Annotated in this window: 125 protein-coding genes, 22 tRNA genes, 3 rRNA genes, 2 riboswitches and 1 other annotated feature (2 of these 153 only partly in view); of the genes, 116 read left to right on the top strand and 34 right to left on the bottom strand. The window is 42.2% G+C overall.

From position 1 onward, the window contains the following. The 3 genes from MHB41_RS14305 to MHB41_RS14295 form a co-directional block, all read left to right on the top strand. Positions 1-581: the 3' portion of an AI-2E family transporter gene (locus tag MHB41_RS14305; RefSeq protein WP_024423275.1), read on the top strand. It extends 562 nt beyond the left edge of the window; 581 of the gene's 1,143 nt are visible here — the last part of the coding sequence; its start codon lies beyond the left edge, outside the window; the stop codon is at positions 579-581. A gap of 127 nt (positions 582-708) precedes the next feature. Beyond that, on the top strand, positions 709-1,542 hold the full coding sequence (locus MHB41_RS14300) for an undecaprenyl-diphosphate phosphatase (RefSeq protein ID WP_025094210.1): 834 nt from the start codon (positions 709-711) through the stop codon (positions 1,540-1,542). A gap of 170 nt (positions 1,543-1,712) precedes the next feature. Next, positions 1,713-2,186: a hypothetical protein gene (locus tag MHB41_RS14295; protein ID WP_024423274.1), complete on the top strand. Its 474-nt coding sequence runs from the start codon at positions 1,713-1,715 to the stop codon at positions 2,184-2,186. 35 nt (positions 2,187-2,221) lie between these two features. On the opposite strand, the gene bioB is transcribed toward MHB41_RS14295, so the two are convergent. The 3 genes from bioB to MHB41_RS14280 all read right to left on the bottom strand — a co-directional run bounded on the left by bioB (position 2,222) and on the right by MHB41_RS14280 (position 4,316). Further along, the gene (gene bioB / locus MHB41_RS14290) at positions 2,222-3,217 is read right to left on the bottom strand and encodes a biotin synthase BioB (RefSeq protein ID WP_034282505.1); all 996 of its coding nucleotides are present in this window, start codon (positions 3,215-3,217) and stop codon (positions 2,222-2,224) included. 151 nt (positions 3,218-3,368) lie between these two features. Next, complete coding sequence (locus tag MHB41_RS14285; protein ID WP_024425911.1) at positions 3,369-3,719, bottom strand: hypothetical protein; 351 nt, start codon at positions 3,717-3,719, stop codon at positions 3,369-3,371. Between the two features lie 219 nt (positions 3,720-3,938). Then, positions 3,939-4,316: a helix-turn-helix transcriptional regulator gene (locus MHB41_RS14280; RefSeq protein ID WP_024425910.1), complete on the bottom strand. Its 378-nt coding sequence runs from the start codon at positions 4,314-4,316 to the stop codon at positions 3,939-3,941. A gap of 159 nt (positions 4,317-4,475) precedes the next feature. On the opposite strand from MHB41_RS14280, the gene MHB41_RS14275 reads away from it, so the two are divergent. From MHB41_RS14275 to MHB41_RS14090, 38 genes are all read left to right on the top strand, one after another. Continuing rightward, complete coding sequence (locus MHB41_RS14275; protein WP_061110001.1) at positions 4,476-4,739, top strand: helix-turn-helix transcriptional regulator; 264 nt, start codon at positions 4,476-4,478, stop codon at positions 4,737-4,739. After that, a complete protein-coding gene (locus MHB41_RS14270) occupies positions 4,736-4,888 on the top strand; it encodes a hypothetical protein (RefSeq protein ID WP_198527490.1) in 153 nt (50 codons plus the stop codon). The genes MHB41_RS14275 and MHB41_RS14270 overlap by 4 nt, the downstream gene beginning before the upstream one ends. Next, the gene (locus MHB41_RS14265; RefSeq protein ID WP_254114530.1) at positions 4,866-5,108 is read left to right on the top strand and encodes a hypothetical protein; all 243 of its coding nucleotides are present in this window, start codon (positions 4,866-4,868) and stop codon (positions 5,106-5,108) included. The genes MHB41_RS14270 and MHB41_RS14265 overlap by 23 nt, the downstream gene beginning before the upstream one ends. Positions 5,109-5,158: 50 nt before the next feature. After that, positions 5,159-5,560, top strand: a complete 402-nt coding sequence (locus MHB41_RS14260) for a hypothetical protein (protein WP_034282500.1) — start codon at positions 5,159-5,161, stop codon at positions 5,558-5,560. Next, a complete protein-coding gene (locus MHB41_RS14255) occupies positions 5,557-5,763 on the top strand; it encodes an XtrA/YqaO family protein (protein WP_024423268.1) in 207 nt (68 codons plus the stop codon). Before MHB41_RS14260 ends, MHB41_RS14255 begins: the two co-directional genes overlap by 4 nt. Before the next feature lie 126 nt (positions 5,764-5,889). Further along, positions 5,890-6,408: a sigma-70 family RNA polymerase sigma factor gene (locus tag MHB41_RS14250; protein WP_034282498.1), complete on the top strand. Its 519-nt coding sequence runs from the start codon at positions 5,890-5,892 to the stop codon at positions 6,406-6,408. 152 nt (positions 6,409-6,560) lie between these two features. After that, a complete protein-coding gene (gene terS, locus MHB41_RS14245; protein ID WP_061110000.1) occupies positions 6,561-7,205 on the top strand; it encodes a phage terminase small subunit in 645 nt (214 codons plus the stop codon). 8 nt (positions 7,206-7,213) lie between these two features. Further along, positions 7,214-8,515: a PBSX family phage terminase large subunit gene (locus MHB41_RS14240; protein WP_162176180.1), complete on the top strand. Its 1,302-nt coding sequence runs from the start codon at positions 7,214-7,216 to the stop codon at positions 8,513-8,515. After that, positions 8,512-9,969: a phage portal protein gene (locus MHB41_RS14235; RefSeq protein ID WP_061109999.1), complete on the top strand. Its 1,458-nt coding sequence runs from the start codon at positions 8,512-8,514 to the stop codon at positions 9,967-9,969. The genes MHB41_RS14240 and MHB41_RS14235 overlap by 4 nt, the downstream gene beginning before the upstream one ends. A gap of 38 nt (positions 9,970-10,007) precedes the next feature. Then, a complete protein-coding gene (locus MHB41_RS14230) occupies positions 10,008-11,096 on the top strand; it encodes an XkdF-like putative serine protease domain-containing protein (RefSeq protein WP_046313398.1) in 1,089 nt (362 codons plus the stop codon). Between the two features lie 22 nt (positions 11,097-11,118). Beyond that, on the top strand, positions 11,119-12,042 hold the full coding sequence (locus tag MHB41_RS14225; RefSeq protein ID WP_024425904.1) for a phage major capsid protein: 924 nt from the start codon (positions 11,119-11,121) through the stop codon (positions 12,040-12,042). Between the two features lie 13 nt (positions 12,043-12,055). Beyond that, positions 12,056-12,439: a DUF3199 family protein gene (locus tag MHB41_RS14220; RefSeq protein ID WP_024423261.1), complete on the top strand. Its 384-nt coding sequence runs from the start codon at positions 12,056-12,058 to the stop codon at positions 12,437-12,439. Further along, a complete protein-coding gene (locus MHB41_RS14215) occupies positions 12,436-12,792 on the top strand; it encodes a YqbH/XkdH family protein (RefSeq protein WP_046313400.1) in 357 nt (118 codons plus the stop codon). Before MHB41_RS14220 ends, MHB41_RS14215 begins: the two co-directional genes overlap by 4 nt. Continuing rightward, entirely contained in the window at positions 12,789-13,286 is a 498-nt protein-coding gene (locus tag MHB41_RS14210) for an HK97 gp10 family phage protein (protein WP_046313401.1), read from the top strand. The genes MHB41_RS14215 and MHB41_RS14210 overlap by 4 nt, the downstream gene beginning before the upstream one ends. Positions 13,287-13,290: 4 nt before the next feature. Continuing rightward, positions 13,291-13,746: a hypothetical protein gene (locus MHB41_RS14205; RefSeq protein WP_061109998.1), complete on the top strand. Its 456-nt coding sequence runs from the start codon at positions 13,291-13,293 to the stop codon at positions 13,744-13,746. Next, complete coding sequence (locus MHB41_RS14200) at positions 13,733-13,945, top strand: hypothetical protein (protein ID WP_034282476.1); 213 nt, start codon at positions 13,733-13,735, stop codon at positions 13,943-13,945. Before MHB41_RS14205 ends, MHB41_RS14200 begins: the two co-directional genes overlap by 14 nt. A gap of 3 nt (positions 13,946-13,948) precedes the next feature. Beyond that, positions 13,949-15,295, top strand: coding sequence for a phage tail sheath family protein (locus MHB41_RS14195; RefSeq protein WP_034282473.1), 1,347 nt, complete (start codon positions 13,949-13,951; stop codon positions 15,293-15,295). Between the two features lies 1 nt (position 15,296). Beyond that, positions 15,297-15,740, top strand: coding sequence for a phage tail tube protein (locus MHB41_RS14190; protein WP_024423257.1), 444 nt, complete (start codon positions 15,297-15,299; stop codon positions 15,738-15,740). Positions 15,741-16,265: 525 nt separating this feature from the next. Then, on the top strand, positions 16,266-16,706 hold the full coding sequence (locus tag MHB41_RS14185; protein ID WP_012011040.1) for a phage portal protein: 441 nt from the start codon (positions 16,266-16,268) through the stop codon (positions 16,704-16,706). Between the two features lie 41 nt (positions 16,707-16,747). Beyond that, positions 16,748-16,885 carry a hypothetical protein gene (locus tag MHB41_RS14180; protein WP_095357030.1) on the top strand — a complete coding sequence of 46 codons (138 nt, stop codon included), beginning with the start codon at positions 16,748-16,750 and terminating at the stop codon, positions 16,883-16,885. Next, a complete protein-coding gene (locus MHB41_RS14175) occupies positions 16,886-21,013 on the top strand; it encodes a transglycosylase SLT domain-containing protein (RefSeq protein WP_340900031.1) in 4,128 nt (1,375 codons plus the stop codon). Next, positions 21,006-21,674: a LysM peptidoglycan-binding domain-containing protein gene (locus tag MHB41_RS14170; protein ID WP_061109996.1), complete on the top strand. Its 669-nt coding sequence runs from the start codon at positions 21,006-21,008 to the stop codon at positions 21,672-21,674. Before MHB41_RS14175 ends, MHB41_RS14170 begins: the two co-directional genes overlap by 8 nt. 11 nt (positions 21,675-21,685) lie before the next feature. After that, positions 21,686-22,696 carry a hypothetical protein gene (locus tag MHB41_RS14165; protein ID WP_048237251.1) on the top strand — a complete coding sequence of 337 codons (1,011 nt, stop codon included), beginning with the start codon at positions 21,686-21,688 and terminating at the stop codon, positions 22,694-22,696. Beyond that, positions 22,693-22,959: a DUF2577 family protein gene (locus MHB41_RS14160; RefSeq protein WP_061109995.1), complete on the top strand. Its 267-nt coding sequence runs from the start codon at positions 22,693-22,695 to the stop codon at positions 22,957-22,959. Before MHB41_RS14165 ends, MHB41_RS14160 begins: the two co-directional genes overlap by 4 nt. Before the next feature lie 14 nt (positions 22,960-22,973). Continuing rightward, positions 22,974-23,396 carry a DUF2634 domain-containing protein gene (locus tag MHB41_RS14155; RefSeq protein WP_061109994.1) on the top strand — a complete coding sequence of 141 codons (423 nt, stop codon included), beginning with the start codon at positions 22,974-22,976 and terminating at the stop codon, positions 23,394-23,396. After that, positions 23,389-24,438 carry a baseplate J/gp47 family protein gene (locus tag MHB41_RS14150; protein ID WP_061109993.1) on the top strand — a complete coding sequence of 350 codons (1,050 nt, stop codon included), beginning with the start codon at positions 23,389-23,391 and terminating at the stop codon, positions 24,436-24,438. Before MHB41_RS14155 ends, MHB41_RS14150 begins: the two co-directional genes overlap by 8 nt. Then, complete coding sequence (locus MHB41_RS14145; RefSeq protein WP_176967262.1) at positions 24,422-25,345, top strand: YmfQ family protein; 924 nt, start codon at positions 24,422-24,424, stop codon at positions 25,343-25,345. Before MHB41_RS14150 ends, MHB41_RS14145 begins: the two co-directional genes overlap by 17 nt. An 11-nt stretch (positions 25,346-25,356) precedes the next feature. Further along, complete coding sequence (locus MHB41_RS14140; RefSeq protein WP_024423249.1) at positions 25,357-25,740, top strand: phage tail protein; 384 nt, start codon at positions 25,357-25,359, stop codon at positions 25,738-25,740. Positions 25,741-25,754: 14 nt separating this feature from the next. Further along, on the top strand, positions 25,755-26,633 hold the full coding sequence (locus tag MHB41_RS14135) for a hypothetical protein (protein WP_340900032.1): 879 nt from the start codon (positions 25,755-25,757) through the stop codon (positions 26,631-26,633). Positions 26,634-26,643: 10 nt separating this feature from the next. Beyond that, positions 26,644-26,973 carry an XkdW family protein gene (locus tag MHB41_RS14130; RefSeq protein ID WP_340900033.1) on the top strand — a complete coding sequence of 110 codons (330 nt, stop codon included), beginning with the start codon at positions 26,644-26,646 and terminating at the stop codon, positions 26,971-26,973. Beyond that, positions 26,970-27,143 carry an XkdX family protein gene (locus MHB41_RS14125; protein WP_176967263.1) on the top strand — a complete coding sequence of 58 codons (174 nt, stop codon included), beginning with the start codon at positions 26,970-26,972 and terminating at the stop codon, positions 27,141-27,143. The genes MHB41_RS14130 and MHB41_RS14125 overlap by 4 nt, the downstream gene beginning before the upstream one ends. 7 nt (positions 27,144-27,150) lie before the next feature. Beyond that, positions 27,151-28,278 (top strand): pyocin knob domain-containing protein, encoded by a 1,128-nt coding sequence (locus tag MHB41_RS14120; RefSeq protein ID WP_176967264.1) that lies wholly within the window; start codon positions 27,151-27,153, stop codon positions 28,276-28,278. 48 nt (positions 28,279-28,326) lie between these two features. Next, the gene (locus MHB41_RS14115) at positions 28,327-29,712 is read left to right on the top strand and encodes a hypothetical protein (protein ID WP_327828016.1); all 1,386 of its coding nucleotides are present in this window, start codon (positions 28,327-28,329) and stop codon (positions 29,710-29,712) included. Positions 29,713-29,724: 12 nt separating this feature from the next. After that, positions 29,725-30,045 (top strand): hypothetical protein, encoded by a 321-nt coding sequence (locus MHB41_RS14110; RefSeq protein ID WP_340900034.1) that lies wholly within the window; start codon positions 29,725-29,727, stop codon positions 30,043-30,045. Next, positions 30,042-30,185: an XkdX family protein gene (locus MHB41_RS14105; protein WP_034624530.1), complete on the top strand. Its 144-nt coding sequence runs from the start codon at positions 30,042-30,044 to the stop codon at positions 30,183-30,185. The genes MHB41_RS14110 and MHB41_RS14105 overlap by 4 nt, the downstream gene beginning before the upstream one ends. A gap of 36 nt (positions 30,186-30,221) precedes the next feature. Next, positions 30,222-30,434 carry a BhlA/UviB family holin-like peptide gene (locus MHB41_RS14100; protein WP_017367922.1) on the top strand — a complete coding sequence of 71 codons (213 nt, stop codon included), beginning with the start codon at positions 30,222-30,224 and terminating at the stop codon, positions 30,432-30,434. Between the two features lie 12 nt (positions 30,435-30,446). Then, positions 30,447-30,710 (top strand): phage holin, encoded by a 264-nt coding sequence (locus MHB41_RS14095; RefSeq protein WP_061109986.1) that lies wholly within the window; start codon positions 30,447-30,449, stop codon positions 30,708-30,710. 19 nt (positions 30,711-30,729) lie between these two features. Continuing rightward, positions 30,730-31,533: an N-acetylmuramoyl-L-alanine amidase gene (locus MHB41_RS14090; protein WP_061109985.1), complete on the top strand. Its 804-nt coding sequence runs from the start codon at positions 30,730-30,732 to the stop codon at positions 31,531-31,533. A 337-nt stretch (positions 31,534-31,870) separates the two neighbouring features. On the opposite strand, the gene MHB41_RS14085 is transcribed toward MHB41_RS14090, so the two are convergent. Together MHB41_RS14085 and MHB41_RS14080 are read right to left on the bottom strand one after the other, a co-directional pair. Then, positions 31,871-31,943 (bottom strand) — tRNA-Ala (locus MHB41_RS14085). A gap of 72 nt (positions 31,944-32,015) precedes the next feature. Continuing rightward, positions 32,016-32,573: a GbsR/MarR family transcriptional regulator gene (locus MHB41_RS14080; RefSeq protein WP_061109984.1), complete on the bottom strand. Its 558-nt coding sequence runs from the start codon at positions 32,571-32,573 to the stop codon at positions 32,016-32,018. A 206-nt stretch (positions 32,574-32,779) separates the two neighbouring features. Here MHB41_RS14080 and betB point away from each other — a divergent pair, with 206 nt between their 5' ends. Together betB and MHB41_RS14070 are read left to right on the top strand one after the other, a co-directional pair. After that, positions 32,780-34,249, top strand: a complete 1,470-nt coding sequence (betB, locus tag MHB41_RS14075; protein ID WP_061109983.1) for a betaine-aldehyde dehydrogenase — start codon at positions 32,780-32,782, stop codon at positions 34,247-34,249. A 20-nt stretch (positions 34,250-34,269) separates the two neighbouring features. Further along, entirely contained in the window at positions 34,270-35,478 is a 1,209-nt protein-coding gene (locus MHB41_RS14070) for an iron-containing alcohol dehydrogenase (RefSeq protein ID WP_024425884.1), read from the top strand. Between the two features lie 39 nt (positions 35,479-35,517). On the opposite strand, the gene MHB41_RS14065 is transcribed toward MHB41_RS14070, so the two are convergent. After that, on the bottom strand, positions 35,518-35,997 hold the full coding sequence (locus MHB41_RS14065) for a DinB family protein (protein ID WP_024425883.1): 480 nt from the start codon (positions 35,995-35,997) through the stop codon (positions 35,518-35,520). Between the two features lie 206 nt (positions 35,998-36,203). Here MHB41_RS14065 and MHB41_RS14060 point away from each other — a divergent pair, with 206 nt between their 5' ends. From MHB41_RS14060 to MHB41_RS14050, 3 genes are all read left to right on the top strand, one after another. Beyond that, positions 36,204-36,734 (top strand): hypothetical protein, encoded by a 531-nt coding sequence (locus MHB41_RS14060; protein ID WP_034284306.1) that lies wholly within the window; start codon positions 36,204-36,206, stop codon positions 36,732-36,734. A gap of 11 nt (positions 36,735-36,745) precedes the next feature. Next, complete coding sequence (locus MHB41_RS14055) at positions 36,746-38,293, top strand: flotillin family protein (RefSeq protein ID WP_034284308.1); 1,548 nt, start codon at positions 36,746-36,748, stop codon at positions 38,291-38,293. A 142-nt stretch (positions 38,294-38,435) separates the two neighbouring features. Beyond that, a complete protein-coding gene (locus MHB41_RS14050) occupies positions 38,436-38,990 on the top strand; it encodes a GNAT family N-acetyltransferase (protein ID WP_034284309.1) in 555 nt (184 codons plus the stop codon). Here the strand turns inward: MHB41_RS14050 and MHB41_RS14045 are convergent. Both MHB41_RS14045 and thiT read right to left on the bottom strand, forming a co-directional pair. Next, positions 38,950-39,138, bottom strand: coding sequence for a hypothetical protein (locus tag MHB41_RS14045; protein ID WP_024423229.1), 189 nt, complete (start codon positions 39,136-39,138; stop codon positions 38,950-38,952). The genes MHB41_RS14050 and MHB41_RS14045 overlap by 41 nt on opposite strands. 92 nt (positions 39,139-39,230) lie before the next feature. Next, positions 39,231-39,806, bottom strand: a complete 576-nt coding sequence (gene thiT / locus MHB41_RS14040; RefSeq protein WP_034284310.1) for an energy-coupled thiamine transporter ThiT — start codon at positions 39,804-39,806, stop codon at positions 39,231-39,233. Between the two features lie 98 nt (positions 39,807-39,904). After that, a riboswitch (TPP riboswitch) is annotated at positions 39,905-40,006 on the bottom strand. A gap of 435 nt (positions 40,007-40,441) precedes the next feature. On the opposite strand from thiT, the gene MHB41_RS14035 reads away from it, so the two are divergent. From MHB41_RS14035 to MHB41_RS13920, 24 genes are all read left to right on the top strand, one after another. Further along, positions 40,442-41,990: ribosomal RNA gene (locus MHB41_RS14035) — 16S ribosomal RNA — on the top strand. A gap of 182 nt (positions 41,991-42,172) precedes the next feature. Next, positions 42,173-45,103 (top strand): 23S ribosomal RNA (locus MHB41_RS14030). Between the two features lie 61 nt (positions 45,104-45,164). Next, positions 45,165-45,280, top strand: a 5S ribosomal RNA gene (rrf, locus tag MHB41_RS14025). The 16S, 23S and 5S rRNA genes sit together here, the layout of an rRNA operon. 519 nt (positions 45,281-45,799) lie before the next feature. After that, a tRNA-Val gene (locus MHB41_RS14020) sits at positions 45,800-45,875 on the top strand. A gap of 33 nt (positions 45,876-45,908) precedes the next feature. Continuing rightward, a tRNA-Thr gene (locus MHB41_RS14015) sits at positions 45,909-45,984 on the top strand. A 38-nt stretch (positions 45,985-46,022) separates the two neighbouring features. Beyond that, a tRNA-Lys gene (locus tag MHB41_RS14010) sits at positions 46,023-46,098 on the top strand. Positions 46,099-46,106: 8 nt separating this feature from the next. After that, positions 46,107-46,189 (top strand) — tRNA-Leu (locus MHB41_RS14005). A 30-nt stretch (positions 46,190-46,219) separates the two neighbouring features. Beyond that, positions 46,220-46,291, top strand: a tRNA-Gly gene (locus MHB41_RS14000). A gap of 12 nt (positions 46,292-46,303) precedes the next feature. Then, a tRNA-Leu gene (locus tag MHB41_RS13995) sits at positions 46,304-46,389 on the top strand. Positions 46,390-46,399: 10 nt separating this feature from the next. Beyond that, positions 46,400-46,476 (top strand) — tRNA-Arg (locus MHB41_RS13990). Between the two features lie 7 nt (positions 46,477-46,483). Continuing rightward, positions 46,484-46,560, top strand: a tRNA-Pro gene (locus MHB41_RS13985). Between the two features lie 8 nt (positions 46,561-46,568). After that, positions 46,569-46,641 (top strand) — tRNA-Ala (locus tag MHB41_RS13980). A gap of 25 nt (positions 46,642-46,666) precedes the next feature. Beyond that, positions 46,667-46,740 (top strand) — tRNA-Met (locus MHB41_RS13975). 4 nt (positions 46,741-46,744) lie between these two features. Then, positions 46,745-46,821 (top strand) — tRNA-Ile (locus MHB41_RS13970). Positions 46,822-46,828: 7 nt separating this feature from the next. Then, positions 46,829-46,921 (top strand) — tRNA-Ser (locus MHB41_RS13965). A gap of 22 nt (positions 46,922-46,943) precedes the next feature. Then, a tRNA-Met gene (locus MHB41_RS13960) sits at positions 46,944-47,020 on the top strand. 4 nt (positions 47,021-47,024) lie between these two features. Then, positions 47,025-47,101, top strand: a tRNA-Asp gene (locus MHB41_RS13955). Between the two features lie 18 nt (positions 47,102-47,119). Continuing rightward, positions 47,120-47,192: transfer RNA gene (locus MHB41_RS13950), tRNA-Phe, on the top strand. Positions 47,193-47,217: 25 nt separating this feature from the next. After that, a tRNA-His gene (locus MHB41_RS13945) sits at positions 47,218-47,293 on the top strand. An 11-nt stretch (positions 47,294-47,304) separates the two neighbouring features. Next, positions 47,305-47,378, top strand: a tRNA-Gly gene (locus MHB41_RS13940). A 17-nt stretch (positions 47,379-47,395) separates the two neighbouring features. Beyond that, positions 47,396-47,472: transfer RNA gene (locus MHB41_RS13935), tRNA-Ile, on the top strand. Positions 47,473-47,478: 6 nt separating this feature from the next. Continuing rightward, a tRNA-Asn gene (locus MHB41_RS13930) sits at positions 47,479-47,553 on the top strand. A 3-nt stretch (positions 47,554-47,556) separates the two neighbouring features. Beyond that, positions 47,557-47,647, top strand: a tRNA-Ser gene (locus MHB41_RS13925). A gap of 7 nt (positions 47,648-47,654) precedes the next feature. Continuing rightward, positions 47,655-47,726, top strand: a tRNA-Glu gene (locus MHB41_RS13920). Between the two features lie 76 nt (positions 47,727-47,802). On the opposite strand, the gene MHB41_RS13915 is transcribed toward MHB41_RS13920, so the two are convergent. From MHB41_RS13915 to MHB41_RS13905, 3 genes are all read right to left on the bottom strand, one after another. After that, positions 47,803-48,279, bottom strand: coding sequence for a tryptophan-rich sensory protein (locus tag MHB41_RS13915; protein ID WP_061109521.1), 477 nt, complete (start codon positions 48,277-48,279; stop codon positions 47,803-47,805). Positions 48,280-48,365: 86 nt separating this feature from the next. Further along, positions 48,366-49,100: a TraR/DksA C4-type zinc finger protein gene (locus tag MHB41_RS13910; protein WP_176966851.1), complete on the bottom strand. Its 735-nt coding sequence runs from the start codon at positions 49,098-49,100 to the stop codon at positions 48,366-48,368. Between the two features lie 118 nt (positions 49,101-49,218). Beyond that, complete coding sequence (locus MHB41_RS13905) at positions 49,219-50,157, bottom strand: 1,4-dihydroxy-2-naphthoate polyprenyltransferase (protein ID WP_034279366.1); 939 nt, start codon at positions 50,155-50,157, stop codon at positions 49,219-49,221. Between the two features lie 383 nt (positions 50,158-50,540). Between MHB41_RS13905 and MHB41_RS13900 the strand changes: the two genes are divergently transcribed. From MHB41_RS13900 to menC, 6 genes are all read left to right on the top strand, one after another. Continuing rightward, positions 50,541-51,959, top strand: coding sequence for an isochorismate synthase (locus MHB41_RS13900; protein WP_041116869.1), 1,419 nt, complete (start codon positions 50,541-50,543; stop codon positions 51,957-51,959). Next, positions 51,952-53,697, top strand: coding sequence for a 2-succinyl-5-enolpyruvyl-6-hydroxy-3-cyclohexene-1-carboxylic-acid synthase (gene menD / locus MHB41_RS13895; RefSeq protein WP_065214482.1), 1,746 nt, complete (start codon positions 51,952-51,954; stop codon positions 53,695-53,697). Before MHB41_RS13900 ends, menD begins: the two co-directional genes overlap by 8 nt. Continuing rightward, a complete protein-coding gene (gene menH, locus MHB41_RS13890; protein WP_034279373.1) occupies positions 53,679-54,506 on the top strand; it encodes a 2-succinyl-6-hydroxy-2,4-cyclohexadiene-1-carboxylate synthase in 828 nt (275 codons plus the stop codon). Before menD ends, menH begins: the two co-directional genes overlap by 19 nt. 14 nt (positions 54,507-54,520) lie before the next feature. Continuing rightward, the gene (gene menB, locus MHB41_RS13885; protein ID WP_024424937.1) at positions 54,521-55,339 is read left to right on the top strand and encodes a 1,4-dihydroxy-2-naphthoyl-CoA synthase; all 819 of its coding nucleotides are present in this window, start codon (positions 54,521-54,523) and stop codon (positions 55,337-55,339) included. Positions 55,340-55,410: 71 nt separating this feature from the next. Beyond that, the gene (locus tag MHB41_RS13880) at positions 55,411-56,871 is read left to right on the top strand and encodes an o-succinylbenzoate--CoA ligase (RefSeq protein WP_098677206.1); all 1,461 of its coding nucleotides are present in this window, start codon (positions 55,411-55,413) and stop codon (positions 56,869-56,871) included. After that, positions 56,858-57,982: an o-succinylbenzoate synthase gene (gene menC / locus MHB41_RS13875; RefSeq protein WP_327827707.1), complete on the top strand. Its 1,125-nt coding sequence runs from the start codon at positions 56,858-56,860 to the stop codon at positions 57,980-57,982. The genes MHB41_RS13880 and menC overlap by 14 nt, the downstream gene beginning before the upstream one ends. Before the next feature lie 106 nt (positions 57,983-58,088). Here menC and MHB41_RS13870 read toward each other — a convergent pair whose 3' ends face one another. The 4 genes from MHB41_RS13870 to MHB41_RS13855 form a co-directional block, all read right to left on the bottom strand. After that, on the bottom strand, positions 58,089-58,280 hold the full coding sequence (locus MHB41_RS13870) for a hypothetical protein (protein WP_327827706.1): 192 nt from the start codon (positions 58,278-58,280) through the stop codon (positions 58,089-58,091). A 25-nt stretch (positions 58,281-58,305) separates the two neighbouring features. Next, positions 58,306-58,464 carry a DUF1540 domain-containing protein gene (locus tag MHB41_RS13865; RefSeq protein WP_008360682.1) on the bottom strand — a complete coding sequence of 53 codons (159 nt, stop codon included), beginning with the start codon at positions 58,462-58,464 and terminating at the stop codon, positions 58,306-58,308. Between the two features lie 68 nt (positions 58,465-58,532). Beyond that, positions 58,533-59,579 carry a cytochrome d ubiquinol oxidase subunit II gene (locus tag MHB41_RS13860; protein ID WP_170825870.1) on the bottom strand — a complete coding sequence of 349 codons (1,047 nt, stop codon included), beginning with the start codon at positions 59,577-59,579 and terminating at the stop codon, positions 58,533-58,535. A gap of 22 nt (positions 59,580-59,601) precedes the next feature. Continuing rightward, positions 59,602-60,933: a cytochrome ubiquinol oxidase subunit I gene (locus MHB41_RS13855; RefSeq protein WP_041116879.1), complete on the bottom strand. Its 1,332-nt coding sequence runs from the start codon at positions 60,931-60,933 to the stop codon at positions 59,602-59,604. 176 nt (positions 60,934-61,109) lie between these two features. On the opposite strand from MHB41_RS13855, the gene MHB41_RS13850 reads away from it, so the two are divergent. Then, positions 61,110-61,352: a type B 50S ribosomal protein L31 gene (locus tag MHB41_RS13850; RefSeq protein WP_024424931.1), complete on the top strand. Its 243-nt coding sequence runs from the start codon at positions 61,110-61,112 to the stop codon at positions 61,350-61,352. Between the two features lie 77 nt (positions 61,353-61,429). Here MHB41_RS13850 and MHB41_RS13845 read toward each other — a convergent pair whose 3' ends face one another. Beyond that, complete coding sequence (locus tag MHB41_RS13845; protein WP_327827705.1) at positions 61,430-62,413, bottom strand: zinc ABC transporter substrate-binding protein; 984 nt, start codon at positions 62,411-62,413, stop codon at positions 61,430-61,432. Positions 62,414-62,627: 214 nt separating this feature from the next. Between MHB41_RS13845 and MHB41_RS13840 the strand changes: the two genes are divergently transcribed. Further along, positions 62,628-63,194 carry a carbonic anhydrase gene (locus MHB41_RS13840; RefSeq protein WP_024424929.1) on the top strand — a complete coding sequence of 189 codons (567 nt, stop codon included), beginning with the start codon at positions 62,628-62,630 and terminating at the stop codon, positions 63,192-63,194. A gap of 1 nt (position 63,195) precedes the next feature. On the opposite strand, the gene yidD is transcribed toward MHB41_RS13840, so the two are convergent. After that, complete coding sequence (yidD, locus tag MHB41_RS13835; protein ID WP_024425785.1) at positions 63,196-63,420, bottom strand: membrane protein insertion efficiency factor YidD; 225 nt, start codon at positions 63,418-63,420, stop codon at positions 63,196-63,198. A gap of 126 nt (positions 63,421-63,546) precedes the next feature. On the opposite strand from yidD, the gene MHB41_RS13830 reads away from it, so the two are divergent. Together MHB41_RS13830 and MHB41_RS13825 are read left to right on the top strand one after the other, a co-directional pair. Then, a complete protein-coding gene (locus MHB41_RS13830) occupies positions 63,547-64,020 on the top strand; it encodes an S-ribosylhomocysteine lyase (protein WP_003217624.1) in 474 nt (157 codons plus the stop codon). Positions 64,021-64,138: 118 nt separating this feature from the next. Further along, positions 64,139-64,573 carry a FixH family protein gene (locus MHB41_RS13825; protein WP_326136130.1) on the top strand — a complete coding sequence of 145 codons (435 nt, stop codon included), beginning with the start codon at positions 64,139-64,141 and terminating at the stop codon, positions 64,571-64,573. Positions 64,574-64,581: 8 nt separating this feature from the next. Here MHB41_RS13825 and ytzI read toward each other — a convergent pair whose 3' ends face one another. Then, a complete protein-coding gene (ytzI, locus tag MHB41_RS13820; RefSeq protein WP_003217544.1) occupies positions 64,582-64,728 on the bottom strand; it encodes a YtzI protein in 147 nt (48 codons plus the stop codon). 131 nt (positions 64,729-64,859) lie between these two features. Between ytzI and MHB41_RS13815 the strand changes: the two genes are divergently transcribed. The 4 genes from MHB41_RS13815 (at position 64,860) to MHB41_RS13800 (ending at position 66,527) form a co-directional block, all read left to right on the top strand. Further along, a complete protein-coding gene (locus MHB41_RS13815) occupies positions 64,860-65,297 on the top strand; it encodes a Dps family protein (RefSeq protein ID WP_024424926.1) in 438 nt (145 codons plus the stop codon). A gap of 126 nt (positions 65,298-65,423) precedes the next feature. Beyond that, positions 65,424-65,615, top strand: a complete 192-nt coding sequence (locus tag MHB41_RS13810) for a hypothetical protein (RefSeq protein WP_024424925.1) — start codon at positions 65,424-65,426, stop codon at positions 65,613-65,615. A 155-nt stretch (positions 65,616-65,770) separates the two neighbouring features. After that, complete coding sequence (locus MHB41_RS13805; RefSeq protein WP_034279395.1) at positions 65,771-66,175, top strand: phage holin family protein; 405 nt, start codon at positions 65,771-65,773, stop codon at positions 66,173-66,175. A 43-nt stretch (positions 66,176-66,218) separates the two neighbouring features. After that, positions 66,219-66,527 (top strand): hypothetical protein, encoded by a 309-nt coding sequence (locus MHB41_RS13800; RefSeq protein WP_024425787.1) that lies wholly within the window; start codon positions 66,219-66,221, stop codon positions 66,525-66,527. Between the two features lie 28 nt (positions 66,528-66,555). Here the strand turns inward: MHB41_RS13800 and MHB41_RS13795 are convergent, their stop codons facing one another. Beyond that, positions 66,556-67,341 (bottom strand): AIM24 family protein, encoded by a 786-nt coding sequence (locus MHB41_RS13795; protein ID WP_024424922.1) that lies wholly within the window; start codon positions 67,339-67,341, stop codon positions 66,556-66,558. Positions 67,342-67,363: 22 nt separating this feature from the next. Then, positions 67,364-67,975 carry a TerD family protein gene (locus MHB41_RS13790; protein WP_046312174.1) on the bottom strand — a complete coding sequence of 204 codons (612 nt, stop codon included), beginning with the start codon at positions 67,973-67,975 and terminating at the stop codon, positions 67,364-67,366. 248 nt (positions 67,976-68,223) lie between these two features. On the opposite strand from MHB41_RS13790, the gene ytkD reads away from it, so the two are divergent. Beyond that, positions 68,224-68,700 (top strand): RNA deprotection pyrophosphohydrolase, encoded by a 477-nt coding sequence (gene ytkD, locus MHB41_RS13785; protein WP_025093666.1) that lies wholly within the window; start codon positions 68,224-68,226, stop codon positions 68,698-68,700. Between the two features lie 31 nt (positions 68,701-68,731). Here the strand turns inward: ytkD and MHB41_RS13780 are convergent, their stop codons facing one another. From MHB41_RS13780 to MHB41_RS13770, 3 genes are read right to left on the bottom strand one after another with little or no spacing between them, the layout of a single operon-like run. Beyond that, on the bottom strand, positions 68,732-69,526 hold the full coding sequence (locus MHB41_RS13780) for an ABC transporter permease (protein ID WP_176966856.1): 795 nt from the start codon (positions 69,524-69,526) through the stop codon (positions 68,732-68,734). Then, positions 69,513-70,283: an ABC transporter ATP-binding protein gene (locus MHB41_RS13775; protein WP_034279407.1), complete on the bottom strand. Its 771-nt coding sequence runs from the start codon at positions 70,281-70,283 to the stop codon at positions 69,513-69,515. Before MHB41_RS13775 ends, MHB41_RS13780 begins: the two co-directional genes overlap by 14 nt. Before the next feature lie 15 nt (positions 70,284-70,298). Continuing rightward, the gene (locus tag MHB41_RS13770; protein WP_326134869.1) at positions 70,299-71,300 is read right to left on the bottom strand and encodes an ABC transporter substrate-binding protein; all 1,002 of its coding nucleotides are present in this window, start codon (positions 71,298-71,300) and stop codon (positions 70,299-70,301) included. Positions 71,301-71,474: 174 nt separating this feature from the next. Between MHB41_RS13770 and MHB41_RS13765 the strand changes: the two genes are divergently transcribed. The 6 genes from MHB41_RS13765 to MHB41_RS13740 are packed head-to-tail and all read left to right on the top strand — an operon-like array spanning position 71,475 to position 76,611. Further along, positions 71,475-72,203, top strand: a complete 729-nt coding sequence (locus MHB41_RS13765; RefSeq protein WP_326134868.1) for a carotenoid biosynthesis protein — start codon at positions 71,475-71,477, stop codon at positions 72,201-72,203. After that, positions 72,172-72,918 carry a lysophospholipid acyltransferase family protein gene (locus tag MHB41_RS13760; RefSeq protein WP_340900035.1) on the top strand — a complete coding sequence of 249 codons (747 nt, stop codon included), beginning with the start codon at positions 72,172-72,174 and terminating at the stop codon, positions 72,916-72,918. Before MHB41_RS13765 ends, MHB41_RS13760 begins: the two co-directional genes overlap by 32 nt. Next, entirely contained in the window at positions 72,903-74,030 is a 1,128-nt protein-coding gene (locus tag MHB41_RS13755; RefSeq protein WP_120208851.1) for a glycosyltransferase, read from the top strand. The genes MHB41_RS13760 and MHB41_RS13755 overlap by 16 nt, the downstream gene beginning before the upstream one ends. Continuing rightward, positions 74,027-75,508: a phytoene desaturase family protein gene (gene crtI, locus MHB41_RS13750; protein ID WP_120208848.1), complete on the top strand. Its 1,482-nt coding sequence runs from the start codon at positions 74,027-74,029 to the stop codon at positions 75,506-75,508. The genes MHB41_RS13755 and crtI overlap by 4 nt, the downstream gene beginning before the upstream one ends. A 26-nt stretch (positions 75,509-75,534) precedes the next feature. Next, entirely contained in the window at positions 75,535-76,329 is a 795-nt protein-coding gene (locus MHB41_RS13745; protein ID WP_041107366.1) for a prolyl oligopeptidase family serine peptidase, read from the top strand. Between the two features lie 39 nt (positions 76,330-76,368). Next, on the top strand, positions 76,369-76,611 hold the full coding sequence (locus MHB41_RS13740) for a DUF2584 domain-containing protein (protein WP_003217584.1): 243 nt from the start codon (positions 76,369-76,371) through the stop codon (positions 76,609-76,611). Positions 76,612-76,656: 45 nt separating this feature from the next. Here the strand turns inward: MHB41_RS13740 and pckA are convergent, their stop codons facing one another. Then, positions 76,657-78,243 carry a phosphoenolpyruvate carboxykinase (ATP) gene (pckA, locus tag MHB41_RS13735; protein ID WP_024424910.1) on the bottom strand — a complete coding sequence of 529 codons (1,587 nt, stop codon included), beginning with the start codon at positions 78,241-78,243 and terminating at the stop codon, positions 76,657-76,659. 226 nt (positions 78,244-78,469) lie between these two features. Then, positions 78,470-78,604, top strand: a riboswitch (SAM riboswitch). A 195-nt stretch (positions 78,605-78,799) separates the two neighbouring features. Between pckA and metK the strand changes: the two genes are divergently transcribed. Together metK and asnB are read left to right on the top strand one after the other, a co-directional pair. After that, positions 78,800-80,002: a methionine adenosyltransferase gene (gene metK, locus MHB41_RS13730; RefSeq protein ID WP_034279424.1), complete on the top strand. Its 1,203-nt coding sequence runs from the start codon at positions 78,800-78,802 to the stop codon at positions 80,000-80,002. A 149-nt stretch (positions 80,003-80,151) separates the two neighbouring features. Then, positions 80,152-82,050, top strand: coding sequence for an asparagine synthase (glutamine-hydrolyzing) (gene asnB / locus MHB41_RS13725; protein WP_046312154.1), 1,899 nt, complete (start codon positions 80,152-80,154; stop codon positions 82,048-82,050). A 142-nt stretch (positions 82,051-82,192) separates the two neighbouring features. Here the strand turns inward: asnB and MHB41_RS13720 are convergent, their stop codons facing one another. Beyond that, entirely contained in the window at positions 82,193-82,708 is a 516-nt protein-coding gene (locus MHB41_RS13720; protein ID WP_101676742.1) for a gamma carbonic anhydrase family protein, read from the bottom strand. 45 nt (positions 82,709-82,753) lie between these two features. Between MHB41_RS13720 and MHB41_RS13715 the strand changes: the two genes are divergently transcribed. Both MHB41_RS13715 and MHB41_RS13710 read left to right on the top strand, forming a co-directional pair. Then, complete coding sequence (locus tag MHB41_RS13715) at positions 82,754-83,533, top strand: alpha/beta hydrolase (RefSeq protein WP_024424906.1); 780 nt, start codon at positions 82,754-82,756, stop codon at positions 83,531-83,533. A 30-nt stretch (positions 83,534-83,563) separates the two neighbouring features. Then, positions 83,564-84,643 carry a tetraprenyl-beta-curcumene synthase family protein gene (locus tag MHB41_RS13710; RefSeq protein ID WP_024424905.1) on the top strand — a complete coding sequence of 360 codons (1,080 nt, stop codon included), beginning with the start codon at positions 83,564-83,566 and terminating at the stop codon, positions 84,641-84,643. Positions 84,644-84,821: 178 nt separating this feature from the next. Here the strand turns inward: MHB41_RS13710 and MHB41_RS13705 are convergent, their stop codons facing one another. Next, the gene (locus MHB41_RS13705; protein ID WP_101676743.1) at positions 84,822-85,394 is read right to left on the bottom strand and encodes a class I SAM-dependent methyltransferase; all 573 of its coding nucleotides are present in this window, start codon (positions 85,392-85,394) and stop codon (positions 84,822-84,824) included. Continuing rightward, the gene (locus tag MHB41_RS13700; protein WP_017358356.1) at positions 85,391-86,356 is read right to left on the bottom strand and encodes a TIGR01212 family radical SAM protein; all 966 of its coding nucleotides are present in this window, start codon (positions 86,354-86,356) and stop codon (positions 85,391-85,393) included. The genes MHB41_RS13705 and MHB41_RS13700 overlap by 4 nt, the downstream gene beginning before the upstream one ends. 152 nt (positions 86,357-86,508) lie before the next feature. Between MHB41_RS13700 and MHB41_RS13695 the strand changes: the two genes are divergently transcribed. The 7 genes from MHB41_RS13695 to MHB41_RS13665 all read left to right on the top strand — a co-directional run bounded on the left by MHB41_RS13695 (position 86,509) and on the right by MHB41_RS13665 (position 91,386). Next, positions 86,509-86,784, top strand: a complete 276-nt coding sequence (locus MHB41_RS13695; RefSeq protein ID WP_024426214.1) for a YtzC family protein — start codon at positions 86,509-86,511, stop codon at positions 86,782-86,784. Positions 86,785-86,925: 141 nt separating this feature from the next. Then, complete coding sequence (locus MHB41_RS13690) at positions 86,926-87,105, top strand: hypothetical protein (RefSeq protein ID WP_024426213.1); 180 nt, start codon at positions 86,926-86,928, stop codon at positions 87,103-87,105. Between the two features lie 17 nt (positions 87,106-87,122). Next, positions 87,123-87,515, top strand: a complete 393-nt coding sequence (locus tag MHB41_RS13685) for a GntR family transcriptional regulator (RefSeq protein ID WP_024426212.1) — start codon at positions 87,123-87,125, stop codon at positions 87,513-87,515. After that, complete coding sequence (locus MHB41_RS13680) at positions 87,508-88,386, top strand: ABC transporter ATP-binding protein (protein ID WP_280806370.1); 879 nt, start codon at positions 87,508-87,510, stop codon at positions 88,384-88,386. The genes MHB41_RS13685 and MHB41_RS13680 overlap by 8 nt, the downstream gene beginning before the upstream one ends. Next, positions 88,380-89,366, top strand: a complete 987-nt coding sequence (locus tag MHB41_RS13675; protein ID WP_176966860.1) for an ABC transporter permease subunit — start codon at positions 88,380-88,382, stop codon at positions 89,364-89,366. Before MHB41_RS13680 ends, MHB41_RS13675 begins: the two co-directional genes overlap by 7 nt. Positions 89,367-89,387: 21 nt before the next feature. After that, entirely contained in the window at positions 89,388-90,086 is a 699-nt protein-coding gene (locus MHB41_RS13670) for an ABC transporter ATP-binding protein (RefSeq protein ID WP_024424897.1), read from the top strand. Next, positions 90,076-91,386, top strand: a complete 1,311-nt coding sequence (locus MHB41_RS13665; RefSeq protein WP_251231935.1) for an ABC transporter permease — start codon at positions 90,076-90,078, stop codon at positions 91,384-91,386. Before MHB41_RS13670 ends, MHB41_RS13665 begins: the two co-directional genes overlap by 11 nt. A gap of 65 nt (positions 91,387-91,451) precedes the next feature. Here the strand turns inward: MHB41_RS13665 and MHB41_RS13660 are convergent, their stop codons facing one another. After that, positions 91,452-92,150 carry a med21 domain-containing protein gene (locus MHB41_RS13660; RefSeq protein ID WP_251231936.1) on the bottom strand — a complete coding sequence of 233 codons (699 nt, stop codon included), beginning with the start codon at positions 92,148-92,150 and terminating at the stop codon, positions 91,452-91,454. A gap of 86 nt (positions 92,151-92,236) precedes the next feature. Further along, complete coding sequence (locus MHB41_RS13655) at positions 92,237-93,040, bottom strand: STAS domain-containing protein (RefSeq protein ID WP_024426208.1); 804 nt, start codon at positions 93,038-93,040, stop codon at positions 92,237-92,239. A gap of 422 nt (positions 93,041-93,462) precedes the next feature. On the opposite strand from MHB41_RS13655, the gene MHB41_RS13650 reads away from it, so the two are divergent. The 6 genes from MHB41_RS13650 to MHB41_RS13625 all read left to right on the top strand — a co-directional run bounded on the left by MHB41_RS13650 (position 93,463) and on the right by MHB41_RS13625 (position 101,066). Then, the gene (locus MHB41_RS13650) at positions 93,463-93,792 is read left to right on the top strand and encodes a DUF4257 domain-containing protein (protein ID WP_008343006.1); all 330 of its coding nucleotides are present in this window, start codon (positions 93,463-93,465) and stop codon (positions 93,790-93,792) included. 103 nt (positions 93,793-93,895) lie between these two features. Further along, positions 93,896-94,117, top strand: a binding site (T-box leader). 97 nt (positions 94,118-94,214) lie between these two features. Then, positions 94,215-96,629 (top strand): leucine--tRNA ligase, encoded by a 2,415-nt coding sequence (leuS, locus tag MHB41_RS13645; RefSeq protein ID WP_046312139.1) that lies wholly within the window; start codon positions 94,215-94,217, stop codon positions 96,627-96,629. A gap of 130 nt (positions 96,630-96,759) precedes the next feature. Beyond that, on the top strand, positions 96,760-97,662 hold the full coding sequence (locus MHB41_RS13640; protein WP_046312137.1) for a dienelactone hydrolase family protein: 903 nt from the start codon (positions 96,760-96,762) through the stop codon (positions 97,660-97,662). A gap of 46 nt (positions 97,663-97,708) precedes the next feature. Continuing rightward, positions 97,709-98,461 carry an NAD(P)-dependent oxidoreductase gene (locus MHB41_RS13635; protein WP_046312135.1) on the top strand — a complete coding sequence of 251 codons (753 nt, stop codon included), beginning with the start codon at positions 97,709-97,711 and terminating at the stop codon, positions 98,459-98,461. A 219-nt stretch (positions 98,462-98,680) separates the two neighbouring features. Further along, positions 98,681-99,541 carry a carbohydrate ABC transporter permease gene (locus tag MHB41_RS13630; protein ID WP_087976618.1) on the top strand — a complete coding sequence of 287 codons (861 nt, stop codon included), beginning with the start codon at positions 98,681-98,683 and terminating at the stop codon, positions 99,539-99,541. Between the two features lie 25 nt (positions 99,542-99,566). Beyond that, entirely contained in the window at positions 99,567-101,066 is a 1,500-nt protein-coding gene (locus MHB41_RS13625; protein WP_267542793.1) for an extracellular solute-binding protein, read from the top strand. Between the two features lie 45 nt (positions 101,067-101,111). Here MHB41_RS13625 and MHB41_RS13620 read toward each other — a convergent pair whose 3' ends face one another. Together MHB41_RS13620 and MHB41_RS13615 are read right to left on the bottom strand one after the other, a co-directional pair. Then, entirely contained in the window at positions 101,112-101,954 is an 843-nt protein-coding gene (locus MHB41_RS13620; RefSeq protein ID WP_034279459.1) for an aldo/keto reductase, read from the bottom strand. Between the two features lie 10 nt (positions 101,955-101,964). Continuing rightward, positions 101,965-103,152: an MFS transporter gene (locus MHB41_RS13615; protein ID WP_046312130.1), complete on the bottom strand. Its 1,188-nt coding sequence runs from the start codon at positions 103,150-103,152 to the stop codon at positions 101,965-101,967. A 155-nt stretch (positions 103,153-103,307) separates the two neighbouring features. Between MHB41_RS13615 and MHB41_RS13610 the strand changes: the two genes are divergently transcribed. Further along, the gene (locus tag MHB41_RS13610) at positions 103,308-103,679 is read left to right on the top strand and encodes a winged helix-turn-helix transcriptional regulator (protein ID WP_003217763.1); all 372 of its coding nucleotides are present in this window, start codon (positions 103,308-103,310) and stop codon (positions 103,677-103,679) included. A gap of 38 nt (positions 103,680-103,717) precedes the next feature. Here the strand turns inward: MHB41_RS13610 and MHB41_RS13605 are convergent, their stop codons facing one another. Beyond that, a complete protein-coding gene (locus tag MHB41_RS13605) occupies positions 103,718-106,018 on the bottom strand; it encodes a helix-turn-helix domain-containing protein (RefSeq protein WP_061109500.1) in 2,301 nt (766 codons plus the stop codon). Positions 106,019-106,249: 231 nt separating this feature from the next. On the opposite strand from MHB41_RS13605, the gene MHB41_RS13600 reads away from it, so the two are divergent. From MHB41_RS13600 to MHB41_RS13570, 7 genes are all read left to right on the top strand, one after another. Next, a complete protein-coding gene (locus MHB41_RS13600; RefSeq protein WP_024424886.1) occupies positions 106,250-107,215 on the top strand; it encodes a sugar ABC transporter permease in 966 nt (321 codons plus the stop codon). Between the two features lie 18 nt (positions 107,216-107,233). Then, on the top strand, positions 107,234-108,346 hold the full coding sequence (locus tag MHB41_RS13595; protein ID WP_041107328.1) for a glycoside hydrolase family 105 protein: 1,113 nt from the start codon (positions 107,234-107,236) through the stop codon (positions 108,344-108,346). Next, entirely contained in the window at positions 108,343-108,867 is a 525-nt protein-coding gene (locus tag MHB41_RS13590) for a hypothetical protein (protein WP_061109499.1), read from the top strand. The genes MHB41_RS13595 and MHB41_RS13590 overlap by 4 nt, the downstream gene beginning before the upstream one ends. Positions 108,868-108,884: 17 nt before the next feature. Beyond that, positions 108,885-110,174 (top strand): Gfo/Idh/MocA family oxidoreductase, encoded by a 1,290-nt coding sequence (locus MHB41_RS13585; protein WP_340900037.1) that lies wholly within the window; start codon positions 108,885-108,887, stop codon positions 110,172-110,174. A 20-nt stretch (positions 110,175-110,194) separates the two neighbouring features. Further along, a complete protein-coding gene (locus MHB41_RS13580) occupies positions 110,195-110,878 on the top strand; it encodes a YesL family protein (RefSeq protein ID WP_340900039.1) in 684 nt (227 codons plus the stop codon). A gap of 54 nt (positions 110,879-110,932) precedes the next feature. Next, positions 110,933-111,244 carry a rhodanese-like domain-containing protein gene (locus tag MHB41_RS13575; protein WP_024424882.1) on the top strand — a complete coding sequence of 104 codons (312 nt, stop codon included), beginning with the start codon at positions 110,933-110,935 and terminating at the stop codon, positions 111,242-111,244. Positions 111,245-111,344: 100 nt separating this feature from the next. Further along, positions 111,345-111,527: a sporulation protein Cse60 gene (locus tag MHB41_RS13570; protein WP_024424881.1), complete on the top strand. Its 183-nt coding sequence runs from the start codon at positions 111,345-111,347 to the stop codon at positions 111,525-111,527. Between the two features lie 44 nt (positions 111,528-111,571). Here MHB41_RS13570 and MHB41_RS13565 read toward each other — a convergent pair whose 3' ends face one another. Both MHB41_RS13565 and MHB41_RS13560 read right to left on the bottom strand, forming a co-directional pair. Beyond that, positions 111,572-112,096 (bottom strand): CbrC family protein, encoded by a 525-nt coding sequence (locus MHB41_RS13565; protein WP_024426197.1) that lies wholly within the window; start codon positions 112,094-112,096, stop codon positions 111,572-111,574. Positions 112,097-112,226: 130 nt separating this feature from the next. Beyond that, a protein-coding gene (locus tag MHB41_RS13560; protein WP_034279475.1) for a BCCT family transporter crosses the window boundary here: on the bottom strand, positions 112,227-112,843 show its final stretch. 916 nt of this gene lie beyond the right edge of the window; only the last 617 of its 1,533 coding nucleotides appear in the window; the start codon falls outside the window, past its right edge — the gene reads right to left on this strand; its stop codon occupies positions 112,227-112,229.

Raw genomic sequence — 112,843 nt, 5'->3', positions numbered from 1 at the left:
CTGTGCCGTTTATTCTGTTTTATCTATTAAAAGACGGCAAAAAGCTGCCTGACTATCTATTGAAATTTTTCCCAAGTAAAATGAGGGAACATACACATATCATGCTTCACGAAATGAACCACCGTCTAAGCTCGTATATTCGCGGACAGATCATTGTCAGCTTCTGTATCGGTGTTCTTCTGTTAATCGGTTATATGATCATTGGACTTGACTATGCGCTGCTGCTCGCTATCATTGCAGCATGTACAAGCATAGTGCCTTACCTTGGTCCAACAATTGCGATTACACCAGCGATTGTGATTGCACTTGTGACGTCACCAGTAATGCTGCTAAAACTCATTATAGTCTGGACAGTGGTTCAGCTCGTTGAAGGGAAATTCATTTCTCCTCAGGTGATGGGAAAAAACCTTCATATTCATCCCATTACGATTATTTTTGTTATATTAACAGCTGGTAAATTGTTCAACGTGGTCGGCATCATTGTCGCTATTCCGACGTATGCCGTTCTGAAGGTCATCACGACTCACTTATTTGATTGGTTCAAAATGCGGTCCAATTTGTATAAAGAAGAAAAGGTTTGATGTCATAATCTTTTTTTGAAAAAAATATAGTATCATAAAGACGAGCTTTCGATGAAGGAAGCTTGTCTTTATGTGGACATAGATGTTTGGCGTGTTCAAAAGATCAGAATTGAAAGGAAAGAAAATCATGAATCTATGGGATTTATTCGTGGCACTGGTTTTAGGAATTGTCGAAGGATTAACAGAGTACGCACCTGTTTCATCTACAGGTCACATGATCATTGTCGATGATCTTTGGTTAAAATCAAAGGAAATTATTACGCCAGAAGCGGCCAACACATTTAAAGTCGTGATTCAGTTAGGCTCAATTTTAGCTGTCATGATCGTGTTTAAAGATCGTATTTTAAACTTATTGGGCTTAAAGAAAAATATCACCGAAGAGCAAAAGCGCAGCGGGCATAAACTGACCATCGCCCAAATTGCAGTTGGACTTGTTCCAGCCGTCATTTTAGGATTCTTATTTGAAGATTATATTGATAAATACTTATTTGACGTCAGAACAGTCGCTGTCGGTTTAATTTTAGGGGCAGTTCTGATGCTTGTCGCTGACTGGATCAATAAACGGAAAACAGAAACAAGCTCTGTCGATAACATGACTTACAGACAGGCGCTTTATATTGGACTGTTTCAATGTTTAGCATTATGGCCAGGATTTTCGCGCTCAGGTTCAACGATCGCAGGCGGGGTTATTCTTGGTTTGAATCACCGTGCTGCGGCAGACTTTACATTTATCATGGCGATGCCGATTATGGCAGGAGCAAGCTTATTAACCCTTGTGAAAAATGCCGAATATTTAACACCGGATATGCTGCCATTCTTTATCGTCGGCTTTGTGAGTGCGTTTGTTGTGGCTCTCTTTGTTGTTCGATTCTTCCTAAAACTGATCAATAAAATCAAACTGGTGCCTTTTGCGATATACCGAATTATCCTAGGTGTGATTTTATTTATCCTGTTCATGTAATACTGTAAACTACTCTTTTATAAGAGTAGTTTTTTTGTTATTTCGCCTAATTAAACAGTAAAAATACCCTCTTAATTGGTAGAATAAGATTTTTTTTCATAAATTAGTGTTTAAGAGACAGATGAAGGGGTAGTACATAAACATACCAATTAAAGGAGGAGTTAGAAATAATGAGAAAAACAAGCAAAATGTTTGTTGGTTCTGTCATCGCTACGTCAATGATTGCTGCCCCTCTATCTCTTACGACTTTTGGTCAAACGGCTGAAGCTGCTACAACAACAGGTGTTGATGGAAGTGTCTCAATTGATCCAGTAGCCATTGCCGATAAAATTGAACAAGCAGTAAAGTCATCTCAAAATCGTGATGGATTCGTAAAAAATGCCGCATACAGTGCGTTCTATGAGGCAGGTCAAAACTACAACGTAGTTGTCCAAAACTTAAGCCAAGACCACGACTTTAGCGGTCTGAACAATGTTGTCTACTATGATAGTGTTGAATATGACGGTATTACGTTTGGTATTTGGGTATTTGAAGATGGTACGTTTGTCAACAATGGTGACGGTGGATATATTAACTGGACGTTTGTTGGCAGCTTTGACCGAGAAGATGGAAGCGGAACTGTCGATTTTCATAAAAGATTCTAATCTTAAAAGTCTGCCGGTGAATCGGCAGACTTCTTTTATAACGCACATTCTTCTATTTCAAACCCTAAATCCTCAATGATGTGATGATCCGTTTGGACTTGCTGGCCTTTTGTTGTTAAATAATCACCAACAAAAATGGAATTTGCGGCATACAGTGCGAGCGGCTGGAGTGTCCGTAAATTAAACTCTCTGCCTCCGGATACCCGAATTTCCTTTGTTGGGTTGACAAATCTCATCATTGCCAGCACTTTCAATGCTTTGATCGGGTGTGTTCGTTTTTGATGCTCAAGCGGTGTTCCTTCGATGGCATGAAGAAAGTTGACTGGAATTGAATCCGCATCAAGTGCTCTGAGCGCAAAAGCCATTTCAACAATTTGCTGATTGGTTTCACCCATTCCAATAATGACCCCTGAGCAAGGTGACATGCCAGATTGTTTGACCTGCTCAATGGTCGACACGCGGTCATCGTATGTATGAGTTGTCGTAATGTGAGCATGATGATCATGATGTGTATTGATATTGTGATTATACCGATGAACACCCGCTTCCTTCAGCCGCTTCGCTTTTTCTTCATTTAATAACCCAAGACAGGCACACACTTTCAAAGGCATCGTTTCAGTGATCTCCTTGACTGCTGCTGTGACTTCATCTAATTCCCTATGAGAAGGGGCTCTCCCGCTTGCCACAATACAATAAGTTCCGGCTTTTCTTTTGAGAGCCTCACGCGCACCAGCTACAATGGTCTTTTGATCAAGCATTGTATATCTTTCAACCGGTGCTTTTGAAATCATCGACTGTGAACAATATCCACAGTTCTCAGGGCAATATCCACTTTTTGCGTTAAAAATCATATTTAATTTCACCTTTTTTTGAAAAAAATGAAATCGCACTTGATAGGCTGCATGCATAATAGGTAACAATTCTCTATCGTCAGCTTTTAGAATGTCTAGACCCTCTTGCACCGTGATCGGTTCATTTTTCATCGCCTTCTCCGCTATTGCTTCCCAAGACAAAGACAGCTGCTCTCTCATCATTAATGCCTCCTTAATATGTTAACTTATTTTTATTAAAAGTTAACATATTGTACGGATGTTGGCAATCATGATTCAGATGAAACCAACTCTAAACACCAAAAGGCGATGACTTCATGTCATCGCCTTTAGATATGTAAAGCTAGATTGCTTATCGAACAGTAATATAGTTAATCACAAGCTCGCCTAGTGAATTATAGTAGGAAACTGTCACAGAACCGCGTTGTACAGCGCGAATCCAAGTGAAGTTTGGAGCCGTTTGATCTAATTGAATCGCATACGTTGCACCCGACACAGAAATTTGGCTTGCTGGAAGAGAGACGGCGATTGAAGAACCTACAGAAAGCGTACGGTTCACCGTAATTACTTTATTCATAATAGGAGCTTTTGCTATGACTGGTTCTTTTGGCTGTGCAGCTGCATGAGCACCTTCAGTTTGAGAGAATGTAAGAGCACCTACAGCAGCTAAAGACAATGTACAGATTTTCATGAATTTTTTCATCGGTAACACTCCTTTTTTTAGTATATACATATATTAATAATAATAGAATTATTTGTCAATTAAAATATGTGAAAAAAAGAGTAATTATGGCGAAAATTGTCACATATTATGTTGGAAAAGACATGATTTTTTATTCATATGCTATTTCTTTTTTAAGGGAAAAAGAGGTATAAAAAAAAGCTGGGTTCGTCCCAGCGTAAAGCAGATGAAAAGAGATGATCAATTGTCGTCTCGCTTTTTTGGCTGACGACCTTTTTGCTTCTCTTTCTCTCTAATGTAGTTAATAAAATCGATGGTTTGTCTTCGTGCTTCTTCGGAAAAATCTGATGCTGCTTTAAACGCAATTTGCAAATCAGGATCGTCTGCAAGATCGTCATCGGGCCTGCCTTTGTCCTTACCTGTGAGAAGATAATCGGTTGAGACCCCATATAATTCGGCAATTTTCACAATCATTTCACCGTCGGGTTTTCTCAAGCCGTATTCCCAGTTTGCATAAGTGGACATCGCCTTTAATCCGAGTTTTTTAGCAACTGTTGACTTGCTCCATCCATGCTTCTCTCTTAATTCAGTTAGAATCTTCCCAGTCAAATTATCCATCAGAAACACCTTTTTTCATGTTATGAGTAAATTTTATCATGAATTACACGGAAAAGATAAATAAATACACAAAAAGAATAAAAATATGGTTGACTTACTCGTTTTGTGTATATTATCATAATGAATATAACTTACACATATTGAGTAAGAGGTGGAAAGATGAAACTTGAAAAATTACGAGAAGAGCGCATATTGCAAGGAAAAACACAAACCTATATGGCGAAAAAATTGGGATATAAGTACACAAGCGGCTATGCGAATATCGAAATGGGCAGAACGAAGCCTAGCTTAGAAATAGCAAAGCATATTGCAGATCTGCTGAATACCGGGGTTCAAGAGCTTTTTTTTGGCCAAAAGTTACACGAAAAGAGTAATTGTTTAAGAGAAGATCGGTTCTTAGAAAAGGGGAGACGAGCAGAATGAATATTGAACATCCAATGGTGACTCAGATGAGTGACTTTGGTTATCCAAAAAGTTATTGGTTATATGACGTGAAACGATATGGATACCAAACAGAAATTGAGGACAGCTTGGAGGGAGCTGAAGAAGATGAGACATCAGCTGACGTTTGATGCTAGAAAAGAAGCGCAGCTTTGTTTAGACCAAGCTGGCGGCTGGATCGCCTTTCATCATCAGAAACCGATGTTTGTTTTTGCCACATCAGAAGAGAAAGAGACATATATGACCCTCCTGGAAGCTAAGGTTGATGATACAAAAAAGGAGGAATCAGGTCAACGTGAAACGATGGAAGCAAATCATGACATTTTTGAAATGCTTGCTCAAAGCGAGTAAAAACGAACAAGACATCCGCCAGTGGGCAAAGGATGACGGGAGATCATAACATGGTCATCCATTTAATCATTGAACATGAGCATTTGTTAACAAAAGAGACATTGATGAAAAGAATACGATCAGCTGCAAAAGGGCAATGCCCGCAAAAATTAAAAGGCGCACTATCACTTGAAATTCGTTTATTTGATCACATGCCGTTCGATATAGCTGACTGCCAAAAAAAGCGTACATACGCAGAAAAAGGGTTGATACGCCCAGTACACGTCAGCATCTTTCAGCCGAATCTACAGCATATTCAAGAAGCACTTCATTCTATAGCCGATGAAGTCCCTCTGCAGATGGTCGATTTAAGAGTTTCTCAGTTTTATAGTATGTGTCCAAGAGTTGAAATCATTATCAATACGGTAGGTGGTGGCACGAGGCCAACACCAAAAAAGGAGACAAGCAGATGAACGAGCCAAAACAACTATTCATTCAAGAAAACCAAACATTTGTCGGTGAGATGGAAAAAGGAAAAATTCAAGTCATCGTGTTAGATGGGAATGTAGGAACGGCTTATAAAATGGATGTACCTGAACATGGAAAAACCATTATTCAAACGGCAAAAGGTCATTTTGCAAGAGTAGATCACGAGATTGGTTTTAAAATCAGCTAACTGACTGAACACATCAAAGCACAATATGTCCAAGACGGAAAGCCTGCGGACACTGATCAAGACCCTGCTAAAAGGGGACTTGATTGGTGTCCGTTTTTTATTTTCTTAAAAAGGGAGAGAGCCAATATGCAAGATTTACTCATTGAATATAAAAGAGCTTTAAAGAATGCTAGAAAACAATATGAACCATTTAAAGAAAAAGAAGAACATCAGCTGTCCGTTCAAGACAAGCATGATAAAAAAATGATTGCCAGTATGGTAAGCGATCTGGAATACGTAGTAGAATGGCTTCAAATCGGAAGAGAGCCAGGCGCGCGCAGAGGATTAGACAGACGTTCAGTCTATCAGCGTACCATTCTCGCAAATCCAGAAGTGTTAGAGGCTTTATCACATGAATATACCCTTATTCAAGAGAAAGAAAGAGAAGTCAGTGAGAGAGACAAAAAAAGAATTGATGACGCTTTGTCTGTTTTAACAGATCGAGAAAAGGACGTATTCTTTATGCACACAACACAAGGGTTATCGTTTAGCGAGATTGCGGACATGCTGGATGTCAAAAAAGGAACTGTGCAAAAACATATGGAAAGAGCGCGGACGAAAATGTCCAAAAAAGTACAAGAACGCCTATTCAGAGCTGCTGAATAGGTGTTTTTTCTGTTCAAAAATAAATCAGCTAAAGCTTGTCTTACAGTTGCCACCTATAGTTAGAAAGACCAAACGAATGTTTGCTAGCCCTACACAAATGATTCCTTCAGAGGGAATCATTCGAATTAAAAGGAGGCGGCAGGTGAATGTAAATGAAAGATAAACGGATAGAGGCCAAGCAGGATTATATGAAGGGGATGACGTACCAGGAAATTGCTGATCATTACAATGTCTCGATCCATACCGTCAAATCGTGGAAAAGACGATACGGATGGCAAAGACAAAAAACTTCGTCAAAGCAAGCACACTCGATTTTCAATCAATTTCTTTCAGATGAAACGATTGAAATCATGGAGAAAATGGATGGACGCACATCGCTTGATTTAATCTGGGACCAAATTCAAATTCAATATGCAGCCATTATTCGGGCGCAGCGAATCATGTATGTAGCAGATCAAGAGGACATGATCAAAGAGGTGAAAAAGGCGGCATACATGCCTTCTTCATTAGAAGAAACAGGCGAAGGCATTCAGACAGAACTAGACATGACCTCAGAAGAATACTCGTTTCAATTTTCATGGGATCGGCATGCGACGTTTTTAAATGCACAATCCCGTGCAATGGGTGAACTCAGGCGTTTAATAAAACAGTTTGAAGAGCTCGCACATGCGAAGGATGAACGAAGATTAAGGCTGAAGCAAATTGAACTGACGATCGAAAAAACGAAAAAAGCAGTGCGTGAAGAAAAAGAGGAAGATCTTCAAATCATGATCAAGCGAAAAGAGGAAGACTCATGACGCCATTGATTGAAAAAGAAGTCAATCCTCACTTTGAACACTTTCTATTCGATTGGAATCAAAAGTTTCAATTTTTAGTAGGAGGCTATGGCTCATCCAAAAGCTATCACATTGCTTTAAAGCTTGTCTTAAAACTGCTGGAAGAAAAGCGGACAGCACTTGTCATTCGAGAGGTGTATGATACGCACCGCGAATCAACCTTTTCTTTATTACAAGAAATCGTTAGCGACCTCGGCATCGACCACGTGGTAAAGTGCCGAAGTTCGCCGCTTGCACTAACGTTTCGAAACGGCAGCAGCATCTTATTTAAAGGACTGGACAAGCCTGAAAAATTGAAATCGATCAACAACATCTCGATCATTTGGATTGAGGAATGTTCAGAGGTTTCTTATGAAGGTTTTAAAGAGCTGCTTGGAAGGCTGAGGCATCCGTCTTTACCGCTTTATATGATGTTATCGACCAATCCTGTTGGTCAGGATAATTGGACGTACAGACATTTTTTTCGAGATGAACAGCTGAAGCGATTTGTTTTAGATGACGAAACATTATACAAAAAGCGTACCGTCGTCATCAAGGATACGTATTACCATCACTCCACGGCGGAAGATAACCTATTCCTTCCTAAAAGTTACGTGAAGCAGCTGGATGAGCTGAAAGAGTATGACCCAGATCTCTATCGCATTGCGAGGAAGGGGTATTTCGGCATTAATGGCACAAAGGTTTTTCCTCAATTTGAGGTGAGAAGCCATTCTGATGTATTAGAAGCCATTCAGCAGATTGACAGACCGCTGAAACGAGCAGGCATGGATTTTGGATTTGTTGAATCATACAATGCGCTCATTCGGTTAGCTGTCGATCATGAAAAAAAGTACTTATATATTTATTGGGAATATTACGACCGCGGGAAAACAGATGATGAAACAGCCACTGACCTGCAAGAGTTCATTGAATCACAGGAACTGATTAAAGCCGACGCAGCCGAACCTAAAACCATTCACTATTTTCGGCAGCGCGGCTTTCAAATGGTAGCGGCACATAAGTTCCAAGGCTCACGTTTGCAGTATACAAAAAAAATCAAACGGTTTAAGAAAATTATTTGTTCTGATGCTTGTCCATATACCATCTATGAACTTCAATCACTAACCTATAAGGCAGATAAGGATGGACGTCTAGAGGAAGATGAATTTCAAATCGATCCGCACACTTTATCAGCCATCTGGTATGCGCTGGATGATTATGAAGTGACAGATTTGAAACAGACCGCCTCAGAGCGTGTCCGTCCAAACAGAGAGAGGAGGTCCATACAATGAAACAATTGAAAGCAACCATTATGAAGGCAAACATGTCTGATCATACAAAACAAATGTATGCAGATGAATTTTCCTACGAAAAAGATGACATTGTTCCCCCGCCTTACAATATCAATGAATTAAAAAGCATGGCAGAATATTCAACCATTCTTCAGCAATGTATTGATGCGTATAAGACCAATATTTTAGGCTTTGGTTTTGGCGTAGAATATGCCTTTGACTATAATGCAGAAGGTGTGAAACCGGCAAAAAAGAAAGCAGCAGAGAAGGAATGGACAAGACTTGAAGAGTTTACGAAATACATGAACTATGATGAGTCTGCTGATGTGGTGCTTGGCTATGTCATCGAAGACCGGGAGAAAACGGGGAATGGTTTTTTAGAGGTTCTCCGAGATGGTCAGGGAAAGCCGGCAGGAATCGAGTATTTAGATGCGCTCCATATCCGTATTTGCAAGCTTAGTGAGCCAGTTGATGTTGAATTCCGGTATACAGAAAACGGCGAATTGAAAACAATGAATCGAAAGAAACGATTCCGTAAATATGTGCAGGTGATCAATGAAAAGAAAGTCTTCTTCAAGGAGTATGGTGATCCGCGCATTTTACATTGTGAAACAGGCAAATACGATGACACCACCCCAGAGCCGCTGCGCGCAACAGAAGTGATTCATTTTAAAATCGGCAGTGGAACGTATGGGATTCCCCGCTGGATTGGCAACATCGTCAATATGTATGGGGCACGCAAGGCAGAAGAGCTGAACTATCTTTATTTTAAACAAGGGCGGCATGTACCTGGTGCCATCATTGTCGAAAATGGAATGCTGTCTGAGTCTTCCTATCAGCAGCTTCAGGATTATATGGACGATATCGAAGGCTCTGATCATGCACATAAATTTCTATTGCTTGAAGTCGAAGGTCTCCCGACGGAAAAAGGGTTAACTGGAGAAGAAGATGTCTCAAATGTCAAAGTGAACTTCAAATCCCTAGCAGAGATCTTGCAAGAAGATGCACTCTTTTTAGAATACGATGAAAAAACAAGAAACAAAATCCGCTCTGCTTTTCGCCTGCCGCCTATTTACACAGGTGAGTCTCAAGACTATAACAAAGCGACAGCCGATACGGCGCGAAAAACAACAGAAGAACAGGTATTTCAGCCTGAACGGCATCTCATCACAGGAAAGCTCAATACCCTTTTCCTGCCGGATCTTGATATTTGGCATGTTCGTTTCCTATTAAATGGTCCTGACTTTAGAGATCCATTAGAGATTGCCAAGGTTCTGACACCGTTTATTCAGGCTGGGGCAGTGTCACCAAACGATTTGCGAGATCTAGCAGGACGTATCCTTGGGAAAACGTTAGAGGAATGGCCGGAGGAACTCTATCACAGACCTTTAGAAAGCCGCGTGACATCAGCCGAACAAGAGCCTCAACGAGAGGCGAATCAGCTGAAGAGATAAACCGAAGCGCATGCGCTTTTTTGAAAGGGGGTGAACATATGCCGAGAGAATTAAAAAACGCAAAAATTACGCATGTTTCCTATGTGGACAGAGCCGCAAACAAAAAGAAATTCTTTTTGATGAAGGCAAATAAAAGCCAGCCTGATTTTCAAAAGGAGGTTAGTGTGCTGACAAAGGCAAAAGATGCTCATCGTCTTGTGTATGGTGTCGTGTATGAACCGAATACACCTGATGCACACCAAGACTTTATGTCTGCCAAAGAAATTGAAAGAGCGGCACATGGTTTTATGAAGGATGCCCGCCGCATTGACAAGCAGCATGATTTTCAACATGGTGTGGGCGAGGTTGTTGAATCATACATTGCCCCCGCTGATTTTGAGGTAGGCGGTGAGCTGATTCGAAAAGGATCTTGGGTACTTGTAACAAAGGCTTCCCAAGAGATTTGGGATCAAATCCAGAAAGGCCACATTACAGGGTATTCAATGGCTGGAACGGCGGACATCGTAGCAATAGAAGAACAAGATCAGCTCCTATCTCAAAGCACAAATGAGAGAGGGCTTTTTTCTTTGCTGAAAAATTTCTTTTTGAAAGAGGAAGGTGCAAACATGTCACAACAATTTTGGAGCGTTTTAGACCATCTGCTGGAAGCCTTACAGTCAAGTGATGGTGATGAGGCGGGTGTAAGATCAGCGCTTGAGCAATTGCTGCCAATCGTGCAGGACATTTTGAAGACAGAGGATGTGCTTCAAACGATTGGTGAAAGGCCAGCCTCCGTACAAAAACAAGATGCCGCTCTGACAACGGAGCAAGTACAAGAGCTTGAAAAAGCAAAAATGGCCATTGAAAACGTCTTACAGCAGGCAGAACAGCAGGAAACAGATCAAACAGAGGAAGAACCTGTCCAAAAGGTGCTTGAGCAAGTCGTTGCACCGATTCATCATCAGCTTTCTTCCTTAGAGAAATCAGCCAGCAGAGAAAAAGCAGCGCTTGAGCAAGTGCTTCAGCAGCAGCTTTTGCCTATTTCAGAGCGGATTCACATGCTTGAAAAAGCGCGCGGTATGTCAAAACAAACAATCCACGATACACAAAATGACAGTACAAAGCCCATATGGGATGGCTTACTATAAGCCTAAATAAGGAGGAAACAGTGTGAGAAATCAAGAGTTGATTCGCAAGGCCGAAATGACACTTGCCAGCTTAAAAACCGGCGGTCTCATGAACGCAACCCAATCCAACACATTCATTAGAATGATGCAAAATACACCAACCGTTTTAAATGATGCACGTATTATTCCAATGGAAAGTGATTCACAAAAAATCGAAAAAATCGGCTTTGGCCAGCGTATTTTGCGCCCAGCAGAAGAAGGCAAAGCACTTGATGCGAAAGACCGTGTTGTCCCAGCGACAAGCACTGTCCAGCTAAATGCGAAAGAGGTCATCGCAGAGATTCATATGACCTACGACAGCATTGAAAACAATATTGAGAAAGACGGAATTCAGCAGACGATTATGCAAATGCTAGCTGAACGAGCAGCCGTTGACATTGAAGAGCTCATCGTCAATGGCGATACGACTTCAGCAGATCCATTTTTAGCTCAAATGGATGGCGTGAGAAAACAAGCAGTCTCTCATATCGTAGATGCAAACGGAGCGGAAATCAGCCGCCAAATGTTTAAGCAAGCCTATAAAGCGATGCCGTCAAAATATTTACGTGTACCTCAGGATTTCCGTTTCTACACATCTCCAAGCTTAGAGGTTGAGTGGAAGGATCAAGTAGCAAACCGTCAGACAGGCCTTGGAGATGCGGCCATTCAAGGCGGACTTTCTTCTGCATTTGGTGTGCCGGTCAAAGGTCTTGCCAATATGCAGCCATATGACGAAGCGGGAACAGACGTATCAGATATTTTGCTGACACACCCTAAAAATATTATCGTAGGTTTCTCTCGTAATATTCGAATTGAAGTAGAAAAAGATATTCGCAGCCGTAAATTTATTATTGTCCTCACAGCGAAGCTAGACAGCAAATTTGAGGAAGAGGATGCTGTAGCAAAAGTGATGAAAGTGAAAGAGTAGGTGACGGCAGGTCATGATCATTTCTGCTGAAGAACTGCAAGCCTATTCTGTCTTTGATCGTGTGAAAAATCGATCTGTGGAAAGACTGACAGCAGATATTATCGAAGCAGAAGCTGCGGTATTTCAGATCGTAGGTCACGATTTCTCAAGCGAAAAATATCAGCCCCTCCCTGAAAAAGCAAGAATCGCATTATTAAAAATGGCCCAATATTTTGCCATGCTGAATGATGACGAATCTATGATGAAAGGCTTTACGTCAGAAAAAATGGGCGATTATTCATATGCGAAGGCAGCTGATCAAGTGAAAGGCAGACCCTATGTATATGCCCTGCTTGTAGATTACATTGAACCAACATTGACCGGCGGCAGTGCCAAGTTAAAGGTGAGGTCATTATGAGCTATCAATCTCTATTAACAGATCGCTGTGATCTTTTTCATCTTGAACGGAAGGAGTCCGCCCGCGGGAAATTTGGAATTCCAGCTGATGATTTACAAATAACACTTTCCTATCCCGATGCTCCCAGCCTGACCGATCTAGCTTGTTATGTCATAGAAAAGAACCAGTCACTTGTGCAAGAAGAGCCGAATACAGTCATTTATCAATCCTATCTTGTTCATTTTCCTTTAGGAAGTGATATTCGCTTGCATGACAAAATGGTGTGGAATGGCGTGTCACTCAAATTACAGCAGCCTAAAAAAGTGAAAAATCATCACATCGAAGTGATGGCAGTCAGGAAGGAAAATCTATGAAAATTGATGGACTTGACCGGCTGATTTCACAGCTGCAGACAGCGGGTGATGGCGGCTTAAAGGCAGAATATCAAGATTGGCTGAAGGACATGGGCCTGCAATTTTTAGACATCATTCAGGATGAATTAATCAAGGAGAATGCTGTTGATACAGGCCGGCTTCTTAGATCCTTTACACAAGGCGATAAGGAGAATCATTTTCTCATTTCAAAAGGCGGTCTCACACTTGAAGTGGGAACGCAGCTTGAATATGCCTCCTATGTCAATGATGGACATGCCACTTCTTCAAGTGGAGAGCGAAGATGGGTGCCTGGCAGATGGACTGGCAGCCGCTTTGAATATGATCCGAATGCAAGTACAGGAATGATGCTTGCCTCTCAATGGATTGATGGCAATGGCTACTGGGATCATGCTGTCATGCTCTATGAGCAAATGTTTGAACAGTCGCTGGATCGAAAGCTGCAAAGCTGGTTCGATCGACATTTTGGGAGGTGATGGAATGAATCAAGAAGTCGGGGCAATCATGCATTATATCTACACACACTTTCCTGCGACAATGTATGATCGTCTTTTGCCAGAACGCTTTCAAGTGCCATCCGTTTATGTGCCGCCTGTGACAGTGATCAGCGGTCCAGATACGGTCTCTACCTTTATGAAATCTTATTCGCTGCAAGTGAAAGTCTTTCATATTGATACAGAAAAAGCACATGATGCGGCAGAATCAATCGTTGATGCATTGCTTGCTGATCGTCAAATCATTCAGATGATGAGTGAAGACGGAGAGGTGCTTGATGATTATGTCCGCATAAAAAGAGTGGAAACAAGAATGATAGATCAAGGCGTAGCAGCGATTGTCCTGACGTGGGATAGCAGCTATTGGTATAACCGTGACAAACAGGCAAGCCTTGAAGATATCAACTTTTCAGATGGGGTGATCAAACGTGAGCAAGACTAAACATGCTCAGCCTGCTCAAACAGCCGGCGAAGAAAAAGAATTTGGCTTTTCATTTGAAGCCTTAAAGGAGCACAGTAAGGATCTTTTTGGGGTCAAACCAGAAATCCTTGAAGGGGCTCTTTTTTATATCAAACATCAACCAATTACAAAAACAGAAGCGAAAAAGCACATTGATGCTTTTTTGTCCAAGGAGGTTTAAAGGATGAACGGAGGCACTTTTACACCAGGTACAGAGAAAAAGCGTCCTGGTATTTACTTTAATTTTAAAACAACAGCAGAGCAGCGAATTACTTTAGGCGATCGAGGTACAGTGGCACTTCCCCTTGTGATGAGCTGGGGAGAACCCAAAACCTTTATTTCCGTTTCAAACATGGAAGATTTAAATAAAAAGGTTGGACTCAACATTGATGATAAGTCACTTCTTCTTTTCCGTGAAGCAAAGAAAAAAGCCCAAACGGTCTTGCTTTACCGCCTAAATGAAGGAGAGCCGGCCAAAGCCGAAATTGCTGAAAATTTTGTCGTCACAGCAAATTATGGCGGCCTAAAAGGAAATGAGATCACAGTACAAGTCGCAGAAAATGTACTTGATAGCACAAAACGCGATGTGATCACTTATCTTGGAACAGATATTGTGGATAAACAGGTCGTCACTGATGTCAAAGACCTTGTGAAAAACAAATACGTTCAATTTTCTGGTGAAGGTGAAGCCGTCATCACAGCAGGTGTGGCACTAAGCGGCGGGAAAAACGGCGTGGCAAGTGTCGCAGATTATACAGCTTTCCTAGAAGCAGCAGAAACAGAATACTTCGATGTCATTGCCCTTCCAGTCGATAATAGTGAGCAATTAAAAGCAACCTTCGCTTCATTTATCGAGCGTCTACGTGATAAGCAAGGACGTAAGGTGCAAGGGGTTGTGGCGAATTATGCAGCGGACCAAGAAGGAATCATCAATGTGACAAGCGGCGTTGTCCTCGAAGATGGAACAGAACTAACACCTGCCCAAACAACAGCATGGGTCGCAGGTGCAAGTGCCGGAGCAAATTTCAATCAGTCATTGACCTTTGTTGAATACGAAGGAGCAGTCGATACATTAGAACGCCTTGACAATGATCAAGTAGAATACCGATTATCACAAGGGGAGTTCCTTTTCACCTTTGATGCGAGAGATCGTACCGTGAGTGTTGAAAAAGATATTAACTCCTTGACTAGCTTTACAGCTGAAAAGAACCAGCAATTGGCGAAAAATAAAATCATTCGTGTGCTTGATGCGATCAACAATGATTTAACATTCGAATTAAAAAATCTGATTAAATTACGTAAAGCCAATGGCAATGACATTCCAGCATCAGATGATGGTGTGCAGCTTGTGAAAACACTGATTACTCAGTATCTTACACAGCTTCAAGATGGCAGCGGCATTACAGGCTTTAATTCAGAAACAGATATCGTAATCGGGCTCAATGAAGATCGTGATGGATTTATCATCGATTTAGCGGTTCAACCAGTAGATGCAGCAGAAAAATTCTATTTCAATGTGGAGGTGAAGTAAGATGGCTTTTAAAGCGCAAAATACAATTTCAGGTAAAGAAGGTCGTCTTTTCTTAGAAGGTGAGGAGCTTGCATTTATCAAAACCTTCGAAGCAAACGTGGAGAAAAACAAATCAGAAGTCAACGTCATGGGCCGCCGAATGACTGGACATAAAACAACTGGAGCAAACGGAACAGGAACGGCAACATTCTATAAAGTTACGTCCCGTTTCGTTCAATTAATGCTCAATTATGTGAAAAAAGGAGAAGATCCATATTTCACTCTTCAAGCTGTCATTGACGATAAATCATCAGGCCGTGGCACTGAGCGTGTGACATTATTTGATGTCAACTTTGATTCTGCTAAAATCGCTGGATTGGATGTTGATTCAGAGGCGCTTGAAGAAGAAGTTCCTTTCACATTCGAGGACTTTGATCTGCCTGAAAAGCTGAAGAATACATTCTAAGAAAAGTGGAGGAAATTAGCTAATTAATTAGCAAAATAATAACTGAATATGCTATAATGCAGTTGTAATACAACCGTCTTGAAGCCGTCTTCATTTCGTCTGGTGACGTCTTGTATTCGATTCATTAAAATATGTTTACATGCAAAGCGATTTGCATAAAATAAAAAGAAGCCAGGATGCTCTAACATCCCGGCAATGTACAATGAGGCCCTTCAAGGGGCTGGCTTTTCGAATAGGTTCTTTAGGTAGACTTCCCTTTAACCTTCCACAGCTCAAGGGGAGTCTATTTTTTGTCTATATACGTCAACAAAGTAAAGATAAACATCCCGAATAAAAGCATAAGGGAAATCGCTTCAAATGTTGACATATGCATCACCCCCTTCCTATCGGGGATGAGCCAGACGCCCTTGAGCAAGCCGTTCAATTGTACAATTTAAATTATACATGAAAAGATTGGAAAGCACATTCAAAAAATGGATGTGCTTTTTTGCATTCAAAAAAACATAACAAAGGGAGTTTTTAAACATGAGTGAAAAACAAACATTTGATCTTTCATTTTTTATGCCAGGACAAACAGTAGAAGCGGAAGAAGTCAAAGTACCGATTTCTAAGCGTTTTGTTGATAAAAAAGGGAATGTCATTCCTTTTGTCTTTAAAGCCATTACAACTGAACGTATTGATGAATTGGAAAAAGAAAACACAACCTTCAAAAATGTCAAAGGCAGAGGACGTGTGAAAGACTTAGACAGCCAGCGCTTCTACGCACGTATTGCGATTGAATCGACGATTTATCCAGATTTCCGCTCAAAGGAATTAAGAGAAGCCTACAGCACACAAGATCCAGTTGAAGTAGCAAAACGTGTTCTGTCAGTCGGCGGTGAATATGCGAACTGGTTAAACAAAGCGATCGAAATCAACGGATTCGAAGATGAAATTGAAGATTTAGAAGAAGCAGCAAAAAACTAATAAAAGATGGGGATAAAGAAGCGGTGTTTTTATATTACGCAATGCACGAACTTCACTACTCCCCATCTGAACTCCTGGAATTATACGAATCACCAAGACCGTTCAAAGCATTCCTTTTCGGACTCATCAGCTACAAGCTAGACATGCTAGAAAAAGAAGCAAAGAAAGGAGGTAAATAATTGGCGAAACTTACAGCACGATTTGAATTAGAAGACCGGGTGTCGAAGAAGTTATTACGCATTCAAAAACGATTTCAAACGTTTGAGAAGCAGCTCAAACCATTTAGAAAACCAGTGAAAATAAGTCTGGAAATGGATGAAAAGAAATTAAGAAACCTCACGTTATCATTGCGGAAAGTTTCAGTATTTTCTATGAGGCTGGATCAGGGAATCTATCGGGATCTAAAAGCATTAAAAAATCAGTTAAACCTAATACCGGATCATCTGGTCATATCCTTTCAGGCGAAGGGGCTGGATGTCATTAAATCCAACATAGATCGTTTGAAACAAATGGGGACAAGTCCCATTATGCTGACGTTTAAACTAAACGATCAATTGTCAGCGAAAATGTCATCGATCAAAAAATCAATTCTTCAGCTCATCAACAGAACGTACTATATGAGATTAAACATGGTTGACCAAGCCACCGCTGCAATTCAACGAATCAAAAAGACACTCAAAAGCTTGACGATGTCCAAACACGAAATCAGAGTGTCTGTTCAAGACAATGCAAAAAGTAAGCTGAAAAAACGAGATCAGGCAGAGTCTGTTGTGAAAGAAAAAACCATAAAAAAAGAGCCTGAGGCTGCTAGTAAGCCAGTTAAAACGGATGAACCTAAACAGAGTTGGCTCCAAAGCTTTGCCAATAAAGGATTAAAAGAAATTCAAAAATATGCAGATGACGTTGCAGACAAAGTGAAGGAAAAATTGAGTCCTAGAAAGTTTTGGGATGAAAAAGCACTTCCTTGGGTTGAAAATAAAATAGAAGAGTACAAACAAGATGTGATCGGAAGAATTAAAGAGAAGATTAAATTTAATCCTGAAGAAAAACTAGATCAATGGGTGAAGACTGGATTAGATCGTCTCTTTGGTACAAGTGATCAATCAAGTGAAAACAACAGTACGACTACGGCACCAACAACAGCGCCAACAACAGCACCAACAACAGCACCAACAACAGCACCAACATCAACACCATCTAATTCGGCTCCTAAAACGCAGCCTAAGCCGCGAGGTGGAAAAGGTTTGTTTCGCAGTAGTTGTTGCCCTTGTTGTGCAAGAGGAATAAGCAGCCGAGGATCTACTAAAGCGAAAAATGGCCGTTCACCGAGAAGATCAACAAATCCAAATGCCACATCAAGAACCGAAATGAATAGAAGGCCTCCAAGTAAATTAGGGAAACTGAAAACAAATGCAGATAAATTATTTGGGAAAATCCCTAGTGGACTAAAGAAAGGTGCGGGTATCGCAGCTTCAGTTGGCGGGCTTACGGGTCTAATGAAAGGTGGCAAGGGGTTAAGTGGATTAGGGGATGCGATGAAAAATATCGGTAAAGGGAGCGGTAAATTATTAAAGAAAGTACCTATTCTAGGTGGTTTACTTAGTGCAACAAATTTAATCGGTATGAAAAAAGAGAATGCTGGTGAAAAGATCGGTACGACTGGAGGCGGTATCGCCGGCGGGATGGCAGGTGCTGCAGCAGGTGCAGCTATTGGAAGCGTAGTTCCAGGAGTAGGTACAGCCATCGGTGGTCTAGTAGGCGGCATCGCTGGAAGTATGGGCGGCGAATCTATCGGTGAAACGATCGGAAAATGGTTTGATGGCGGCGGATTTGAAAAGATTGGCCAAAAAGCCATTGAAATCAAAGACCAAATTGTTGAAGTTTGGTCAACAGTTGCGACTTGGTTCACAGAAAATGTCTGGACACCATTAAGCAGTACGGTTGTCACAGTAGCATCATCCATCTGGTCGAGTTTAGTCAATGCTTGGACGTGGATCCAAGAAACATTCAGTGCAGTAGCAGGCTGGTTTATCGAAAACGTCTGGACACCGTTAAGCGGTACAGTCGTTACGGTAGCCACGACCATCTGGTCAAGCCTAGTCAACGCCTGGACATGGATCCAAGAAACATTCAGTACAGTCGCAGGCTGGTTTATCGAGAACGTCTGGACGCCGTTAAGCGGTACAGTCGTTACAGTAGCCACGACCATTTGGTCAAGTCTAGTCAATGCCTGGACATGGATTCAAGAAACGTTCAGCGCAGTCGCAGGCTGGTTTATCGAGAACGTCTGGACGCCACTAAGCAGCACAGTTGTTACAGTCGCTACAGGAATTTGGACAGCATTATCAAATGCATGGAAAAAGATACAATCAATCTTTGGAGTGGTATCGACATGGTTTATGGAAAATGTGTGGAATCCACTTGTAGATACGGTAGGAACCATTAAAGACAGTTTCGGTAAAAAGTTTGAAGAAGCGTATAAAGTCGTGACAGATATATGGGATGGATTATCCAAATGGTTTGAGGACAACATTCAGACGCCAATTGTAAAAGTAGCAGAAGCTATTGGTGATGGGTTTTCTAAAGCGTTTGGCTGGGTCAAAAAGATTTTTGATAAGGCTGGCGGTGGGGTTGATTTTGTATTGAAACATGTCTTTGGAGGTGCTGATAATAACGCAACAGGCGGTTATATCACCCAGCCAACCTTATCATGGGTCGGTGAAGCTGGTAACGAATTTGTTATTCCAACTCAAAATAACCGAGGACGCGGAAAAATGCTGTTGGCACAGGCAGCTTCTCAACTTGGAATGTCTGTTGTACCAAGCGGAGCGGCAGGAAACTCAGTGTCAAGCTCTCCAGCTCCTACAGCAGTAGCTTCATCATCTTCTGTCGGTTCAATAGATGGATCGGTCTCGATGACTGGGGACATTCAAGCCTCTAGCATTGGCGAGCAATTTAATGACGATTTTGAACAAGGGTTAAACCGTAAAGTCATCTCTCTTGATCAATGGAAACAAAAGAATATTCAGCAGCCTTTTGGTCAATTGACATCAGACTCAGGAAAGTATGGTCAGCAAACGGTTTCTGCCTTTGCAAACGGTCAGCAGATGACACCAACAGGAACAGACAGCTTCTTGCAAAGTCGTGTAAAAGCACCCTACCAACAAGTCATGACAGCATCACCCACTTGGGGTTCTGGAACAGTTAGTGGTTTTGCAGCAGGCCAAAATGCCACATCAATTGGCACGAGCCAATACGTAGATCAAAACATCAAACAACCATTCCTGCAAGCAAAACAAGAATCACCAGGCTGGGGTTCTGGAATGATTGACGCCTTTAACAGCGGCATGCGTTCCAAAGGAAGCGAAGTCACGCAAGCGGCCAAAGAAATGGCGAAGAAAGTAGAACAGGCGTTTAGAGAGGAATTAGACATTCATTCCCCTTCACGCGTCATGATGAGTCTTGGGAAATTTGCATCGATCGGTGTCGTCAAAGGGCTCGACTCAGTTGATGTGAAAAAATTTGCTGAAAATCAGGCTGGTTCATTAATCGGTGCCTTCAGCGGTATGAGAGCTTCAGGGCTTAATATTAAACAATGGCTCATGGCGGCTATCATGGCAACTGGTACATCAATGAGCTGGCTTCCAGGTCTGATGACCATCGCGCAGCATGAGTCACGTGGAAATCCGAGAGCGATCAACTTATGGGATTCCAACGCCAAAAAGGGAACCCCTTCTAAAGGCTTAATGCAAACCATTGGAACGACGTTTAACGCCAATAAAGGCAAAGGCATGAATGACATTTGGAACCCAATTCATAATGCCGTAGCAGCTATTAACTACATTAAGGGAAGATATGGAACAGTCTTCAACACGCCGGGATTACGAAGTATGAGAAGAGGCGGACCTTATAAAGGCTATGCAAATGGCGGATTGATTACTCAAGAGCAGGTGGCTAGAGTCGGTGAAGGAAATAAACGCGAATGGATCATTCCAGAGGAAAGAGGCATTCGCGGAAGGTATTTATTGACGCAGGCAGCCAAGGCACTTGGGATGCAAGTATATGATCCATCAAATGCATCTGCTCCTTTACCAGCAGCACGTATGCAGCAAGTTACCTCAGCTCAGTCTACTGGCAGTACAACTTCGCCAGGTAATAAACAGATTACGATTCAATTCAATGGAGATCAGCATTTCCATAATGGACAAGATCAGCAATCGCTAGTCGAAAAAATTAAACAAATGCTTGTAGATGAACTAGAAGTAGAGCTTCATACAGGAACGAAGGGGGTCGTAATTGATGGGTAAATCTGTGTATCAATTGTGGATTTCCCAAGGAAAGGACAAGTTGCGATTCCCTGTCCTTCCATCCGAACTCGAAATCACTAACAACGTACAAAATGAAACAGTAAAGGTCGCCTCTTTTGGAGAACTGACCTTTATTGACGTACCATCGGCGAAACAAGTATCTTTCACCTCATTATTTCCTAAGAAATATTCGCCGATTGCTGAATATAAAAGCATTCCATCACCAGAGAATGCGATCGCGAAAATTGAACGAATGATGCGTTCAAAGAAATCCGTGCGGTTGATTGTAACTGGAACAAAAATCAATATGACGTGCAGCATTGAAAGCTTCACCCACAAGGAAGGGTCATATGATATTGGAGATCGTGAATTTACGATCGAGTTAAAGGAATACAAAACTGCATCTCCTAGGAAAATAAAACGTAAGAAAAAAGCAAAACAAACGAAAAAGAAACGGCCTTCAAAAACACCACCAAAAATGTACACCGTCAAAAAAGGGGATACGCTATGGGCCATTTCTAGCAGGTTTTATGGCGACAGTACAAAATGGCGGCGTATTTGGAATGCCAATAAATTAGCGATGATTAAACGTAGCAGACGCAATATTAAGCAGCCGGGGCATTGGATTTTCCCTGGACAAAGGTTAAAAATACCACAATAGGGGGGCTGGCATTGATCGAGCTTTTTGCCATCAGAAGCGGCACCATGTATGAGCTTGTCACAGAGAGTGTGACACTTCAGGGGCAAAGGTATCAAGCCCCTCGCTCTATTCAAGCAAATATTATCACTAAACAAGGCAGTCAAACATATTACCGTGTCTCAGAAGGGGACACGGTTCTTTTTAAATGGAAAGGAAAAGAGCTGTTCAGGGGCATCGTTTTTTCCCGGACACCGGTTGAAGGAAAGCTGACTTTTACCGCATACGATATGCTTCAATATTTGGTGAAAAACCAAGATGTCTATGTTTTTTCAAATCAAAGAGCAGATCAAATCTTAAGGCGGATTGGAGCTGACTTTCAAATTCCAATGACCTCCATCGCCAATACAGGACATGTCATAAAATCACTAGTGTTTAAAAATGATACGAGCTTGTATGACATGATATTGAAAGCATTGAAAGAAACGAAGCGACAGACTGGAAGAAACTATCAAATTTATTCTGCTAAAGGCAAGATGGGGCTGAGAGCCTGGCCTGATCCAGAGGACGTCTGGGTCATTGAATCAGGCGTCAATCTCATCAGTTATCAATACAGCACCTCGATTGAAGAGACAGCCACTCGTGTCAAGATGCGTACGTCTGCTGATGAACAGGGGAAGAATAAGAAAAAAGGCAGTAAATCCGAGATTGTGGTGATCGAACAGGATAAAGCCGGTCAGAATAAATACGGTATTTTACAGCATGTTGAGACAGTCACAGGGCAAATCAACCAGCCGCAGCTGCAAAAAAGAGCCAAAGTACGGCTGGCAGAGAAAAAAGGCGTCAAACAAGAAGTCAAAAGCATACAAGCGTTAGGAATTCCAGAGCTGCAAAGCGGTCTCCCAATCTATTTGAAAATTCCTGAAATCAACGTGAAAAAAACTTACTGGATCGATCAAGACAAACATGAATTCAGTGGGGTGAAACACACCATGACCATTGATGTTGTTGAGAAAAATTCCATGCCAAAGGGTGATCAAGCGTGAGATTAAGTGAAGCGATTAAACGATTGGCAGTGAATGCAGTAGACGCAGAGTCGCCAATTGATCTTGTCATCGGAGAAGTCACGGCAGTTTCTCCTCTGAGCATCCGATTAAATGAAAATCATAAGCTGATCATTCCAGAAGAATTACTGATTTGGCCGAAGCGCTTAAATAAGGGTGAGGATGATGAGCTGATAAGGGGAGACAGTATTATGGTGCTTGCAATGGCAGGAGGCCAGTCCTTTTACATCATCGACAAATTGTAAGGGAGGTGATGAACGTGGCACTTTCACCAGAGGAAGAAATCGAGGAAATAGAAGAAGATGAAGAGGTCGAAACCTCAACGACGTATCGAATAGATTTTGAAACTGGCAGACTGACAGGCGAAACCATTTCAGGTATTGAGGCAATCCGGCAATTCATTTATATGACACTTAGGACAGAGCGGTATGCACATCCTATCTACAGCCACGACATTGGCACTGAAATTCAGGAGCTGTTGACGGATACAGAAGCTACGGATGAATACAAAGAAATGGAGATTCCAAGGCTGCTAGAGGAAGCGCTGCTCGTTGACGAACGGATTGATCATATTGAAGAGTTAGAGGTCACAAAACAAAATGCCTCGTTTCATGTCAAACTAGCGATTGTCACAGATGAGGGCACATTAGAAATAGAGGAGGTGATGGAGGGCGATGTTTGAGGAACAGACGTACGAAGCATTAATGGAAAGAATGCTGGATAGACTGCCAGATGATATAGATAAAAGAGAAAACAGCGTCATTTGGAATGCCTTGGCACCTGCTGCCGCTGAATTGGCCCAGTCCTATATTTGGCTTGATCAAGTGTTTGAGCTGGTCTTTGCAGACACAGCACAAGGAGAGTTTCTAGATCGGCGGGCTGCTGAAGTAGGGATCGAAAGAAAACCAGCCACTAAAGCGGTTTGGTCAGCGGTCATTCAGCCAAACAATATCAACATTCCAGCTGGCTCACGTTTTTTTATTGAAGACGTTTATTTCCAGTATTCGAAGGATGGTACGCTAGAATGCGAGACACCTGGTAAAGCCGGCAATGTTCAATTAACAGATCAGCAGCTGCTGTCACTTGATACAATTCCAGGACTTGAATCGATTAAGATGAAAGAACTGGTGATACCAGGTCAAGAGGAGGAAGATGACGCTTCTTTATATGATCGATATTTAATACGTGCGAGGCGGGAGGCTGTCAGTGCCAACAGGGCGCATTATAAAAAATGGGCTGAGGAAGTGCCCGGTGTTGGCAGAGCGAAAGTGTTCCCGCTTTGGAACGGAGAAGGGACAGTCAAAATTGTCATCACAGATGGCAATCTAGATGTTGCATCAGACCTTCTTGTCAAAAGGGTACAGGAATATATCGACCCAGTGCCAGGTGAAGGAGAAGGACAAGCGCCTATAGGCTCGAAAGCAACCGTTGAAAGCGCCAAATGGCTGGATATCGACATAGAAGTAGCTGTCGAACTTCAAATGGACTGGACCCTTGAAGGAGCTCAGAAAGAAATAGAAGAAAAGGTCAAGACGTTGTTGAAATCCATCGCATTTGAAAAGAGTACCATTCGAATGTCCGCTTTAAATGATATTTTGTACCATTCAGAAAGTGTGTCAGATTATGCAGATGTGTTATTGAATGGCGAGTCGAAAAACTTAGTATTACAGGACATTGAGATTCCGCGTCTTAGGCAGGTGAAGGTTATTGAGCAAACAGGATGAAATGAAAAACTATTTGCCGCCATATTTTACAGAGATTTATGAAGTTGATCACCTGCTCAAGACAGAGGCACCGGAATTTGAGCAATTGGACGAATCTATTTTCGACTTAACGGATCAGTTCTTTCCTTTAACAGCGACATGGGGATTGAATAGATGGGAAAGAATGCTGAAGGTGCAGCGGGAATCAGATGATTCAATTGAACTGCGCAGGGCACGCTTACTCAATATGATGTCAAATATTCCCCCAATCACGTATCTTTCATTAGAGAAATCAGTGAATCGCTTTCTCAAGAATCCAAGTGCTGTCATCCGTCTCACAACCAATCGCTATCACTTCGCTTTACGTGTGAACCTAGATGATCTGCAAAACACGAGATATATTGTAGAAATACTTGAAACGTTAAAGCCCGCACACTTGGCTTATACGTTCACAGCTTTTCATCATACCGACGTACATGAAAAAAATGATCATCACGGGAGGCTCACACTGCGCAGCAGAGTGGGTTTTTTCGATCATATCCCGATTTTACTCAATGGTGAATTTGTCTTAAATGGTACGTTTTATCTCAGCGGAACACGAGGTACAACGGATGTGCCTGCTCGTTTTCGGCATTCATTAAACATGAGAATGCGGCTTCAACATCAGTCAGAAACAGCATATCGCATGAACTATATCATGACTGGAGCGGTACATGAAACGAAGCAAGGAGCGGCATTGACTTTACGCACAAAAAATCAGCTCCAGCATCAAACCAAGAAGAAGATGACGTTCCGTCTGCCAGTACATGTCCAAACTGAGCAGGGTGGAAGCTTACTGATCAAAGATCATTACTGGATTCTCGATGGATCTGTTCCGCTGGACGGATCAAAAATGCTAGCAGCAACTTCTAAAAAAATAGATTTATAAGGAGGATCACAATGGCTGATCAATTAACCGTAACAACACTGTATGCACGTCAACAAATGGCAAAGGCAAGAGCCGAAGGAACAAAACTCACAAAAGTCGTCAAAATGGCATTTGGAAATGGGGGAACGAAGGATGGAAAACCGATCTCACTAGACGGCACTGAACAAAAACTCAAAAAAGAACTAGTCCAAAAAAATATTGATTCGTTTACCTTCATGGAACCAGCAAAAATCCGCTACACCTGCACGATCGCCGAAGGAGAACTGGCAGGAGAAGTGATCAACGAACTAGCACTTGTCGACGAAGACGGCAAATTCACCGCCATTCGCACCATGACAGACAAACAAAAAGACGGCGACATCGAATTTGTTTTTGAGATTGATGATATTTATTAATGGAGGGAAAAGAAGTGGAGATAAAATCACCTTTACCGTTTGAAACCACTGACAAAGCCCATGCCAACTTGTTTAACCAGATGGTCGACACACTTGTAGAGAATGACAATGCGCTGAGTAAACAAATTGCAGGGATCACAAATGAAAGCTTCTTCAAACTAACAGGGGATCAAGCCATTCAAGATGCAACAGTCAGCGGCGAGGAATATCCAATAGGTATTACATTCATGGATATTGGTCAAGCCAATGATACGGGATATCCTACAAGATTCGGCTTTGTGAAAAATGAAAAATATAGCAACTTTCGATTTGTTCAATATTACTATGGGACTGGAAACGAAGCAGGCAGCTATTTTGATAGCACAGGGACGTGGTGCCGTCATTGGTGGACAGGATCGGGTTGGACCGACTGGCATAAACTCTCTGGGTTCTGTCATGCCAATATAGGTACAACTGGGAAGCAGTTATTAACCAAGGGAGAGTATCAAAAAGTCCTTTTTAATCGAAAGATAAAAGACAGTCATAACAATTTTGATATTAAAAATAATCGCTTCATCTGCCCTGAAAACGGAATGTATTCAGTGAATGCTGGTGTGTATATTGAAAGCTTTCAACGGTATGCAAACTTTGAATTATCGATCTATTTAAATGGAAAAAGATATAAAAATATTTCACATCAAAGACAAAGTCCGACAAGCCCCTCTGATACGTTGAGTTTTAGTATGGGACTTTATGGTTCTGCCAATGTATCGGCTAATAAAGGGGATTATTTAGAAATTTACATGTACGCAGGATATGATGGAGACGTTAGTCGTTATATATCAGATAACTCAGGCTGGTACAACTATTTTGACATTACAGAAGTAGGCGGCCGAAATTTCCCGCGAGTATAGGAGGGTTTTGATGATTTTATATGAAGCCATTAAATATAAATATCCCGATGCGGATCCGCAAAAGGATTTTGAACTAAGAAATGACGGCGCTGGTTCGTATATAGATGAATGGTATCTTGATGTGCCCAAACCAACAGAAGAAGAATTGAAAAAATGGTGGGAGGAATCACAAGCCAATCCAAGGTATCAACCACCGCTCCCACTAGATTATCTAGCGCAAGAAGTAGCAAAAGAAAAGCTGATGAGAAAACAGCTTGAACATCAATGTGATCTTCTATCAAACGAACTAAAAGCGCTAAAAAATGACATCCTTTTCATTAAAGGAGAGAGTACAACATGAATTATTGGGTAATGGCATTATATTTCCAATGGATAACACCTGAGTTGGTCAAACAAGCAGTTGAACTAGATGATTGTTCGATGGAAGATCTAAATGCAGGATACGAGCAAAGGATACTCACTTTAGAGCAGCTGCAAGAGATTGAACCAAATTTCAAGGCAAGGGAGTGAAAACCGAATGGAAATAAAAGAACCAAAACTTTTTAACGTGAATGATAAAGCGCATGCAGATCTGTTTAATGACATGGTCAGAGTACTACTTGAAAATGATACTGGATTATTAGAGCATCTCTTAAAACATACAAATGATGGCGGAGTACACGCATCTGAAACAGAAAAGAAAAAATGGAATGAATCCCAGAGTTATAAGATCACGGCTGATAGTGGAAGACAGCTTATCAATGTGTCAGCCGGGGGAAGTATATTTGATGCGATAAAAGACAAAGGAACATGTACATTTTATGCAGCTGCTGGTGTGGAGGATTCACCTGCCTTACCGAATGTATCAATAAGAGGGCTGCAGACAGTAGGCCAAGACAATATTGGCTCTGGCTTTGCAATTGATATGTCAGGTAATGCTTATTTTTTCTATTATGATGCCGGACATACGTCGATTACATGGACAAAGCTGCCTACAGAAAGTGATAGGAACAGATGGGATAACGGTCAATTAGTAAAAATCACACAAGATAATGGAAAGCCCATTTATCATGGATTTGCTAGCGAAACAGACTATAACACCCTCACTCAGACAGGAATGTACCTCATTTATAACCAAGGTATAAACGGTCCATCATCCTTTAATCGAGTGTTTTTATTGGTCATGAGTTATGGCAGTACATTAGTGCAAATAGCATACGAATCTGTTTATGGGAAGAACACATACTTTAGAGTTCTTAAACACAATGCAGAATCATGGACACCATGGGAGAAGCAAATCACGCTATCAGATCTATTAGAAGGATCTTGGGAAACACCTAAAGAGATTAAAAGCAATTGGAAGGAATATGACCCTATTAATTTACCAGTAAAATATCGCAAGAATCTCCTAGGTGAAGTTGAGATAGTAGGAGCTGTAAAAGGTGGGACATTAGGAAATAATGCAGTGTTTAATTTGCCTGAAGAATATCGGCCGAAACAGGCAATGCATTTTGTAGGAGTCGCTTCTAGTATAGGGACGCCAGGAGTACCACAATTCCATCGTACCTTAATAGATAAAGAGGGTAATGTATGTGTACAATCATCTTCAAATAACGCCAATCCCACTGAGTTTATTACATTTGGTTTTAAGTTCAGCACAAGGTGAAACTAATAAAACCAATATTTAGAGCTGAAATATAAAAGGAGAATGTTCATGGAGATAAAGACATCTCGTTCTTTTAAAGTCAGTGACAAAGCCCATGCAGATCCGTTTAATGACATGATCAAGGTTATTCTTGAAAATGATGTTGGACTTTTGGATCAAATCAATCAACACAAAAATGATGCAACATCTCATGCATCTGTAACAGAAAAGCAGAAATGGGATCAATCTCGGTTATATAAAATGACAAATGATAACGGGTCCCAGTTGGTGAATATCCCTGCTGGCGGCAGTATTTATAACGGGATTAAATCGTTAGGTGCCTGCTCGTTCTATGCTCCGGGAGGTTCTGGAGTAGTCGATTCTCCTGCTATAGGTAATGCTGCATTAAGAGGCTTTCAGCTTGTAGGTCAAAATAATATTGGCGTAGGAATCGCGATTGACACATCAGGCAATGCATTTTGTTTTTCCTATCATGTGAATGACGTCGGAATTAACTGGCTCCAATTGCCGACACAAAATGAAAAAAACAAATGGGACGCAGGACAACTATCTAAAATCACTGCTGACGATGGAAAAGCTTATGAAAGAATTAATGCAAACGATCCTAGTATTTTAGATAAACTTATCAAATTACCTGGCGTGCATTCTTGGTATATTCATGAAGCACACCCCGATCTGCCTACAAAAAGTTCTATGAGGGCCTTATCAGTCTTTAGTGAAAATACTTATGGTTGGATCATTGGGGCGAATAATACAGGCGATGTATACATCAATCGATCGACGACAGATGTTACCGGTACTCAGCAAGAATGGAGCGGCTGGAAGAGGTTGAACGAGCACCCATTATTGAAAGCGAATGGAAATAGAATGCTTATTCCTACTGGTACAGATATACTCACTCTGCCTTCTGGTTTTTATTATGTCTCTGGAACGAATGCAGTAAATATGCCATCAACGACCGATGCTTCTTGGTTTAATGTAGATATTTTAGAAACGGGAAATAACCGCAAAACTTTTCATGTGAGTCGAAGCTATGATAACAGCCATTGGTACGGAACTACTCATACTGATGGAATCTTCAGGGGCTGGAAACAGCTAGTGACAAATGCTGAGTTTGAACATGTCACGTGGCTTAGTGTTACCTTAGACAAAAGTTCATCTATAGGGGATAGACCCGTTGAATATGTGAAATGGGGAAATTTGTTGTTGCTGAGAGGTCATCTAAAAGCAAATAGAGAAATCATCTGTGGACGGATTCCAGCCGAAGGTTTACCAGAGAAAGGTCTTGTGGTGTCAGTTCCCGTATCAGGTACAACGGGTCATAGTAAATTACTTATATATAAGACAGGAGAACTAAAGCTAACTGGTTTACTGGCAGCGAATGAAAGTGCAGTAACTGGCTACTATTTAGACACAGTCGTCCCATTAAATTAAGGAAGTGATAGTATGATACAAGTTTATGAGTACACTCATCAAAATGAATTGGTCAGACCTATAGTAGTGTTTGAGAGGGATGATGAAGGAAATTATATCATTCCAGATCAATGCACAACAATTGCTCCACCCAATAATCCTTCTTTTTATAAAGCAGCTTTTGATGTGGAAAAACAACAATGGTATGAATCTGCGACACAGGAGTATATAGATAACCTAAAACCAGCCCCTCGCCCGCCAAATGATATAGAACTATTAAAGAAACAAAATGCTTTATTATCAAAACAATTAACGCAGCTATTTGCTATCTTTAAAGGAGCTGAATCAAAATGATGTTTCCAACTGTAGCAGATATCAAACAATTTTGGGACTGGCAATGTTACGGCCCAGAGGACATTGCATTTTATGTAAGCATCGGCTGGATCTCAGCAGACGACTATCAAGACATAACAGGAGACAAATACGAAGCCTAATGGCTTTATTTTTTTGTCGGAAAGAAGGTGATTCCAATGGAAGTAGATGTTGTTCAAAACTTAATGACCCAAGGCCCATTTGCCGTTCTCTTTTGCTGGATTCTGTTCTATGTTCTCAACACCACAAAGGAACGAGAAAACAAGCTCAATGAGCAAATCGAGGCGCAAAATGATGTGTTAGCAAAGTTTAGTGAGAAGTATGATGTCGTGATCGACAAGCTTGACAAAATTGAACGGAATTTAAAATAGGAGGTAAATAACATGAAAACATTCGACAAAGGCACTGTGATTCGCACAGTGCTTCTTTTTATTGCTCTGATCAATCAAGCGCTTGTCATGTTTGGACAGACGGTGCTGCCGATTAGTGAGGAACAAGTACAAACCGCAGGTGAGGCACTATATGTGGCAGGTTCTACAATTTTCACTATGGTCACAGCGGTAACAGCTTGGTATAAAAACAATTATGTGACCTACAAAGGCAAATTACAAAAAGATGCTCTGAAACAAAGAGGGCTAACAAAATAATACTTGAAGGAGAAACAACATGGTGAAAATCATTCAAGCATTGATCCCAAAACAACATCGCAACAGACCAGGAAACACGATGAAGCCGCTCTATATTACAGTGCATAATACGTCTAACAGTGCAAAAGGCGCTAATTCGGCCAGTCATGCAGCGTTTGTTGCACGTTCAAGTACCGGGGTGAGCTGGCATTACACCGTTGATGATCAGGTGATTTATCAGCATTTACCGTTAAACGAAAACGGCTGGCACGCAGGGGATGGCAGAGGCACCGGCAATATGAAATCAATTGGAATTGAAATTTGTGAAAATGCAGACGGCAATTTTGAACAAGCAGTCGAAAATGCCCAATGGCTCATTCGAAAGCTGATGGGAGATTTCGGAATTCCCTTATCAAATGTAGTGCCTCATAAACATTGGAGCGGGAAAGAGTGTCCAAGGAAACTTCTCGGACGATGGGATCAGTTTAAAGCTGGAATAGCCACAGCGTATACCGGCAGCAAAAGCACAAGAAAACCAGTTCAGACAGAAAGCTTGAACCATAAAGCACCCATTTCCAAAAAGAAATCGTCAAATCTGCCATCTGGCATTTTAAAAGTAACCAAGCCCTTAACAAAAGGCCCTCAAGTCACAGCTGTGCAAAAAGCCTTATCTTCTCTCTTTTTTTACCCAGACAAAGGGGCAAAAAATAACGGGATTGACGGCTATTATGGGCCAAAAACGGCGAATGCGGTCAAGCGGTTTCAGCTCATGAACGGCTTAGCTGCAGACGGAATTTATGGACCGAAGACGAAGAACAAAATCGAACAACTGCTGAAGAAGTAATGATTTGATAAAAAGAGCTATCAGCAAGTGAGGAAATGCTTCCTTGCTGATAGCTAACTAAAATTGACTTCATTTGTGATATAATCGGCCAAATCACTATTATGAAAAAAGAACTGCTCCAGATCATTATGCTGTCAGTGCTGCTCATCTATTTCATTTATCACGAAATGACGAGCGACTTCCCTGTGTCCTATACAATCATTCTCATCCTAACTTATCTTTCTGTGATCACATAACGCATTATAAAGTTATTAAGAAAAAACAAAGAACAAACAGAACTGTAAGAGATAGGTACATAAAAAAACCATCCTTGATTTTACAAGAATGGTTTTTCGTATGGAGCATAGCGGGATCGAACCGCTGACCTCTACGCTGCCAGCGTAGCGCTCTCCCAGCTGAGCTAATGCCCCGAGGTATGACGACATAATTTATTATAATCAATCCTCCTCTGAAATTCAAGCTGTAAAACGTAAACACATCGTCTATTTTTCTTTCTGTTCAATCGGAATATAGTCAAATATTTCACCAGAATGAACAGAATGGGCTAATCGTCTCAGCCAGTCATAATAGGCTTTTGAGCTTTCAAGCTGCTCAATGAGCTGCTGCGCTTCTTCTCTTACATGTTCCTCCAGCTGATCATCACGCGACACCTCTTGAAGCCGCTCTTGCGCTTCTTCGATTGCAGCTAAATTGACCTCGACCTCACGTTCCCATTTTTGCGGAAAGAAGTTCGTGAAAAACTTAAAAAAGTCTTTTTCCGCAACAAAGCTGTGTTTTCTTTGGCCACGGTGAAACGTCTTTTTGACAATATTCATGTCTTGCAGCTTTTTCACACCCGTGCTCATACTCGGCTTACTCATTTGCAGCTCTTCACGCATTTCATCCAGTGTCATTTCCTCATTTAAATACATCGTTCCATATAGAATACCTGCACTTCGTGTAATGCCATAGAGATCCATCGTTTCAGCTATGGAATCAATGACTAGATCTTTAGCAGCTAAAATACGATCTTCTGCTTGCGGTTTTTCCTGCTTTTTCATTTTGTCCCTGCTTTCTATTAAGAAAATTCAATCCGTTCAAAAAAATCTTTATGGACTATATGTTAACGAAAGAATACAAAATGTCAAAATAAATGAAGCATATCTCCCTTTGACAGAAAAATTTGAACATGATAAGTTAATTATGTTCAAAACGTTAAATTTTTATTTAACAAACTTACCAAAGAGAATCAGAGGAGGTCCCTTCTATGAGTCAAACACTATTTATAGACGGACAATGGGTTGGCGCTAAAAGTAGCGACACACGGGATATCATCAATCCGTTCAATCAAGAAGTGATCGCGACAGTCAGCGAAGGATCTAGAAATGACGCGCAGCTAGCCATTAAAGCAGCGAGAAAAGCCTTCGATCAAGGGGACTGGGCAAACCTGCCTGGACTTGAAAGAGGAAATATTGTGTTTAAGATAGCTGAATTGATTAGACGTGATCTTGATGAACTAGCCAAATTGGAATCGCTTGATACAGGCAAAACATTAGAGGAAAGCAAAGCAGATATGGACGATATTGCGAACGTGTTCCAATATTACGCAGGTCTGGCTGATAAAGATGGCGGGGAAATCATAGTATCGCCAATTCCAAACTCGAAAAGTGAATTAGTCAGAGAGCCTGTCGGTGTATGCGGACAAATCACTCCTTGGAACTATCCATTGCTTCAAGCAAGCTGGAAAATCGCTCCTGCACTTGCGGCGGGAAATACAATCGTTTTAAAGCCAAGTGAAATCACACCACTCACCACCATAAAAGTATTTAAACTCATGGAAGAAGCGGGCGTTCCAGCAGGCGTTGCAAACCTAGTGCTTGGACCTGGAGCAACCGTTGGAGATGAGCTTGCTGTGAATGATCAAGTAGATCTGATTTCATTTACAGGCGGTATTGAAACAGGTAAGAAAATTATGCAGGGAGCCAGCGTGAATGTGAAAAAAATAGCCCTTGAGCTCGGCGGAAAGAATCCGAATATTGTGTTTCAAGATGCTGATTTAGACGTAGCGGTTGACCAGGCGATGAATGCTGTATTTTTCCATGCAGGGCAAGTGTGTTCAGCAGGTTCACGTTTGCTGGTGGAAGAATCCATTCATGATGAATTTTTAGAAGAACTGGTGAAGCGTACGAAAAAAATCAAGCTAGGGAGCGGCTTTGATGAACACACCCAGAGCGGGCCGCTCATCTCAGCTGAGCATCGAGAAAAAGTAGAAAAATACGTGAGCATCGGTTTAGAAGAAGGCGCTAAGTTAGAGACAGGCGGAAAAAGACCTGACGCAGAGGAGCTGCAAAATGGGTTCTTCTACTTGCCGACCATTTTCTCAGGCTGCACGTCAGATATGCGGATTGTACAGGAAGAAGTCTTTGGACCTGTCCTGACAGTCGAATCCTTCCGTACAGAGGAAGAAGTCATCAAGCTGGCAAATGATACGATTTATGGATTAGCAGGAGCTGTGTGGTCTTCTGATATCAGCAAAGCCGAAAGAGTGGCTCGACAATTAAGATTGGGCACGGTTTGGATCAATGACTTCCATCCTTATTTCGCTCAAGCACCTTGGGGTGGCTACAAGCAATCAGGCATTGGGCGCGAATTAGGACGCACGGGACTTGAAGAATATACCGAACTGAAGCATTTATATCGAAATACAAAACCTGAAGCGGTTCATTGGTTTAAATAAGCATTTGGAGGAGATTCTTTATGACACTAAATATGAAAATTGAAAGCATGCAGAAATTCCATACATTTGAAATTCCAACTGTCATCAAACATGGCATTGGTGCAGTGAAACATGTTGGGGAAGAAGTAAAAGCATACGGCGTTTCAAAGGTATTGCTTGTAACAGACCCTGGTATTTATCAAGCCGGCGTGGTGGACCCAGTAATTGCTTCATTAAAAGAAGGACAAATCGATGTCGTTCTATTTGATAAAGTAGAGCCAAATCCGCCAGTCCGTCTAGTGAACGAAGGATCTGCTTTATATGAAAAAGAAGGCTGTAATGGATTAGTCGCAGTAGGCGGCGGCAGTTCAATGGATACAGCAAAGGCAATCGGAGTAGAGGCGACTCATGAAGGCTCAGTCCTTGATTACGAAGCGGCAGAGGGAAAAAAACCGCTAGAAAACAGAATCCCTCCTTTAACCACTATTCCGACAACAGCTGGTACAGGTTCAGAGGTAACGCAGTGGGCGGTCATTACTGATGAAGAAAGAGAATTCAAATTCAATACTGGTGGACCTCTCATTGCAGCTCATCTAACAGTCATTGATCCAGAGCTTCATGTGTCCATGCCGCCTCATGTGACAGCAATGACTGGAATTGACGCGCTTGCTCACGCGATTGAATGCTATACGATGAAATTTGCTCAGCCGATTACAGATGCGGTAGCGCTCATGGCAATTGAATATGCAGCTCATTATATTCGCCGTGCCTTTGCTGATGGCGAGGACTTAGAAGCAAGATATGGAATGGCACAAGCTGCGATGCTTGCCGGGCTTTCTTATGGAAGTGAATCAGCTGGAGCTGCACATGCGATGAGTCAAACACTCGGAGGTATTATTCCTGTCGCTCACGGTCAGTGTGTTGCAGCGATGATGGGACCAGTGATGGAGTATAACTGGAAAGGGTATCCGGAAAAATTCGCTCGAATTGCGCAAGCGTTTGGGATTGATACAAGCAGAATGACAACAGAGGAAGCAGCCAAAGCAGCTGTGAACTGGATGTATGATTTAGTAGAGGATTTAGAAGTTCCTTCATTAGAAGAACAAGGTGTATCAAAAGATATGATTGATCGTTTATCTAAAGAAGCAATGAAAGATCCGCAAACAGTTGGAAACCCAAGAGATTTAAACGAAAAAGCGTACAAATGGATTTATGCTCGCTGCTTTGAGTTAACACCTAAAACGGTGTAACAATGAAAAAAGGCTCCCAAAAGGGAGTCTTTTTTATGCCTATAGTTGTTCTTTAATTTCTTTGATTTGATGAATATGGCGTTTTTCGTGTGCGCCGATAAAATCAAGGTATTGCTTAAGGGATAGCTCTTTAAACACAGGATGTGCAATGACGCGTTTGAAATCTTCCTCAGTAAATGTGGATAAAATTTGATTGAGCTGCTCACGTGCAGTATCGAGCTCATCCTTTAAATGTGTAGGTGTTACATGCTTGCGTTCAGGCTCAACAATACTAGGCGCAGTGGCTTTTTTCGAACGGTCCTCTGCCATTTCTACCGGCTTTGGTTCATATTCTTTAATCGGTGCTTTTTTACCCTCAGCAGCTAGATGTTTTGCTGCAACTAGGTCCATTTTCTTTAAATGATCTGCTACCTCTTGAATACTCCAAGTATCATCAGATAATTTTTGGTTCAATTGTTCTTCGCTCAAACCTTGCAGCTCGTGCCACAATTCTTGTCTCGCTTCATGTAATATACTCATTTTCTCATCACCTCAAGATCAAATTTTAACATAATGGTACATGACAATCATTCTTGAGCTATCCGAAAATCCCTTTGAAGAATTGTGATGAAATATGAAACCTTTACAAAAGTGGTTCGTATTACCTGTTAGAAGGAATACATTGGAGGTGGGTGTGGTCTAAATGAAACAAAAGATGTTCATTTCATGAAGAAAGGATGAGGAAGATGGATGTGTTCGGGCTGCCTCTTCAGACGCTGTATTTATACATATTAATGATATCAGGAATCCTGACACTTGTTTTCGTCTTTTTCGGCGATGTATTTGATGGATTATTTGAAGCGATCCCTGTTCCATTCCTTCAACCAACATTGATCCTCGCATTTCTTACCTTTTTCTCAGCTGGAGGGTTTATCTCTGAAAAAACAGCAATTGTAGGAAGTGGACTTGGCGCAGTATTATCTGCCATCCTCGCAGTGATTCTTGTGACCTGTTTAAATGTATTTGTATTAGTCCCGCTTTCCTCTGCTGAAGAATCTCTCTCTTATACGGAGGCCGATTTAAAAGGAAGAACTGGGGAGATCATTGTATCTGTTCCAAAAGACGGATTTGGAGAAGTGCTGTTAATCAGTAATAGCGGGAAAATCTCAAAGCCAGCTGTCAGTTTCGACCAAGAGGAGATTCCATATGGAACCCGTGTGCTAGTTGTCGAAGTGAACAAAGGCGTCTTATCTGTTATACCAAATGAAGAAATCTAGGAGGGAATGCTATGCCAGGAACAACTATTTTAGTGATCATTGGAATTGTGCTTGTGATTCTTATTGCACTTATTGGTGTATTTGTTTCTAAATACCGGACAGCAGGTCCAGATGAAGCATTAATTGTTACAGGAAGTTACCTAGGAAGTAAAAATGTCCACGTGGATGAAGGTGGAAACAAGATTAAGATTGTAAGAGGCGGCGGTACCTTTGTACTTCCAGTCTTTCAACAAGCAGAGCCGCTCAGCTTACTATCTAGCAAGCTAGATGTTTCAACACCTGAAGTCTATACCGAACAAGGTGTACCAGTCATGGCGGATGGAACGGCCATCATAAAAATTGGCGGATCGATTGAAGAAATCGCGACTGCTGCAGAGCAATTTTTAGGGAAAACAAAAGAAGACCGCGAAAACGAAGCGAGAGAAGTATTAGAAGGTCACCTTCGTTCCATCTTAGGATCAATGACAGTTGAAGAGATTTATAAAAACAGAGAGAAATTTTCTCAAGAAGTACAACGTGTCGCTTCTCAAGATTTAGCGAAAATGGGTCTTGTCATTGTATCGTTTACGATTAAAGATGTTCGTGATAAAAATGGCTATTTAGAATCTCTAGGTAAACCAAGAATTGCCCAAGTAAAACGCGATGCAGATATTGCAACAGCTGAAGCAGATAAAGAAACACGTATCAAACGTGCCGAAGCAGATAAAGATGCGAAGAAATCTGAGCTTGAGCGTGCTACTGAAATCGCTGAAGCAGAAAAGATCAATGAGCTGAAAAGAGCAGAATTTAGACGTGAACAGGATACGGCGAAAGCAAGTGCTGACCAAGCGTACGATCTAGAAACAGCTCGTAACCGTCAGCACGTAACTGAACAAGAAATGCAAGTCAAAATCATTGAGCGTCAGAAACAAATTGAATTAGAAGAAAAAGAGATTCAGCGTCGTGAACGTCAATACGATTCTGAAGTGAAAAAGAAAGCAGATGCGGACCGTTATGCTGTTGAGCAGTCGGCTGCTGCGGAAAAAGCGAAACGCCTTGCTGAAGCAGATGCGAAGAAATACAGCATTGAAGCAATGGCCAAAGCAGAAGCTGAGAAAGTTCGTATTGACGGACTTGCCAAAGCGGAAGCGGATCGTGCAAAAGGGGAAACAGAAGCGGAAGTCATTAGACTAAAAGGACTTGCAGAAGCGGAAGCGAAAGAGAAAATCGCTGAAGCATTCGAACAGTATGGTCAGGCAGCGATCCTTGATATGATTGTGAAAATGCTGCCTGAATATGCGAAGCAAGTATCTGCACCACTTTCTAACATTGATAAAATTACTGTTGTGGATACGGGCGGTAACGGGGAAGGCAGCGGTGCCAATAAAGTTACAGGCTATGCCACAAACCTCATGTCCAGTCTGCAAGAAAGCCTGAAAGCATCCTCTGGAATAGATGTGAAAGAAATTATTGAGAACTTTTCTGGCAAAGGCAATGTGAAGCAAAGTATTCAAGAGCTGACAAACGAAATCAAACAGCCAAGAAAAAAAGAGATCGCTGATACTCAAATAGAAGAATAAAATCAATAGACACCTTCCAGCAGAAGGTGTCTATTTTTTATAGAAGAAGTTTTAACCATTGAAATACAGACCATTGAATTCTACGTAATAGGAATTTATGATAATGAAGATAGGGTGTAAAAAACTAAAAGGAGTGGTGCGGATGAAGGTGAGACATGCTGTACATCAAGATATTCCTAAAATCGCCGAAATACATGTGAAGAGCTGGCAAACGACTTATCAAGGCATTATTAATCAGGATTATTTGGATGGTTTAAATATAAAAGATCGGAAAGAGAGCTGGAGAAAAAGATCGCTTGAAGGCACGTTTGTCGCAGAAGATGCGGATGGCGTATTTGGTTTTGCTTCTTTCGGAAAACAACGTGACGAACGTTATTCTACATATGATGGAGAGCTGTATGCCATCTATTTATTACAACAGAAACAGAAATCAGGTGCGGGTATTGCTTTAATTGCTAAAGGTGTCGATTATTTAATAGAAAAAGGGTATCAGAGGTTGATGCTATGGGTGTTTGAGCAAAATTCGGCAAAACAATTTTATCAAAAACTTCAACCTAGTTTTGTCGTTACCAGCCAGTTCGAGCTGGCTGGCGAGAACCATAATGAAATAGGGTATGGATGGGAGCTGTCTATATTGAATAACCATGTACAGCGGATTAAATCGTCAGCTTCCAGTAATAATGAGAGAAAAAAGTGAAGAGCACAGCAAGCAGCATGTAAGAAATAAACGGTGAAGCTTCTACTTTTCCTTTCACGCCTGCTATTTTTAAAGCTTCATAGAAACCTGCCAAAAAATAAGCAAGACTGAGAATATAGCAGCACAGCATAATGGAGTAAGGGCTCATTGTCGTACCTCCAGCATGAAATCTTCTATTATTAATAGATTCCATAGAGCAGCAAATTATGCATAAAAAAATAACCAGCTGAAATCAGCCGGTTATTTTTGATGAGGAAAAACCAAACGAGATGCACTTGGGATGAGTATACAAAGAACGATACTGCAAATAATAAATGAAGGAACCATATATGTGCTGTTATAAATTAAAGAGTAGACCCATCCTGGTGTTCCTTTCGGTGCATATTGAGAGAAGAAAACGACGCCAGAAATAAAGAACGTCAGCAGCCTGAATAAACTAGCAACAAAAACAGCTAAGGTAATATAGAAGAATTGCTGTTTTCGCTTTTGATCCTGAATGGCTTTTTTGATCAGTCCAGAAAACAGGCCGCTTAAAGAAATGACAACAGATGCAACGAAGTAATCGAGGAATCCTTGAACAGGTGTAGCGATGATCGGGCTATTCATCAGCTGAAGACCTGCGATTAACACACCGATGATAAATCCGGTAGATATTCCCCATCTAATAGACATGAGAATAACGGGAATCATAATCAGCGCAAGAGAACCGCCATTGGGCATTCTTAAAAAGAGACCTGATAAGTAATCTAATACAAGTGCAAGTGAAGTCATAATCGCGATTTCCATCAGTCGTACCAATTGATTTGATTGCTGCATAAAAAAATCTCCTTTTTCATGAATTGAGCAAGGAGAGACCGTGTAAGGATGAGTATGTTATTCATAGAAAAACATATCGATTTGAATACACCGTATGTATTCAAGTGATTCCACATTCCTACTTCAGTATTAACTGACAGGTTCAAAGGGTCAGAACAACGAATGTTCACTCTCAGCACAAAGCTCCCCCTGCGGTTATTTAGTTTCAATCTATTATAAATATACTAAAGACCTGCAGGATCAACAATAGACAATTCCCGAGATAAGCAGCATTTGTATCAATATATAGGAAGAGATAAGGAAAAATAAATTATTTAGAAAAAATACTTGTTTCTTCTTTCAAAAGGTGTTATATTTGTATTCGCCGCTGAAACAGCGCGGTTGATAAATAACATTAAGAAAAAAGTTGTTGACTTTATCTTAATAGAATGTTATATTAATAAAGTCGCCTCTGAGAGACGACGAAGATGATCTTTGAAAACTAAACAAGACAAAACGTACCTGTTAATTCGAGTTTTTATAAAAAAATCCTATGAAACATCATAGGTAGTCAGTCAAACTGGCGAGGCAGGAAATGATCACATGCTAAGTTCGCTACATCGTGTAGCAACGCATGTGTGATATGCATCCTGCATACCTCGGAGAGTTTGATCCTGGCTCAGGACGAACGCTGGCGGCGTGCCTAATACATGCAAGTCGAGCGGACAGAAGGGAGCTTGCTCCCGGATGTTAGCGGCGGACGGGTGAGTAACACGTGGGTAACCTGCCTGTAAGACTGGGATAACTCCGGGAAACCGGAGCTAATACCGGATAGTTCCTTGAACCGCATGGTTCAAGGATGAAAGACGGTTTCGGCTGTCACTTACAGATGGACCCGCGGCGCATTAGCTAGTTGGTGGGGTAATGGCTCACCAAGGCGACGATGCGTAGCCGACCTGAGAGGGTGATCGGCCACACTGGGACTGAGACACGGCCCAGACTCCTACGGGAGGCAGCAGTAGGGAATCTTCCGCAATGGACGAAAGTCTGACGGAGCAACGCCGCGTGAGTGATGAAGGTTTTCGGATCGTAAAGCTCTGTTGTTAGGGAAGAACAAGTGCGAGAGTAACTGCTCGCACCTTGACGGTACCTAACCAGAAAGCCACGGCTAACTACGTGCCAGCAGCCGCGGTAATACGTAGGTGGCAAGCGTTGTCCGGAATTATTGGGCGTAAAGGGCTCGCAGGCGGTTTCTTAAGTCTGATGTGAAAGCCCCCGGCTCAACCGGGGAGGGTCATTGGAAACTGGGAAACTTGAGTGCAGAAGAGGAGAGTGGAATTCCACGTGTAGCGGTGAAATGCGTAGAGATGTGGAGGAACACCAGTGGCGAAGGCGACTCTCTGGTCTGTAACTGACGCTGAGGAGCGAAAGCGTGGGGAGCGAACAGGATTAGATACCCTGGTAGTCCACGCCGTAAACGATGAGTGCTAAGTGTTAGGGGGTTTCCGCCCCTTAGTGCTGCAGCTAACGCATTAAGCACTCCGCCTGGGGAGTACGGTCGCAAGACTGAAACTCAAAGGAATTGACGGGGGCCCGCACAAGCGGTGGAGCATGTGGTTTAATTCGAAGCAACGCGAAGAACCTTACCAGGTCTTGACATCCTCTGACAACCCTAGAGATAGGGCTTTCCCTTCGGGGACAGAGTGACAGGTGGTGCATGGTTGTCGTCAGCTCGTGTCGTGAGATGTTGGGTTAAGTCCCGCAACGAGCGCAACCCTTGATCTTAGTTGCCAGCATTCAGTTGGGCACTCTAAGGTGACTGCCGGTGACAAACCGGAGGAAGGTGGGGATGACGTCAAATCATCATGCCCCTTATGACCTGGGCTACACACGTGCTACAATGGACAGAACAAAGGGCTGCAAGACCGCAAGGTTTAGCCAATCCCATAAATCTGTTCTCAGTTCGGATCGCAGTCTGCAACTCGACTGCGTGAAGCTGGAATCGCTAGTAATCGCGGATCAGCATGCCGCGGTGAATACGTTCCCGGGCCTTGTACACACCGCCCGTCACACCACGAGAGTTTGCAACACCCGAAGTCGGTGAGGTAACCTTTATGGAGCCAGCCGCCGAAGGTGGGGCAGATGATTGGGGTGAAGTCGTAACAAGGTAGCCGTATCGGAAGGTGCGGCTGGATCACCTCCTTTCTAAGGATATATGGAGCAGCGTACGTTTTCGTCTTGTTTAGTTTTGAAGGATCATTCCTTCAAAACATGTCTCTAGCGAGACAGGATTGTTCTTTGAAAACTAGATAACAATAAGTAATACATTCACATTGAATGCAATGCAAAGTTCATCACACATAGTGATTCTTTCTAAAGTAAGAAATGGTTAAGTTAGAAAGGGCGCACGGTGGATGCCTTGGCACTAGGAGCCGATGAAGGACGGGACGAACACCGATATGCTTCGGGGAGCTGTAAGCAAGCTTTGATCCGGAGATTTCCGAATGGGGAAACCCACTGCTCGTAATGGAGTAGTATCCATACTTGAATACATAGAGTATGAGAAGGCATACCCGGGGAACTGAAACATCTAAGTACCCGGAGGAAGAGAAAGCAAATGCGATTCCCTGAGTAGCGGCGAGCGAAACGGGAACAGCCCAAACCAAGAGGCTTGCCTCTTGGGGTTGTAGGACACTCTATACGGAGTTACAAAGGAATGATATAAGCGAAGAGGTCTGGAAAGGCCCGCCAAAGAAGGTAACAGCCCTGTAACTGAAATGTCGTTCTCTCCAGAGTGGATCCTGAGTACGGCGGAACACGTGAAATTCCGTCGGAATCCGGGAGGACCATCTCCCAAGGCTAAATACTCCCTAGTGACCGATAGTGAACCAGTACCGTGAGGGAAAGGTGAAAAGCACCCCGGAAGGGGAGTGAAATAGATCCTGAAACCGTGTGCCTACAAGTAGTCAGAGCCCGTTAACGGGTGATGGCGTGCCTTTTGTAGAATGAACCGGCGAGTTACGATCCCGTGCAAGGTTAAGCAGAAGATGCGGAGCCGCAGCGAAAGCGAGTCTGAATAGGGCGCATGAGTACGTGGTCGTAGACCCGAAACCAGGTGATCTACCCATGTCCAGGGTGAAGTTCAGGTAACACTGAATGGAGGCCCGAACCCACGCACGTTGAAAAGTGCGGGGATGAGGTGTGGGTAGGGGTGAAATGCCAATCGAACCTGGAGATAGCTGGTTCTCTCCGAAATAGCTTTAGGGCTAGCCTCAAGGTAAGAGTCTCGGAGGTAGAGCACTGATTGGACTAGGGGCCCCTACCGGGTTACCGAATTCAGTCAAACTCCGAATGCCGATGACTTATCCTTGGGAGTCAGACTGCGAGTGATAAGATCCGTAGTCGAAAGGGAAACAGCCCAGACCGCCAGCTAAGGTCCCAAAGTATACGTTAAGTGGAAAAGGATGTGGAGTTGCTTAGACAACCAGGATGTTGGCTTAGAAGCAGCCACCATTTAAAGAGTGCGTAATAGCTCACTGGTCGAGTGACTCTGCGCCGAAAATGTACCGGGGCTAAACGTATCACCGAAGCTGCGGACTGTTCTTACGAACAGTGGTAGGAGAGCGTTCTAAGGGCTGTGAAGCCAGACCGGAAGGACTGGTGGAGCGCTTAGAAGTGAGAATGCCGGTATGAGTAGCGAAAGACGGGTGAGAATCCCGTCCACCGAATGCCTAAGGTTTCCTGAGGAAGGCTCGTCCGCTCAGGGTTAGTCGGGACCTAAGCCGAGGCCGAAAGGCGTAGGCGATGGACAACAGGTTGATATTCCTGTACCACCTCCTCACCATTTGAGCAATGGGGGGACGCAGGAGGATAGGGTAAGCGCGGTATTGGATATCCGCGTCCAAGCAGTTAGGCTGGGAAATAGGCAAATCCGTTTCCCGTAAAGGCTGAGCTGTGATGGCGAGCGAAATTTAGTAGCGAAGTTCCTGATTCCACACTGCCAAGAAAAGCCTCTAGCGAGGTGAGAGGTGCCCGTACCGCAAACCGACACAGGTAGGCGAGGAGAGAATCCTAAGGTGATCGAGAGAACTCTCGTTAAGGAACTCGGCAAAATGACCCCGTAACTTCGGGAGAAGGGGTGCTTCTTAGGGTGTTAAAGCCCCGAGAAGCCGCAGTGAATAGGCCCAGGCGACTGTTTAGCAAAAACACAGGTCTCTGCGAAGCCGTAAGGCGAAGTATAGGGGCTGACGCCTGCCCGGTGCTGGAAGGTTAAGAGGAGCGCTTAGCGTAAGCGAAGGTGCGAATTGAAGCCCCAGTAAACGGCGGCCGTAACTATAACGGTCCTAAGGTAGCGAAATTCCTTGTCGGGTAAGTTCCGACCCGCACGAAAGGCGCAACGATCTGGGCACTGTCTCAACGAGAGACTCGGTGAAATTATAGTACCTGTGAAGATGCAGGTTACCCGCGACAGGACGGAAAGACCCCGTGGAGCTTTACTGCAGCCTGATATTGAATGTTGGTACAGCTTGTACAGGATAGGTAGGAGCCTTGGAAACCGGAGCGCTAGCTTCGGTGGAGGCATCGGTGGGATACTACCCTGGCTGTATTGACCTTCTAACCCGCTGCCCTTATCGGGCAGGGAGACAGTGTCAGGTGGGCAGTTTGACTGGGGCGGTCGCCTCCTAAAATGTAACGGAGGCGCCCAAAGGTTCCCTCAGAATGGTTGGAAATCATTCGCAGAGTGTAAAGGCACAAGGGAGCTTGACTGCGAGACCTACAAGTCGAGCAGGGACGAAAGTCGGGCTTAGTGATCCGGTGGTTCCGCATGGAAGGGCCATCGCTCAACGGATAAAAGCTACCCCGGGGATAACAGGCTTATCTCCCCCAAGAGTCCACATCGACGGGGAGGTTTGGCACCTCGATGTCGGCTCATCGCATCCTGGGGCTGTAGTCGGTCCCAAGGGTTGGGCTGTTCGCCCATTAAAGCGGTACGCGAGCTGGGTTCAGAACGTCGTGAGACAGTTCGGTCCCTATCCGTCGCGGGCGCAGGAAATTTGAGAGGAGCTGTCCTTAGTACGAGAGGACCGGGATGGACGCACCGCTGGTGTACCAGTTGTTCTGCCAAGGGCATCGCTGGGTAGCTATGTGCGGACGGGATAAGTGCTGAAAGCATCTAAGCATGAAGCCCCCCTCAAGATGAGATTTCCCATTCCGCAAGGAAGTAAGATCCCTGAAAGATGATCAGGTTGATAGGTCTGAGGTGGAAGCGTGGTGACACGTGGAGCTGACAGATACTAATAGATCGAGGACTTAACCTATATTCTAATGTGAAGCATGAACATTGTTATCTAGTTTTGAGAGAACATTCTCTCCATCAGGTTTGGTGGCGATAGCGAAGAGGTCACACCCGTTCCCATACCGAACACGGAAGTTAAGCTCTTCAGCGCCGATGGTAGTTGGGGGTTTCCCCCTGTGAGAGTAGGACGCCGCCAAGCTTCTATTAGGATCAGTTCCAGTCGGAACTGGTCTTTTTTGTGCAAGTTGAGGGTACATACATTCACTTGTTTGATAAAAGATCGTGGCTTCATTTTATGTCCACAAGCAGCGTGTAAAATACTTGGATATAAAGAGAAAATGAGCCTATCGCATAAAACATATCTATAAAAAAACAATAGAGAGACAGAGTATCAGCTTATATAGGGAAATTAAAGATGTGTAAGCCACTATGATTTTTATAAATGCTTACGGCTAAAGAGATACATATATCATTAAAGTATAAAAATGAGGGACTGCTAATATTTCTGAAGGAATCGAACGTTTTAAAAGAGAATATAGAAGAGAGAAGTTCAGCTGCTGAACGTGGAACAGCAGCTGTTTGAATAGGAGAAATGACGATCATTTGTTAAAAGAAATACGCAATGAAAATTGAAATAAAATTTTTTTAATATAGCCTTTACAAATGATTAAAACCTGTATATAATAATCTTTGTCGGATCGAGAGATTCCTACATAGTGGAGGATTAGCTCAGCTGGGAGAGCATCTGCCTTACAAGCAGAGGGTCGGCGGTTCGAGCCCGTCATCCTCCACCATATTTATTCTTACATAATGTTAGGATAGATAAAGCCGGTGTAGCTCAACTGGTAGAGCAACTGACTTGTAATCAGTAGGTTGGGGGTTCAAGTCCTCTTGCCGGCACCACTTTCATATGGTAAGATAGACAAGTCGCTTTTTGAAGCGAGCCATTAGCTCAGTTGGTAGAGCATCTGACTTTTAATCAGAGGGTCGAAGGTTCGAGTCCTTCATGGCTCACCATGTTTCATGCGGGTGTGGCGGAATTGGCAGACGCGCTAGACTTAGGATCTAGTGTCTTTATGACGTGGGGGTTCAAGTCCCTTCACCCGCATTGCCAAATAAAATAAAGAAATCCTGTAATGCGGAAGTAGTTCAGTGGTAGAACACCACCTTGCCAAGGTGGGGGTCGCGGGTTCGAATCCCGTCTTCCGCTTATACCATCCACGCCGGGGTGGTGGAATTGGCAGACACACAGGACTTAAAATCCTGCGGTAGGTGACTACCGTGCCGGTTCAAGTCCGGCCCTCGGCATTATAAATAAGCGCCCGTAGCTCAATTGGATAGAGCGTTTGACTACGGATCAAAAGGTTAGGGGTTCGACTCCTCTCGGGCGCGCCATTAAGATCGGGAAGTAGCTCAGCTTGGTAGAGCACTTGGTTTGGGACCAAGGGGTCGCAGGTTCGAATCCTGTCTTCCCGACCATCTTTTATGGGGCCTTAGCTCAGCTGGGAGAGCGCCTGCCTTGCACGCAGGAGGTCAGCGGTTCGATCCCGCTAGGCTCCACTTTTTAAAAGATTATTTTGATCATGGCGGTGTAGCTCAGCTGGCTAGAGCGTACGGTTCATACCCGTGAGGTCGGGGGTTCGATCCCCTCCGCCGCTATAAAGGACCTTTAGCTCAGTTGGTTAGAGCAGACGGCTCATAACCGTCCGGTCGTAGGTTCGAGTCCTACAAGGTCCACCATCTATACGGAGGAATACCCAAGTCCGGCTGAAGGGATCGGTCTTGAAAACCGACAGGGGTGTCAAAGCCCGCGGGGGTTCGAATCCCTCTTCCTCCGCCATATTTTTTAAAACCCATATCATCGCGGGGTGGAGCAGTTCGGTAGCTCGTCGGGCTCATAACCCGAAGGTCGCAGGTTCAAATCCTGCCCCCGCAACCAAAATGGTCCGGTAGTTCAGTTGGTTAGAATGCCTGCCTGTCACGCAGGAGGTCGCGGGTTCGAGTCCCGTCCGGACCGCCATTTTTCAAAAGAATACTTGGCTCGGTAGCTCAGTTGGTAGAGCAACGGACTGAAAATCCGTGTGTCGGCGGTTCGATTCCGTCCCGAGCCACTTTTATCAAAATATTCATAGTATGGCGGTTGTGGCGAAGTGGTTAACGCACCAGATTGTGGCTCTGGCACTCGTGGGTTCGATTCCCATCAATCGCCCCATACATATTTTTGCGGGTGTAGTTTAGTGGTAAAACCTCAGCCTTCCAAGCTGATGTCGTGGGTTCGATTCCCATCACCCGCTCCATTTGTATATCTGTTCATGGGCCTGTAGCTCAGCTGGTTAGAGCGCACGCCTGATAAGCGTGAGGTCGGTGGTTCGAGTCCACTCAGGCCCACCATGATCTTCCGCAGTAGCTCAGTGGTAGAGCTATCGGCTGTTAACCGAACGGTCGTAGGTTCGAATCCTACCTGCGGAGCCAAATGGAGAAGTACTCAAGTGGCTGAAGAGGCGCCCCTGCTAAGGGTGTAGGTCGCGTAAGCGGCGCGAGGGTTCAAATCCCTCCTTCTCCGCCATTGATCTGGCCCGTTGGTCAAGCGGTTAAGACACCGCCCTTTCACGGCGGTAACACGGGTTCGAATCCCGTACGGGTCATTTTTAAAAGAGATCTTGTCAAAGATCTCTTTTTTATTTTCTCCAAAACGAAAGACCGCATCATGGCGGTCTTTTTTTACATATTCATGGAATAGATCGTATAAGACAAGTATGTGGCAAAGAAGCCCCATAAGACATAAGGAATCAGTAAAATTGGAACGACTTTGCTTAGTTTACGTGAGACGATGACAAGTGCAAGTGCTGTCAGTGCGACGAGCAGGCAGTCGATTGTAGCTGCAAACAAATCCTTTTGTGTAAATTGAAAAAAGCTAAAGGCTTGATTGAATACATAATTTAAAAGAAAAAGAATCCAAAATGGTAATGTAATTTTTTGAAATCCATACTTTCCATAAATGATCGCTGCGGACAATGAGATGAGTGCAAATAAGACAGCCCACACAGCAGCAATGACACCGCCACCAGGCGTCCATTCTGGTTTATTCAATGCGTCATACCATTCTCTGTCGATGGGGAACAAGAATCCGGCAATAGAGAATAGTGCGTATGTAATAAAGAAGACGACAATCGCCCAAATGATACTTTTTCTAGCCATCAAGAATCTCCTCCAATCAAATTCACTCTTAAAATGATTTCCCAATAATTACATGATATAAACATAAAGCCCCCAATATGAGGGGACTAATGATTTTCTTGTGTATAAGGTTCTTCCTCGTACGGTTTCAAGTCACCAAATACCGTCATGACACCTTCTTCGTCTAGTGCTTCTTCATAGGCCTCGTGTGCTTTGGTCGGATACACCTTGCTGGCTTTTCCTTCAATATCAGCAGCTGCGAATCCTTCGTAGTCCTCCACATAATCTTCATCTTCTGATTGTGTATACACATCATCGTATGTTAGAGGAGGGAATTCCATATCAGACGGGGTCTCAGAGTTTCCGTAGCGTTCTACGTCTTGGTAGGCATCCTCTCCATCGTACGCAGCACTTTCTTCATTTTCAAATTGTCCCGCGGGAGGACTTAATAAATCCTCTTCAATCGGACGGTTTTGTGAAACGGTCTGTTCTTTTGAATGCTCTGTGCATGTGACGGCAGTAGGCAAGGCTTCTAAGCGTTCCTTTGGAATAGGGGCTTTACAGACCTTACACAGACCGTAAGAGCCGTCTACAATGGCTTGGAGTGCTTCATTGATGTCTAACATATGTTCATGTTCCAAGCTGTTTAAAGCAATATCTTTCCCCCGCTCGAACAGCTCTGTCCCTTGATCACCCGGGTGGTTATCATAGGCAGACAATTCACCGATCGAATCGTAAGGAAAGGATACTTTCTGTTCATCGTCATGGCTTTTGGCTTCAAGTTCTTTCTTTTCATCGAGAAGGCGCTGCTTCAAATGATGTAATTCGTCTTTAGACAACAAAGCGATCATCCTTTCATATCAAACATATTGTTAGTATGAGCAATTTTGTATGTAAGACTAGTTCCAATTTGAAGCAATTTCTTATTAAAAAAACGCCTGCGGCTGCAGGCGTTCTTTGTTACGCGATATAGTATTGTAAGATCAAAGCGATCGTCAGCAGAAAACCAAAAAATGTATTGGTTTGAGCTGTAGATTTCATGGCATTCATTAATTCAATCGGTTTTTCTTTTTGTTTAAACTCTTTAATGGCTGTATAGGCTTTTGGCACACTGAGTAAAACAAGAAGACTCCAAAGGCCGACGATATCTGTGAAGATATAAACAAAAATGAGTACATATGATACCAAAAACATGGAAAGTAAAATGTTCACTGCAGCTTTGCGTCCAGCAAGAATGGCAAGTGTTCTTCGTCCATTTTCCTTGTCCCCGTCTAAATCACGGATATTGTTCGACAGTAAGATGGCACCAACTAAAATAGAAATTGGTAGTGAGACGAGAACAGCTTTAGACGTCAGTGTGCCTGTTTGGATATAGAAACTAATCAGGATGATTCCTAATCCCATAAAAGCACCTGAAACAAGTTCTCCAAACGGTGTATATGCAATTGGTACAGGGCCGCCAGTATAGAAATAGCCTGCTGCCATACAAATAAGACCTATTAGTGCAATCCACCAGCTAGACATCATGCAAATATATACCCCAAGTAATAAAGAAACCGCAAATAGTGCATAAGCAAGGGTGAGGACTGTCTTTGGCTTCACACCGTTTCTTACAATGGCTCCGCCGATGCCGACAGATTTCTCGTTGTCCAGCCCGCGAACATAATCAAAGTACTCATTAAACATGTTTGTTGCGATTTGGATAAACATAGATGCAAACAGCATGGCTAAAAATAGCCCACCATGTATTTGACCACTTGGAAGTGCTAAAACAGTTCCTAAAGTAACGGGAATAAATGCCGCTGTTAGTGTATGCGGTCGTAGTAAATTCCACCAAATTCGCCAGTTTTTATCAGGCTTTATTGGTGAAAGCTGATCTGATATCGATTGATGCTGCATAAAATATACTCCTTTAAATAAAAAAATACGTACACGTCCAAATTCCAGTTTAGCAAAGTTCAAAAAGGTGTCAATATATTGATGCGATGAATCGGGAAAAAGATGTTTGCTAATCGTTGCCATATCGAAGGAAAGCTTGATTTTAGAAACAGGTCCTGCCATTTTACCTTAGATGCTCTCGTTTCAATAAGCAGGAGCGAAAAAATCTTGAAAGCGTGATATAATAAGGATTCGAGGTTTTAAAAGCTGTTTTCTTTACTAAGTTCATCTGTTAAGGTTTATAATAGAAAAGCAGGTCATTCGACATATTCGAATGTTCATGTATTTTTTCATTATGGGTTTTATTTTTTTATGTTATTTCATGGATTTTGGAGGAATGTATCATGGTGACAACAGTGCAAAGTACTTTCCGGCAGGAAGCGCTCGCGACATTAGAAGAAGCGAATAACGTCAACCATGCTGTTTTGATAAGCTACTCCAGAAGAGTTGACGATCTGGATCCTCTTGCCTTTTTCCAAAGCGGCGAAGCGGATTTTTTAGGCGAGCGGTTTTTTTGGTCTGATCCAGAAAGCCAAATGATATTTTCTGGACTTGGCAGAGCGGCCGTCATTAAATCATCTGAGCAAGGCAAGGAACGATTCGATATAGTCCATCAAGAATGGGAACAGCTAAAGCAGCACATGTTCCATTTTCATGATGAGAAGGAGTTAAAGCAAGCGGCTGTTGGTCCGCTTTTATTTGGAGGATTCTCGTTTGATCCGCACGAAGAGAAGGCGCGTCATTGGGAAGCATTTGGCGAGGCTCATTTTTTTGTGCCATCGATCATGCTGACTGTTTCAAAAGAAGGCAGCTTTCTTACGATCAATGAGTGGAAGCAGGTGGACGGGAATGTTCATCAGCTTATTCAAGAATTAGAACAAAAGGCCTCTCGTTTCGAGACATTGCCAGTACGGACTGGTGGACAAGCTGAACTTGTTCATATGGAAGAGCTGGATGTGAACGAATGGATGAAGGCGATCCAAGAAGCGACAGACCACATTCGTGCAAACGAATATGAAAAGGTTGTTTTAGCAAGAGAAGTCTTGCTTCACTATAAAAATCAAATTGAACTTGCTCCACTATTAGCAGAATTATTAAAGCATCAAACAACGAGTTATGTATTTGCAGTTGAACAGGGAAGACAAGCATTTGTCGGAGCAACGCCGGAACGCTTAGTGAAAAAAAGCGGCGGAGAGGTCTTTTCATCCTGTTTAGCAGGTTCCATTGTTCGCGGAAAAGATGAAGCGGAGGATCACGCATTAGGCGAGGAACTGCTGCATGATGAGAAGAATTTAATTGAACATCAAATTGTCGTCAATATGATTGAGCAAGCATTTAAAGCGAATTGCCTTCATGTGCATAAACCAAATCAACCAAGTCTTTATAAAACAAAAAACATTCAGCATTTGTTTACACCGATTGTGGGAGAAATCAAAAGCAGCTGTTCCCTTTTTTCATTAATTGAGCAGCTCCATCCGACGCCGGCACTAGGCGGATATCCGAAGGAAAAGGCTATAGAAGTGATTCGTGAAATCGAACCGCTCAAGCGCGGCTGGTATGCGGCGCCGGTAGGCTGGATTGATTCTCAGGATAATGGAGAATTTGCTGTAGCCATTCGGTCAGGTCTTATTGAGGAAGATCATGTTCGTTTGTTCGCTGGCTGCGGAATTGTAGAGGATTCCCTTGCAAAGCAGGAGTATGAGGAAACACAAGTGAAGTTAAGACCAATGCTGTCTGCTCTTGGAGGTCATCCTATTGAATAATCACATCATGACCACATATATAGGCAGATTGATGGATGAATTCGTCCAAGGTGGTGTGAAAGAGGCAGTTGTCTGTCCAGGTTCTCGTTCAACTCCGCTTGCGATGCTGGCTCTTGCTCATCAAGACATCCATGTCCATGTTTTAGTGGACGAACGGTCTGCTGCTTTTTATGCGCTTGGTCTTGCAAAAGCAAGTCAATCACCAGTGCTGCTTATTTGTACATCAGGTACAGCAGCTGCTAACTTTTATCCAGCCATTGTAGAGGCGCATTATTCTCGTGTACCTCTTATTGTTTTAACTGCTGATCGGCCGCACGAATTGAGGGAAGTTGGAGCACCTCAAGCGATTGATCAGCAATTCTTATTCGGTAAGTTTGTTAAATGGTTCACAGACTTAGCATTGCCAGAGGAAAGTCAAACAATGCTGCGATATGTTCAGACAGCAGCTGCGAGAGCAAATCACATGTCGATGCAGGAGCCAAAGGGGCCTGTTCAGATTAATGTACCTCTGAGAGAACCATTGCTTCCTGATCTGTCTATTGATCCTTTCGCGAGAGAAGAATCAGACACGAAAAAGGTATTAGCATCAGGTCAGACTTTCCCAAATGATCGAGTGATGTCTGAAATCGTAACCGTCATGAACCATTCCAAAAAGGGACTGATTGTGGCTGGTGAACTTCATACACAGGAAGAAAAAGAGGCAGTTTTACGCCTTTCGAAAGCTCTTCATTTACCTATTTTAGCTGACCCGCTGTCTCTTTTGCGCAACGGACATGTAAATGAAGATCTGATTATCGATGCGTATGATTCTTTATTAAAAGATGAAGCATTACAGCAGCACCTATTGCCGGATATGGTCATTCGTTTTGGACCGATGCCTGTATCTAAGCCCTTATTCAAGTGGCTGGAAAAACATGCGGAAGTGAAGCAGATTGTTGTAGATGCAGCCGGAGGTTTTCGTGATCCTGGGTTAAGTGCTTCATACGTCATTGAAAGTACTGTGTCTGCTTTTGTAGAAGCAGCATTAAATCAAGCAGTACAACGTAAAGAGACAAGCTTCTTAAACTGCTGGCAGAATGCTAATTCTTCATTCAGAACGCATGCAGCCCGCTATTCAGATGAGGATTTGTCCTTTGAAGGGAATGTGTACCGTCAGCTTCAGCACCTCTTGCCAAAGGAGAGTATCCTTTTTATCGGAAATAGTATGCCGATACGTGATGTAGATACATTTTTTGAAACTCAGTCCAAGCCTTTTCGAATGATGGCCAATCGCGGAGCAAATGGCATTGACGGCGTTGTGTCCACAGCACTTGGCACGTATGCAGCATTGAAGCAGCCAGTCACTTTAGTCATTGGAGATTTATCATTTTACCATGATATGAACGGTCTGCTTGCAGCTAAGCTGATGGACATTCCGCTGACAGTTGTTTTGATAAACAATGATGGGGGAGGTATCTTTTCTTTCCTTCCGCAGGCGTCTGATGAACCGTATTATGAAAAGCTCTTCGGTACGCCGACAGGACTGAATTTTGAGTATGCATCGAAGTTATATGGGGGAACCTATTCGAAACCGGCAACGAAACAAGAGTTACATGATGTGTACATGGCGCATATCGATGAACCTGGTCTTCATTTAATTGAAATTGAAACAGATCGTCATTCCCGTGTAGACAAGCATCGTCAAATGATAGATGACATATTGGAAGAAGTGAAAAAAGAATGCCTTCTCTCATCATAAGAATGCGTGATGGGGTAGCGTACGAAGTGGTGGACCAGAACCCTTCGGCAGCAAATGCTACACTATGCTTACACGGATTCACTGGAAGTGCAGCGTCTTGGACGTTCTTGAATGCTTATTTGGAGAATACAAGACTGATTCAGGTCAGCTTGCTCGGACATGGGCGTACGGACTCGCCAGAAAGTGTGAGAAGATATGCAATGTCTCAGCAGCTGGCAGATCTTGTAGAGATTTTAAACCAATTAAAGCTTCACAAAGTGAATATTCTCGGATATTCTATGGGAGGACGTATTGCTTTATCTTTTGCCGCTCGTTATCCAGATCGTGTCAATAAATTGATCCTTGAGAGTACGTCTCCTGGGCTTCGCACTTTTAAAGAGCGGATGGCAAGACTAAAGCATGATCATCAGCTTGCTCAAAAGATTAGACATGAAGGCTTAGTGAAGTTTGTGGATTTTTGGGAAAGCATTCCTTTGTTTGCGTCTCAGAAAACTTTATCAGCTGAAAGGCAGACTGAGCTGAGAGAGGGAAGACTCAAAGCCAATCCTCTTGGACTGGCTCGCAGCTTAGAAGGAATTGGAACAGGTTCACAGCCGTCTGTTTGGAAGGCGTTAAAGCATATTCATTTGCCTGCTTTGTTCATTTGCGGAACGCTTGATGAAAAGTTCTGCCATATCGGCAAACGTATGCAGCAGGAGCTGAAAGGAAGTCAATTCATTTTGGCTGAGCATGCCGGGCATACAGTTCATGTGGAACAACCACATTTTTTTGGTAAAATAGTAAGTGAGTTTATTTTAGAGCAAGATTAGAGGAGGAAATATTGATGGCTATTGAATGGCAAACAGAGCGTCAGTATGACGAAATTTTATATGAAACGTACAATGGGATCGCAAAGATTACGATTAATCGTCCACACGTACATAACGCGTTTACCCCAAAGACTGTTAGTGAATTAATTGATGCATTTTCACGGGCTCGTGATAATTCAGAAGTTGGTGTAATTGTTCTTGCAGGTGCTGGCGGAAAAGCATTCTGTTCTGGTGGAGACCAAAAAGTTCGCGGCCATGGCGGTTATGTAGGAGACGATCAAATTCCACGTCTAAATGTATTAGACTTGCAGCGTTTGATTCGTGTCATTCCAAAACCAGTTATCGCAATGGTAGCAGGTTACGCGATTGGCGGAGGACACGTTCTTCACGTTGTGTGTGACCTGACGATTGCAGCAGATAATGCGATTTTTGGACAAACAGGTCCAAAAGTAGGCAGCTTTGATGCTGGTTATGGTTCAGGCTATCTTGCACGTATTGTTGGTCATAAGAAAGCAAGAGAAATCTGGTACTTATGCCGTCAATACAATGCACAAGAAGCGCTTGATATGGGACTTGTTAACACAGTTGTCCCATTAGATCAGCTTGAAGAGGAAACGGTGAAGTGGTGTGAGGAGATGCTAGAAAAGAGCCCGACTGCTTTACGATTCTTGAAGGCTGCATTTAACGCAGATACGGATGGATTAGCTGGAATTCAACAATTTGCAGGAGATGCGACACTTCTTTATTACACAACAGATGAAGCAAAAGAAGGACGCGATTCCTTTAAGGAAAAACGCAAGCCGGACTTCGGCCAGTTCCCGCGTTTCCCTTGATTCAATGATATCAATGAACAACAGCTTAGTGCATCAGACTAAGCTGTTTTCTTTTACAAAAAGGAGGTGTCATGATGAAGCAACCTAATTGGCTGCTGCACCGTGCCTATTTAACGCCAGATCGAGTCGCACTCATTTATCAAGAGAAGGAGTGGACATTTCACGAATTAGCTCAAGAAGCGGAAGTGCTTTCAAATAGACTTGCTCAGGCATCATTGAAAAAAGGGGAAACGGTTGCGCTTTTGATGAACAATCATCCTCATATGGTGATGCTTGTACATGCCTGTTTTTTATTAGGGTTAAAAATTGTGCTATTAAATAATAAGCTGACAAAAGCTGAAAGGCGCTATCAGCTAGAAGATGCAAAAGCCGCGGCGTTATTAACAGAATCTAGTTATGCAAGCGATCATGAGGGTGATTTACCCGTTTATACAATGGAAACTTTACCTGAACCAGGGCAAGGCCATATCAACAAGATCGAGAGTGAATTTGATTTGAATGAAACAGCGACCATCATGTATACATCTGGGACAACAGGACGTCCAAAAGGGGTAGAGCAAACGTATGGCAATCATTTTCATAGTGCTGTTTCCTCTGCACTGAATCTGGGTCTCAGAGAGGATGACCGCTGGCTCATTGCCCTGCCTCTTTTTCATATTAGCGGCTTATCTGCTTTATTTAAGTCTGTGATATATGGAATGACAGTCGTGCTTCATCAGAAGTTTGACGTCGATGAAGTAAAGGATTCTATTGAACGGCATCGTGTGACGATGATTTCCGTTGTGCAGACGATGTTATCTCGTTTATTAAGCAGATTGGCAGAATGTCCATCTTCTTTGCGCTGTCTTTTATTAGGAGGAGGCCCTGCGCCTTATGCGATGCTCCAAGAAAGCAAAGAAAAGGGCTTTCCTGTCTTTCAATCGTACGGGATGACGGAAACCTGTTCACAAATTGTGACCCTTGCGCCCGAATTTAGTGTAGAGAAGCTTGGTTCAGCGGGAAAACCTCTTTTTGGGTGTGAGCTGAAAATTCAAGACGGTGATCGCATTTGCCGTCCTTTTGAGCATGGCGAAATTATGGTGAAAGGTGCAAATGTGATGAAAGGATACCTTTACCGTGAAGAAGCGACCGCGGCTGCCTTTGATGAGGGCTGGCTGAAAACGGGTGATATTGGCTATGTGGATGAGGAAGGGTTCTTATTTGTGCTTGACCGCCGTTCAGATTTAATTATTTCTGGCGGAGAAAATATTTATCCTGCGGAAATAGAAGCGGTTCTGCTAACACATCCGCATGTAAAGGAAGCCGGAGTAACGGGTATGTATGATGATAGGTGGGGAGAGGTACCTGCTGCTTTCCTTGTAACAGATGATAAGATACCGGAGAATGAGCTCTATGCTTTATGTGGGTCGCATTTAGCCAAATATAAATGGCCCGCCGCTTTTCACTTTGTGGACGAGCTGCCAAGAAATGCGTCGAATAAATTGCAAAGGCACAGACTCAGATCAAAGGGGTTTTCAAATGATTCAAATTGAACGAGTAATTTTATATCATGTCACGATGAAGCTTAAAAAGCCATTTACAACAAGTCTTGGAACCATTTCAGAGCGTGAGTTTATTATTGTTGAAGTCAAAGATCAGACAGGATTGACTGGATGGGGAGAAGTCTCTGCTTTTTCTTCTCCGTGGTATACAGAAGAAACAATTGAGACTTGCTATCATATGCTGAGGGCTTTCTTTATCCCGAACGTGCTGACGCGCACCTTTACACATCCTTCAGAAATCCCTGACAGTCTGTATCATTTTAAAGGCAATAGGATGGCGAAAGCAGGCATTGAAGCGGCTGTTTGGGATATTTATGCGAAGCGTGAGAATAAGTCTTTACGCGATGTATTAGGCGGTACAAAAGATAAAATACCATCTGGCGTTGTGGCGGGGTTAGGCCCTATTGACGATATGCTTGAGCAAATTCAGCAATTTGTTGACCAAGGATATCAGCGGGTGAAGGTGAAAATTAAACCGGGACAAGATATTGGACTTCTTCAAAAGATCAGAGAGTCTTTTCCTGATCTGCCATTAATGGCAGATGCAAACTCTGCATATGAATTAAAAGATATTAGCAAGCTTAAGCAGCTGGACGATATTCGTTTATTAATGATTGAACAGCCTTTAGCAGCAGATGATATTGTGGACCACCGCCATTTGCAAAAGCATTTAAAAACGCCGATTTGTTTAGATGAAAGTATTTGTTCTTTAGATGATGCTAGAAAAGCTGTAGAGCTTGGCAGCTGTCAAATTATTAATGTGAAGCCTTCACGAGTTGGCGGATTGACAGAGGCTCTTAAAATTCATACGTTCAGTAAGGAGCATCAAATTCCCTTATGGTGCGGAGGGATGATTGAAACAGGTATTTCCCGAGCGCAGAACGTAGCACTTGCTTCGCTTCCTCAATTTACGATTCCCGGTGATATTTCAGCTTCGTCAAAATTTTGGGAGCAGGATATCATTTTTCCTGAAATTAAGGTTGAAAATGGGTTTATTGAGGTGCCTCGCTCCCCAGGAATGGGCGTGGAAGTTGATTACCAAGCGCTCCGTTCGTTTTCAGATAAAATCGACGTGTTTACAAAACATGATTTTGTGAGATAAAAACGAAGGAATCACCTTTTGCATCTACAATAGAATCTAGGTATAGTGAGAGAAAGTTTTTCCTTCCTGTCTGAACAAAAAAGAAAGAGCGGTGATCCGCTCTTTCTTACTCTTCAACCAGCTCGCTGTCATAAGCAAGCTGTCCGATATACTGATGAATTTCATTTGGTATGTTTGATGCATGTCCATATTCATAATCCCAAAGATTTAAAAAGGAGTGAGCGGCTTGGTGGAATGCGTCTTCATCCGCGTCATGAATTTCGTCAAAAAACGTTTGAAGCAGCCGATCATGTTTCAAAATGAAGCGCCTCCTTTAATGAGACTTAAAGGTCTTGTGGTTTAAACGTTTTACAATCCGTTTCTTCGCTTTTCTCAGCCGTATTTCCTGTGTGGCTGACGACATAGATTGCATCTGCACCACAGCGGTTTCCAGCATTCCAATAGGAACAGTTATTGACTTCACAAAGGATTTTTTGACTCATACAGATGACCTCCTTTTGAGTATGTCTTTCATCTATAATGTAACCGAAATGAAGCTCGTCCATTCATGTTAATCTTCCTGACGAATATAGCGCTTATCCTTCATAAATAATTTCCAGAAGAAATAAAATCCGGGAAACAAGATGATAAAACCTACAATATAGGTGATAAATAATGCCCTAAATGTGACAGGGTCTGTAAATCCAGACATGATTGTAATATCTGGATAAGCCATGTAAGGCAAATGGGCACGTCCATACACATAGCTTGCTAAGAAATATTGAATGGTAATCGCAATGACGGCAAGGCGTGGTCTTCCTTTCCGGTGCTTAAACCGGCTGTTTGGTAAAAATAGAGCCAGTCCTGCGAGCAGAAACATTAGGAGAGATACAAGAAGAATAGGGATGTTCTGCATCATTTTTGTGAACAGCCAATTGGCCTCGCTTCGTAATGTCAGCATGATAAAAAAGGCCATCATAAGTGAAAGTGGACCCGTAATGAGCGCTCCTCTTCTATAAATGCTGTAAGCTTCATCTTCATCAGCTACATTAGAGAAATCAGCTAAAAGCAAGGACGAAAGGAAAAGGGTGCTGAAAATGGCAAAGCCGACAAAAGAATAGACATTTGCACTTGTAAAGACCAGTCCAAGATCTAATGAGTAGGCGTTGTTCTCCTGAAAGATAAAGCCACCATGGGTGATTGGGAGAACCATGATCAGGATGGACGGAATGATAAAGCCGCTGATCCCTGAAATATACGTCACCGCTTTTCGGTATTTCTTAGGCAGTGAATGAGAAAACACGAGAAACCCGCTTCGCAGTGCAAGAAGTAATAATATGATGCTGCCGGGTATTAATAAAACGGTGCCAAGTACAAAGGTCGCACCTGGAAACAGGCTGAACAATGCGACAACGATGGCGACAATAAAGACGTTTGTCACTTCCCATGTTGGAGAAAGGTACTTATTTGCGATATTAGCGGCTTTTGTTTGTTCTCTATTCATATAAATCATCGACCAAAATCCTGCTCCGAAATCCATTGATGCCATCACTGCATAGATAAAAACGAATCCCCATAAGATGGTGATTGCAATGAGCGCATCAGTTGTAACATCCATTTGCATCAAGATCGCTCCTTTTTTAAGATTCTGTTAACCGTAGGTCTTCTTCAATCGTATTTTTTCTAAAGTAGTACGTCAGCACAATAACGGTTGCTATGCCTAAGATGAGATAGACAATGGCAAAAAGGATAAAAAGTGTTCCGATCGAGCCAGATGATGTGACAACCTCGGAGGTTTTGAGCATTCGATAAATGACCCATGGCTGGCGGCCTGTACAAGCAAAGATCCAGCCAAATTCAATAGCCAAAAGACTAAGAGGCCCGCCGAATAAGTAAAGAAAAAGAAGCCACTTCGGAAATTTGTCCCGTTTTAAAATTTTACGGTAAAGCAGGGCTAATACCGCAAATAGAATGAGCACCGATCCAATAATGACCATGCCGTTAAATAATGTGTGTATAAATAAAGGCGGCCACTCGTCACGAGGAAAATCATTTAAGCCTTTGACCACTGTATCAAAGCTATTTCCTGCCAGAAAACTGAGCGCCCAAGGAATTTCGATCGCACCTTTAATTTCCTGCGAATCAGCATCCGTAAAACCACCTATTGCAAGAGGCGCATGTGATTGCGTTTCAAATAAACCTTCAGCTCCAGCCAGCTTTTCAGGCTGATATTCATACAGAAGCTGAGCGGATTCGTGGCCATTTAAGGCTGTTAGAAAGGAGAAAAGTCCTCCTACAATGAGTCCAAGAAAAAGGGCTTTTCGATGAAATGTATAGAGCTTCTCATTTTTTCTCGTTTTGAGCATTTTAAAAGCTGCAACTGAAGCAATCACAAAAGCACCTGTTGTAAAAGCAGACAGCACAACATGTGTAGCAGTTACAGCAAAGCTTGGATTGAAAAAGGCCTTCCAAGGCTCGATATTTGTGATTTCTCCATTCACCATCTGAAAGCCAGCAGGTGTCCCTTCAAAAGCATGTACGTTTGTAATTAGAATCGCTGATGCAGCTGCACCAATGACGATAAAAATAACGGTAATGATGCGCATTGCATTTGATAGGCGATCCGCTGCGTACACATAAATAGACATAAATAATGCTTCTATAAAGAACGCATAAATTTCAATCTGGAATGGCAGTGACATGACCTTTCCGATGACCTCCATAAAACCTGGCCATAAAAGGGCAAGCTGCGTACCAGCAATTGTACCTGTTGGAATGGCGACCCCTAACAGAACAGCCTGTGCTTTTGTCCACCGCTTGGCCATGATGGCATAATGAGGGTCCTTCGTTTTTTGAAAGATGAGTTCAGCTAACAAAATCATTAGCGGGATGCCAACGCCAAGCGAGGCATAAATAATATGAAAGCCCATGGTTGTGCCGAACAGGCTTCTAGCTAAAACGAGATCAGTCAATTTTTTCTCCGCCTTTCTTATCGCTTCTCTTTTTCATGATGCTTATTATTCTCCACCATTTTTAGATTATTCTTCCTGACTAAGAAAGCTTGTTTTTTGACAAGTTGTAAAAGAGGGAGTAGAATATAAATATAAAACGTAACCATTACGTTTTATTAACGAAAGGAGTTTTGACATTGAAAAGAGATATTCATCCAACCTCACATGAAGTTGTATTTATGGACGTAAACAGCGGTTACCGCTTCTTGAGTAGATCAACAAAGACATCAAACGAGACAGTAGAGTGGGAAGATGGGAAAACGTATCCTGTCATTAAAGTAGAAACAAGCTCTGATACGCATCCTTTTTATACAGGGCGCCAAAAATTCGGAGAAAAAGGCGGAAGAGCCGAGCAGTTTAAGAAAAAATATCAAATGTAATCAAAAAAGCACGCCTGATAACGGTGTGCTTTTTTTGACAGTAAAAAACCCCGGGTGATCAGCCGGGGTTCAAAGCATTAATCATTTAAAGCGGTGTTTAAGGTCTTTAAGTTTTGTTTCATTAAGCTGACGTAGCTTTCGCCGTTTTTGGCATCATCTTCAGTAATGGATTCTAGATTTTTAAGGGTCAAGCTTTTTGCCCCAATTTCACTGCGGATTGTATCTGATACTTTGCTACTGACGTTGTTTTCAAAAATAACGTATTGAATGTGATGCTTTTCCGCTTTTTGTACAATGTTTTCGAGCTGTTTTTGTGATGGCTCTTCAGAAGCGGATAATCCTAAAACACTGATTTGCTCAATGCCATAGCGCTTTTCCCAATAACCATAAGCTGCGTGAGAAACAAGGATTTCTTTATGTTTCGCTTTAGATAACGTTGTTTTGAATTCTTGATCTAATGATTGTAAATCTTTTTTTAGATGTTCATAGTTTTTTGTGTATTCATCTTTATGATCTGGATCTAATGAGACGAGTGTGTCTTTAATGTTTTTCGCCATTTGCTGCGCATAAACCGGGTCTAACCATGCATGAGGGTCCTTATCTCTGTGATCGTGCCCGTCATGATCATGGTCTTCACCTTCATGGTCATGATCTTCGCCTTCTTCATGTGCATGTTCTTCATTTGTCGATAACAATTTGATGCCGTCGGCTGCTTTGACTGTTTTCACACCTTGGTCTTTTAAAGTGGCAGCAGTTTTGTCTGCGAATGCTTCAGCCCCTGTGCCGCTGTAGATAAAGGCATCACCTTCAGCCATTTCAACCATTGTTTTTGAACTTGGTTCAAAGCTGTGTGCATCTGCATTTGCAGGATACACGCTTTGGGCATGAACGTGAGAGCCGCCAATTTTTTCAGTAAAATCTTGGATTGGGAAGATCGTGGTGTAAATGGTTAGTTTCCCGTCTGCCTTACCTTTTGAAGCATTCGTGCCCGCACTGCTTGAGCAAGCGGCAAGACCGATCGCGAATAAAGCAGCTGTTAAAATAAAAAAGATTTTTTTCATGTAGAAAATGTCTCCTCTCAATCTAATAGATAGAAATGATTACGATTTAATGTCCTGAGTTATTGTATCGTAATAATTACGATTTGAAAAGAGGAAAATAAAAAATTTTCGTCAGCAGATGTTTCCTCTAAAAAAATAAGCTGCAAAACGTGACGAAATTTCTTACATTGTGCTATATTTATTTTTAAAAAAAGATAAAGGAATGGACAAACGTATGAAACTTTTAGATGAAATCATCGAATATAATCAACAATTTATTGAAGAAAAGAAATACGAAGAATTTACAACAACAAAGTTTCCACAGAAAAAAGCTGTCATTCTATCGTGTATGGATACAAGACTTGTTGAACTGCTTCCGCGTGCCATGAACATGAAAAATGGTGATATTAAGATTGTCAAAAGTGCTGGGGCGCTTGTTTCTCATCCATTTGGAAGTATTATGCGAAGCATTTTAGTTGCTGTTTACGAATTAAATGCTGACGAGGTATATGTCATTGGGCATCATGATTGCGGGATGAGTAAAATAGACAGCCAGACACTTTTAAATAAAGCCGTTGAGCGCGGTATTCCAGAAAAACGTATTGAAGTACTGGAATACTCAGGAATTGATTTTAAACAGTGGCTCAAAAGCTTTAGTTCAGTCGAAGAGAGCGTGAAGGACAGTGTGTCCGTAGTGAAAAATCACCCGCTTCTTCCATCAGATGTACCTGTACACGGGCTTGTCATTGATCCTGGAACAGGGAAGCTTGACTTAGTTGTCAACGGATATGAAGAAAAGTAAGTTATTTTTCCTTTTTAGGCGGAACAGGATCGATGCCGCCAGGATGAAGCGGATGACATTTCAAAATCCGTTTTATGGTGAGCCAGCCGCCCTTGACCGCGCCATGCGTTTTGATCGCCTCTAGTCCATAGTTTGAGCATGTTGGATAAAACCGGCAGCTTGGCGGTGTAAGAGGGGAAATACATTTTTGATAAAAGCGTATTATGCCGATAAAAATTTGTTTCATAGAGGTTCCTCCTTGTCTGTCTTCCACAGTATAAGAAAAAAGGACAAGGAAGGAAAGTTTTATAAACTAAACTGGTCGGAGAAATATGTTATAATATAGGAAATTGCAATTATAGGAGTGGTGATTATGCCTTCAGTCGAAAGTTTTGAACTTGATCATAATGCTGTAAAAGCGCCATATGTTCGTCATTGCGGCGTTCATAAAGTGGGATCAGATGGGGAAGTAAATAAATTTGATATTCGTTTTTGTCAGCCCAACAAGCAGGCGATGAAACCTGATACGATTCATACATTAGAGCATTTGCTTGCCTTTAATATTAGAACACACTCAGAGAAATATGATCATTTTGATATCATCGATATTTCTCCAATGGGCTGCCAGACAGGCTACTATTTAGTTGTCAGTGGTGCACCAACTCCAAAAGAGATCGTTGAACTTCTTGATGCAACATTCAAGGATGCGGTTGAAGTAACAGAAATTCCTGCTGCAAACGAAGAGCAATGCGGACAAGCGAAGCTTCATGATCTTGAAGGGGCAAAACGTTTAATGCGTTTCTGGCTTTCTCAGGATCAAGAAGAGCTTTTAAAAGTATTTGGTTAATAGAATGATGAACCGGACATTTAGATGTCCGGTTTTTTATTTGAATTTAAACAGAGATGTCAAAATAGGGGATATTTGTTAAAATGGACATGTCAGTAAAAGAAGGGGGGAACGCAGGATGCGAAAAATGTTGGGAATGATTCTGATGCTCACGTTATTGAGTGCATGTGGAAACTCTGCAGCAAATAGCGGCAAAGGGGAAGTGCCTGAGTTATTAGAAGTAAAGCTCACAGGACCTGAGCAAGTGGAGAAAAATGAAAGCGTTATAGTAAAAGCAGCTGTCACATACGGTGATACGCCTGTTGATGATGCAGATGATGTTCAATTTGAAGTGTGGAAAGATGGCGACAAGGATAACAGCAAGATGATTCAGCCAAAGAAAGAAAACAAGGGTGTATACGAATTGCACACAGCCTTCAAAAAAGATGGCCTTTATATCATACAAGTCCATGTGACAGCTAAACAGCAGCATAATATGCCGAAAACGAACATCCACGTAGGTGAGGTGAAAAAAGAGAGTTCATCTACTGAAGAAGAAACCTCACATCATTAAAAGCGGATTTATTTTGGATTAGGACGTTGATTTGGTTCTGCATCCTGTGGTGAATCGACTTTATGCTTATATTCATAAGCCTTCGATGTCGTCCACAATGATAAAAAGACAACGATTGAGATAATGATAAAGCTGATAATCCCAAGTAACAGCATCTAACTCCCTCCTTATTTCCATATTAACATATATTTCATGCAGTCAAAATAGAAGAAATTGACGGCAGGTTTCAGTATAATAAGAAAAGGGTATTCTCATACTAAACGCAATTACATAAGGAGGAATAAATATGTCTGAACAATTATTAAACGTCGTCAATAAACAAGTAGCTGATTGGACTGTGCTTTACGTGAAATTACATAACTATCATTGGTATGTAAAGGGGAAAGATTTCTTTACACTCCATGAGAAATTTGAGGAACTATATACAGAAACAGCTACATATATTGATGATTTGGCTGAGCGTATGCTTGCTTTAAATGGACAGCCTGTTGCGACAATGAAAGAGTGCTTAGAAATTTCCAGCATTCAAGAAGCAGAGGGCAAAGAATCAGCGGAGCAAATGGTGAAAAATCTATATGATGATTTCTCCAATATCGCTGAGGAATTAAAGCAAGGAATGGAGCTGGCTGCAGAGGTTGGCGATGAAACTACAGGTGATATGCTGCTTGCGATTCATCAATCCATTGAAAAACACAACTGGATGCTTAAAGCATATTTAGGATAATACACGTATGTGAAAAGAATGTCGGTCATAAATAGACCGACATTCTTTTTTATTGGAATCGGGACAGACAGCCCATTGAAATCATAGGGCTTTCAGCCGAAGAGAAAAGAGAAGGGAGGGAAGAAGATGTCTTCTATTGCAGGAATGATGAGTCAGCAAGTAGCGAGCATTCAAAAGACACTCAATATTAGTTTGTTGAATTCACAGCTTGCTACGAATACAGCACAAGCTATGGTGATGCTGGATCAAGTGCAGCAGCAGCCTCAAGCTGTTCAGCCAAAGGATTCAGATGCTTCATTTATTGATGTCAGAGTCTAAAAAGAGAAGCCGCCTCATGGGGCGGCTTTTTTTGGTTTCATTCGTCTCCCTGAGTACATAACAGCGCCTTTATTTTTTGTCGTCCAAGCTATTGCGAGAATTCGGCATATACTATTGAGGTAAGGAGTTCCACTTTGAAAGGATGTTGATGCCAAGTGAGCAAGGATTTAGGCATCTTTTCGTTGGTTACAGTGAGTTTGTCGGCGATGGGCTTTCTGTTTGGTGGAGCAGGATATTTACTGATGATTTTAGTGACGTTGATGGCTATTGAATTAATTTGTTCAAGCCTAAGAGAATCTTTGACTGGGCAGCTCACAATGAAGCGGTTTTTTACGCGGCTTGTTCGAAAGATCGTGACAGTCTCCTTAATATCGATGGCGCATTTCTTCGATGTCATGCTGAAGACAAATGGGACGATTAAGGATTTAGCGATCATCTTTTATATTATTTATGAATCTTACCAAATCGTCTCGACAGCCAGAGCCCTTGGAGTTCCCATTCCACAGTTGTTTATTGATGTATTGGACATGTTGAAAAATAAATTGCGCAAAAAGCCGTAATTTCCTCATATCTGGTCATACTAAAGGAAAAAGGATGATTCAGATGGCGAGACACACGTACTATGTATCCGTACAAGATGGATCGATATCGCAGCATAGAGATGCAGCGGCTTGGCAATTTCAAATAGAAGCAGATGATGATCAAATTTTGCAGCTGAGAGACTATTTCGATGAACAGTATATGACAGATTGGAAAGGCTTCTTTCGGGCGCATGTTCCGTTTCTTGAATATCATTATGATAGTCCAAATGATGAAATGGATAGAAAAAGAAAAGAGATTTACACAATGATTTATGAGCTCGGCAATGAAGAGACAAGGAGCTTTATTGAGACAAATGGTTTGATGAATTGAAAAAGCATGTAGAGATTCTCTACATGCTTTATTTTCGCGGTTGTAAAATGCCTCCGATCAAATCGCTGATCCCGCCGCCTCTATTTTCCTGCTGTGAATTGGTGAACTCATGAGAGGAGCTCTGGCTCTGAGGTTTGTAGCGATTATCATCTAAACCTACCCGTAACCCAGATGTGCGCTCAGATGGCTGGATAATGACGATTTGATCTTGTTCCTGGAACTCAAATAAGTAGGATTCGCCAGATGTTTGTCCAATGAAAGTCTTCCAGTTCACATCTAGTTTGACCTTCGGTGCCTTGCCTGTCCAAGCAACAATTGCGTCAGGGTCTACACGGCAGGGGGCTTTTAAAATGAGCGGATTTCCATTCGTTTTGATGGCTACCTGCGCTCCGTGCCCTTGATAAGAGAGTTTTGATGTAAACAGACCTTTCTGTGATAAAATACCAACGCCTACTGGTGTGACGCCGTAATGGCATTCCTCAGTAAAGGCAAGTAAATCTTCACTTTCTACACTTACATGCTGCCAAGGACCGCTTGGCTCAAGGTTAATCACTGTTACATGCTCGCTTGCATCCGCCAAGTAGCAAGTACCTTGTCCACTCACTTCCATCATCTCAAGGTTTTCACCTGTGAATTTCCTGCTGATATGGTTAAATACTTGGCTGACCATATTTCCTTTATTCGTTCCAAGTAATCGCTTGCGGTATTGGAAACTTCCTTGATCCGCAATCATGGCGCCTTTTTTGGCAAAAAAGATTCCGCTGCCTTCTGCTTGTAAGGTAAGTTCTTCTATTGTGTTGAAATGAAATCCCATAGGTGCCGGCTCCTTTCCTGCGTCAAGATGTAAATCCGTAGATGCGGCATAAATCATTTAAATCTAGAGTAGTCCCTTGCCCGGTCGCGGTGATTTTCCATTCTTCCTGATCTCTCGTGAGTTCAGCGCATATAATGGATGTACAATACGAATAATCCTCTGTTAACTGAAAGGTACAAATCTCTTGCTGCGAGATTTGATCCGTAAGTCGCACGTAGGCATTGGTGACTTGTCCAAAATGATGCTGTCGTTCGTGTGCATCATGTATCGTGGCTGTGACGACAATTTTATGAATATCAGGTGAGACTCTGCTTAATTGCATAATAATCATTTCATTGTCTCGATACCCTCCGCCAAATTGATGATCCCCAAGATGACGCACAGCTCCATCTAAGCTTTGCTGCTGGTGATAATAGATCAGATGCTTAGGAGACAACAGCTTGTCCTCTTCATTTAAAAGAAACACTTGCGTATCTAAATCAATTGGCTGACCAGCAAGGTCCCAGCCAAGCCCGATATGAATTTGGTCGACCGCTGGATTGTCTTTTGTTAAATCTAACTTTTGCCCTTTCACGAGGTGTTTCTTGATCACCTCATGGGGTGCGTTTTGTTTTGACCCATTTTTTATACTCATGCTGATTTCCTCCTCGTTGTCATAGGACAAACACTGATTCATTTACGTCATATAGGGATAAAAGGTTTCATGATTAAAATTGGGTGAAGTTGGAGATGATAAAAAGGTTTTAGAAACAATACCTCATTTTAGATACAGACGAGTTGGAACTACTCGTTTGTTTCACTTTTGATAAAAATTCTTCAGATAAATGTGATCTGTGGTATGATGTTTTACAAGAAGCAAGGACAGGATATGAGGGATTTCACATGCATGTATTTAAAGACTATTATCATAATACGGTCAAGCTCTCTTTTGAGGAGAAGCCTTTTTCAAGTCATCCTAAGCATGTTTGGGCCATCTGCCGCTACCAAGGGAAATGGCTGCTCACTGAACATGAGGATCGGGGCTATGAGTTTCCAGGAGGGAAAGTTGAGCCGGATGAAGAAGCAGACCAAGCCGCTATACGGGAGATTCAAGAAGAGACGGGTGCTGTTGTTCGTGAATTAACGTATATTGGTCAATATCAGGTGCTGGGCAGAGAAAAGGTCATTGTCAAGAATATTTATTTCGCTGATATTGAAAAGCTAGTGAAGCAAGACACGTATTTTGAAACGAAAGGACCCGTTCTTTTCGCAGACTTGCCAAGATCCATCGCAAAAAATAAGAATTTCAGTTTTATTATGAAAGATGATGTGTTAAGACAAAGTCTTGCTTATTTAGAAAAGAACGGTTTGATTCGTTAAAAAAAGCGCAGGGTGACAATCCCTGTGCTTTTTATTTTTGAAGAAAACGGCGTTCGAGCCATTCCACAAGCTGGTACATGATGGTCGCAAATACGGCAATAATGAAAAGACTTAAGAACACGAGTGTAAAGTTGAAGACTTGAAAACCGTAAATGATCATGTAGCCGAGCCCTTTTGAGGAAACAAGAAATTCCCCTACGATAACCCCAACCCAAGAAAGGCCGACATTGACTTTGATCGCAGAAATCATCGTTGGAATACTAGCTGGCAAAATGACCTCGCGAAAGACGACGCTTTTTTTCGCACCAAAGGTTTTCATCACCTTTAAATAATTCTCATCGACCTCTTGAAAGGCTGTATAAATGACGATTGTCGTAATGATCACACTAATGATTGCGCCCATGGCAACGATGCTGATCATGCCAGGCCCAAGGGCAACAATTAAAATCGGGGCGAGGGCAACTTTTGGCATGGCATTTAAAATGACTAAATAAGGATCAAGAACGTTTGCCAGGCGGGTGGACCACCATAAGGCGGCAGCGAGCAAAATGCCGCAAAAGGTACCAAGTAGAAAACCGAGCACCGTTTCAAATAATGTAATACTCATATGATTCACTAAAGACCCATCGGATATTTTTTGTACAAACAATTGGCAGACCGCAGATGGTGAACTAAAGATCAGTGGATCGATAAGGCGATAATGACTGGCAAGCTCCCAAAGCGAAAAGAAGCTGGCGAAAATAATGAACTGATAGATTCGGGTCATGCGTTTTTCCATTCGGTATTTTTTGCGATAGGCTTCATGTAAAAGATCACTGTGTTTCAACTGTTTTCAGCTCCTTCCAAATCGTTTGAAAGAGCTCTTGGAAACTCTGGGTCTGTCTCGCTTTGAAAGGAGAAAGAGTCCTCAGATCATCTGGAACGGTAAAGATTCGCTGGATCGAGCCAGGATGCTTTGAGAATAAGAAAATGCGGTCACTCATCGCAATGGCTTCGCCGATGTCATGTGTCACAAGGACCGCTGTTTTTTGATAGTTTTTGAGTGTATGAAAGACGAGATCCTCTAAAGTGAGTTTGGTTTGGTAGTCTAGAGCTGAAAAGGGCTCATCTAGTAAAAGCAGACCGGGGTTCACTGCAAGCGTTCGGGCGAGAGCCGCACGCTGCCTCATGCCGCCTGACAGCTCCTTCGGGTATTTTTCCTCTACATCATGAAGGCCAAGCTTAGGCAGTAAGCCAAGAGCGGCGGAGGTGGCTTCATGTGAATCTTGCTTGGTAATTTTTAACCCGAGAATGATATTTTCCTTGATGGTTTTCCAAGGGAACAAATAATCTTGCTGGAGCATGTAGCCGATTTGATGCTCCTTTTGATTCGGCTCTTTTCCTTCGATTAAAATTCGGCCTTCAGAGGGCGGCGTTATTCCTGCAATGATAGACAGCAGGGTGGTTTTTCCGCAGCCGCTGGGACCAATAAATGAGATAAATTCTCCTTGGTCTATCTCCATATTGATATGCTGTATGGCCGTTGTTTTTTCTTTTAAAGAGAAGTACGTGTGGGTCACATGGTCAATTTGAAGGAAAGACATGTGCTACCTCCTATTCTATTTGTGTTCTGTGACCTTCTTTGCAATGGATGAATCGACAAGTTGTTTGTACGGGATAAATTTCGGCAATTCATCGCTCTCCTTCATGATTTCCTGCAATTTGTTCCATTCCTCTTCATTCAGAAGGGGATCTGCTGCATAGGAGTCCTGCTGTTTGTAGCGCTTAATGGCAGTTGATAAAACATCAAGTTCTGTATCAGGAAAATGAGATTGAATGGTTTTGGCAATCTCCTCCGGCGGCTTGGCTTCTACCCATTTCTGCGCTTTGTAAATGGCGCGAGTGAAGGCTTCAGCTGTCTCTTTGTTTTCCTCTAAGTAACTCTTCTTTGCCATGAAGGTGGTATACGGCACCTTTCCGGAAGCCTCTCCAAAGGAGGCGGTAATGTACCCTTTGCCTTCTTTTTCAATTAAGGATGCTGTCGGTTCGAATAACTGCACAAAATCGCCAGTTCCAGAGGAGAAAGCACCTGAAATGTTGGCAAAATCAATATTTTGAATCATGCGGAGATCCTTTTTTACATCAATGCCTTCCTTTTTCAGGACATATTCACCGACCATTTGCGGCATGCCGCCTTTCCGCTGTCCAAGAAAGTCTTTTCCTTTTAATTGATCCCAAGAGAATTCGTTCACTTTCTCCCTTGAAACAAGAAATGTACCGTCTGTTTGTGTCAGCTGTGCAAAGTTGATGACAGAGTCTTTTGTGTCTTGAGCCTCTACATAGATAGAGGATTCAGATCCGGTCAGGGCGATATCTGCACCGCCGGATAAGAGAGCTGTCATCGTTTTATCGCCGCCCCAGGTCGTTTTTAATTCAACCTCTAGCCCTTCTTCTTTGAAGAAATCCTCAGATAAGGCAACATAGAGCGGAGCATAAAAAACCGAATGGGTCACCTCGGCTACTTGTACGGTCTGCTCTTGTTCTTTTTTACAGGCGACAAATGGAATAAAGAGCAGGACAACGACGATGAATGCCAGTCTGACTTTGATGGAACGATTCAAGAGTAATTCGCCTCCTTTGTTCTAGATCACTAATTAAAGTATGTCAAAAGGGATTTTTGGTGAGTGCCTAGATGAAAATAAGAAGCGCATTGTTTATTTATAGAACGTGTCTTTTTTTCTATACTAGAAGCATGAATACTTTCTTGAATTTGGAAGAAATAAAGGGGCGGTTTCGTGTATAGAGTGAGTTGGGTATTTCTTGGATGGTATTTAGTAGGGCTCATATTAATGGTCTCTTTTGAAGTGCCAGCATGGCTTCAGTTTGCAAATGGCATTTTCCTTGTGCTGTATGCCTGCTGTGTGATAGAGATTGGGCGAAATATTTATGGGGCATGGGTTGGTGTGATCAAAAGGGCAGCCATTGTCGGTGTGCTGACATTTACGGTTGAATGGATAGGGATCACAACTGGCTTTCCTTTCGGGGCCTATGACTATTATCCGACGTTAGGTTTTCTAGTGGCAGGAGTGCCTTTAACCATTGCTTTTGCATGGGTTGGTGTGTTTTTAAACAGCCTTTTTTTATCCACTCAGCAGTCGAAATGGAAACGAGCTGTCGAAACGGGGATATGGATTGTCTTGCTTGACCTCATATTAGATCCAGTAGCGGCTGAACGGAAATTTTGGGTGTGGTATGACGGCGGTGGTTTTTATGGTATTCCTTTTGAGAATTTTGTGAGCTGGGGTATGATTGGAGCAGGACTTTCCTTTCTCTTCCCGCTTGTTCAGGTTGGTCAAAAGGCCCTCAGCTGGACGAGCCGTATTTATCAGGCAATGGTGTTCTTTTTTGGTGTGCTGGCATTAAAGGACGGGCTCGATGTCATTTTTTATTTAGCGCTAATCATTGTTATTTTGTGTGAAGGAAGGGTTCAATTTGAAAGAAAGCGACAAAAGCCGATCGTTTAGACGTATATTTTCTCTTTATCTTGAGCGGTATTTACTTCATAAACATTTCCGCTGCGTGATGATGAAAGGCGCTGTGGACCCAAACGAGAAGCTGCCTGTTCTTTATCTCGCTAATCATAGCTCCTGGTGGGATGGACTGATTATCTTTCTTTTAACAGAAAAAGCATCTGGGCTCGATCACTATATGATGATGGAGGAGAAACAGCTGAAGCAATATGCCTTTTTCCGAAAGCTTGGTGCCTTTCCGGTTCAGAAAGAGAATCTGAAAAGTGTGAAGCAAGCATTAATGATGGCAAAAGAGAACATGCAGGCTGGCAGGGCTGTATGGCTTTTTCCACAGGGGAAAATCATGCATCAGGATGTGCGGCCGCTTGAATTGGAGGGCGGGGCTTCTTTTTTAGTGAGACAATTTGAGCAAGTCGTGGTGAAGCCTGTGACCTTGCATTATACATTTAATCAATTTCAAAAGCCGACAGTATCTGCTGTGTTTGGTGAAGATACCTTTGTATCTGGCGGAGAACTTCGAAGCAAGGACGTGACGCATCTGCTTAGGGATCTCCTTGAAACGCAGTTAAACGCACATCAAGCACAGGTCATCGCTGACCCTGATTTTTCAACCAATCAAGAATTTAGACAGATGACAAGGACAAGTCAATCAACAAGTGATGCGTTTGATTCCTTTAAAAAGTGGGTGAAAACATGGCGGTCTTCTTAACCGTGATCAGCGTACTCTTGCTCTGTCAGTTTATTTTCACCATATGGAATATGAGGCAGCTTCCTGTTTTAAAGCCAGCATCCTTTTCGCCGGGTGAACCTATTTCGTTATCGATTCTGATTCCAGCGAGAAATGAGGAAAAAAGGATAGAAGCCTGTCTTCAGTCGATCGTTGATCAACGTCTTTACCCGAAAGAGCTTATCGTACTTGATGACCATTCGACAGATCAGACAAGAGCGATGGTGGAGCGCTTCGCAGAAACATATCCGTGGATCCGTCTCCTTTCAGGTCAGCCATTAAAGCGGGGCTGGCTTGGTAAATCATATGCCTGCTCTCAGCTCGCTGAGGCAGCAGCTTCTGACTGGCTGCTATTTTTAGATGCGGATGTCCGATTAAAAAAAGGGGCAGTTGAATCAGTATACAAGCAGTTATGCATGCAAAAAACGGGCATGCTGTCAGGTTTTCCAGAACAAAAAACAGGCACATTGTTTGAGCATCTTGTGGTTCCTATGATGATGTTTACCATTGGCTGTCATCTGCCAGTGAAATGGATAAGAAAATCTAAGAACCCCGCTTTTGCCGCAGCACATGGCGGTTTTATTGCCATTGAAAAGAATTGTTATCACGACATTGGCGGGCATAAAGCGATCAAGGATTCACTCGTTGATGATATGGCTTTGGCTAAACGGGTGAAGGAAAAAGGCTTTCCGTTCACACTTGCAAGCATTCATCCATTTGTGTATATGAGAATGTATGAAAGTGGACAAGAGGTTTGGGAAGGTTACCGGAAAAATTTGTTCCCGGGTGTGAATCGAAGCATTCCTCTGTTAAGCAGTGTCTTTTGTTTATACACCCTCCTTTATTTGGTTCCTGTCATTTGTTTCATGATCGCATTGTTTCAGCTGGATGTTTTGAGCATATGCTTAGCGATTCTTTGCTATGGGCTGGGTGTATCGATTAAAGCGGCAATTGATATTGAAAACGGGCGGACCTCTGCAATGGCTTTTTTATTGCCGCTCAGTATTTTAAGCCTGATCGCCATTGGCTTTGCTTCTATGAAAATCGGGCTGAAAAAAGAAGGGTATGAATGGAAAGGGAGAAGGTACGAATGAAAAAAGTGATCATCATCGGCGGCGGATTTGGCGGATTATCAGCCGCGATCCGTCTACAGTCACGCGGGGTTCAGGTCACCATTTTAGAAAAAGAAGCGGCTTTAGGCGGGAAATTGCAGCGCCATCACGGAGCAGGCTACTCTTTTGATTTAGGACCGAGTACCATTACAATGAAGACATATTTTGAAGAAGTGTTTACAGCCTGTCATAGACGGATGGAGGATTATGTGACCTTTTATCCGATTTCTCCGCTTACCAAAAATTTTTTTCCAGATGGACATACGGTCGAGTTTACGCCGAATATGGAGCAAATGGAATCACAAATTGCTGCATTCAGTCCTGAAGATGCGAAGCAATACCGTGCATTTTTGCAGGAATCAAAGGCGCTTTTTCAAAAGGCAGAGGAGCAGTTTTTAAATCGTCTGTTATTGAGCTGGAAGGATAAGGCGGATTTAAAGCTGATGAAAGCACTTCTCGCTGTCAAACCGTTCACATCCGTTCAGCGCCTGCTGCGTCAATATTTCCGTCACCCCCATACATTGGCGATGTTTGGACGGTATGCTACTTATATTGGCTCCTCTCCCTACGAGGCGCCGGCTATTTTTAATATGATGGCGTATTTAGAAGGGGAGAAAGGGATTTATGGAATACAGGGCGGTACATATCGTTTAGTTGAGGCATTTGAGACACTGGCAAAAGAATTAGGTGTTCAGATTCACCTCAATGAACAAGTGAACAAGATTCATGTGAAGGATCGGCAGGTCAAAGGAGTGGAAACGGATCAGCAGATGTATGAGGCAGATCAAGTCATTGCAGGAGCAGATGCGCTGACTGTATACCGTCATCTCATAGATGAAAAAAACCGTCCTCGTTATTTAAATCAAAAACTGTCTGGCATTGAACCGTCGTTGTCGGGCTTTGTTCTCTTATTAGGTGTACCTAAAGTCTATGAACAGCTGGCCCATCACAATGTGTTTTTCCCTGAGGATTATGAGCAAGAATTCAAGGATATTTTTCAGAAAAAACAGCTGCCTCAAGACCCGGCGCTATACATATGCTATTCAGGTCATTCAGAACCAGCTTTAAGCGGAGGACCAGGAAGAAGCAACCTGTTTGTACTGGCCAATGCACCTTATGTGACAAAAGAGCAAGATTGGGACATGCTAAAGGAGACATATCGTCAGCATGTAAAAAACAAATTAATGGAAAAAGGTCTTTTTGATTTGGATGAGCTTATCGAATATGAAGCAGTTCAAACCCCGCTTGATCTGCAGCAGAAAACAGGTGCATATCGTGGAGCCATTTATGGCATGTCTTCAAACTCGTTCAAACAGGCATTCTTTCGCATCAATAATCAGTCAAAGGACATTGAAGGACTTTGGTTTGTTGGAGGAACAAGTCATCCAGGCGGCGGCACGCCGATGGTGACAAAATCAGGCCAGCTTGTCGCAGAAGCGATACTGAAGCAATGGACGTAATCAAAGATGAAAAGGAGAGAAATCGAGTGATTGTGGAAAAAAGAAGGTTTCCGTCGCCCCATCCGCATATTCACTTATATACAGTGACCTATGAGGCAGATGGACTTCGGATGAAAGGGCTGCTCGCTGAACCGGCCGGAGAAGGTTTCTACGACGGCTTTTTGTATTTACGAGGCGGCATTAAAAATGTGGGGATGGTCAGACCGGGCCGGATTGTGCAATTTGCCGCGCAGGGCTTTGTCGTCTTTGCTCCCTTTTACCGGGGAAACCAAGGAGGCGAAGGGAACGAAGATTTTGCCGGAGAAGATCGAAAAGATGCGTTCGCTGCCTTTCAACTGTTAAAACAGCACAAAAAAGTGAAGAAGGACCGCATTCATATCTTTGGTTTTTCGCGAGGCGGTATTATGGGCATCTGGACCGCTGTTGAAATGAAACAGGAGGCAGCTTCCTTTGTCACATGGGGAGGCGTCAGTGATATGAAACTGACTTATGAAGAGCGTGTGGATATGAGACGGATGATGAAGCGTGTGATTGGCGGCCCGCCGCATAAGGTGCCAGAGGCATATGAGAACAGAACCCCTTTAAATGATGTGGACAAAATTGAAGCACCTGTCCTTATCATCCACGGAGAAGAGGACCAAAATGTATCGATTGAGCATGCGTATTTGTTAGAAGATGCGCTGCGCCAGCACGGGAAATCCGTGGAGACATGGTATTTCCACGGATACAACCACTATTTCCCGCCGCAGCATAATCGAGAAATTGTGAGAAGGCTGACCACATGGATGCACAGCCGAAAAAGCGGAAATGTGGTAAAATAAGCAGTATAACGAAATATAGAAAGTAGGGGGATTTTCAATATGGGAATGCCTGTTGAATTTAATACAATGATTGTCACGAAGGGAAAAGAGACAAGAATTGAAGAGAATGTATTTGAACTCATGAAGGAAGGATACCGCATTTATCCATTAAATATTCCGCTTGAGGTGCGTAAAACGAAAGACGGAGAAAAAACAGGGACAGCACACGTTGAAAAGCTGGAGCTTACAGACAATGTGACAAAGGTCACTTACCGACTCGTTTCATTACATTCAACAAACTAACCAAAAAAGCTGAGGGAATGATTCCCCTCAGCTTTTGTCATTTGATTATACGAGTGGTCCGCCTTTGGCTTCAATGTCACTTGCTGCGTGGCTGAATTTTTGGAAGTTCTTTTTAAATTCATTGGCAAGGAAGTGTGCTTTTTCTTGATAAGCCTCTTGGTCATCCCATGTTTTAGCAGGTTGAAGCACTTCATCTGGTACACCAGGAATATGAAGCGGGATGTGTAAGCCAAAGATGTCATCAGTAATCATCTCGGCATTGTCAAGGTCACCTTCGATTGCTGCCTGCACCATTGCTCTTGTATGAGCGAGATTCATTCGTTTGCCTGTACCGTAGCCTCCGCCAGTCCAGCCTGTATTCACAAGGAATACTTTTGCACCGTGCTCATCAATCTTTTTGCCAAGCATTTCAGCATAGACGTGAGCTGGAAGCGGAAGGAATGGTGAACCGAAGCAAGTAGAGAATGTCGTTTCTGGTGATGTGACACCGCGCTCAGTTCCAGCTAATTTACTTGTGTACCCGCTCAAGAAATGGTACATTGCCTGCTCTTTTGTTAAACGGCTGATTGGAGGTAAGACGCCAAACGCATCCGCTGTTAAAAAGACAATGGCAGATGGATGTCCTGCGATACTTGGTTTCACGATGTTATCAATCATTTCGATTGGGTAAGCAGCGCGTGTATTTTCAGTAAAGAAAGTATCATCATAATCCGCTTCACGTGTTTCTTCATCAAGCACAACGTTCTCAAGAACTGATCCGAAGCTGATCGCTTTGTAGATCTGCGGTTCTTTTTCTTCACTTAAGTTCACACATTTCGCATAGCATCCGCCCTCGATATTGAAGACCCCTGTGCCAGACCAGCCGTGTTCATCGTCTCCGATCAGCTTGCGGCTTGCGCTTGCAGAAAGCGTCGTTTTCCCCGTACCTGAAAGTCCGAAGAATAAGGCTACATCGCCTTCTTGACCTACGTTTGCTGAGCAGTGCATGGATAAAATATCTTGCTCAGGAAGCAGGTAGTTCATCACAGAGAAAATGGACTTTTTCATTTCTCCTGCATATTCTGTTCCACCGATAAGAATCGTGCGTTTTTCAAAAGAAACGATGATAAACGTTTCAGAGTTTGTGCCATCTGTTGCAGGATCTGCTTTAAAGTGCGGTGCAGATAAGATGGTGAAAGGTTTTTCGTTTGAGGAAGGTGTTGACCCGTCAGGTCTGATAAATAGCTGCTTGGCAAAAAGATTGTGCCATGCGAATTCGTTTACAACTGTAATCGGCATACGATATCTTTCGTCAGCGCCTGCAAACCCTTCAAAGACGAATAGTTCATCACGTTCTTTTAAGTATGACACAACCTTTGTATATAAACGGTCAAATGCTTCTTTGGAGATCGGCTGGTTTACTTGACCCCAATCGATTTTATGTTCAGAGCTTTCTTCTTTGACGATAAATTTATCTTTAGGCGAACGTCCTGTGTAGGCTCCAGTTGTGGCGCGGACAGCTCCAGTTGATGTTAAAACGCCTTCATTACGTGCCAAAATCTTTTCAACAAGTTTCGGAACAGATAAATTTTGGTGCGTATTTTCTAATGAGAGCAATGACTGCAAATCTTCTTTTAAATCCACTGAGTTCATAAAAAAACCCTTCCTTTACCGTTGAATTTGTTTGTTTCGATTAGTATAACACATTAATAATAATAGTCTATACTATTTAAAAATTTTTGTGTGTGTTTTTTCATTTCTGCTATGAAAATATGCTTTTTGGTGATGCTAATGGTGAGGAGAAAAAAGAGGGAGATAATTCTTATGAAGCATTGACATGACGCAAGGGTTTAAGATAAGATATCTTATTGAACGGATACTCTTATCCCGAGTTGGTGGAGGGACAGGCCCGATGAAGCCCAGCAACCGGTTTCTTATTTAAAAGGCATGAAAATGCTGAGAAACCAAGGTGCTAACATGATGCAAGGTACAAGAACACCTTGAGCGATAAGAGTGAAAGGCATGCGATCTCAGACCCTTTCCTCGCAATGAAGGAAATGGTTTTTTTATTTTTGGGATATCATATGAACAAATTGCCAATAACATCTCTAATATAAACGTTTTCAAATATAAGAGGGAACGAGTTCCGTATCATATTGGAGGCCTCATCTTGGGATGATGTGGTCTTGTACAGGAGGAAATAGCCATTATGAGTCAAAATCGTCGTTTATTTACTTCAGAATCAGTGACAGAAGGACATCCGGATAAAATCTGTGATCAAATTTCAGACAGCATTTTGGATGAAATTTTAAAGAAAGATCCAAATGCACGTGTTGCCTGTGAAACTTCTGTTACAACCGGTCTCGTATTAGTAAGCGGTGAAATTACAACGTCTACTTATGTCGATATTCCAAAGACGGTGCGTGACACAATTAAGGAAATTGGCTACACACGTGCGAAATATGGTTTTGATGCGGAAACATGTGCTGTACTTACATCAATTGATGAACAGTCTGCTGATATTGCGCAAGGTGTAGACAAAGCACTTGAAGCACGTGAAGGAACAATGACGGAAGAAGAAATTGATGCGATTGGTGCAGGTGACCAAGGATTGATGTTTGGTTTTGCCAACAACGAAACCGAAGAGCTCATGCCGCTGCCGATTTCACTAGCGCATAAATTATCTCGCCGTTTAACAGAAGTACGTAAGGATGAAACACTTGCATACCTTCGTCCAGACGGAAAAACACAAGTCACAGTTGAATATGATGAGCAAAACAAACCAGTTCGTATTGACACAGTGGTTATTTCTACGCAGCATGCACCAGAAGTGACGCTTGAACAAATTCAAAGTGACTTAAAAGAGCATGTCATCAGTCCTGTCGTTCCAAGTGAACTGATTGATGAACAGACAAAATACTTCATTAACCCAACTGGCCGTTTCGTGATCGGTGGACCTCAAGGGGATGCTGGTTTAACTGGACGTAAAATCATCGTTGATACGTATGGCGGATACGCTCGTCATGGAGGCGGTGCTTTCTCAGGTAAGGATGCAACGAAGGTTGACCGTTCTGCGGCATACGCTGCTCGTTACGTAGCGAAAAATATCGTAGCTGCCGGCCTTGCAGATTCTTGTGAAGTACAGCTTGCTTATGCAATTGGGGTTGCACAGCCTGTATCGATTTCAATTGATACATTCGGGACAGGAAAAGCTTCAGAAGAAAAATTAATTGAAGTGGTTCGTGCAAACTTTGATCTTCGTCCAGCTGGCATTATTAAAATGCTAGACCTGCGCCGTCCGATCTACAAACAAACAGCTGCATACGGACATTTCGGCCGTCACGACTTAGATCTTCCGTGGGAAAAAACGGATAAAGCCGATACACTTCGCAAAGAAGCATTGGGACAATAACAACATAAAAAACCGCTTATTTTAAGCGGTTTTCCTTTTGATTAAAAAAAAAATCTTCAAAAAGCGAAAAAATGTGAAACAAAATCGGACAAAATACTGTCTAATTATAGGTCTACTTTTAAGAAATAACATAACGTGGAGGCAATAATATGTGTGGGTTTGTTGGTGTATTTAATCACCGTCCATTGTCCGAAACTACTGAACAGGAAGAGCTAATTAAACAAATGAATCGTCTCATCGTTCATCGTGGTCCGGATGATGAGGGTTACTTTCATGATGAGCATGTAGGATTTGGATTTAGACGTTTAAGTATTATAGATGTTGAGCACGGAAAGCAGCCGCTTTCTTATGAAGATGAAAAGTATTGGATTATTTTCAACGGAGAAATTTATAACTATGTGGAGCTGAAGGAAGAGCTTGTGAAAAAAGGCTATACGTTCAGCACAGATTCTGATACGGAAGTACTTCTTGCTACATACCGTCATTATAAAGAAGAAGCGGCTTCTAAGCTTCGCGGCATGTTTGCATTTTTAATTTGGGATAAAGAAGCGCAATTATTATATGGCGCAAGAGATCCTTTCGGCATCAAACCGCTTTATTTTACACAAATGGATGAGCAAGTGTACTTTGCATCTGAACGCAAAAGCTTGATGGCAGTGAACGAGAACATTTTATTTGATGAGACTGCTTTGCAGCAATACATGTCATTCCAGTTCGTACCTGAGCCAAATACACTTGATCAAAAGGTGCACAAAGTAGAGCCAGGTCATCAGTTTACTTTACGCCCAGGACAGGAGATTGAATTTAAGACTTACTGGAAAGTTCAATTCAAGCCTGAGCAAACACAAGAACAAAAGCTAATTGAAGAAGTCCGCGATGCAATCTATGATTCTGTGAAAGTTCATATGAGAAGTGATGTTCCTGTTGGTTCATTCCTATCAGGTGGTATCGATTCTTCTTTCATCGTATCTGTTGCAAAGGAATTTCATCCTGAGCTGAAGACGTTTTCTGTTGGTTTCCAGCAGGATGGCTTTAGTGAAGTTGATGTAGCGAAGGAAACGGCTGATAAGCTGGGCTTACAAAACTTCAGCGCGGTGATTTCTCCTGAGGAATATATGAATGAGCTTCCGAAAATTGTTTGGCATTTAGATGATCCTTTAGCTGATCCGGCGGCGATTCCATTGTACTTCGTGGCAAAGGAAGCGAAGAAACAAGTGACGGTCGTTCTTTCTGGTGAGGGAGCAGACGAGCTGTTCGGTGGATATAATATTTACCGTGAGCCGCTTTCTCTTAAGCCATTTGAATCTGTTCCATCTATGCTGAAAAAGCTTCTTCTTCGTCTGGCGCGCTTAATGCCAGAAGGAATGAAAGGAAAAAGCTTTATCGTCCGCGGCTGTACACCATTAGAGGAGCGTTATATCGGTAATGCGAAAATCTTTGAAGAGCCAGTAAAGAAAAACCTCTTAAAGCAGTATGATCCGAACATTACGTATCGTGATGTGACGAAGACATACTTCGAGGAAAGTGCAGGCTACAGTGATATTAACAAAATGCAATATGTTGATATTCATACGTGGATGCGCGGGGACATCTTACTGAAAGCAGATAAGATGACAATGGCGAATTCTCTTGAGCTTCGTGTTCCTTTCCTTGATAAGGTCGTATTTGAAGCGGCTTCTAAAATTCCAGAAGAGCTGAAAACAAAAGATGGCACAACGAAATATTTATTGCGTAAAGCAGCAGAAGGCATTGTGCCTGACCATGTGTTAAACCGCAAGAAGCTGGGCTTCCCTGTTCCAATTCGTCATTGGCTGAAAAATGAGATGAACGCTTGGGCGAAAGACATCATTAAAAACAGTCAAACTGACGAATATATTAACAAAGCGTATGTGCTTGATTTATTAAATGAACATTGTGCTGGTAAAGCAGATCATAGCCGTAAGATTTGGACCGTCCTGATTTTTATGATTTGGCACAGCATTTATGTCGAGCGCAGTATTGATCCAGAGCAATTGAATCATCAACCGAAAGAAGTCATCTTCAGTTAATGAAAAAAGGTTTTCAGCTTTGTGCTGAAAACCTTTTTTGTCATGATAGAAAGTGGCGAAAAAGGGTAAAATAACAAGCGGTTCATAGTTATTGCTTAATATCCTGAAAAAAACATGATAAAGTGAAGATACACGTATGATGTTAACGAGATAAAAGGGAACGATAGTATTGTCCTTTTTCTACATATTCTCTGCGGATTCGGTCCATGTCTTGGATATCTTCATCTGTTAACAGCCGAACGACTTTGGCTGGACGGCCAAAAGCGAGTGATCCTTTTGGGATGACCTTTCCTTGAGGGACAAGACTTCCTGCACCGATAAAGGCGCCTTCGCCAATCTCCGCACCATCGAGAATGATAGACCCCATGCCAATGAGGGCATTTTTTCGAATGATTGAGCTATGTAATGTGACTTGGTGTCCAATGGTAGCACCATCTTCAATAAGAAGTGTTTTTCCAGGACTTTGATGCAGGCACGATAAATCTTGAATGTTGACGTTCTTTCCAATTCTCACAGGTGCAACATCGCCTCTGATCACGGTTTGGAACCAAACGCTCGAATATTCTCCAATTGTGACATCACCGGTAATGGTGGCGTTATCTGCGATAAAGACCGATTCATGAATCTCAGGTGTAAACTGATGATATGGATAAATCACTTTTTCGACTTCCTTTCTTAATACAACATTTGTGAGGTGTTTACTTTGTGGACTTGGCATGCTGAAAGACCAGTTGGTACAATTGTCATTGTACATGGTGCGAGTGAATATCACGGCCGATATAAATGGCTGATTGAAATGTGGCGGAATGCAGGCTATCACGTCGTTATGGGTGATTTGCCTGGGCAAGGCACATCGACACGTGCGCGAGGCCACATTCGTTCGTTTCAAGAATACATTGATACAGTCGATGAATGGATCGAGCATGCGAAATCATTCAGGCTTCCTACTTTTTTACTTGGACACAGTATGGGTGGACTCATTTCAATTGAGTGGATGAAGCAGTATACCCATACGAAGTTGAATGGCCTTATTTTATCATCACCTTGTTTAGGTCTGCAATTTAAACCGAAGAAGCTGATGGATTTTGCGTCAAAAGGTCTAAATGTGCTGGCACCGTCTTTTAAAGTGGAGTCAGGGCTGTCGATTGAACTAGCCACACGAAATCAGGCGGTCATTGAGGCAGACTCAAATGATTCTCTTTACGTGACAAAGGTGTCGGTTCGCTGGTATCGAGAGCTGATCAAAAATATCGATGCGGCGATGCAGCCGACGAATGTCTTTAAATCGATCCCTCTCCTTTTAATGCAGGCGGGCGATGATAAGATCGTCGATAAAACAAGGGTGATTAAATGGTTCAATGGCATAGAATCAACCAATAAATCATACCGTGAATGGGAAGAGCTGTATCACGAAATTTTTAATGAACCAGAAAGAGAAGATGTGTTTAAGGCGGCAAGAGCCTTTACAGATCAATATATTTGATTGTGAGCTTTAAGTTGGGGGTGGAGTGATTTGTCAGTACCAGAGCGTCCTTTTGCACTGATGACAAAGGTGTATAAAGATATTTTTCCGCTTGTTCATCAGGAGCTGAAAAAGTGGCGGGCTCATGCCGAAATGATTGAAAATGAAGAACTGAGAACGCAGGCACTAGCGAGCATATCGAGTAAAACGTTTCACTGTGAAGGCGGAGGTATTTTATCTCTTCTGGCAGGTGAAGAGAAAGAAACATGTATTGAATTCATTGTGGCGTATCAAACCATTAGTGATTACTTAGATAACCTTTGTGACCGCAGCACGTCGCTTGATCCAAAGGATTTCCATATGCTGCATCAAGCGATGAGAGATGCGCTTGATATTCATGCTGAGCTCAAGCCATACTATCAATTCCGTGATGATCAAGAGGATCATGGATATTTACATGCGCTTGTCCGCACATGCCAAGATGTGCTTACGCGTGTTCGACATTATCCGATCATTCAGCCATATTTACACACGCTGTGTGATTACTATAGTGACCTGCAAGTACATAAGCACGTTGTTCCCCATGAGCGTGTACCACGGCTAGAGTCATGGTTCCGCCAGTATGAAAAAGATTTGCCGAAGATGGAATGGTATGAGTTTTCAGCTTGTGCGGGATCAACGTTAGGGATATTCTGTCTTGTGGCGTATGCGCTGCAGCCTGATTTTACAGAAAAGCAGGCGAAGCAAATTTACGAAAGCTATTTCCCTTATATTCAAGGTCTGCACATTTTACTCGATTATTTAATAGACCAAGAAGAGGACAGGCTTGGGGGAGATCTGAACTTTTGCTCATACTACGATTCTCATCATGAGATGATGGATAGACTTCAGCATTTTATCGAAAAAGCGGATGAGCAGCTGAAAGGTATTCCGCATGAAAACTTTCACAAATTAATTAACAGAGGATTACTGGCGGTCTATTTGTCCGATGAAAAAGTGACAGCCCAAAAAGAGATGAACAAGCTGGCAAAAAGGCTGATCAAATCAAGCGGGAAAACATCGTTCTTTTTCTATATTAACGGAAGAGCCTATCGGACCTATCAGAAAATGCCTTGGATGAAATCATCATAAAAAAGCTCAAATCCATTAGGATTTGAGCTTCAGCGTGTAGACAAACCCTCGCATTCGGTGTCATGTCTGCGCGCCGGTACTCACGAATGTCAAATTCGCTCCGTTCCGGTGCTCGCCCGTTCCTAGACTGCAAAGGTTTTCTATCACGCTGAAAAGAAGAAAAAAGCTAAAATGCACATCATTTTAGCTTTTTTTCAATGGCGACCACAAAAGGCGGGTCGTTTTGAATATTCATGTATTGATATGATAAAACTTGTACCTCTTCATGAGGGAGTGATCTGCAATAGTCGAGAAGCACTTCTTTTTCTCTTTTACCTTCGGGATGTCCATGGTAGATCACAAGGACGATCAGTCCTCCGGGTTTGAGCCATTCGAGGAGCTGCTTGATGGCTTCAATGGTTGTAGGAGCCTGAGTGGTGACGGCTTTATCGCCTCCTGGCAGATACCCAAGGTTAAACACTGCACCAGATATATGTCCATAAACATCCTTCGGAAGATGATCCGCCAGTTTTTCATGTCCATCATGGATCAGGTGAACGTAAGGATATTGACCGCCAAGCCTTTTGCTTGTCTGCTGCAAGGCTTCCTCTTGCACGTCGAATGCAAACACTTGTCCTTCAGTTCCTACAAGGTCCGCTAAATAGAGTGTATCATGGCCGTTTCCCATTGTTGCATCTATGACGATGTCGCCTTTTTGACAAGCGCGTTCTAACAGCTCTTTACTAAAAGGAAGCATGCGTTTCAAAATCATTTAGCTGCTTCTTCCAATCTGACGAAACGTTTCCCTTGGTAGCTGTTACGTCTTTCGAGCTCAGCATTAATGGCATTGAGCACTTCCCACTTGTTAACACTCCACATTGGACCAACCATTAATTCAATTGGGCCGTCCCCTGTAATACGGTGAATAATCATTTCTGGCGGCAGAATCTCCAGCTGATCACAAACAAGCTGAACATATTCCTCCTGGCTTAAAAACTCAAGCTTTCCTTTTTCATATTGCTTGACCATTGGAGTCCCTTTTAAAAGGTGAAGCAAATGAATTTTAATTCCCTGCACATCTAAATCCGCAACAGCTTTTGCTGTTTCCATCATCATGTCTCGGTTTTCAAGAGGCAATCCATTGATGATATGTGAGCAGACACGAATTCCGTGTTTTCTCAGTTTTTCTACACCTTCAACGTAGCATTCATAATCATGAGCACGGTTAATGAGCATAGCTGTCCGTTCGTGTACCGTTTGAAGACCAAGCTCTACCCATAGGTAAGTGCGTTCGTTTAATTCGGCTAAATACTCCACTACGTCATCCGGCAGACAGTCAGGTCTTGTTGCAATGGATAGACCTACGACACCATCCAGATTCATGACGGTTTCATATTTTTCTTTTAGGACAGGAAGCGGCGCGTGTGTGTTTGTATACGCCTGGAAATACGCCATGTATTTTCCGTCTTTCCATTTTGTATGCATCCGGTCTTTTATTTCGTTAAATTGAGTGATGAGATCATCAGCCCGGTTTCCTGCAAAATCACCAGATCCAGCGGCACTGCAAAATGTACAGCCGCCGTGGGCTACAGTACCATCACGGTTTGGGCAGTCAAAGCCGCCGTCTAAGGCTACTTTAAATACTTTATGACCAAAGTGTTCACGCAAATGGTAGTTCCATGTGTGATAACGTTTTTCGCTGTTTGAATATAAAAAAGGGTTATGCTGATCCAAGTCAGTAACCTCCTTGCATAATAATAGGCATCCTTAAAGTTTAACAAAAATCACGAAGGAGGACAATTGAATCTGTCCAACATTTTCTTTAGTGAAAAAGCTTTACATGGGCAAAATAGGCGGGAGCGATGATGAAATGGAGGGAATGTAAGATGGCAACAAGGCAGTCGATTGATGAATTTATTCAAAAAAGTACGGAAACCCTTGAGTTTGCAAGTGAACAATTTGATTTGAGCTCACGTCAGGAACATTATAATGAGGAAGAGTTTTCTAAAGCACAGCTCATGCTTGAGAATACGGTCAACGAATTAGAAAAATTAAAAGATGTCGCCAATGACCAGCAAAGAGAACGATTAGACAGGGCACGTGTTCAAATTCAGAGCTTACAAAATCAAATGATTTTAGGGATTTCTTACGATAATGAATGATGAACAGATCCTTCTTTTAAGGGTCTGTTTTTTATTTTCTTAATAAGTTATTGACTTTTATGCTGGGTATCTATATTGTATTAAGTGTACTACATCAACTAATACACTATAGACACTTAAAGTGAAGAAAGGTGTTCAACCATGAAAAAAGAAAAAAACCCAATTAATTTGAAGTGGATGGTGCTGGCTGTTGCGTTAGCATGTACATTTTTTTTCGTTCTTGTTTTCATTGGTTTTGAAGTTCAAAAAGATTTGATACCCAATTCAGTTCCTTTAATGCAAGGACATGAACAAGCGATAGGACTGCAAAAGCATGAATGAGGAAAGAGGGAGTCATCATGATTCAAATAGATCCAAGAAGCGCTGCGCCAATATATGAACAAATCATTGAGCAGCTCAAAATTTTATGTTTAAAAGGCGTGATGAAGCCTGGTGACAAACTGCCCTCTGTCAGAGAGCTCGCCACCATTATCATTGCCAACCCAAACACCGTCAGTAAAGCGTATAAAGAGCTAGAGCGGGAAGGGATTATTGAAACTCTGCGGGGCCGCGGTACGTATGTAACAGAAGGTGCTCAGTTAAAGCTGAATGAAGGGAAGGTGCTCCAGATGAAAGAACAGTTAAGACAACTCATCATAGAAGCTCATCATGCTGGTATAGATATTCATCAGCTCAAGGAATGGCTGGAAGAGATCGGCTCAAGTCTAAAAGGAGGAAAACAAGTTGATTGAGGTTAGAAATGTATCAAAGAAATTAAATGGACGCGAAGTACTCAGCGACGTTTCCTTCAAAATAGGCGAAGGTGAGATCTTCGGTCTGCTTGGCCGTAATGGCTCGGGGAAAACAACACTTCTCAGATTGATTCAGCAAATTCTTCTTCCGGATGAAGGAGAGATTTATTTTAAAGATGTGCTGGTGAAAGACCACCCTTTAGTAAAGCAAAATATTGTATTCATGCCGGTCGTGAATCCTTACTTTGACAGATACAATTACGGACAGCTTGTCCAGCTGTTAAAGCATATGTATCCAAAGTTTGACGTGACCTATGCCAATGAGCTTGTGAACCGCTATGAAATTCCGGAAAAAGTGAAGTATCGTGAGTTGTCGACAGGGTTAAAGAAACAGCTGTCATTAATTTTAAGCTTTGCCATCAAACCAGCGGTCATTTTATTAGATGAGCCGACTGATGGTATTGATGCGGTCACAAGAAATGACGTTCTTCAGCTGATGATTGACGAGGTGGCAGAACGACAAACAACGATTTTAATTACATCTCACCGCTTAGAGGACATTGAGCGCATGTGTAATCGAATTGGATTTTTAGAAGGAAATCAGCTCACAAGTGTCATGGATTTAGATGAATTAAAGAATGACTATGTCAAAATCCAAATGGCCTTTGAAGAAGATATGAACTTAAGTATTCGAAAAAATGGCGTTGCGATTTTGGATCAAGCGGGCGTTTTCTATACAGCGCTTGTTCTAAAAACCGACGAAGAAGCTAAAGAGTACTTGAAGTCACTGAAGCCAAAAGTATGGCATGAACTGCCTGTGAATTTAGAAGAAGTGTTCATTGCGAAGTTTGGAGGGAAACGCAGATGGTAAAGCGGCAATTATTATATAAGGAGTGGAAGCAATCTGAGCTGACATTCATTTTAGTGATGATTGTTGCGGTGTTTGCGACACCATTATCCCTCTTAATGGATTACTCAACCTTTCAAGATTGTTTGAAAAATTCAGACTGTATAATGGATTCAACAACATTCACTTATATGTTTAAGAAGGATGCATTTCTCTCACTTTCATGGATAATGGGAATATTTTTTGCTGTGATTCAACTAGGGTTTGAGAGAAATAAAGGACAGATGGACTTTACATTATCCTTGCCATTTAGCAGAAGTGCTATCTTTCATACCAAGTTTTTCTTAGGTGCTGGCATCATCGCAGGCGTTCATGTTGTCTCATATCTTATCATTTATTTACTCAAATTAGGCCTTCATCCAATAGAAACACCTGAGTTCAACAGTCGTTATTTTTATGCACTGTTGTCAGCTTTGATGATCTACAGTTTATTTTTTGCAGCAGGTACATTAACAGGAAGTGCTATATCCCAAACAATCGTTGGATTCAGTACGTCCATTCTACCATTTTTGTTAATTGGACTTCCGATCGTTCATTTAGATTTTATCTTTAGAACAAGTGAGAGGTGGATAGATACGAGCCTCAATTATTTGATATCGCCTATTTCACCAATTACTTATATTACAAATGACATTTTTCAACAAGAATATCAGCATTGGTTTAATGGTGAAGCATTCATCATTCCACTTGTCATGATGGTCATATTTTACCTGATTGGTTTGTTTAGCTTTATAAAACATCCAATTGAAAGAAATGGCCGCTTCTTCCTTTACTCAAGTATGGATAGACCAATTCAGATTATGGTCATTGTCTTCGGTGTTCTAGGGTTTGGATGGTTTGGTTTTTCTTCAGATAATTCCATATTTGGTTATATCGTTGGCATGCTCATCGGTGGAGCTGTGGGCGCACTAACGAGTTATTTCTTAATCTATCGAAAAAGATAAACAGAGAGCAGGGGAGTAGAGATGATTCAGATTCAAGCATTAGATCATGTATTTAAAATTGGTAAAAAGGGCAGGGAAAATGAAATTCCTGTGCTGAAAGGGATTGACCTGTCCATCAAAAGAGGCGATATTGCTTGTATTGTTGGACGAAGTGGTTCGGGGAAATCGACTTTATTGAACTTAATATCAGGCTATATTACGCCAACGAGCGGAAAAATTGTCATTGATGGTACCGATGTGACTGGCTTTAATGAAAAAGAATGGGCAGACTTTCGCTTAGATCACTTTGGCTTTATCTTTCAAAGCTTTCAGTTGATCGGGAGCTTAACAACGTATGAGAATGTTGAACTTCCGCTCACTTTAAAAGGGGTGAAGCCGTCTGAACGAAAGGCGAAAGTAAAAGAAATGCTGAAACGAGTAGGACTTGAACATCACGCAGGACATTACCCAAATGAGCTGTCAGGCGGACAGCAGCAGCGTGTGAGTATTGCAAGAGCCTTGATTTTAAATCCATCAATTATTTTAGCAGATGAACCAACAGGCAGTCTGGATTCAGAAACTGAAGGAGAAATTTTAGCCTTTATCCAGCAGCTCAATCGCGAAAAAGGAATTACATTTGTCATCATTACACATGACGATGAAGTCGCTTCAATCGCAGACACAACGTTCCAGCTTCACGACGGTGTATTAAAGAAAGGGGAACAATCCATTGAAATTTAGAGATCAGGTCAAATTCATTAGAAGAAATATGAAGAAAAATAGATTGCGTGTGTTTATGACCATTCTTGCGACGACAATGGCATGCTCTTTCTTAATCGTTCTAGCGTCTGTCGGTTTTGGTTTGCAAAAATCAGCTCAAGATGAAATTATGAAGCAGCAAATCATCACAGAAATTAAAGTGTTAGGAAAAGAAAAAGAAGACGTTAAGATTGATGATTTAAAGAAATATGATCATGTGAAATCTGTCGTCTCAAGAACGGCAATCAATCCTTCGGTTAACGTCGAGCTCGATAACCGTTCAAGTGAAACGCAGGCTGCTTTGACTGATATGAAAGAAGAAAAAGAAGCAGGTCTTGAACTAGACCGAGGAAAAGTCCCAACATCAGCGAACGAAATTGTGGTTGGGTATCATATGGCGCAGCAACTGTGGACAAAAAAAGAACGCGAAGCCTATGAAAAAGAATTAAACCAGACGTCAAATGGGGAAGAAACACCGAAGGAGCCAAAAGGCTACACGAAGGATATTTTAAATAAAGTGATTCAAATCAAAGTGCCAAAACTAAATGAAGAAGGTGAAGTCGTTAAAGAAAAAACATTTGATTTCCGTGTAGTAGGCGTTTTGAAAAAGCCGAATTTGGAGTGGCAGGAGGATCATAAAATTCTGATTCCGAATGCTTATGAAAAAGAATTTGGTCAAATACTCGATCTGTCTCCTGAAGCAGGAAATGTCGAGAAAATGACCTCTGTTTATGCAGATAAATTCGACAATGTCGGTACGCTCACGAATAAACTGACAGATGAGGGCTATCAAGTTATCTCTGTGACGAACCAGCTTGAAGGAATGGATATGTTCTTTACGGTCTTCAAAATTGGACTCATTTTTGTCGGATGTATTGCTGTCATTATTTCTGCCATCGGAATTTTCAATACGATGACCATGGCGGTAACAGAGCGAACACAAGAGATTGGGATTATGAAAGCCATTGGCGCGAATCCATCCATTATCAAGCGGATGTTCCTAATGGAAAGTGCTTATATTGGAGTAATCGGATCAATCATCGGTATTATCATCTCATATTTGATTAGTTTCGCCGTTAATTTAATCATCCCAGCCATTTTGTCGTCCATGTCTGAGGGAGGATCAAGCGATCAATTCTCGATTACTTTTTCCTATATTCCACTCAGCCTTGTCATTACAGCGACAGTGATCAGTGCAGGGGTAGCGATCATTTCAGGGCTTAACCCGGCACGTAAGGCAACAAAAACGAATGTATTAGCAGCTTTAAGAAGAGAAATCTAAAAAAGAACCTCCTGTAAACCCGATTGGGCGCTCAGGAGGTTCTTTTTTATCTTAATTAAACATCGCTATTGCTTAGGTGCCCTGTATCCGGCACGCTCTGCCTCTTCAACAGAGCAGAACATTTTGGTTATATTCTTTGTTCTAGAGTAGTATCTGCTGCTTGGTGTGTGGTAAATACCGTTGACACTCCCTTTAATGTTACAGGCAGCCGATTCTTTTTTTGTTTCCTTTTGTGATTCATGACCGCCTGTGCTTTTTCCTTCATCTTTAGGTGCGGAGCGCTGGACGGTGGAAGACTTCGTATCGCTGCTGCTATTCTTGATTTTTTGTTTGAGTGTTTCATTGCTGGAGGTGAGCTTGTCTATTTTCTGTTCAAGCGATTGAATGGTCTTTTCTTGCTGTTTGACCGTTTCTTTTTCTGAGGTGATGGTTTCTAGCTTTTTTTCCAGCTTTTCTTTTTCCTTCTCCGCATCTTCTAAAGAGGAGGTAAGCGACTCTTTATCAGCTGTTAAGCGCGAAATGTCAGAGGAGAGTTCCTTTTGATCCTTTAACAGCTGTTCGGAAGATGGGTCGGCTTGTGCCTTTGGCGCATTTCCAGCAGTAAGCGGTAATGACATAATGGAAAAGAAGAGACCAATGATCAAAAAAGGATAAAAAAGTTTCTTTGAAAAAATCAGCTCGTTCTTGCGTTTGAGTAAGAAGAAATTGACAGCATATCCGATGGCAAAACAAATACATAAAAGACCTAATATGAGTAACAGCATATCTAACAGCCCCCCTAAATTGCTATTTACACCTATCATACCTCATTTTTCCATTTTGGGGAGCAGTTCAATTAAAAAAACCCTGTTTACACAGGGTTTTCAGCTAATGGTAATCCTTTTATGGCTTCTTTTACAGTCAAATAAGTGATCGTATTCTGGAAATCTGTATCGAGGTCTTTCATTTTCAGCGCAAGCTGCGGCTTAATCCCAGTGATGATCAGTTCGGTTCCAGTAAGATTGAGAAGATGATGCAGTTTGAAAATACGTGCTGCAACGGAATCATCGACTTCGATTAAACCAGAAAGGTCGACAATTAAATAATCATCCTTTGAATCATCTAATATACAGGTTAACTTAGCGACAATAGCATCAAAGCGTTCTTCAGATAATTTCCCGATAAGCGGAAGAGCAGATACACCATTTTTGATTGGGACGATTGGCGTCGAAAGAGAGGTGACTTCCTGTAAGGAATCTTCTAGGAGCTGTTCATATTCTTTCTGTTTCGTAATATCCTTTTGAAAACCAATGAAAAATGTTTTGTCATCTTGTTCAATGTATAGAGGATCTATATTGAGTTCATTCCAAAAAAAAGTGCCGTCTTTTTTATAATTTTTTAGCTGTGTGGTAATAGGTGTTTTGTTTTGAATTCCATGACGAATTAAAGCAAGCTGCTTTTGATCCGTGTCTTTTCCTTGAAGGAATCGACAATTACGACCAAGAATTTCATCTGGTTTGTATCCAGTCATTTGTGTAAAGCCGTGATTCACATAAACGATAGGGTTATCCTCTAAGGAAGGGTCTGTAATGACAACACCGATCCGCGCATGATCCAGCGCTTTTTTGATGAGTTCAAGCTGTTTTTGCAAGCCGAAAATGTTCGAGCTGACCATATTACCCTCCTTTGCTGCTATAAGACATATCAAATGGTTGTCTTTTCAACCAAATGAATCCTTTTAAACGTAACATAACATATGTTCTGTTTCAACGATTGCAAACGCTTTGTTAAATTTGTCATCATAGTTTGTCCTCCATTAGAATAGAGTAAGTAAGGAGACTTTTCATTAGAAAAAGAAGGAATCAATTACTCATCATTCATAAAATGACAAAAATAGTTAATATGGATTAGGTAAAAATGATTCCAATGCATCAAGATTGTTTTTAGGTCATTCACATATAATGGAAGAAACAAGCTTTTTTTCTTCGTTAGAGAGAATAGACCTTTTACATGGATTATGACGGAACAGCAGAATGGCATTACAGGGGGCTGGACAGCCTGAAGTCGCTTTACTATTCTAAGGGCTTTAGGAAGGTGATGAAAATGCTGCAACAAGTCATTATTGCTTGCGCCATTGGAGGGGTCATGGGCATTCTCGGTCACGTAAAGAAAAAAGGCAGGCTAGAGAAGCCCAGAATGACAAAAAAGTTTATTTACTTAGGGTTTATTGAAGATTGGCTCGTTGGGATGATTGCCGCTACACTGCTTGTCTTATCCTCAAATCCCGAATCTAGTCTGCACTTGATCATCTTATCCATTATTTCAGGTTACGGAGGAGAAGCAGTTCTGCGAAGCTTCGATTTTGTGAGAGAAGAACGTTCACAGGATGCAGGCTCCAACCGTCATAACCGATCTCCACACGAATAATATCCTCTACTTTACCCTAGTCTAGGGTACATTCCCATTGTATACAAACCTGCTTGCACTTATGATCATAATTCTATAAAATACTACTTAGATGACGGTTACGATAAGAACAGTGAAGAGGAGTAGTAGGAAAGCAGTATTTGTCTTTAGAGAATTGACGGCTGGTGAAAGTCAATCAAATCTGCTTCTGAACTCGCCTCAGAGTTGCAGTTGCGTTAAAGCTTCTGTCGCATGTCTGCGTTAAAGATATTAAGTGAGCGTACGAACAGCATGTTACGCTAACAAGGGTGGTACCGCGGGAACCAAAAAATCTCTCGTCCCTTTCCAGGGATGAGGGTTTTTTGTTGATTTTAGAAAAATCTGAATTCTTGCAGTGGCCATCTAAGCAGATAAAGCCGTACATATTAAAGGAGGTTTTCACATTGAGTTTTCAGCATCGGGAAATTGAAAAGAAGTGGCAGGATTATTGGCTGACACATAAAACATTCGCCACATCTGACTCGGAAGATAAACCGAAGTTTTATGCACTTGATATGTTTCCATATCCATCAGGAGCAGGGCTTCATGTCGGGCACCCTGAGGGCTATACAGCAACGGATATTTTATCACGCATGAAACGCATGCAGGGATATGATGTTCTTCATCCAATGGGATGGGACGCATTTGGTCTCCCAGCAGAACAGTATGCACTTGATACAGGAAATGATCCGGCGGCTTTTACAGAAGAGAACATCAATAACTTCCGCCGCCAAATTCAATCACTAGGGTTCTCGTATGATTGGGATCGAGAAATCAACACGACAGATCCGAATTACTACAAATGGACACAATGGATTTTCTTAAAATTGTACGAAAAAGGATTGGCCTATATCGATGAAGTACCAGTGAACTGGTGCCCAGCGCTTGGCACAGTGCTTGCAAATGAAGAAGTCATTGATGGAAAAAGTGAACGCGGAGGGCATCCTGTTGAAAGACGTCCTATGAAGCAGTGGATGCTAAAGATTACAGCATATGCGGACAGGCTGTTAGAAGATTTAGAGGACATTGATTGGCCTGAAAGCATCAAAGATATGCAGCGTAACTGGATCGGACGCTCTGAAGGTGCGCACGTTCATTTTGAAGTAGAAGGACATGACGAACAGTTTACGGTTTTCACAACGCGTCCTGATACACTATTTGGCGCAACATATGCAGTGCTTGCACCAGAGCATGCACTTGTTGAAAAAATTACATCAGATGCTCAAAAAGAAGCTGTCGAAGCGTATATCAAAGAGATTCAATCAAAGAGTGACTTAGAGCGGACAGATCTTGCTAAAACGAAGACAGGTATTTTCACAGGAGCGTATGCCATCAATCCTTTAAATGGTGAAAAGATGCCGATCTGGATTGCCGATTACGTGCTGGCGACTTATGGAACTGGAGCCATTATGGCGGTTCCGGCCCATGATGAACGTGACTATGAATTCGCCAAAACCTTTGATCTTCCAATTAAAGAAGTTGTAGAAGGCGGAGACATTGAGAAAGAAGCCTACACAGGTGATGGAAAGCACATTAACTCTGATTTCCTAAATGGCTTAGGAAAAGAAGAAGCGATTGAAAAAGCGATTGCATGGCTTGAAGAACATCAAAAAGGTGAAAAGAAAGTCACATATCGTTTAAGAGACTGGCTGTTCAGCCGTCAGCGCTACTGGGGTGAGCCGATTCCAATCATTCATTGGGAGGACGGAACATCTTCAGCTGTTTCAGAAGAAGAGCTTCCACTGATCTTGCCTAAGACGACAGAGATTAAGCCAAGTGGTACAGGTGAATCACCGTTAGCCAATATTAAAGACTGGGTTGAGGTTGTAGATCCTGTTACAGGTAAGAAAGGCCGCCGCGAAACGAATACAATGCCGCAATGGGCAGGCAGCTGCTGGTATTTCTTACGTTATATTGATCCTCATAACACAGAAGAGCTTGCCTCTCCTGAGAAGCTGAAGAAATGGCTTCCAGTTGATGTGTATATCGGCGGAGCAGAACACGCTGTACTGCATCTTCTATATGCACGCTTCTGGCATAAGTTCTTGTATGATATCGGTGTTGTTCCAACAAAAGAACCTTTCATGAAATTGTTCAACCAAGGTATGATTCTTGGGGAAAACAATGAAAAAATGAGTAAATCAAAAGGAAATGTGGTCAACCCGGATGATATCGTAGAATCTCATGGTGCGGATACATTACGACTTTATGAAATGTTCATGGGACCTTTAGATGCGTCAATTGCTTGGTCTGAAACAGGACTTGATGGCGCTCGTCGTTTCCTTGATCGTGTATGGCGTCTCTTTACAAATGAAGATGGCTCACTCAGTGATAAAGTGACAGAGCAATCTGGCGGCGCATTAGAACGCAGCTATCATGAAACAGTCATGAAGGTAACGGATCATTATGAAGGCTTGCGTTTCAATACAGGCATTTCACAATTAATGGTGTTTATCAACGATGCCTATAAAGCTGATACACTGCCGAAAGAATATGCAGAAGGCTTTGTAAAGCTTCTTTCTCCAATTGCACCGCATTTAGCAGAAGAGCTTTGGAATAAACTTGGTCATGAAGGATCTATTTCTTATGAAGCATGGCCTCAATATGATGAGTCAAAACTTGTCGACGATGAAGTAGAAATTGTCGTACAGCTTAACGGTAAAGTAAAAGCAAAATTAACCGTTCCTGCTGATGCAACAAGGGAGCAGTTAGAAGAGCTCGCGAAAAATGATGTACGTGTAAAAGAACAGCTTGAAGGGAAAACCATTCGTAAAGTGATTGCAGTTCCTGGGAAGCTTGTCAATATTGTTGCGAACTAATGATGACACCCATCGGTATGAACCGGTGGGTGTTCTTTATTTCCCGGGACATAATTTTGTCGAAAACAAGGTGATTCCCGCATCGGTCTCGTATTTTAACAGGTGATCAAGAAAATGAGGAGTGACGTCAATGGAAAAGGAAAGCAAACGTGAACAACTGCTCAGTCTGTTAGGAGAAATGCCAGAACGTCATCGCGTGGAGGCTTATACGTTAAAAATGGAAGAACGTGAATCATATGTAGTGGAAACGCTCATTCTCTCCATGAATGGTGAAGAGGAAGTCCCTGCTTATTTCGTGAAACCGAAGGATACGGTGAAAAAAAGACCCGTTGTACTGTTCCAGCATTCACATGGCGGGAATTACGTGAATGGGAAGGACGAGCTGTTAAAAGGTGCTCATTATTTGCAAACGCCTTCATATGCAAAAGAGTTTACGTCTAAAGGATATAGTGTACTGGCCATTGATCATGCAGGGTTTGGTGAGAGAAGAGGAAGAACAGAAAGTGAAATATTTAAGGAAATGCTTTTAACAGGAAAAGTGATGTGGGGCATGATGCTGTATGAAAGTATGTGTGCGATTGATTATTTGCTGTCTCGATCTGATGTGCTGGCGGACAGGTTAGCTGTCTTTGGGATGTCAATGGGCGGTCTTCTTTCCTGGTGGACGGCTGCACTTGATGAGAGGGTCAGTGTGTGTATTGATCTTTGTGCACAGGTGGACCATCATACATTAATTGAAACGAACAATTTGGACAGACATGGCTTTTATTACTATGTACCGAGCTTGGCGAAGCATTTTACAGCAGCGGACATTCAAGAAATGATTTTTCCAAGACCGCATTTAAGCTTAGTTGGAAAACTTGATCAGCTCACGCCTGCTGAAGGCGTTGGAAGGATTCAAAAGGTATTGAGTCAAACCTATGAAGCTGCTTCATTGAAAGAACGATATCAGCTTACCCGTCTTCATGCAGGTCATTTTGAAACAGCCGCTATGCGTCACGAGGCGACACGATTTTTGAAAAAGTGGCTGTAATCAAGAAATGCTTGGACATACTACGTCAAAAGAAAGGAGGAGACAGATGAAAAAAATCACCATCATTGGCGGATGCGGTGTGATTGGACGTCTTTTAACAAAAGCGCTCTCTGATGAGTACAGCGTCACGATTATTGATCTAACAAGCTGTGTAGAAGGAGTCATTTTAGCCGATGCAGCGAATGAACAGAATGTATATGAGGCAATTCCGCGGGATACAGATGTCATCTTGCATCTTCTAAACATGGACATGACGCATGATGTGATGGATCATGAAGAATTTGCAAAAATGACTGATATTTTTTGGAGGAGTACTTATTATATGTTTCGTTCAGCCGCGAGGCTTGGAATTCGAAAAGTCATTTTTGCAAGCAGCAACCATGTGACGGATCGTTATGAAGAGGATGGACGCTCCTTACTTGGGCGGCAGATTACAACTGACGATGTGCCTGCGACTAAAAATGTCTATGGCATATTAAAGTTTGCTTCCGAACAGCTGGGACGTTTGTTCCACGATCAATCGGGAATGTCTGTCATCAATTTAAGAATTGGAACAGTTGTAACAGATGAGATGACGGCATTGCACAAAAAGCAAAGAACAAAAAGAACTCTGCTGTCACACGAGGATCTTGCAGGTATGATAAAGGCAGCGATTGAATCAGATATTCCCTTTGGGACCTATTATGCTGTATCAGAGAATGAAGAAAAGCCGTGGTCTATTGAGAAAACGAAGCAGGAGTTAGGCTATGAACCAGATGTCAATACGACGGAGATCCTCGGAGACGATGATCAAGCATAGGGCATAATCATGTCATGAGCTAATGATCTTATTCTTTTGTTTCATGAGCATAAAAGCACGGCTGATATGATCTATCCAGTTGGTCTGTCAAAATGATTATAGACGCTTTCTTCCCCCGTTTGTTACATTTTAATCACGATATCGTCACAGGCTGCAGCTTACTTTCAGATGAAATGATAACGCTTTCAAAGAAAGGGCGTGATGAACATAGATCGTTCTATTAAAGGCCGATTGTTCAATTTATTTAATTACTCTTTTCTACTCATGTTCGCATTAATATGTGTGCTTCCGTTCATCCATGTCATTGCCGCCTCTTTTGCAACAGTAGAAGAGGTCATCACGAAGAAGTTTATCTTGTTCCCGACGACGTTTTCTTTAGAGGCATATCGGTATATTTTTTCTACAGATATTGTGTATCGCAGCCTCATTGTGTCCATTCTTGTGACGCTCGTTGGAACAGCTGTCAGCATGTTTTTGTCCTCGCTTATGGCATACGGTCTGTCTCGCCAGGAGCTAAAAGGCCGGAGAACACTGATGTTTCTCGTTGTTTTCACGATGCTGTTTAGCGGAGGGATGATTCCGACGTTTATTGTGGTGAAAACACTTGGTCTGCTTGATACGTATTGGTCACTTATTCTACCGGTTGCAATCAATGCGTTCAATTTAATCATTTTGAAAAACTTTTTTCAAAACATACCAGCAAGTCTTGAGGAATCAGCGAAGATGGACGGCTGTAACGATTTAGGGATTTTCTTTAAAATTGTGCTGCCACTTTCTTTGCCAGCCATTGCAACCATTTCACTTTTTTATGCCGTGACGTATTGGAATACGTATATGACTGCCATTCTGTATTTAAATGATTCAGTGAAGTGGCCGATTCAGGTGCTGCTGAGACAGATTGTCATTGTCTCAAGCGGAATGCAGGGAGATATGTCGGATATGGGCTCATCCACACCACCGCCAGACCAGACGATTAAAATGGCTGTGATCGTTGTGGCAACCATTCCGGTTCTGCTTGTCTATCCATTTATTCAAAAGCATTTCAACAAAGGGGCATTACTAGGTTCTGTAAAGGGTTAAAAAGATGGAACAACGGAGGGATCTTATGGGGAGAAAGAAATTATGGCTGCTTGCGTTTGTCCTGTTATTTGCAGCAAGCGGTATTCTGTTAGCGTGTTCAAGTAAAGGGGCAAACTCATCAGATGAGAAGGTTGATTTAGACAAAAAGGTAAAGCTGACATGGATGGCGATTTTATATCATCAGCAGCCGCCGAAGGATTCCGTTTTAAAAGAGATTGAGAAGCTCACAAATACAGAGCTTGATATTACATGGGTGCCTGATGCTGTGAAGGAAGATCGGTTAAATTCCGCACTTGCAGCAGGGAATTTGCCGCAAATTGTGACGATTCAAGACATTAAAAATTCGTCTGCGATTAATGCGTTCAGATCAGGCATGTTTTGGGAAGTCGGTCCGTATTTAAAGGATTATCCAAATTTAAGTAAGATGAACGAATTGATTAATAAAAACGCCTCTATAGACGGGAAGCTTTATGGCATCTATAGAGAGAGACCACTTTCAAGACAAGGGATTGTCATTCGAAAGGATTGGCTTGAAAATTTAAATTTGGATACACCAAAAACATTGGATGATCTATATGAAGTAGCCAAAGCCTTTACTGAAAAAGACCCGAATCAAAATGGAAAAGCGGATACAATTGGCTTTACGGATCGGAACGATTTAATTTATGGCGCATTTAAAACACTTGGTTCATATGAAGGAATGCCCACAGACTGGAAAGAAGAAAACGGGAAATTCACGCCAGACTTTATGACAGATGAGTACATGAATACAATGAAATACATGAAAAAGCTGCGCGACAATGGCTATATTAACAAAGACTTCCCAGTGACAAGCAAAACACAGCAGCAGGAATTATTCTCACAAGGAAAAGCAGGCATCTATGTTGGAAATATGGTAGATGCCGTGAACCTGAGAGATGATGCGACAGATAAAAACATGAAAGTAGATATTATCAACCGAATCAAAGGCCCAGATGGCAAAGAACGTGTGTGGGCATCAGGTGGTCATAATGGCATCTTCGCATTCCCTAAAACAAGCGTGAAATCAGAGGCAGAATTAAAGCGGATTTTGGCCTTCTTTGACCGCATTGCCGAAGAAGATGTATATGGTCTCATGACGTACGGTATAGATGGCCAGCATTATAAGAAAGAAGAAGGAAATACATTTGTCAGGGAAGAAAGCCAAGTGAAAAGCTGGCAGACAGATGTACAGCCGCTTGTCAGTCTTGTAGGAATTGATAAACGTTACTTGAAAAATAAAGGGGATGCAGTTCGTTCTAAATATGAAGAGCTAGAAGAAGACAATCAAAACATCATCGTTGCCAATCCTGCTGAAAGCCTGTATTCAGAAACAGCATCAGAGCGTGGAAACGAATTGAAGAAAATCATCGATGATGCGACGTATAAGTTCATTCTTGGAGACATCAGTGAAGATCAATTTCAGAAGGATGTAGAGAAGTGGAAATCCAATGGTGGGAATAAAATCATAGAAGAATATGAAGCTTCCTTTAAAAAATCAAAATGACCAATAGGAACACCCCCGCAAAGCAAAAAAGCGGGGGTGTTTTCATTAAAAGTCGAAGTTATCTGGATCTGGACCTATACGTTTGTTTTCATTTAAGTCAGAAAGACGTTTCATATCTTCATCAGATAAGACAAAATCAAATATATCAGCGTTTTCCTTTAAACGATGTGCTTTCGTTGATTTTGGGATGGTGATGACACCTTTTTGTACATCCCAGCGCAAAATAATTTGAGCAGGTGTTTTACCGTATGTGTCTGCGAGCTCTGTGATCAGCGGGTGATGCAGCAGTTCACCCTGCATCAGCGGTGACCAAGCTTCCATTTGAATGCCATGAGAGTTCAAATACGTAGAGAGTGTTTCCTGCGTTAGTTTTGGATGAAATTCTACTTGGTTGATCGCTGGTTTGATGTCTGCATCTTTTAATAGTTCGTCTAGGTGATGCGGCTGGAAGTTGCTCACTCCGATGGCTCTGACCTTTCCTTCACGATACAAGGTTTCCAGTGCACGCCAAGCTTCTTTGTATTTTCCTTCAACCGGCCAATGGATTAAATACAGATCAAGGTAGTCAAGCTGAAGCTTTTTTAAGCTTTCTTCGTATGCATTTAGGGTAGATTCATATCCTAAATCGGCATTCCACACTTTTGATGTGACAAAGATATCCTCGCGGCGCAGTCCTGTTTCTGCTAAACCAAGCTGTATGCCTCGTCCAACACCTTCTTCATTTCCATAAATAGCCGCTGTATCAATACTGCGATAGCCTAATTGAATGGCTGTTTTGACAGCATCAACTAATTCTGCTCCATCTTCCACCTTGAATACACCAAGGCCAAAGCCTGGCATGAGGACCCCATTGTTTAATGTTTTTGTACTTTGTAAATGTTCCATCATAAAAACTCCTTTAAATGGTTTGTGTTTGTTCTTTTTGTTCCATTTGATAACTGATCATCGTAAGAATGGCTGCGATGAGGACCATGATGCCGCCGACCCAGCCTGTATGCACAAGACCAAGTGTATCTGTCACGATGCCTCCTAAAAATGAGCCGATGGCAATACCGGCATTAAAGGCAGCGATATTCATAGCAGATGCGACGTCGACCGCTCCGGGTGTGTATCTTTCTGCAAAGTCAACGACGGCTACTTGCAGCCCAGGTACATTCATGAAAGCAAACAGTCCCATCAGAATGACGGTTCCAATGCCTAACACTGTGAATCCAGCAGTGAAGCTAAGGATAAACAAGATAATGCTTTGGATGATAAACATATAGATCAGTGCTTTCATTGGCTGTTCATTAGCAGCTTTTCCGCCAATGACATTTCCGGCTGCGATCGTGATTCCGTATAAAAGCAGGATTAAGGCCACAGCCCCAGGCGCAAGACCTGTCACATGCTGCAAGAGAGGAGATAAATACGTGAAGACGACAAAGGTTCCTCCATACCCTGTGGCTGTAATGACGAATAAAAGCAAAATTCTCTTTGTTTTTAATAGGACAGCTTGATCTTTAAAAGATGTTTTCACCCCCTGCTTTAATTGAGACGGCACAAGAAAATAGTTGGATATCAGTGCGATCAGACCAATGATCACAATCACACCAAATGATGTCCGCCAGCCGAGCTCATGACCAAGAAATGTCCCGAATGGCACACCTGTCACAGTCGCTACTGTTAAACCAGTGAACATAAAGGCAATGGCGCTTGCCCGTTTTTCTTTCACGACAAGGCTTGCAGCAATCGTAGAGCCGATGGACATGAAGATTCCATGGGACAAGGCTGAAATCACCCGGCCGATTAACAGCACTGAAAAAGTCGGGGCAATGGTGGCAAGTGTATTACCAATCAAAAAGACGAGCATAATGAGCAAAAGCAATGTCTTTCTTTTCATCGTGGAAGTAAGGGAAGTCAATATAGGCGCGCCAAATGTCACACCAAGTGCATATAAAGAGACAGTCCAGCCTGCCTGACTGACGCTCACTCCAAAGTCCTCTGAGATCATTGGCAAAAGACCGACACTAATGAACTCAGTTGTTCCTATAGCAAAAGCACTAATCGCTAGTGCGAGAAGAGCAAAATGGTTTTGCTTTTTCTTCATAAGTAAGTTCACATCCTTCTGTGATGACATTTTGATAGACGAAGCCGATCGGCAAGAGTTATTATCTAACATAGATGACGAAAAAAAAAGTACGTACTTTTTTGTAATATAGGTACTAAAAAGTGCCTGTTCGTACAAAGAGGAGTGAACATTCGATGGAAAAGAAAAAATATAATATCTCTGTAGAAGCAACGCTTGAGGTCATAGGCGGAAAGTGGAAGTGTGTGATTTTATGTCATTTGACACACGGGAAAAAACGGACGAGCGAATTGAAGCGGCTCATGCCAAACATCACACAAAAAATGCTCACGCAGCAGCTGAGAGAGCTTGAAAGTGATGGGGTCATTAACCGGATTGTTTATGAACAGGTGCCGCCTAAAGTGGAATATGAATTAAGTGAATACGGACAGTCGCTCGAAAGAATTCTCAATGCGCTATGCGATTGGGGAGCAGCTCATATTGAACGTGTGTATGGAGAGCCGCTTTCCGTGCTGGAAGACAGCATCTTAAATGAACAGTTTAAATAAAAGAGTCCCGCTTTCTTGTGAGAGCGGGATTCTTTGTCTTACATGCCTTTTTTCTGGTCGCGGTATTTCCCAGGAGTTGTACCTTCCAGCTTTTTAAAGGATCGGATGAAATTTTGCGGGTTTTTATATTTCAGTTTTTCCGAAATTTCTTTGACGGACATATCGGTTTCTACAAGCCAGTTTTTAGCGACATGGTGTCTGTAGGAAGAGAGATATTCACTAAAGGAGATATCCATTTCCTTTCTGAAAATGCTGCTTAAATAATTGGGATTGTAATGCAGGCGGGTGGCGATTTCATCCAATGTGAGATCTGAGTCGAATTCTTGATGAATGATATGAATGATTTTTTCTGAGATGTTTTTGTATTGTGAGTCTTCACGTGCAGCAAGCTGGTCAATAATTGGCCGAATGATTTCATGTTTCAGCCATGCTTCCGTATCTTCAAAGGTTTTAAATTCAAAAATCGTATCATAGAGCATTTTGTTATCTTCAACCTCAAATAATTCAATGCCCAGCAAATGCATCAGCTCAATTAAATTGTTTAAGAAACGAGCGAGGGCGATATGGTATTCGTGGGGTCCTGCATTTTTAGAAAAAATGGATTGCAGGAGCACATGTAAATAGTGATCCGCTTTGCCTTGATCGCCAGCTTTCATCGCATCAAATAAATCATGCTGCAGCTGCTTTGGAAAATGGGTTTTGAACGTCTTTCCTTGCTGGATATGCTCATATAAGATAATGGACTTTTTCTCTGCTTTGAGTCTGTATTTTAAGGCTTCTTTTCCTTCAATGTAAGCATGTTTTGCCATCGTGAGTTCCTTAAACTGGCGGCTGATCCCAATGCTGATCGATAAACCGAGCTCTTCTTCAATACGCTGCTGAATGCTTTCTGCTAATTGATTTAAATATTCAGTAAACTCTTCATCTGACTTTGAGTGGTTGAGGATAATCGTCGTTTGATGCTGATTGACAACGGTTGGCTGAAGGTGCTCCTCTTGCGGAATAATCTGCTCGATCAGTCCATTGATCGCAAATAAAAGCAAGTCAGCATCTTTTTTTTCATAAGGTGTTCCTTTTAACGTATCGATTTGGGTCACAAGCATAGACAAATGAGACCAGCCCTGAGGAAAGCCTAAGCTTTGGAACCGGTTGTTAACTTCTTCATCTGTCAGCTTTCCAAGCAGCAGCCGTACCATAAAGTATTGCTGTAAGTGTGTCACTTGCTGCTCAATCCGTTCCTCTAAATCATTGTTTTGATCCTTCATTTGTTTAATACTCGATTCAATCAACTCAAATTCATTTTGAAAAGGCTGTTTTTGCAAAAATGATTCATTGCGTGCAAATGACTCGTATAATAAGCGGATTGGTTTATAAAAGTGTCTGGAACCAAACCATGAAAATAGTAATGAAAGCGCTAACAAAATAGTGCAGATAATAAAGGTAATCCACCCAATTGATTTCGTTTGCTGCTTAAGTTCTGGAATAGAAACAAAGGATAGGTACGTCCATTCATTATAATCTGATTTTTGAAATGTGATTTGATAGTTGAGTTCGTCGATCTTCATATCAAATTGCCCTGATCGTTTTTCAAGTGAGAGCACATGCTTGACGAAATCCTGATGTTTCAGCGATTCACCAATTTGTTCTTTGCGGTTATGTAGCAGCACTTTTCCGTTGGTATCGATCACAAACATACTATCCGATTGAGAGAAGTCAGGCATGTTATCAGCAATTACGCAGCTTGGAATGCTGGCGACAGCGATTCCCTTTTTTTGAACGCTGTTCATAGGCAGTTGTTTGATTAAATTCACATTGTACTTACAAAAGGATGCTTTTCCTTCTTTTGTCGCAACAAGTGGATTATTCTCTTCAAGTGCCCAGCTGGAGTGACTTGGTATATTGAGGTAAGAGGTCAGCGCTTTTTCTTGGTCTTCGCTTGTGACATGATAAAGCCCCGAATTGTTCATGTACCAGTCTTCCATTTTACTGACGAGTGTAATATTGGAAAGGTCGGTGTCAAAGGTTTGCAGGTAGTTCAGTTCCTGCTGTACTTGATTATATAGCTGAAATTGTTCTGGATTTAAAGGTTCTGCCAGTGTTTGAAGGAGAGGCGGCGAACTGACATAGTGAGTGAGAGAATGATCAACAGTTTTTAAAATATGCTCAATATTGGATTGCGTTTGTTTAACGCTGTCGAGCTTTTCATTTGAGATATTTTCAAGTGCTGTTTTTTGCGAATGCTGATAAGAAAAAATGCCGACAATGATAACAGGAATCGTACTAAGTATGAAAAAAAACGTCACTAGCTTGTAATAAAATTTGTACTGCCTTCTTTTCATAAAACCCCCCATTTCAAACAAAACAATCTTTTCCCCTTAATTTATTAATCCAAAAATCTGGTAGGTTTGTCAATAATCATTTTCTGAGATTAGGATCATTTTCTTATGTTTTATGTAACGTTTTGATCAGCATCACCTATGAAAATATGATCTGTTGATATGATTGTAGACGAATTTTTCATCCTTAAGATACAGTTAACACATGCATTAGCATGAGGGGAGGCTTTATCAATGAAAACAGAGGATGTCACTGCCAAGGGTGTGCCTGCGGCAGCTTTGAAAAGTGAAAAAAGAAAGCGCTTACTTAATCAATTGCTAAGTCAAAAGTTTTTGTATTTAATGATTTTGCCGGGGCTCATTTATTTTATTGTTTTTAAATATGTGCCAATGTGGGGGCTCATCATTGCCTTTCAAGATTACCAGCCGTTTCTCGGCATTCTTGGCAGTGAGTGGGTTGGCTTCAAACACTTTATTCGATTGTTTACAGAACCAACATTTTTCATCTTATTAAAAAATACACTGATTTTATTTGCCATGAATGTCGTGATTTTCTTTCCAATTCCGATCTTATTAGCGCTTCTTTTAAACGAAGTGAGATTGGCATTGTTTAAGAAATTTGTACAGACGATGATTTATATTCCTCACTTCATGTCATGGGTGATTGTCGTGTCCTTATCTTTTGTTTTGTTAACAGTAGATGGCGGGTTAATGAATGAATTGATTGCTTTCTTTGGTGGAGAAAAGATTAACTTCCTTCTTAGTCAGGAATGGTTTAGACCGATGTATATTTTACAGGTCATCTGGCGGGAAGCAGGATGGTCAACAATCATTTACCTTGCGGCGATTACAGCGGTAGATCCGCAGCTATATGAAGCAGCAAAAATGGATGGGGCCGGGAGACTGAGACAAATGTGGCACATCACACTTCCTGCCATTAAAAGTGTCATTGTGGTTCTGCTTATTTTAAAAATCGGTGATACGCTTGAGCTTGGCTTTGAGCATGTCTATCTATTACTGAACGCAACGAACCGGGAAGTAGCGGAGATTTTTGATACGTACGTCTATACAGCAGGTCTTAAGCAAGGACAATTCAGCTATAGTACCGCTGTTGGTTTATTTAAAGCAGCTGTTGGACTTATTTTGGTCATGCTGGCAAACCGTTTAGCGAAGAAATTCGGGGAAGAAGGTATTTATTAAAAAGGGAGATGAGGAAGAATGACTTTATCGATTGAAAAGGGATCACCGCTTGAGCATGCAGAGAAATTAGCACAAACCATTATGAAAGCGTATACACCAATTGAGCTGCCGCCAGCTGGAAGATGGCATTATCATCAAGGCGTTTTCCTTTGCGGCGTCATGAAGCTATATGAGGCAACAGGGAACGAGGCGTATTTCGATTATGTGAAAAACTATGCGGACTCCCTCATTGATGAGTACGGTAATCTGTTATTTCGCAGGGATGAGCTTGATGCCATTCAAGCAGGACTCATTTTATTCCCTCTTTACGAACGAACGAGAGAGAAGCGGTATGTGCTGGCGGCGGAGAAGCTGCGCGGACTATATCGTACGCTAAACCGCACGTCTGAGGGCGGATTTTGGCATAAAGACAATTATGCTTATCAAATGTGGCTCGATGGTCTCTACATGGGCGGTCCTTTTGCCTTAAAGTATGCTCAGCTTAAAGGTGAAGAGTCACTAGTGGATATGGTCATCCATCAAGAGCATCTCATGAGAAAGCATACGAAAGATGAACAAACAGGTCTGTATTATCACGCGTGGGATGAACGAAAAACGATGCCATGGGCTGATCAAAAGACAGGCTGTTCCCCAGAGTTTTGGGCAAGATCGTTTGGCTGGTATGTCCTTGCATTAGCAGATATGATTGAGGACTTGCCCGAGCATCATGAAAGGCGGAAGGTGTGGAAGGAAACGCTGACAGACATGCTGGAAAGTGTGGCAAAGTACCAGGATCAAAAGACAGGTCTCTGGCATCAAATCATTGATAAAGGAAATCACAGTGACAATTGGCTTGAAAGCTCGGGATCGTGTTTATTCATGTATGCCATGGCAAAGGCCATGAATGAAGGGTATGTGAGCCTCCGTTATGTTGATCATGTGGTCAGAGCATATCAAGGCTTGATTCAGCATAAGACGGCTGAGAAAGAAAATGGTGATTTTACCATCAATGATATTTGTATTGGAACATCTGCGGGATTTTATGATTACTACGTTGGAAGAGAGCGGAGCACTAATGACTTGCACGGGGCAGGCGCTTTTATTATGGCGTTAACTGAGCTAGAAAAGCTGTCTGTTTTTCAAAAGGCATGAGGAGGCAAAAAAGAGCCGCCGTATGGCTCATCAGTATCATCGCTGCCCTTTGTTTATCTGCCTGTCAGGGGAAAACAAACGGGATCGATGTTCTGATTTTTTCTGATATGTCAAAGGGGATGAAGGATCAATTAGTGGAGAAGGCTTTTCAGCCGGAACAAGAGACGTATAGCGTCCACATCTTTCCGGCGATTCCTGAAAAGCTTCTTGTTGAAATTACCTCAAAAGAGGGGGACGTGATGCTTGTTCCAGAAGAAATGTTTAGAACATATGATGATCCTGAAAGCTTTCAGCTGCTTGAAGAGATGGAAATAGGCGGTCAAGCAGCAGGACCATATACGGTCGATGACAAAAAGACAGGGAAAACGGTCGATTATGCGGTTCAAATCAATAAAGGAAAGAAAAAACTCAACGGCTATACCTTTCAATTACACCGGGATATGGTCGCTTTCATTCCCGTGTATGCTGATAAGACGGAAGAGGCGCTGTCTCTTATGAAACAGCTTCGTGAAAACCAATAGAAAATGGGGTGGGGAATGTGAAACGGGTCGTGATTTGCGGGCTGAGCCATCGTGCGTTCAATATGTTTATTAAACCGCTCACAGAGGATTTCAATGAGCATTATCGGATTACAGGACTCCTAGATATAGATCATCAGCGGTATACACTTTGTCAGGAGCGTTTTCCATCACTCCGGGGCGTTTCGTTTTTTCATGAAGATGCATTTGATCAGATGGTCAAGGAAACAAAGCCAGATATCGTCATTGTGGCAGGCAGGGATGACACACATGTCACATATATCATGCAGGCACTTGACCATGATCTAGATGTCATCACTGAAAAGCCGATGGTGACAACAGCAAAAGACGCCAAAAAAGTGATGGAAAAAGAGGCGGAAAGTAAAGGGAAGGTCACGGTCACCTTTAATTATCGCTACAATCCTTTCCATCGAAAAGTAAAAGAACTTATTTTAGACGGGAAAATTGGAAGGGTCACATCTGTTGAACTGAGCTGGCTCATTGATACGTACCATGGTGCTAGTTATTTCAAGAGGTGGAACCGCACACGTCAATTTTCTGGCGGGCTGTCCATTCATAAGTCGACGCATCATTTTGATTTGGTCAACTGGTGGATTGATCAAAAGCCGAAGCAAGTATTTGCTTACGGGGCGCTGAACTATTACGGCAGCGAAAGCCCTTGGAATCCCTTGCAGGGGGAGGAAAATAGATTTTGCGGAACATGCCATGTGAAGGATATATGTCGTTATGAAGCAAGGTGGAATCCGCGGGTTGAGCGCTCGAAGGTGGAGGACGACCATATTGAATCCGGTCAGGAGCAAACGCAGCAGTACTCAAATTATCGCCCTGATGCCTGCATTTTTGATCAGGAAATTGATATTGAGGATACATATGTGGCGTCAGTCGCTTATGACCAAGGGGCTTTGCTCAGTTATTCGATTCAATTCTCAGCCCCATATGAAGGCTATCGTCTGGCCATTAATGGGACGAAGGGGCGTATTGAAACAAATGAGTTTCATGTGCCATCAAGAATTCCTTTTCAATTCCCAGAACAAACAATTTCTTATTACCCGATGTTTGGATCAAAGGAGACGATTGAAGTCGTAAAGCAGCCAGGCGGACATGGCGGAGGAGATCCTCTGCTTTTGGCTGATTTATTTATAGGAAAAGATCCCTTGATTCACTATGACATCTTAGCAGGAGCAGAGGCTGGAGCTTATTCGATTGCTCTTGGGGAAGGCATGTGGCGCTCTGTCACAGAAAATCGCCCAATTGAAATCGATGAATTGTTTCATAAAGAGACGGTGTAAAGAGAGAGGAGGGGAAAGAGATGGATCATGATGGTTCAATGAGCAGAATGCTGAGGATGTGTGAGTGGGTGATGAGACTCGCCTATACGAATTTATTATGGCTTTTGTTCACCATTCTAGGGCTTGGCGTTTTTGGCTTGATGCCCGCGACCACTGCGTTATTTTCCGTGATGAGAAAGTGGATTCAAGGTCATGAGCAAGTCAATATATTCCGCACTTTTTGGAAGGTATTCAGGGAGGAGTTTGTACGCTCTAACATCATTGGAGTGGTGCTATTCATCATTGGAACGATTATTTATGTCGACCTTGCTTATATTTATCCGACGAGCTGGCTCTTACATGTGCTTCGCTTTGCTATATATATTTTCGGTTTTCTGTTTATTGTGAGCTTATTTTATATTTTTCCGCTGCTTGCTCATTATGATTGGAAAAAACGTCTCTATCTGAAATTCTCTCTTCTGCTCGGTATCTCATACTTGCAATATACACTCTCTATGCTTGTTTTCTCGGCTGTGCTGTTTGTTCTGTTTGCTTATTTACCGGGAATCGTGCCGTTTTTTAGTGTGAGCATACTCGCCTACGGTCATATGTGGCTGGCCTATCAAGTCTTTAAAAAGGTAGAGTTTGAAATTAAGCACGAGACAGCAGAAGTGAAAAAGCGGCTGCCGTCTTTCCTTCAATCGAAGCGGGTGAATACGCAGTGAAGTGAATCATTTGCTATAATGGTGTCACCGTAATGAAAAGGAGAGATGAGAGTCGTGTCAGTGAAAGAAATTTCAATAGAAGAATTAAAACAAAAGCTGGAGCAGGAAGATGCCATTCAGCTTGTCGATGTACGTGAGGATGAAGAGGTAGCAGAAGGGATGATCCCGGAAGCTATTCACATTCGAATGGGCGATATCCCTGAGAAGCTGGATGCATTCGATCAAACGCAGGAATATTATATTATTTGCCGCTCTGGTAAACGTAGTGAAAATGTCTGCTATTACCTAGAAGATCAAGGCTACCAAGCAACAAATGTCGTTGGCGGGATGCTTGCTTGGACAGGAGAAACAAAACCGAAGCTGTAATTAGAAGGCCTTTCATCTTAACGATGAAAGGTTTTTTTGTTCATATGCCTCTCTCTATGTGCATAAAGATAGAGTAGCGAGAGAAGGGAGAGTGGCATAGGTGCTAAAGGTAGCTGTATTTGATGAAGAGCATGAGAAAGATTTGCAGAGCGAAATTAATCATTTTTTAAAAGGAATGGATGACGACCAAATCATTGACATCAAGTACAATGTAGCGGTGATCTGTGAGCAGGGAGGGGAACAGCTCTACTGTTTTTCTGCACTCATTTTATATAAAAAATAGACGGCATCAAAAAAGGACCTGCTTGAAGGGTCCTATTTCTTTGATTAGCTGGCGTCAATATATAACCGGTGCTTGTTGCAGTGAACACATTGAAAAAGATAGCCTTGTAAGTCTCCTCCGTTGACGAGCCATTGCTTTAGGTTCTCTTTCGTTAATCCTTCGCCGCTGCAAATGTCTTCGATATCCTCGGCGAGTTCTTCCTCTAGATGTTCAATCTCTTTCCAGCCGACATACTGGACGATTGCGCAAAAATCTCCGCAATGACTTAACCAATATTCTTGCTGCCATCCGCGATAGCCTGGCGTTCTGAAGATCAGCTCATCGATATATTCCTCTTGATCGACGTCATCACAGCTCGCATCGTCTTGAAAGGTTCCATTGTATTTTTTCGCCGCTGATCCATCTTTAATGCACCAAGGACAAATTCCCTCCACATCTTCAACAGTATAAAAAGGGCCATGGTACACATAATCTCTTTCTTTCTCACAAACAGGACATGTCGTATGCTCTTTTTTGATCACGTTTAACGAAACTGGATCTGGGTTGTACTTGAACGTAGGTAACGTCATATAAACCTCCATTATGTAGAAAGTGATGATTCATCACTATTTTAAAGGAATCCTCAAGCTCGCGACAATCTTAAATTGTATATATAGAAAAAAGCCGTTCGGATAAGGAACGGCTTTTTCTCGCTTGCGATTATGCTTTTTTTACTCTTGGACTTCTTGGTTTATTGACTTGATTGGTTTGTTTGATGATTCTTCGTTCATCATTTAGTGATTTATACAGCGAGACAATCATCAATATAATGACAACGGAGAACGGCAAGGCTGCGAGCTTGGCTGTATTTTGCAGGGCTTCAAGTCCCCCTGAAAATAAAAGCACAGCAGCAACAGCCGATTGGATAATGCCCCAGCTGACTTTGACACTGCCAGAAGGGTTCAATGATCCGTAGGTTGTCTGCATTCCAAGCACAAATGTAGCTGAATCAGCCGATGTAATAAAGAATACGGCGATTAAAATGAGTGCCAGTATCGATGTAATCATCGCCAGCGGATATTCATTCAGTACACCGAAGAGCATCGTTTCAGTTGAAAGACCTGCAACATCGACAATATTCTTTTGCTGTAAGTCCATTGCAGATACACCGAAAATCGAGAACCATAGGAAGACTAGGATGGAAGGAGCGACTAAGACACCCACTAAAAATTCGCGAATTGTTCGCCCGCGTGACACTCTAGCGATAAAGATCCCGACAAATGGTGCCCAAGAAATCCACCATGCCCAATAAAAGATCGTCCATCCATTAATCCATT

Source organism: Bacillus sp. FSL H7-0578, from assembly GCF_038630855.1.
GTDB lineage: Bacteria > Bacillota > Bacilli > Bacillales > Bacillaceae > Bacillus > Bacillus safensis.
The sequence above is the reverse complement of the archived record's forward strand: the minus strand, read 5'-3'. Positions and strand labels throughout refer to the sequence as shown.

What these genes read in the sequence shown, in the direction of transcription:
- MHB41_RS13685 (WP_024426212.1), top strand. Translation starts at nt 87,123, where the DNA reads ATGATTCAAATAGATCCAAGAAGCGCTGCGCCAATATATGAACAAATC.
- MHB41_RS13600 (WP_024424886.1), top strand. Translation starts at nt 106,250, where the DNA reads ATGAAAACAGAGGATGTCACTGCCAAGGGTGTGCCTGCGGCAGCTTTG.
- MHB41_RS14090 (WP_061109985.1), top strand. Translation starts at nt 30,730, where the DNA reads ATGGTGAAAATCATTCAAGCATTGATCCCAAAACAACATCGCAACAGA.
- MHB41_RS13695 (WP_024426214.1), top strand. Translation starts at nt 86,509, where the DNA reads ATGGCAACAAGGCAGTCGATTGATGAATTTATTCAAAAAAGTACGGAA.
- MHB41_RS13580 (WP_340900039.1), top strand. Translation starts at nt 110,195, where the DNA reads ATGGATCATGATGGTTCAATGAGCAGAATGCTGAGGATGTGTGAGTGG.
- MHB41_RS13670 (WP_024424897.1), top strand. Translation starts at nt 89,388, where the DNA reads ATGATTCAGATTCAAGCATTAGATCATGTATTTAAAATTGGTAAAAAG.
- MHB41_RS13810 (WP_024424925.1), top strand. Translation starts at nt 65,424, where the DNA reads ATGTCTTCTATTGCAGGAATGATGAGTCAGCAAGTAGCGAGCATTCAA.
- MHB41_RS14125 (WP_176967263.1), top strand. Translation starts at nt 26,970, where the DNA reads ATGAATTATTGGGTAATGGCATTATATTTCCAATGGATAACACCTGAG.
- MHB41_RS14285 (WP_024425911.1), bottom strand. Translation starts at nt 3,719, where the DNA reads ATGAAAAAATTCATGAAAATCTGTACATTGTCTTTAGCTGCTGTAGGT.
- MHB41_RS13775 (WP_034279407.1), bottom strand. Translation starts at nt 70,283, where the DNA reads ATGTCTTTCCTTCAAATTGACCATGTGACCCACACGTACTTCTCTTTA.
- MHB41_RS14215 (WP_046313400.1), top strand. Translation starts at nt 12,436, where the DNA reads ATGAGCTATCAATCTCTATTAACAGATCGCTGTGATCTTTTTCATCTT.
- MHB41_RS14195 (WP_034282473.1), top strand. Translation starts at nt 13,949, where the DNA reads ATGAACGGAGGCACTTTTACACCAGGTACAGAGAAAAAGCGTCCTGGT.
- MHB41_RS14260 (WP_034282500.1), top strand. Translation starts at nt 5,159, where the DNA reads ATGGTCATCCATTTAATCATTGAACATGAGCATTTGTTAACAAAAGAG.
- MHB41_RS14050 (WP_034284309.1), top strand. Translation starts at nt 38,436, where the DNA reads ATGAAGGTGAGACATGCTGTACATCAAGATATTCCTAAAATCGCCGAA.
- MHB41_RS14060 (WP_034284306.1), top strand. Translation starts at nt 36,204, where the DNA reads ATGGATGTGTTCGGGCTGCCTCTTCAGACGCTGTATTTATACATATTA.
- MHB41_RS13640 (WP_046312137.1), top strand. Translation starts at nt 96,760, where the DNA reads ATGGAAAAGGAAAGCAAACGTGAACAACTGCTCAGTCTGTTAGGAGAA.
- MHB41_RS13905 (WP_034279366.1), bottom strand. Translation starts at nt 50,157, where the DNA reads ATGCAGCATCAATCGATATCAGATCAGCTTTCACCAATAAAGCCTGAT.
- MHB41_RS14210 (WP_046313401.1), top strand. Translation starts at nt 12,789, where the DNA reads ATGAAAATTGATGGACTTGACCGGCTGATTTCACAGCTGCAGACAGCG.
- menC (WP_327827707.1), top strand. Translation starts at nt 56,858, where the DNA reads ATGATTCAAATTGAACGAGTAATTTTATATCATGTCACGATGAAGCTT.
- MHB41_RS13655 (WP_024426208.1), bottom strand. Translation starts at nt 93,040, where the DNA reads ATGGTCAGCTCGAACATTTTCGGCTTGCAAAAACAGCTTGAACTCATC.
- MHB41_RS14130 (WP_340900033.1), top strand. Translation starts at nt 26,644, where the DNA reads ATGATTTTATATGAAGCCATTAAATATAAATATCCCGATGCGGATCCG.
- MHB41_RS14185 (WP_012011040.1), top strand. Translation starts at nt 16,266, where the DNA reads ATGAGTGAAAAACAAACATTTGATCTTTCATTTTTTATGCCAGGACAA.
- MHB41_RS13755 (WP_120208851.1), top strand. Translation starts at nt 72,903, where the DNA reads ATGGCGGTCTTCTTAACCGTGATCAGCGTACTCTTGCTCTGTCAGTTT.
- MHB41_RS14150 (WP_061109993.1), top strand. Translation starts at nt 23,389, where the DNA reads ATGTTTGAGGAACAGACGTACGAAGCATTAATGGAAAGAATGCTGGAT.
- MHB41_RS13660 (WP_251231936.1), bottom strand. Translation starts at nt 92,150, where the DNA reads ATGCTGTTACTCATATTAGGTCTTTTATGTATTTGTTTTGCCATCGGA.
- MHB41_RS13915 (WP_061109521.1), bottom strand. Translation starts at nt 48,279, where the DNA reads ATGGCTAGAAAAAGTATCATTTGGGCGATTGTCGTCTTCTTTATTACA.
- MHB41_RS14055 (WP_034284308.1), top strand. Translation starts at nt 36,746, where the DNA reads ATGCCAGGAACAACTATTTTAGTGATCATTGGAATTGTGCTTGTGATT.
- MHB41_RS13635 (WP_046312135.1), top strand. Translation starts at nt 97,709, where the DNA reads ATGAAAAAAATCACCATCATTGGCGGATGCGGTGTGATTGGACGTCTT.
- MHB41_RS14140 (WP_024423249.1), top strand. Translation starts at nt 25,357, where the DNA reads ATGGCTGATCAATTAACCGTAACAACACTGTATGCACGTCAACAAATG.
- MHB41_RS13615 (WP_046312130.1), bottom strand. Translation starts at nt 103,152, where the DNA reads ATGAAGAAAAAGCAAAACCATTTTGCTCTTCTCGCACTAGCGATTAGT.
- MHB41_RS13815 (WP_024424926.1), top strand. Translation starts at nt 64,860, where the DNA reads ATGTCTGAACAATTATTAAACGTCGTCAATAAACAAGTAGCTGATTGG.
- MHB41_RS14280 (WP_024425910.1), bottom strand. Translation starts at nt 4,316, where the DNA reads ATGGATAATTTGACTGGGAAGATTCTAACTGAATTAAGAGAGAAGCAT.
- MHB41_RS14265 (WP_254114530.1), top strand. Translation starts at nt 4,866, where the DNA reads ATGAGACATCAGCTGACGTTTGATGCTAGAAAAGAAGCGCAGCTTTGT.
- MHB41_RS14230 (WP_046313398.1), top strand. Translation starts at nt 10,008, where the DNA reads ATGCCGAGAGAATTAAAAAACGCAAAAATTACGCATGTTTCCTATGTG.
- MHB41_RS13845 (WP_327827705.1), bottom strand. Translation starts at nt 62,413, where the DNA reads ATGAAAAAAATCTTTTTTATTTTAACAGCTGCTTTATTCGCGATCGGT.
- MHB41_RS13800 (WP_024425787.1), top strand. Translation starts at nt 66,219, where the DNA reads ATGGCGAGACACACGTACTATGTATCCGTACAAGATGGATCGATATCG.
- MHB41_RS13860 (WP_170825870.1), bottom strand. Translation starts at nt 59,579, where the DNA reads ATGGATGTTACAACTGATGCGCTCATTGCAATCACCATCTTATGGGGA.
- crtI (WP_120208848.1), top strand. Translation starts at nt 74,027, where the DNA reads ATGAAAAAAGTGATCATCATCGGCGGCGGATTTGGCGGATTATCAGCC.
- yidD (WP_024425785.1), bottom strand. Translation starts at nt 63,420, where the DNA reads ATGAAACAAATTTTTATCGGCATAATACGCTTTTATCAAAAATGTATT.
- MHB41_RS13900 (WP_041116869.1), top strand. Translation starts at nt 50,541, where the DNA reads ATGGTGACAACAGTGCAAAGTACTTTCCGGCAGGAAGCGCTCGCGACA.
- MHB41_RS13795 (WP_024424922.1), bottom strand. Translation starts at nt 67,341, where the DNA reads ATGGGATTTCATTTCAACACAATAGAAGAACTTACCTTACAAGCAGAA.
- MHB41_RS14080 (WP_061109984.1), bottom strand. Translation starts at nt 32,573, where the DNA reads ATGAAAAAGCAGGAAAAACCGCAAGCAGAAGATCGTATTTTAGCTGCT.
- MHB41_RS13650 (WP_008343006.1), top strand. Translation starts at nt 93,463, where the DNA reads ATGAAAATGCTGCAACAAGTCATTATTGCTTGCGCCATTGGAGGGGTC.
- MHB41_RS13690 (WP_024426213.1), top strand. Translation starts at nt 86,926, where the DNA reads ATGAAAAAAGAAAAAAACCCAATTAATTTGAAGTGGATGGTGCTGGCT.
- menB (WP_024424937.1), top strand. Translation starts at nt 54,521, where the DNA reads ATGGCTATTGAATGGCAAACAGAGCGTCAGTATGACGAAATTTTATAT.
- MHB41_RS14115 (WP_327828016.1), top strand. Translation starts at nt 28,327, where the DNA reads ATGGAGATAAAGACATCTCGTTCTTTTAAAGTCAGTGACAAAGCCCAT.
- MHB41_RS13865 (WP_008360682.1), bottom strand. Translation starts at nt 58,464, where the DNA reads ATGAGTCAAAAAATCCTTTGTGAAGTCAATAACTGTTCCTATTGGAAT.
- MHB41_RS14070 (WP_024425884.1), top strand. Translation starts at nt 34,270, where the DNA reads ATGACACTAAATATGAAAATTGAAAGCATGCAGAAATTCCATACATTT.
- MHB41_RS14100 (WP_017367922.1), top strand. Translation starts at nt 30,222, where the DNA reads ATGGAAGTAGATGTTGTTCAAAACTTAATGACCCAAGGCCCATTTGCC.
- MHB41_RS13705 (WP_101676743.1), bottom strand. Translation starts at nt 85,394, where the DNA reads ATGATTTTGAAACGCATGCTTCCTTTTAGTAAAGAGCTGTTAGAACGC.
- MHB41_RS13830 (WP_003217624.1), top strand. Translation starts at nt 63,547, where the DNA reads ATGCCTTCAGTCGAAAGTTTTGAACTTGATCATAATGCTGTAAAAGCG.
- metK (WP_034279424.1), top strand. Translation starts at nt 78,800, where the DNA reads ATGAGTCAAAATCGTCGTTTATTTACTTCAGAATCAGTGACAGAAGGA.
- betB (WP_061109983.1), top strand. Translation starts at nt 32,780, where the DNA reads ATGAGTCAAACACTATTTATAGACGGACAATGGGTTGGCGCTAAAAGT.
- MHB41_RS14205 (WP_061109998.1), top strand. Translation starts at nt 13,291, where the DNA reads ATGAATCAAGAAGTCGGGGCAATCATGCATTATATCTACACACACTTT.
- MHB41_RS14110 (WP_340900034.1), top strand. Translation starts at nt 29,725, where the DNA reads ATGATACAAGTTTATGAGTACACTCATCAAAATGAATTGGTCAGACCT.
- MHB41_RS14300 (WP_025094210.1), top strand. Translation starts at nt 709, where the DNA reads ATGAATCTATGGGATTTATTCGTGGCACTGGTTTTAGGAATTGTCGAA.
- MHB41_RS13610 (WP_003217763.1), top strand. Translation starts at nt 103,308, where the DNA reads ATGGAAAAGAAAAAATATAATATCTCTGTAGAAGCAACGCTTGAGGTC.
- MHB41_RS13625 (WP_267542793.1), top strand. Translation starts at nt 99,567, where the DNA reads ATGGGGAGAAAGAAATTATGGCTGCTTGCGTTTGTCCTGTTATTTGCA.
- MHB41_RS13620 (WP_034279459.1), bottom strand. Translation starts at nt 101,954, where the DNA reads ATGATGGAACATTTACAAAGTACAAAAACATTAAACAATGGGGTCCTC.
- MHB41_RS13790 (WP_046312174.1), bottom strand. Translation starts at nt 67,975, where the DNA reads ATGAGTATAAAAAATGGGTCAAAACAAAACGCACCCCATGAGGTGATC.
- MHB41_RS13740 (WP_003217584.1), top strand. Translation starts at nt 76,369, where the DNA reads ATGGGAATGCCTGTTGAATTTAATACAATGATTGTCACGAAGGGAAAA.
- MHB41_RS14295 (WP_024423274.1), top strand. Translation starts at nt 1,713, where the DNA reads ATGAGAAAAACAAGCAAAATGTTTGTTGGTTCTGTCATCGCTACGTCA.
- MHB41_RS13840 (WP_024424929.1), top strand. Translation starts at nt 62,628, where the DNA reads ATGAAACTTTTAGATGAAATCATCGAATATAATCAACAATTTATTGAA.
- MHB41_RS14095 (WP_061109986.1), top strand. Translation starts at nt 30,447, where the DNA reads ATGAAAACATTCGACAAAGGCACTGTGATTCGCACAGTGCTTCTTTTT.
- MHB41_RS13565 (WP_024426197.1), bottom strand. Translation starts at nt 112,096, where the DNA reads ATGACGTTACCTACGTTCAAGTACAACCCAGATCCAGTTTCGTTAAAC.
- MHB41_RS14065 (WP_024425883.1), bottom strand. Translation starts at nt 35,997, where the DNA reads ATGAGTATATTACATGAAGCGAGACAAGAATTGTGGCACGAGCTGCAA.
- bioB (WP_034282505.1), bottom strand. Translation starts at nt 3,217, where the DNA reads ATGAGAGAGCAGCTGTCTTTGTCTTGGGAAGCAATAGCGGAGAAGGCG.
- ytzI (WP_003217544.1), bottom strand. Translation starts at nt 64,728, where the DNA reads ATGCTGTTACTTGGGATTATCAGCTTTATCATTATCTCAATCGTTGTC.
- MHB41_RS14105 (WP_034624530.1), top strand. Translation starts at nt 30,042, where the DNA reads ATGATGTTTCCAACTGTAGCAGATATCAAACAATTTTGGGACTGGCAA.
- MHB41_RS14250 (WP_034282498.1), top strand. Translation starts at nt 5,890, where the DNA reads ATGCAAGATTTACTCATTGAATATAAAAGAGCTTTAAAGAATGCTAGA.
- MHB41_RS13595 (WP_041107328.1), top strand. Translation starts at nt 107,234, where the DNA reads ATGACTTTATCGATTGAAAAGGGATCACCGCTTGAGCATGCAGAGAAA.
- ytkD (WP_025093666.1), top strand. Translation starts at nt 68,224, where the DNA reads ATGCATGTATTTAAAGACTATTATCATAATACGGTCAAGCTCTCTTTT.
- MHB41_RS14220 (WP_024423261.1), top strand. Translation starts at nt 12,056, where the DNA reads ATGATCATTTCTGCTGAAGAACTGCAAGCCTATTCTGTCTTTGATCGT.
- MHB41_RS13590 (WP_061109499.1), top strand. Translation starts at nt 108,343, where the DNA reads ATGAGGAGGCAAAAAAGAGCCGCCGTATGGCTCATCAGTATCATCGCT.
- MHB41_RS13605 (WP_061109500.1), bottom strand. Translation starts at nt 106,018, where the DNA reads ATGAAAAGAAGGCAGTACAAATTTTATTACAAGCTAGTGACGTTTTTT.
- MHB41_RS13675 (WP_176966860.1), top strand. Translation starts at nt 88,380, where the DNA reads ATGGTAAAGCGGCAATTATTATATAAGGAGTGGAAGCAATCTGAGCTG.
- MHB41_RS14255 (WP_024423268.1), top strand. Translation starts at nt 5,557, where the DNA reads ATGAACGAGCCAAAACAACTATTCATTCAAGAAAACCAAACATTTGTC.
- MHB41_RS14180 (WP_095357030.1), top strand. Translation starts at nt 16,748, where the DNA reads ATGCACGAACTTCACTACTCCCCATCTGAACTCCTGGAATTATACGAA.
- MHB41_RS14045 (WP_024423229.1), bottom strand. Translation starts at nt 39,138, where the DNA reads ATGAGCCCTTACTCCATTATGCTGTGCTGCTATATTCTCAGTCTTGCT.
- terS (WP_061110000.1), top strand. Translation starts at nt 6,561, where the DNA reads ATGAAAGATAAACGGATAGAGGCCAAGCAGGATTATATGAAGGGGATG.
- menH (WP_034279373.1), top strand. Translation starts at nt 53,679, where the DNA reads ATGCCTTCTCTCATCATAAGAATGCGTGATGGGGTAGCGTACGAAGTG.
- MHB41_RS14275 (WP_061110001.1), top strand. Translation starts at nt 4,476, where the DNA reads ATGAAACTTGAAAAATTACGAGAAGAGCGCATATTGCAAGGAAAAACA.
- thiT (WP_034284310.1), bottom strand. Translation starts at nt 39,806, where the DNA reads ATGCAGCAATCAAATCAATTGGTACGACTGATGGAAATCGCGATTATG.
- MHB41_RS13825 (WP_326136130.1), top strand. Translation starts at nt 64,139, where the DNA reads ATGCGAAAAATGTTGGGAATGATTCTGATGCTCACGTTATTGAGTGCA.
- MHB41_RS14170 (WP_061109996.1), top strand. Translation starts at nt 21,006, where the DNA reads ATGGGTAAATCTGTGTATCAATTGTGGATTTCCCAAGGAAAGGACAAG.
- MHB41_RS14270 (WP_198527490.1), top strand. Translation starts at nt 4,736, where the DNA reads ATGAATATTGAACATCCAATGGTGACTCAGATGAGTGACTTTGGTTAT.
- MHB41_RS14120 (WP_176967264.1), top strand. Translation starts at nt 27,151, where the DNA reads ATGGAAATAAAAGAACCAAAACTTTTTAACGTGAATGATAAAGCGCAT.
- MHB41_RS14190 (WP_024423257.1), top strand. Translation starts at nt 15,297, where the DNA reads ATGGCTTTTAAAGCGCAAAATACAATTTCAGGTAAAGAAGGTCGTCTT.
- MHB41_RS14235 (WP_061109999.1), top strand. Translation starts at nt 8,512, where the DNA reads ATGAAACAATTGAAAGCAACCATTATGAAGGCAAACATGTCTGATCAT.
- pckA (WP_024424910.1), bottom strand. Translation starts at nt 78,243, where the DNA reads ATGAACTCAGTGGATTTAAAAGAAGATTTGCAGTCATTGCTCTCATTA.
- MHB41_RS13880 (WP_098677206.1), top strand. Translation starts at nt 55,411, where the DNA reads ATGATGAAGCAACCTAATTGGCTGCTGCACCGTGCCTATTTAACGCCA.
- asnB (WP_046312154.1), top strand. Translation starts at nt 80,152, where the DNA reads ATGTGTGGGTTTGTTGGTGTATTTAATCACCGTCCATTGTCCGAAACT.